78 protein-coding genes are annotated in these 91,558 nt (G+C 31.4%); 69 read left to right on the top strand and 9 right to left on the bottom strand.

What is annotated here, in order from left to right; translation table 11 throughout:
• The 12 genes from RR643_RS00390 to RR643_RS00335 form a co-directional block, all read left to right on the top strand.
• Nucleotides 1-344 (top strand): type II toxin-antitoxin system death-on-curing family toxin (locus RR643_RS00390; RefSeq protein ID WP_332481998.1); only part of this gene is annotated, 344 nt, incomplete at its 5' end.
• An 18-nt stretch (nt 345-362) separates the two neighbouring features.
• Nucleotides 363-728, top strand: a complete 366-nt coding sequence (gene rhuM / locus RR643_RS00385) for a RhuM family protein (protein ID WP_332481997.1) — start codon at nt 363-365, stop codon at nt 726-728.
• 181 nt (nt 729-909) lie between these two features.
• Complete coding sequence (locus tag RR643_RS00380) at nt 910-1,626, top strand: hypothetical protein (RefSeq protein WP_332481996.1); 717 nt, start codon at nt 910-912, stop codon at nt 1,624-1,626.
• 622 nt (nt 1,627-2,248) lie between these two features.
• Nucleotides 2,249-5,869 carry an EAL domain-containing protein gene (locus tag RR643_RS00375; RefSeq protein ID WP_332481995.1) on the top strand — a complete coding sequence of 1,207 codons (3,621 nt, stop codon included), beginning with the start codon at nt 2,249-2,251 and terminating at the stop codon, nt 5,867-5,869.
• A 132-nt stretch (nt 5,870-6,001) separates the two neighbouring features.
• Nucleotides 6,002-7,921, top strand: a complete 1,920-nt coding sequence (locus tag RR643_RS00370) for an EAL domain-containing protein (protein WP_332481994.1) — start codon at nt 6,002-6,004, stop codon at nt 7,919-7,921.
• Nucleotides 7,922-8,122: 201 nt separating this feature from the next.
• Entirely contained in the window at nt 8,123-10,645 is a 2,523-nt protein-coding gene (locus RR643_RS00365) for a bifunctional diguanylate cyclase/phosphodiesterase (protein WP_332481993.1), read from the top strand.
• 183 nt (nt 10,646-10,828) lie between these two features.
• Nucleotides 10,829-11,416, top strand: coding sequence for a Crp/Fnr family transcriptional regulator (locus RR643_RS00360; RefSeq protein WP_332469348.1), 588 nt, complete (start codon nt 10,829-10,831; stop codon nt 11,414-11,416).
• A 175-nt stretch (nt 11,417-11,591) separates the two neighbouring features.
• Nucleotides 11,592-13,061 carry a helix-turn-helix transcriptional regulator gene (locus tag RR643_RS00355; RefSeq protein WP_332481992.1) on the top strand — a complete coding sequence of 490 codons (1,470 nt, stop codon included), beginning with the start codon at nt 11,592-11,594 and terminating at the stop codon, nt 13,059-13,061.
• A gap of 68 nt (nt 13,062-13,129) precedes the next feature.
• Nucleotides 13,130-13,513: a VOC family protein gene (locus RR643_RS00350; protein ID WP_332481991.1), complete on the top strand. Its 384-nt coding sequence runs from the start codon at nt 13,130-13,132 to the stop codon at nt 13,511-13,513.
• 114 nt (nt 13,514-13,627) lie between these two features.
• Complete coding sequence (locus tag RR643_RS00345; protein ID WP_332469345.1) at nt 13,628-14,311, top strand: Crp/Fnr family transcriptional regulator; 684 nt, start codon at nt 13,628-13,630, stop codon at nt 14,309-14,311.
• Nucleotides 14,312-14,416: 105 nt separating this feature from the next.
• Entirely contained in the window at nt 14,417-14,737 is a 321-nt protein-coding gene (locus tag RR643_RS00340) for a PadR family transcriptional regulator (protein WP_332469344.1), read from the top strand.
• 4 nt (nt 14,738-14,741) lie between these two features.
• Nucleotides 14,742-16,244 carry a DUF1700 domain-containing protein gene (locus tag RR643_RS00335; RefSeq protein WP_332481990.1) on the top strand — a complete coding sequence of 501 codons (1,503 nt, stop codon included), beginning with the start codon at nt 14,742-14,744 and terminating at the stop codon, nt 16,242-16,244.
• 25 nt (nt 16,245-16,269) lie between these two features.
• Here RR643_RS00335 and trxA read toward each other — a convergent pair whose 3' ends face one another.
• Complete coding sequence (gene trxA / locus RR643_RS00330) at nt 16,270-16,584, bottom strand: thioredoxin (RefSeq protein ID WP_332469342.1); 315 nt, start codon at nt 16,582-16,584, stop codon at nt 16,270-16,272.
• Nucleotides 16,585-16,925: 341 nt separating this feature from the next.
• Between trxA and RR643_RS00325 the strand changes: the two genes are divergently transcribed.
• The 4 genes from RR643_RS00325 to RR643_RS00310 are packed head-to-tail and all read left to right on the top strand — an operon-like array spanning nt 16,926 to nt 21,505.
• The gene (locus RR643_RS00325; protein ID WP_332472405.1) at nt 16,926-17,813 is read left to right on the top strand and encodes a peptidase U32 family protein; all 888 of its coding nucleotides are present in this window, start codon (nt 16,926-16,928) and stop codon (nt 17,811-17,813) included.
• 7 nt (nt 17,814-17,820) lie between these two features.
• Entirely contained in the window at nt 17,821-19,026 is a 1,206-nt protein-coding gene (locus RR643_RS00320) for a peptidase U32 family protein (protein WP_332469340.1), read from the top strand.
• Nucleotide 19,027: 1 nt separating this feature from the next.
• Entirely contained in the window at nt 19,028-19,762 is a 735-nt protein-coding gene (locus tag RR643_RS00315; protein ID WP_332469339.1) for a TrmH family RNA methyltransferase, read from the top strand.
• 36 nt (nt 19,763-19,798) lie between these two features.
• Entirely contained in the window at nt 19,799-21,505 is a 1,707-nt protein-coding gene (locus RR643_RS00310; RefSeq protein WP_332469338.1) for a hypothetical protein, read from the top strand.
• 77 nt (nt 21,506-21,582) lie between these two features.
• Here RR643_RS00310 and RR643_RS00305 read toward each other — a convergent pair whose 3' ends face one another.
• Nucleotides 21,583-22,467, bottom strand: a complete 885-nt coding sequence (locus tag RR643_RS00305; RefSeq protein ID WP_332469337.1) for a LysR family transcriptional regulator — start codon at nt 22,465-22,467, stop codon at nt 21,583-21,585.
• 101 nt (nt 22,468-22,568) lie between these two features.
• Between RR643_RS00305 and RR643_RS00300 the strand changes: the two genes are divergently transcribed.
• Together RR643_RS00300 and RR643_RS00295 are read left to right on the top strand one after the other, a co-directional pair.
• On the top strand, nt 22,569-23,594 hold the full coding sequence (locus tag RR643_RS00300; RefSeq protein ID WP_332481989.1) for a YeiH family protein: 1,026 nt from the start codon (nt 22,569-22,571) through the stop codon (nt 23,592-23,594).
• Nucleotides 23,595-23,608: 14 nt separating this feature from the next.
• Nucleotides 23,609-24,313 carry an SIS domain-containing protein gene (locus RR643_RS00295; protein WP_332481988.1) on the top strand — a complete coding sequence of 235 codons (705 nt, stop codon included), beginning with the start codon at nt 23,609-23,611 and terminating at the stop codon, nt 24,311-24,313.
• 116 nt (nt 24,314-24,429) lie between these two features.
• On the opposite strand, the gene RR643_RS00290 is transcribed toward RR643_RS00295, so the two are convergent.
• The gene (locus tag RR643_RS00290) at nt 24,430-24,894 is read right to left on the bottom strand and encodes a GNAT family N-acetyltransferase (protein ID WP_332469334.1); all 465 of its coding nucleotides are present in this window, start codon (nt 24,892-24,894) and stop codon (nt 24,430-24,432) included.
• Nucleotides 24,895-24,983: 89 nt separating this feature from the next.
• Here RR643_RS00290 and RR643_RS00285 point away from each other — a divergent pair, with 89 nt between their 5' ends.
• The 31 genes from RR643_RS00285 to RR643_RS00135 all read left to right on the top strand — a co-directional run bounded on the left by RR643_RS00285 (nt 24,984) and on the right by RR643_RS00135 (nt 55,912).
• Nucleotides 24,984-25,712 carry a TrmH family RNA methyltransferase gene (locus RR643_RS00285; protein WP_332469333.1) on the top strand — a complete coding sequence of 243 codons (729 nt, stop codon included), beginning with the start codon at nt 24,984-24,986 and terminating at the stop codon, nt 25,710-25,712.
• Nucleotides 25,713-25,732: 20 nt separating this feature from the next.
• Nucleotides 25,733-26,056 (top strand): TfoX/Sxy family protein, encoded by a 324-nt coding sequence (locus RR643_RS00280; RefSeq protein ID WP_332472404.1) that lies wholly within the window; start codon nt 25,733-25,735, stop codon nt 26,054-26,056.
• A 162-nt stretch (nt 26,057-26,218) separates the two neighbouring features.
• Entirely contained in the window at nt 26,219-27,487 is a 1,269-nt protein-coding gene (locus tag RR643_RS00275) for an MFS transporter (RefSeq protein WP_332469331.1), read from the top strand.
• Between the two features lie 94 nt (nt 27,488-27,581).
• Nucleotides 27,582-27,731 (top strand): hypothetical protein, encoded by a 150-nt coding sequence (locus RR643_RS00270; RefSeq protein ID WP_332469330.1) that lies wholly within the window; start codon nt 27,582-27,584, stop codon nt 27,729-27,731.
• Between the two features lie 11 nt (nt 27,732-27,742).
• Nucleotides 27,743-28,144 (top strand): DUF5411 family protein, encoded by a 402-nt coding sequence (locus tag RR643_RS00265; protein ID WP_332481987.1) that lies wholly within the window; start codon nt 27,743-27,745, stop codon nt 28,142-28,144.
• Nucleotides 28,141-28,944 carry an RcpC/CpaB family pilus assembly protein gene (locus RR643_RS00260; protein ID WP_332481986.1) on the top strand — a complete coding sequence of 268 codons (804 nt, stop codon included), beginning with the start codon at nt 28,141-28,143 and terminating at the stop codon, nt 28,942-28,944. Before RR643_RS00265 ends, RR643_RS00260 begins: the two co-directional genes overlap by 4 nt.
• Complete coding sequence (locus RR643_RS00255; RefSeq protein ID WP_332469327.1) at nt 28,937-29,968, top strand: CpaF/VirB11 family protein; 1,032 nt, start codon at nt 28,937-28,939, stop codon at nt 29,966-29,968. Before RR643_RS00260 ends, RR643_RS00255 begins: the two co-directional genes overlap by 8 nt.
• Nucleotides 29,965-30,816: a hypothetical protein gene (locus RR643_RS00250; RefSeq protein ID WP_332481985.1), complete on the top strand. Its 852-nt coding sequence runs from the start codon at nt 29,965-29,967 to the stop codon at nt 30,814-30,816. Before RR643_RS00255 ends, RR643_RS00250 begins: the two co-directional genes overlap by 4 nt.
• A gap of 7 nt (nt 30,817-30,823) precedes the next feature.
• On the top strand, nt 30,824-31,606 hold the full coding sequence (locus RR643_RS00245) for a hypothetical protein (RefSeq protein WP_332481984.1): 783 nt from the start codon (nt 30,824-30,826) through the stop codon (nt 31,604-31,606).
• The gene (locus tag RR643_RS00240; protein WP_332481983.1) at nt 31,603-31,953 is read left to right on the top strand and encodes a hypothetical protein; all 351 of its coding nucleotides are present in this window, start codon (nt 31,603-31,605) and stop codon (nt 31,951-31,953) included. Before RR643_RS00245 ends, RR643_RS00240 begins: the two co-directional genes overlap by 4 nt.
• On the top strand, nt 31,919-34,588 hold the full coding sequence (locus RR643_RS00235) for a hypothetical protein (protein ID WP_332481982.1): 2,670 nt from the start codon (nt 31,919-31,921) through the stop codon (nt 34,586-34,588). Before RR643_RS00240 ends, RR643_RS00235 begins: the two co-directional genes overlap by 35 nt.
• Before the next feature lie 265 nt (nt 34,589-34,853).
• Complete coding sequence (typA, locus tag RR643_RS00230; protein ID WP_332469322.1) at nt 34,854-36,686, top strand: translational GTPase TypA; 1,833 nt, start codon at nt 34,854-34,856, stop codon at nt 36,684-36,686.
• 117 nt (nt 36,687-36,803) lie between these two features.
• Nucleotides 36,804-38,645: a PTS beta-glucoside transporter subunit IIBCA gene (locus RR643_RS00225; RefSeq protein ID WP_332481981.1), complete on the top strand. Its 1,842-nt coding sequence runs from the start codon at nt 36,804-36,806 to the stop codon at nt 38,643-38,645.
• 10 nt (nt 38,646-38,655) lie between these two features.
• Nucleotides 38,656-40,089: a glycoside hydrolase family 32 protein gene (locus RR643_RS00220; RefSeq protein WP_332481980.1), complete on the top strand. Its 1,434-nt coding sequence runs from the start codon at nt 38,656-38,658 to the stop codon at nt 40,087-40,089.
• 186 nt (nt 40,090-40,275) lie between these two features.
• A complete protein-coding gene (locus tag RR643_RS00215) occupies nt 40,276-41,262 on the top strand; it encodes a LacI family DNA-binding transcriptional regulator (RefSeq protein ID WP_332481979.1) in 987 nt (328 codons plus the stop codon).
• A 2-nt stretch (nt 41,263-41,264) separates the two neighbouring features.
• Nucleotides 41,265-42,242, top strand: coding sequence for a carbohydrate kinase family protein (locus RR643_RS00210; protein ID WP_332481978.1), 978 nt, complete (start codon nt 41,265-41,267; stop codon nt 42,240-42,242).
• Nucleotides 42,243-42,766: 524 nt separating this feature from the next.
• Nucleotides 42,767-44,227 (top strand): 4Fe-4S dicluster domain-containing protein, encoded by a 1,461-nt coding sequence (locus RR643_RS00205; protein ID WP_332481977.1) that lies wholly within the window; start codon nt 42,767-42,769, stop codon nt 44,225-44,227.
• Between the two features lie 10 nt (nt 44,228-44,237).
• A complete protein-coding gene (locus RR643_RS00200) occupies nt 44,238-44,492 on the top strand; it encodes a (2Fe-2S) ferredoxin domain-containing protein (protein WP_332481976.1) in 255 nt (84 codons plus the stop codon).
• Nucleotides 44,489-46,159 carry a [Fe-Fe] hydrogenase large subunit C-terminal domain-containing protein gene (locus tag RR643_RS00195; protein ID WP_332481975.1) on the top strand — a complete coding sequence of 557 codons (1,671 nt, stop codon included), beginning with the start codon at nt 44,489-44,491 and terminating at the stop codon, nt 46,157-46,159. Before RR643_RS00200 ends, RR643_RS00195 begins: the two co-directional genes overlap by 4 nt.
• Entirely contained in the window at nt 46,152-47,336 is a 1,185-nt protein-coding gene (locus tag RR643_RS00190; protein WP_332481974.1) for a SpoIIE family protein phosphatase, read from the top strand. The genes RR643_RS00195 and RR643_RS00190 overlap by 8 nt, the downstream gene beginning before the upstream one ends.
• Before the next feature lie 88 nt (nt 47,337-47,424).
• Entirely contained in the window at nt 47,425-48,024 is a 600-nt protein-coding gene (locus tag RR643_RS00185; protein WP_332481973.1) for a DUF1349 domain-containing protein, read from the top strand.
• Nucleotides 48,025-48,036: 12 nt separating this feature from the next.
• The gene (gene pepT / locus RR643_RS00180) at nt 48,037-49,257 is read left to right on the top strand and encodes a peptidase T (protein ID WP_332481972.1); all 1,221 of its coding nucleotides are present in this window, start codon (nt 48,037-48,039) and stop codon (nt 49,255-49,257) included.
• Between the two features lie 2 nt (nt 49,258-49,259).
• Nucleotides 49,260-50,189 (top strand): 1-phosphofructokinase, encoded by a 930-nt coding sequence (locus tag RR643_RS00175; protein ID WP_332481971.1) that lies wholly within the window; start codon nt 49,260-49,262, stop codon nt 50,187-50,189.
• Between the two features lie 77 nt (nt 50,190-50,266).
• On the top strand, nt 50,267-50,863 hold the full coding sequence (locus tag RR643_RS00170; RefSeq protein ID WP_332481970.1) for a hypothetical protein: 597 nt from the start codon (nt 50,267-50,269) through the stop codon (nt 50,861-50,863).
• 103 nt (nt 50,864-50,966) lie between these two features.
• Nucleotides 50,967-51,221 carry a glutaredoxin family protein gene (locus RR643_RS00165; RefSeq protein WP_332481969.1) on the top strand — a complete coding sequence of 85 codons (255 nt, stop codon included), beginning with the start codon at nt 50,967-50,969 and terminating at the stop codon, nt 51,219-51,221.
• A 3-nt stretch (nt 51,222-51,224) separates the two neighbouring features.
• Nucleotides 51,225-51,677, top strand: coding sequence for a GNAT family N-acetyltransferase (locus RR643_RS00160; RefSeq protein WP_332481968.1), 453 nt, complete (start codon nt 51,225-51,227; stop codon nt 51,675-51,677).
• A 98-nt stretch (nt 51,678-51,775) separates the two neighbouring features.
• Nucleotides 51,776-53,305, top strand: a complete 1,530-nt coding sequence (gene cls / locus RR643_RS00155; RefSeq protein WP_332481967.1) for a cardiolipin synthase — start codon at nt 51,776-51,778, stop codon at nt 53,303-53,305.
• Nucleotides 53,306-53,474: 169 nt separating this feature from the next.
• Nucleotides 53,475-54,032: a manganese efflux pump MntP gene (locus RR643_RS00150; protein WP_332481966.1), complete on the top strand. Its 558-nt coding sequence runs from the start codon at nt 53,475-53,477 to the stop codon at nt 54,030-54,032.
• Nucleotides 54,033-54,046: 14 nt separating this feature from the next.
• On the top strand, nt 54,047-54,730 hold the full coding sequence (locus tag RR643_RS00145; RefSeq protein ID WP_332481965.1) for a peptidoglycan recognition protein family protein: 684 nt from the start codon (nt 54,047-54,049) through the stop codon (nt 54,728-54,730).
• Nucleotides 54,717-55,475, top strand: a complete 759-nt coding sequence (locus tag RR643_RS00140; RefSeq protein ID WP_332481964.1) for a threonine/serine exporter family protein — start codon at nt 54,717-54,719, stop codon at nt 55,473-55,475. Before RR643_RS00145 ends, RR643_RS00140 begins: the two co-directional genes overlap by 14 nt.
• Nucleotides 55,475-55,912, top strand: coding sequence for a threonine/serine exporter family protein (locus RR643_RS00135; protein WP_332481963.1), 438 nt, complete (start codon nt 55,475-55,477; stop codon nt 55,910-55,912). Before RR643_RS00140 ends, RR643_RS00135 begins: the two co-directional genes overlap by 1 nt.
• Nucleotides 55,913-55,980: 68 nt before the next feature.
• On the opposite strand, the gene RR643_RS00130 is transcribed toward RR643_RS00135, so the two are convergent.
• Nucleotides 55,981-57,714, bottom strand: coding sequence for an alkyl sulfatase dimerization domain-containing protein (locus RR643_RS00130; RefSeq protein WP_332481962.1), 1,734 nt, complete (start codon nt 57,712-57,714; stop codon nt 55,981-55,983).
• A gap of 240 nt (nt 57,715-57,954) precedes the next feature.
• Here RR643_RS00130 and RR643_RS00125 point away from each other — a divergent pair, with 240 nt between their 5' ends.
• Together RR643_RS00125 and RR643_RS00120 are read left to right on the top strand one after the other, a co-directional pair.
• Nucleotides 57,955-59,247 carry an MFS transporter gene (locus tag RR643_RS00125; protein WP_332481961.1) on the top strand — a complete coding sequence of 431 codons (1,293 nt, stop codon included), beginning with the start codon at nt 57,955-57,957 and terminating at the stop codon, nt 59,245-59,247.
• Nucleotides 59,237-60,205 (top strand): alpha/beta hydrolase, encoded by a 969-nt coding sequence (locus tag RR643_RS00120; RefSeq protein WP_332481960.1) that lies wholly within the window; start codon nt 59,237-59,239, stop codon nt 60,203-60,205. The genes RR643_RS00125 and RR643_RS00120 overlap by 11 nt, the downstream gene beginning before the upstream one ends.
• A 100-nt stretch (nt 60,206-60,305) precedes the next feature.
• On the opposite strand, the gene adhE is transcribed toward RR643_RS00120, so the two are convergent.
• The 3 genes from adhE to RR643_RS00105 all read right to left on the bottom strand — a co-directional run bounded on the left by adhE (nt 60,306) and on the right by RR643_RS00105 (nt 65,277).
• Nucleotides 60,306-62,984, bottom strand: a complete 2,679-nt coding sequence (gene adhE / locus RR643_RS00115) for a bifunctional acetaldehyde-CoA/alcohol dehydrogenase (RefSeq protein ID WP_332481959.1) — start codon at nt 62,982-62,984, stop codon at nt 60,306-60,308.
• Between the two features lie 139 nt (nt 62,985-63,123).
• On the bottom strand, nt 63,124-64,848 hold the full coding sequence (locus RR643_RS00110; RefSeq protein WP_332481958.1) for a hypothetical protein: 1,725 nt from the start codon (nt 64,846-64,848) through the stop codon (nt 63,124-63,126).
• Nucleotides 64,849-65,007: 159 nt separating this feature from the next.
• Nucleotides 65,008-65,277, bottom strand: a complete 270-nt coding sequence (locus RR643_RS00105) for an acylphosphatase (protein WP_332481957.1) — start codon at nt 65,275-65,277, stop codon at nt 65,008-65,010.
• Nucleotides 65,278-65,595: 318 nt separating this feature from the next.
• Between RR643_RS00105 and RR643_RS00100 the strand changes: the two genes are divergently transcribed.
• Entirely contained in the window at nt 65,596-68,199 is a 2,604-nt protein-coding gene (locus RR643_RS00100; RefSeq protein WP_332481956.1) for a calcium-translocating P-type ATPase, PMCA-type, read from the top strand.
• A 142-nt stretch (nt 68,200-68,341) separates the two neighbouring features.
• Here the strand turns inward: RR643_RS00100 and RR643_RS00095 are convergent, their stop codons facing one another.
• Nucleotides 68,342-70,294 carry a hypothetical protein gene (locus RR643_RS00095; protein WP_332481955.1) on the bottom strand — a complete coding sequence of 651 codons (1,953 nt, stop codon included), beginning with the start codon at nt 70,292-70,294 and terminating at the stop codon, nt 68,342-68,344.
• A 91-nt stretch (nt 70,295-70,385) separates the two neighbouring features.
• Between RR643_RS00095 and RR643_RS00090 the strand changes: the two genes are divergently transcribed.
• Together RR643_RS00090 and RR643_RS00085 are read left to right on the top strand one after the other, a co-directional pair.
• The gene (locus RR643_RS00090) at nt 70,386-70,775 is read left to right on the top strand and encodes a hypothetical protein (protein ID WP_332481954.1); all 390 of its coding nucleotides are present in this window, start codon (nt 70,386-70,388) and stop codon (nt 70,773-70,775) included.
• Nucleotides 70,776-70,790: 15 nt separating this feature from the next.
• Nucleotides 70,791-71,585, top strand: coding sequence for a hypothetical protein (locus RR643_RS00085; RefSeq protein WP_332481953.1), 795 nt, complete (start codon nt 70,791-70,793; stop codon nt 71,583-71,585).
• A gap of 106 nt (nt 71,586-71,691) precedes the next feature.
• On the opposite strand, the gene RR643_RS00080 is transcribed toward RR643_RS00085, so the two are convergent.
• Nucleotides 71,692-72,417, bottom strand: a complete 726-nt coding sequence (locus tag RR643_RS00080) for a LytR/AlgR family response regulator transcription factor (RefSeq protein ID WP_332481952.1) — start codon at nt 72,415-72,417, stop codon at nt 71,692-71,694.
• Nucleotides 72,418-72,546: 129 nt separating this feature from the next.
• On the opposite strand from RR643_RS00080, the gene RR643_RS00075 reads away from it, so the two are divergent.
• The 15 genes from RR643_RS00075 (at nt 72,547) to rfbH (ending at nt 91,406) form a co-directional block, all read left to right on the top strand.
• Nucleotides 72,547-72,987 (top strand): hypothetical protein, encoded by a 441-nt coding sequence (locus RR643_RS00075; protein WP_332481951.1) that lies wholly within the window; start codon nt 72,547-72,549, stop codon nt 72,985-72,987.
• 10 nt (nt 72,988-72,997) lie between these two features.
• Nucleotides 72,998-74,266 (top strand): GHKL domain-containing protein, encoded by a 1,269-nt coding sequence (locus tag RR643_RS00070; RefSeq protein WP_332481950.1) that lies wholly within the window; start codon nt 72,998-73,000, stop codon nt 74,264-74,266.
• A 209-nt stretch (nt 74,267-74,475) separates the two neighbouring features.
• Nucleotides 74,476-75,423 carry a DPM/DPG synthase family glycosyltransferase gene (locus tag RR643_RS00065; RefSeq protein ID WP_332481949.1) on the top strand — a complete coding sequence of 316 codons (948 nt, stop codon included), beginning with the start codon at nt 74,476-74,478 and terminating at the stop codon, nt 75,421-75,423.
• Between the two features lie 59 nt (nt 75,424-75,482).
• Nucleotides 75,483-77,675 (top strand): glycoside hydrolase family 9 protein, encoded by a 2,193-nt coding sequence (locus RR643_RS00060; RefSeq protein ID WP_332481948.1) that lies wholly within the window; start codon nt 75,483-75,485, stop codon nt 77,673-77,675.
• A gap of 49 nt (nt 77,676-77,724) precedes the next feature.
• Nucleotides 77,725-79,782 (top strand): hypothetical protein, encoded by a 2,058-nt coding sequence (locus tag RR643_RS00055; RefSeq protein WP_332481947.1) that lies wholly within the window; start codon nt 77,725-77,727, stop codon nt 79,780-79,782.
• A 2-nt stretch (nt 79,783-79,784) separates the two neighbouring features.
• Nucleotides 79,785-80,714, top strand: a complete 930-nt coding sequence (locus RR643_RS00050; RefSeq protein ID WP_332481946.1) for a hypothetical protein — start codon at nt 79,785-79,787, stop codon at nt 80,712-80,714.
• A 24-nt stretch (nt 80,715-80,738) separates the two neighbouring features.
• Nucleotides 80,739-81,725: an acyltransferase gene (locus RR643_RS00045; protein ID WP_332481945.1), complete on the top strand. Its 987-nt coding sequence runs from the start codon at nt 80,739-80,741 to the stop codon at nt 81,723-81,725.
• Between the two features lie 12 nt (nt 81,726-81,737).
• Complete coding sequence (locus tag RR643_RS00040) at nt 81,738-83,585, top strand: LTA synthase family protein (RefSeq protein ID WP_332481944.1); 1,848 nt, start codon at nt 81,738-81,740, stop codon at nt 83,583-83,585.
• 119 nt (nt 83,586-83,704) lie between these two features.
• Nucleotides 83,705-84,745 carry a nucleoside-diphosphate sugar epimerase/dehydratase gene (locus RR643_RS00035; protein WP_332481943.1) on the top strand — a complete coding sequence of 347 codons (1,041 nt, stop codon included), beginning with the start codon at nt 83,705-83,707 and terminating at the stop codon, nt 84,743-84,745.
• Nucleotides 84,746-85,888 (top strand): capsular polysaccharide biosynthesis protein CapF, encoded by a 1,143-nt coding sequence (locus RR643_RS00030; protein ID WP_332481942.1) that lies wholly within the window; start codon nt 84,746-84,748, stop codon nt 85,886-85,888.
• 1 nt (nt 85,889) lies between these two features.
• Nucleotides 85,890-87,032 carry a non-hydrolyzing UDP-N-acetylglucosamine 2-epimerase gene (gene wecB, locus RR643_RS00025; RefSeq protein ID WP_332481941.1) on the top strand — a complete coding sequence of 381 codons (1,143 nt, stop codon included), beginning with the start codon at nt 85,890-85,892 and terminating at the stop codon, nt 87,030-87,032.
• 270 nt (nt 87,033-87,302) lie between these two features.
• Complete coding sequence (rfbF, locus tag RR643_RS00020; RefSeq protein WP_332481940.1) at nt 87,303-88,079, top strand: glucose-1-phosphate cytidylyltransferase; 777 nt, start codon at nt 87,303-87,305, stop codon at nt 88,077-88,079.
• 1 nt (nt 88,080) lies between these two features.
• A complete protein-coding gene (gene rfbG, locus RR643_RS00015; protein WP_332481939.1) occupies nt 88,081-89,142 on the top strand; it encodes a CDP-glucose 4,6-dehydratase in 1,062 nt (353 codons plus the stop codon).
• Nucleotides 89,135-90,037: an NAD-dependent epimerase/dehydratase family protein gene (locus RR643_RS00010; RefSeq protein ID WP_332481938.1), complete on the top strand. Its 903-nt coding sequence runs from the start codon at nt 89,135-89,137 to the stop codon at nt 90,035-90,037. Before rfbG ends, RR643_RS00010 begins: the two co-directional genes overlap by 8 nt.
• Nucleotides 90,030-91,406 (top strand): lipopolysaccharide biosynthesis protein RfbH, encoded by a 1,377-nt coding sequence (gene rfbH, locus RR643_RS00005; RefSeq protein ID WP_332481937.1) that lies wholly within the window; start codon nt 90,030-90,032, stop codon nt 91,404-91,406. Before RR643_RS00010 ends, rfbH begins: the two co-directional genes overlap by 8 nt.
• Nucleotides 91,407-91,558: the final 152 nt, after the last annotated feature.

Genomic DNA, 91,558 nt, shown 5'->3' with positions numbered 1-91,558 from the left:
CTCGAGGAGACTTATTTGGAAAAGAAAGAGATGAATCATTTCAATCAAGTATAAACCAAATCTATCAAAGTTATGGAGGAATTGAACTTTATCCGACGTTAGAAGATAAGGCAGTTAATTTACTCTACTTCATTACAAAAAACCATAGTTTTTATGATGGAAATAAGAGAATAGCTGCAACTATCTTTATTTACTTCTTAATGAAGAATAGACAATTGATTGTGAATAATAGACAAAGGATTAATAATACGACACTGGCAACACTAACTGTACTGATTGCATCATCTAAACCTGAAGAAAGAGAAAATGTAATAGCGTTTTCAAAAGAATTGATTAAGTTATAAAGGGATGAGTCTAAATGTATGACTTCAGAACCCATTAAGTGCTCTATATTAATTGAACGAACCTGTGCTAGATACACAGGTTTTTTGTTTTTTATAATTATATTAGGAAATTCTGCGTTTTTACTAATAAAAAATAGGCATAGGAAAAATAATGAAAGAAGAGAAACTAATAATAGTGAAGCAGTTACCGAGGAATCCTCGGTAACTGCCCAAGACGGGAAAAAATACAATATAAAAGTTTATAATTTGCAAGTAATCATTTCCGTCGGATATAGAATTAACTCAATCAAAGGAGTTAAATTTAGGCAATGGGTAACTAAAATTCTTAAAGAATATACATTAAAAAGAGTTGTATATAACAATAAAATCAAGGACTTACTATAAAATCATATGGATTTAGAAATTTACAAAACTGCTATTATATAATTTTTATTATCTGTTCTAATTTGTTAAAAGAGATTAAATTTCCTATTAATGATTCGAAAAATAAATATTAGATTGACTCTCGTTAGAATACTTATTAAGATTTAAGTAGAATTTATAAGAAGTTAAGCGAGGGGTTTGTATGAAAAAAGTAATCATTTCATCGATTGTATGTTTACTATTTTTTCTTGTTGGATGTAGTGAGAAAGAAGTAATTAATGACATTAATGTAACACAAATTCCTTCAACTACAGAAAATGAAAAGCAGACATTTGAAATAAATTATGAAATTATGGTTGATCCGATTCAATATTTTTCTTCAAGAAATTTTGATCCTATTAAGGAAGTTGAAGACAATGTATTTGAAATCACAATGAAACCTGAGGACTGGGATACGGAGTACAAATATTACTATAACTTCAATAAGAAAGAACTAATTTCGATAGGTAGTTATCTTGATGGGACAGTTGTACCAGCCGTTTTTTATTGGGGAGAAAATCAATGGTATCAAGAAGGAACATGTAAGTATTATTTGGATACAGGATTTGATAAATCTACAGACTGTTCTAGAGTAGAAGAGGATTTTACTGGTATAATCACATCTTCTTGGCAAGAGTCTGTTTTAAGTGATATACATTCTACATTTTCACAACAAAAATCTGAATGTAATAATTTGTTTGATAAAGAAACAGGAGAAAGACTTTGCGAGTCTTGGGTATTGTTCGATGAAAATGTGAGAAATAAGTTCTATAAAGTGATAAATGAATATATGGACAATAATTATATGTTTGATGAAAATATAACAAGCGAAAAATATATCAAGTTAATACAAGAACAAATTGACAATGGATTCCGATAATTGAATTAAACTACTCTCAATTAATATTAAGACCATTTCATGTAAAGAATATAACTCTGCAGTTATTTTATGTTTAAGTTACTATAATTAAGCGATATGTTAATTCACCTGATAGAACGAAATTAAAACTATAGAAATAAAGATTGAATAAAAATTAGGGAATTTTATTGACGAAGTTCATATATATACTTCGTCTTTTTATCTTCTTTAAAAAAAGTTCTATAAAGGAAGAGAAAACCAAAATTATGATTTCAATTCGAATAAATTTATTTAAACTTGGAAGAATTCTTGAAGTAACGATATTTAGTGCTTACAACGAGGATAAATAATGTGAGGAATGTAAACATTACTATCAAACTTCATCGAAACACTAAGGAGGCATTCCTTCTTTATTAATCGTTATTGGAAATGTCACTAGTAGTATAGTATTGGTAATCGGTACTTAAATAAGTATAGAAGGTTGTCTATATAGTCTTCAATTTCTATAATATTATGAACCGAATTACAAAAAAACTGAATAGATTGAACAATATCTAACAAAAGGATATAATCAAATTAATAAAATATCAGATTGAAGATTATCAATCTACCTAATTTATCATATTTCATTGGGAGGGGTATCATGAACGAAGGCTTAGGCAATTCGTTTTATGTTTCAGTTGAAGAATTTAATTCAATAGTGAAAGATAAAATAGAAAGTTCTGTAAAAGAGGGAAAACCATTTAGCGTTGCTACACTAGACTTAGATCATTTTAGCTATATTAATGACTTATTGGGATATGATGTAGGGGATGCAGTTTTAAGTTGTTTAACAAATCACTTTTCAAAATGTTTAAGTGAAGGCGAACTATTTACCAGGATACATTCAGATGTTTATGCGTTTTCACTAAATTTTACTACATATGAGTTGGCGAAAAAAAGTTTCGATAAACTTACAAATTGGTCAACCTTATTGGTTGATATTTTACCTTCGCATTATAATTTGACTGCAAGTGGTGGAATAATTGAAGTTAATTATGTTGCTCCATTATCAGCGTTACTTGATAAAGCCAATTATGCACGTAAAAAAGCCAAAAATTCGATTAATAGTAACTTTAGATATTATGATGAAAAAATGAAGGCTGAATTAGAATGGCAAAAAGTTGTTACACTATCAGTTGATGCAGCTTTTGAAAATAATGAATTTGAAATGTACTTACAACCCAAAATATTGATACGCAATAATCAAATTGTAGGTGCTGAAGCTTTGGCTAGATGGAATAGTGCGAAATATGGAATGCTAGTTCCTGATCGGTTTGTACCAATTATGGAACAAAATGGATTGATATGCCAACTTGATTTCTTCATGTTACGCGAAGCAAGTAAATTTATAAAAGCAAGTGAAGAAATGGGAATAAAACCTATACCTATTTCAATTAATTTCTCAAAATCTCATTTAACTAATGATACATTAGTTGAAGATATATTTAAAATTGTAAATGATATGGGTGTTGCAACGAGTTTAATAGAAATTGAATTTACTGAAAGTCTATCGGTGGAAAAATTTGAACGACTTATTGAAATAGTTACTGATTTAAAGTTGTTGGGATTCAAAGTATCTTTAGATGACTTTGGTAGTGCATATTCATCTCTAAATTGTTTAAAAGAATTACCGATTGATATTATTAAGATCGATAAAGGGTTTTTAAATTCGTCGTCAGATACAGATAAAGGTAAGTTAATTATTTCAAAGACAGTTGAATTAATTAAATCACTTCGTATGCTTTCAGTAATGGAAGGAATAGAAACACAAGAACAAGTAGATTTCTTACGTAAATTGAGTTGTGACTTTGGACAAGGGTTCTTTTATGCTAAGCCCATGAAAACATTAGATTTCATAAAATATATTAAAGAAGGAAATCTGGTGGATGATTTGCAAAAATGTATTGATCAACAATTAAATGAAACAACCACTCAAGATAATTACGAAATACCCAAAGAATTCCAAATGGATAATTGGGAGTTATTTACACTGGGTAAGAACATTGATATGGGGTTGATGAAAGGTTATCTTGATGGAGATGCGACGATTCAATACATAAATGATAAAGCATTGGAATATTTGGGATATACTCGTAAAGAATTTAGAGAAATTTTTAAGAATAGTATTATAGCGTTTACCCATCCAAATGATGCGGAATTAGTGCAAAAGAATGCGGAAGAATTGGTCAAAACTGGAAAACCAATACAATTTCAGACAAGGGCTATCCGTAAGGATGGAAAAACAATTGTCTTACAAGGAAGACTATCTTGTGTTATGGATGATCGAAGAAGACCAATTGGTATTTATGCATTCCAAGATGTAACCGAAGAATTAGAAAGAACCGAAAAGTTAAAACAATCTTTAGAATCCAAGATAAATGAATTGGAAAAAACAGTTGAGAGGGAAAGAAGTATTCGTGAGGAGTTGCGTTTATCAGAGGAAAGATATCGAGCTGTTGTTGAACAAAGTGACGACATCATGTTTGATTGGGACTTTGAAGAAGATACAATTTACTTTTCCAGTAAATACGCAGAACAATTTGGATATGATCCAATATTGGAAAATGTAACGACAAATCAAATGATAAGAAAGAATTTGCATCCAGATGATTTGGATGCATTTGAATCATGGATCAAGAAAACATATAAACAAAATCATGAATCTATCTCTCAATTTAGATTTATCGATATTAATGGTAATTATATTTGGTTAAGTAGTCGATCTACGGCTATATCCGATGATAAAGGGAAAGTTGTAAGAGCCGTTGGAGTATTCTCTAATATTACGAAGTTGAAACGTGAAATAGATGCGTTAACATTTAAATCACAAAGAGATTCACTAACTGAATTATTGAATAAAGAAGAAACACATCATCAAATTGATGAATTCATACGGATGAATCCAAACTCTAAAGGAACAATCTTTATTATGGATATAGATGATTTTAAAGGTATTAATGATAACTTGGGGCATCAATTAGGCGATAATGTATTAAGAGAATTTTGTTCGAAAATTGAGGCTTTCTTCCCTAAAAACAGTATTATTGGACGAATTGGTGGGGATGAGTTTGCAGCTTTCGTAAAAAATGTTGACCAGTCTGTTGCGATACAAAAAGCAGAACTACTCATCCAAAGTATTCGTTTGACTTATTATGGGTCAGCATCAAAATATAATATCAGTGGTAGTGTAGGTATTGCTTCTTATCCAGAGCATGGAAAGAATTTTGAAGAATTATATCATGTTGCAGATATTGCGTTGTATGAGTCAAAACGTAATGGTAAAGATCAATTCACAGTTTATCAAGAACATATGACAGGTTCATTACGTAATGTAGGGACTCCAGTGGACTGGTCAGAAAGTTTCTTAGATGCTTATTTTAAAGATGATTTTCCTTTTGAAATCTTTGAAATGTTATATGAAACAAAAGATATTAATGCTTCAGTACAAATGATTTTGGAACAACTTGGTAAACGATTCAAAGTAGATCGTGTTTATATTTTCCAAAATGAAGATGAGGAAGGGACACAAGTAAGTAATACGCATGAATGGTGTGCCCCAGGTATAACTTCAGAAATGATGAGTTTACAAAACCTAAATTACAATGAGTTAGGAGAATATTTGAACCTTTATACAAAAGAAGGTGTGTATTGTTGTCCTGATATGAGGAATACAATCAAAGAGGTAAGAGATATTTGTGAACCAAGAGGTATCAAAGCGTTGTTACACTGTGCCATTTATGATGAGGGAAAGATGTTGGGATTCATTGGTTATGATATGTATTCCTATCACAATTGGTCAGGTGAAGAAATTGCGATACTCGGATATATTTCAAGAATTCTTACCGTATTCTTAATTAAATTCTCAACGAGTAAAGAATTAGAAGCGCAATCGCGCAATTACATGGAGATGTTGGATAATTTAAACGGTTATGTTTATGTTATTGATCCTAAAACACACAAAATATTATATATGAATAATGCTGTTAAAAAATTAAGTATGAAAGGCGATAGTACTTGTTACAGCATGGCATTTGGTTTGGATAGACCTTGTGAAAATTGCCCGGTGAAAAAATTAACGGACACAATTCACTTCTCGACAACAGAAATATACTCTGAAATACTTGATACATGGGTAAATTCAGCAGCATCAAAATTGAAATGGAGTAACAATCAAGAGGCTGTATTAATTTGTTGTACTGATATTTCGCAATACAAAAAATAAAAGAATATACTGCAATGAAGAGAAAGGATGACTTTCTCTTTTGTTTTTGGTCATTTATATTACAAAACTATTGAAACTTAAAGGTATCATGATAGAATAGCAATGTTCACTTCAGAACACTGGGGAGAGTTTATGATATACAACATCGATTTTGATATTGCTGCATTATTTTTCTTACTAGCGCTTCTATTCATCTTTTATTATAAAAAATGGATTCCAAATACACAGAATAAAGTATTTTCTGCTATCCTATGGGTAAGTTTGTTTGCTACCATTACCGATATTTTAGACGCAGGTATGTCAAGTTCATCGGGATTATTTCCAATGGATATCCATCAAATAATTCTATATATTTATTTCTTACTAATTGATGCTTTACCTATTCTATATGTGTTATACATCTTTTCTTTGACTGGAGTAGAGGGAAAGTTATTTGAAGGATCAAGAAAATATACTTTCTTTGGACCTATTGTCATGATTTTGTTTATTATTTTAGCGAATTTTAATACCGGTTGGCTGTTTAGTTATAACAGTGAGATACAAAATTTCGACCGTAATTATGCAGTGGCTATATTAAACTTAATCGCATTCTATTATTTGATGTTTGGCGTAAAAGAGATCATAAAACATCGTCGAGTGTTAGGAACTGAAAAATCTGTAGCACTATGCTTATTTGTTGTCTTTATAACATTACCAATTATCATACAAATGTATATGCCTCATTTGTTTGTAACGATGTTCGGTGTTGCAATCTGTTTATTCCTTATATTTATGACAATACAGGGGAGTGAGGAGATACGTAGTAGTACAGGATTACTGAATCGAAATGCATTTATTTCGTGTATTAATATATATAATGATAAGAAGGAAGAGTACGTAATTATTGCTATACGTATTCGTGGATATCGCTACTTTAAACGTGTTTTTGGTAGAACGAAAATGAAGAAATTTTTAAAAGAAATTGGTAGTAGTTTGGATAATTATTTTGAAAATCAAAATAGAGCATTCTATCTAGGTGGAGGACGGTTTGCGGTTCTATTGCCTTCACGTTACAGCAGTGATTATATAATTTCGGATTTACAAAACATTTTTAATAAGGAAATTGATGGAGAAGAAATGAAGATCAACTTCGCTTCAAACTTTTGCATAATCAATTGCCCTTCAGATGTTAATGATATTGACAGTTTATTGCAATTAATTGATAAATTTGATAAGCACATCGATGAGAGTAAAGAAATTACATATGCAAGCCAAATAGAAATGGCTGATTCAAAAAGAATTGATGAAATTGAAAAAGCGGTGGATAGAGCGTTGTTAAATGATTCATTTGAGGTGCATTTCCAACCTATCTATTCATTAGATAAGAAGAATTATCACTCTGCTGAAGCACTTATTCGGCTTCATGATGAGAAACTTGGTTCTATTTCTCCTGCAGAGTTCATCCCAATCATTGAACGCAATGGTTTAATTATTCAAGTTGGAATAATTGTATTAAGAAAAGTATGTGAATTTTATCTTGAAAATAAACTAAATGAAAAAGGCATTGAATTTGTAGAGATTAATCTTTCGGTTGCCCAATGTATGCAAAAAGATTTTAGTGAGATCATGCAAAAAATATTGAGTGAATATGATATTAATCCCAATTGGATTAACTTCGAGATAACGGAAACAGTTGCGGCTGAATCTCCAGAGCTTTTATCAAAATTAATGACTACGCTACATGCTAAAGGATTCCAGTTTTCGTTGGATGATTATGGTACTGGATATTCGAGTATGATTTCCTTGATTGAGTTGCCATTTCATATCGTTAAACTTGATCGCGAAGTAGTAGCAAAACTAAGTAATGTTAAAACACAAATTGCGATAGAAAATACAATTGAAATGTTGAAAAAAATGAACATGTATGTTGTTGCAGAAGGTGTTGAAACACAAGAACAAGTTCGATTACTACAAGATATGGGATGTGATTACATACAAGGATTCTATTATTCGAAACCTTTATCTGGTCAATTATTTATTGAATATATTCAAAAACAAATGTCGGTTGTATAAGCAAGAGGAAAATATTGAATTGTGGATTGTAATTTAGATTACCTAAAATAGTAAAATTAGAAATAGTTTTGCTATTTTTTATTTATAAATGATACAATGTATTTATGGGATTACTGCGTCTACAGACATATAATCGATGGATTCAGCGATGAGATCGAAATCACATGGAATAAATCGCATTTTGTATAAGGAGGAGCAACAATGTTGAGTCTACAATTGTTATATGAAAACAAAACACAATTTAAATGTCAGCTAGATGATTCAAAAATAGATAAAAACTTACCTAGCTTAGTACGTGTTTATGTTTCTAATTTAGAGAAAAACAAGACATCTGTTATTTTGGATGAAATTTCATCAATTTTACCTTGCTCAAGAGTGGTGGGATGTAGTACAAGCGGTGTTATGTTTCATGGTAAACAATACAATGATAAAAACTTAATTGTTATTGAACAATTTAATGATACAAAACTTGTCAGTGGAATCATTGACTATAGAAATAAAACAGCAAAACAAGTTGTTCAAGAATTGAAAGAACAACTCAATAATCAAACAGTTAAAGCAATGCATTTCTTTTGTGGGGCACAATGGGTAGATATTGCGGAATGTATTGATGTTTTCAATGAAGAGTTACCTAATATTCGACTTACTGGTGGTATAGCTGGTGGTGATTTATCAGATGGCGATATACCATTTGTATTTGAATCGAGTCAAATCATAGATACTGCAATTGTATATGCTGGTTACAGCAATGATAAATTAAATATTTTTAGTGATGCAAATATTTCACATGAACCAATCAGTGGTGTCTATTCTATAGATGAAGTTGACGGTTGTTATCTAAAGAAAATTGAAGATGTTAATGCAACGGATTGGTGTTTTGAGCAATTTGGTATTGAAAAGTTAGAGGAATATCATGATTGGCAACAAATAGCTGAAAATGATGAACTAGCAAAGTTCCCTTTAATTTTAGAAGGACATCATGGAGTAAGTCGTTTTCTTCATTATGATGCACAAAATGATTTATTATCACTGTATCAAATGAAATTACCTGCAAATACAAAATTTAGAGTTGGATATGTTAGTCCAACACGCTGTGTCAAGGAATGCCATGAAATATGTTTGCGTATTTCAAAACAACCAGTAGAGAATTTATTTTGCTATTCATGTGTTTTTAGAAGACTTTATTTGGAGAATTGTGCTGAATGGGAATTGAAGCCATTTGAAAATGCAAACATTTGCGGTGCATTCATGTTGGGTGAAATTGGTTGGAATTTTGATTGTAATGAATTATTTAATGGTACTTGCGTGTATTTTGGAATTGCAGATCGAGAACACTACATATATCCTGATTTTTCAGTGTTTAATGATTTATATCGTGTTCATACTGATGATGATAAATTAGTTAACTTTGTATTGAAGAAGCAAAGTTTGGCGATGACAAAAGAAAATCAAAAGCTTTTAGATAAACTACTTGTTCAACAAGAAAAATCGAAACAACAGTTATATTTGGATTCAATCACAGGTTTAGGAAATACATTGAAGTATACAAATGATAAAAAAGAAATTAATTTTGATAAGATGTGCTTAGTTCAAATTGAAAACTTTGATTTGTTGGTATCACGTCTTGGACAAGAAAAATATCATGATTTGTTAAGGATAGCTGCAAAGAAAATAAAAGAATTTTTAATCGCAGTCGAAGCTAATGATCAAATTAAGTATTATATTTTAAACGATTCTACTTTATTTCTTGCGGGAGGATCGCTTGTACCAAAAGAGACATTCATTAGACATGTTGACTTGATGTATGAAAACTTCCAAACGATACGTTTTGAAGATATCAAGGAATTATTAATTAATCGTTTTATTATCGTGAATAGTGAAAAAGGATTACTTGAATCAGGTATTCTAGCACTGAAGGAATGCCAAAGTTTACAAACTCATTATGTTGATTATAGTCAAATTGAGTTCAAATCAAAAGAATCATTGGAAGATGAAGAGAATATTTTAAATGTGTTAAACTATGCAATTCTTTCAGATACGATTATTCCATATTTCCAAGGTATCTATGATAACGAACATCAATGTATCAATAAGTATGAAGCATTGATGAGAATTGAAGATGTCGATGGTAAAATATATCTTCCTTATCAATTTATGGAAATAGCGAAGAAGTATCATTTATATTCACGTTTAAGTAAGAGAATGATCGAGAAGGTATTTGATCTATTTGAAGGAAGTTCGTTTGAGATTTCAATTAACTTATCCGTTTACGATATTTCATATCAGTCAGTAAGTAGTTATATTATAGATAAGTTATCACGAATGAAGAATTGTAATAACTTTGTATTTGAAATATTGGAAGATGAAAGCTTTAAAGATATGGAAATACTTAAGAAATTCTTAACGGATGTGAGAAAGTTTGGTGTAAAGATTGCGATTGATGATTTTGGAATTGGATATTCTAACTTCATGGCGATTGCGCAAATGGCTCCGGATTACATTAAAATAGATGGAAGTATAGTACGAAATATCATGAAAGATGATTTGTGCAAGAAAGTATTGGAAAATATCGTATTCCTAGGAAAACAGCTGGAAGTAAAAGTTATTGCGGAATTTGTTGAGGACAATTCAATTCAAGATGAAGTGCTTAAACATAATATACAGTACTCACAAGGCTATTATTTCAGTACGCCGACACCTTATAGTAGTTTAAATTTAAGTTGAAGTTGAAGCAAATTCGCTTCAACTTTTCATTTTATGAAAGACGGTATTTGAGAATGAATAACTAAATTGGTGAAAATGAAAAATATTTCATAAAACAAATTAGGATTGAAATTAAAGAAAATGAGGCTAGGGGGTAGTATTACGGTAAATATTTAATTACTATATTAGTGAGGAGTGATTTAAGTGAATAAAATATTTGATGATTTGAATCAAGTGGATTTACAAAGGATTATTTCAAAATCAACAATCATTGAATATGACAAACACGATATTATCTTCAGCAAAGGTAGTAATCCGGAATTTCTATTTGTTTTGCTGGAAGGTACTGTTTATGTTTGTGATGACTCAGTTGATGGTAAGAGAAATATCTTAACGATTGTCAATGAGAAAAATGATTGCTTTGGAGAAGTATATTTATTTATGGATCTAGATTACCCATACTACTCGATTGCAATTACAAAAGTTAAAGTATTACTGATACCAAAAGAAGTATTCCTCAGTGAAAAAGTTCTTACTGACCGAATGTATAAATTCCTTGCTGAGAAAGCATACATCTTGTCTCGCAAATTACAAGTGTTGATGAAAAACAGCTTAAGAGAAAAAATACTAGAAGTAATTAAGATCAAAGATGTAGTTTATCTTAAACGATATGAACTAGCTGAATATCTAGGTGTGAGTCGTCCTGCATTGTCTAAAGAAATATATAGTCTAATCGATGAAGGTATTCTGGAGTTAGATGAAGAGGGGATTATGAATATTGTAGAACGGTGATAAATTATCATCGTTTTCTTTTGATAAAATTAAGGAAGTATAGAAATCAAGAGGGTAATAAAAGATACAAAGATGTTACTGTACTTTGGTACAGTAGGAAAAGAATATAAAATTGGATATAATTATATAGCATTAAAATAAGGAAAGAAAAGTGGAATTGGAGGTGTGTAGATTTTTGAATAAAGACAAGGCAGTAGAGAATGAAAACATGGAAAAAGAAACAGCGTTATATCTTGAATCACAGTTGAAAAGTGATGTAGGGCGCTATAAGATATGGAATCAACGAGAGCTACTAAGAAATTTACCAATACAAATTATTGAGAAATCACCGATGATATGCTCAGCTTGTGCAATTGTGGAGGAGTTATCAGATGACTATAATAAAGCTGATGAATATATTGCTCGTTTGAAAAGGTTACAAATTTTATATCGAGCAAATAGTGATAAGTATGAAGAAATAGAAAACTATTTGCGTTGTATGGATATTGAATTAGCACATCGATCAACAACGGATTTATTTAATAAATACAAGTTGTTACTCGAAGTTTTAGAAAAACAAAATGAATATAAATTAAAACCAACAATAACTTTAAATCGTCCAAGTTTATTGAATGGTGCAAGGGATAATTATAAATATGCATCACATTTATTTACAGCTAAGAAACCACTAAAGATGATGGCAGAGAAACTTTATCAAAGAGAAGGTTGTATGATTTTTGAGTTAGCAAAAGCAGAGGCTCTATATCAAGAAAATAAAATAGCTGAATCTTTATCTTTACTATCAAATCTAATACCACGACTAGAAAGAATGAAGAATCCAGAGTTACTATTTGTTGCGTTATATTTAAGATACTGTATTTTGATAGTAACAGGACAGTTGGATTCAGTTTATTGCATGATTGATAAAATGAAAAATAAGTTGAATGAATTAGATGCATTTTATTTAATACCGAATATAAATGCAATTCGAGTGTGGGCAGCGATGTTAGATTGTAATTATCCGCTAATTAAGGAATGGGGTAAGAATCATGCTCCAGATGAAAGCGGAGAGTATTGTAACTTAGATCGGTTTCAATACTTCATTAAACTTAGGGTTTATTTGCTATATGGTAAGCATATGTTACTAGTGAATTTAGCAGGTAGAATGTTACATGGACTTCTACAATTAGAACGACATGCAGAATTGTGTGAGTTATATACGATATTAGCGATGTCATATTATAATGAGAAAAATGAAAAACAAGCATTTCAATATTTAACGGAAGCATTAGAATTGTGTCGTAAGTATAAATTCTATCGAATTATTGCGAATGAAGGTAGTCGAATTTATTTATTGCTAAGAGATTATGCGTGTGCAGTCATTGAGGATAATACAGTGATTAAACTTATGCAAATGAGTCGCACTTTTGGACTATTCTATCCTGACTATTTAAAACCAAAGTTATATAAAACAACAACACTTACAGCGACGGAAATGGATGTGTTGCGGTTGTTATGTGTAGAAAGATCAAATGAAGAGATAGGTACTTATTTAGATATAACAACGAGAACAGTAAAGTTTCATGTAAGTAACATATTCAGAAAACTTGGTGTTAAGAATCGTAGGCAAGCAGCTAAAGCGGCAAAGAAAAACGGAATAGTTTAATATTAATAACATTGTCATTTAGCAAAATGATATGATATTGATAAGAATATTAAATTTTGGAGGCAATTATGAAGGAAATGATAAAGAAGTTAGACCATTATGTTATTACAACACGTAATGCATCTTTGTGTTTTGATTTTTATGAGAAACTTGGGTTTGATATAAAGAAATATGTAAATCGTGGTGAGATGTTTGCGGGAGATTTCAAAATTAATGTTCATTTCTTAGGTAAAGAACTTGAACCTCATGCATTAAATGTAATGCATGGAAGTGCTGATTTATGTTTTGAACTTTCTATTGATATTGAAATGTTTAAACAACATCTGCAAAATCAAGGAATCTCAATTGAAGAAGGTATTGTTCCTCGAAGTGGTGTTAAAGGAGATATGGTTTCTATTTATCTTCGCGATCCTGATGGTAATTTACTTGAGTTTAGCTCATATGAAATTTAAAAACTATGATGAAATATAAGGGAGTAAGATGATTACTTCCTTTTCAATAATCTAAATGAATGCATTATCTTCAACTTATCAGTATAATAAATGTAAGATGAAAGGTGAAAATACATGGAACAAAAACAATTACAAAGTGTTATTGAACAAAGTATTCCTGCTTGGATTCACTTAAACAAAGATCAAAAAGATACATTACTTTCAAATTCTATGGAAGTGGGGTATAAAGCGCATCAAACAATTCATGGTGAAGGTGATGATTGTGTGGGAGTTTTGATTATTGAAGAGGGTGACTTAAGAGTTTATATGTTATCTGAAGAGGGTAGAGAGGTAACTCTTTATCGATTAAGTAAAGGTGATGTATGTATCCTTTCTGCTTCGTGTATTCTTTCTTCAATCAGTTTTGATGTGTTTATAGAAACAGAAACCAATGTGACAGCCGTATTAATTGATACAGCGACATTCTCGAGTTTAATGGATGAGAATGTCTATTTAGAAAATTATGTTTATAAAGTAACCACGGAGCGTTTCAGTGATGTGATGTGGGCAATGCAACAAGTATTATTTATGAGTATGGATAAACGTGTTGCCATTTACTTGCTAGATGAAATGAATCGAAGTAAATCAACCTGTATTGAAGTAACACACGAGACGATTGCAAAGTACATTGGTAGTGCTAGAGAAGTAGTGAGTAGAATGCTCAAATACTTTGAAAAAGAAGGTATAGTTGAACTAAATCGAGGTGGAATACTCATTACGAATAAACAAAGACTAAAAGATTTAATCAATGGAAGGTAGCTAAGAGGCTACCTTTTACTATTATAAAACATTTAATAATTGGTATTAAACAGTACTTGACAATACATAGTAGTGGTGATAAAGTAGAGCCAAGGAAGTGATAAGATGAATACTCAGTTTAAAAAAGGTGTGCTAGAACTTGTGGTTATGATGGTTGTAGCAAAGAAAGATATTTATGGATATGAGCTTGTTAAAGAGGTATGTAATATCGTTCATGTGAATGAGGGTACAATTTATCCACTTCTAAAAAGAATGACAAATGAATCTATATTTGATACTTATTTGCAAGAGTCAACGGAAGGACCACCTCGAAAATATTATCGAATTACAGTACGTGGACTAGAAGTTATGAAACAAATTAAACAAGAATGGATAGAATTTTCTAACAGCATAAATAAATTTATAGAAGAAAATAAGGGGGTATAAAGTGATGAATAAACAAGAATTCTTAGCTAAATTAAAACAAAAACTTGATTTATTAACAGATGCAGAAGTTAAAGATATTTTAGATGAATATTCCGATACAATAGATCAAAAGATACAAGAAGGTAAAACAGAAGAACAAGCAGTAAATGATTTTGGTGATATCGATGAGTTGGTATCAGAAATTTATGATGCTTATAAGATCAAAGGAAGTAAGGATACAAACAAACATAAAGATGCAGCTGGTAAAGCTGGTGATGTCTTAAATGATATGATTGATAGCTTATCTAATTTTTTCTCTACTGTGTTTAAAGACTTATCAGTGGAAGGAATATCTAGAACACTTGTGTTAGTTGGTGTTGGACTTGTAGTATTACTTCTACTTCGTATCCCATTTGCGATATTAGAAGGATTATTTAGAAGTATTGTCTATATGATCATTCCATTTGGTGTATCTCATGTATTCAATGGAGTAATTTCACTCATCTTCTCTCTTGTATTTCTTGTATTATCAATCGTAATTATCATCAGCTTTATCCGAGTTGGTGTGAATGGTGAAGAAATAAACTCAGAGAATCTATTCAAAAGACCATTGAGTGAAGGTCTAGATAGCTTAAAAAGCACAAAAAAAAAGAGTACAGTAAGTGAAGAAGTAAAATCAAATAAAGAAACCTATACAGCAAAAGAAGAACCGAAAGAAAATAAAACTGAGCGTTCTAACTTTGAAGAAACTACCCAAAAAGAAAAGACTTCAACAAGTCATTATTTTGGGAAAAGTATTGTAAGTGTTTTTGTTTGGATATTACGTTTCTTTGGTGTCATACTTATGATTCCAATGTGGGTAACAATTGTTGGATTAGGTATTAGCCTTGGATTAATCGTTTATTTATTAACACAAAATGTATCTATTTGGGGTATATTTATCTTGATTGTTGGTATCATGGGAATTGTTATTGTGATTATTAACTTATGTATGTTGCTTATTTTCAACAAGCGTGTGCATGGTATCACAATTACATTAAACTTAATTGTTTCCGCTATATTCATTGGTGTGGGAATTCCATTAACAATTCATGATATTGCACAATTTGATGTTGTATATATTGATTCAGAAGCATCGACAAATTATTCGAATATTGATTTAGAAGAAGTAGGACGAATCGATTATGATAAGAATGCAGTTTACGATTTTTCATACTATAAAGATGTTAGGTTTGTTAAGGATGAATCACTTGATGATGAAATAATAATTGAAACATACGATTCATATGATTATTTTGTTAGACTAGAAGAAGTAAACAACGAAGTTAACGTAATCATATATCGTGATCATTACCGTGATGAATTCAATGAATTTAGAGATTCAGTTCGATTCTCTATTGATGCATTGAAAGATGGAAAGATATCAGGTTATGATTTAAGGATGATTCAAGTTGTTGTAAGATATCCAGCTAATGAAGATGGTATTACTTATATTGATTACAACAACAATCAAAAACTAGCAAATTAAAAAAACAAGCAGCGTGAGCTGCTTGTTATGCGTTTTTGACTAAGTCTAATACTGCTGCTTTAGGTTTGAATCCAACGGATGTTTGGACAGGTTGTCCATTTTTAAATACGATTAATGTTGGAATCGTCATAACACCATATTTAGCAGCTAGTTCTTCTTGTTCATCAACGTCTAGCTTGAAAACTTTGTATCCATTTGCTTCTTTAGCGATTTCTTCGATCACTGGTGATAACATCTTACAAGGTCCACACCATGTTGCGAAAAAGTCTACTAATACTGGTTCTGTTGAATTTAAAACTTCTGTTTCAAAGTTTTCTTTGGTTAAATGGTTTACTGACATAGGTCATTACCTCCTTGTTATGACCTTATTATATAGCGTGTAAAGGGGTTTATCAGTGACTATGTCACAGTAAAAATTACACAAAACTTTCACATTTCTACCATACTATTTACACACACTACATCTATAATAAGGACATCAAATAGGAAATAATACCATTTGATATAGATTTCTTTCCCCCGTTAATGGATTTAAAATCCTAAAAAAATAGATGTTCTAAGGACATCTTTTTTTTGTCTAATTTTTGATTATGGTACATTGATCAGATTTATTAGACATTGTGGATATGGCTTTATAAAATATCTAAAATAAGGTAAACTATACAAGATAAGGTGGTAATTATGGAATTTATTGTATCGGTTGGAAAAATTGAAGATATTAACCTATATTATGAAGTAGGTGCAACAGTACTTATTTTTTGTGATGAGTTTCATGGAACTAGAGCTCCTGGTAAATTAAATCATCAAGAATTAGTTCAAGCATTTCAAAAGACTCATGATTTGGGATTGAAAGTAGCAGTATATATGAATCGTATTTATACGGATAAAGAATTAGTGAAGGCTGAAGAATATTTTGAATTTTTAAAAGAGAATCAAGTTGAATTTATTTATTACAATGATCCAGCGATTTATATGATTGCGGAATCTTATGATATGGTAGAACGTTTGGTATATGAACCAGATACACTTATGACAAATTCTAGAGATATGCAATTTGTATTGGATCAAGGTATTCATCATTGTGTATTATCTACAGAAATTACATTGGACGAGATGAAGGAAATTTGTAAGAATGTACAAGGTAAAACGGAAGCAATCTTATTTGGTTACTTAAATATGTCTTATTCAAAACGGCATTTAATTCAAAATTATTGTGATGAATTAGGTATTACAAATACATGTGTTGATAAAATGGATTGCGTGCTTATTGAATCAACACGTGAGGGTAAGATGCCAATTATGGAAGATGCTCAAGGAACGCATATCTTTACTGATTATGTTTTGGATGCGTTTGATGAAATGGAAGTATTGAAAGAAGTTGGTATTCATGCGATTCGGTTGGATGGTATATTTTTACCAAGCGAGGTTGTAGCGGATGCATGTAAAGCGTTTATGATGATTGATTTGGGAATGCCAAGTGATCAAGTTAGGAAGAAGTTTGAAGAGAAATATAATTCAATCCCATTCAGTAAGGGATATATGTATCAAAAAACAAATTTAGTGAAGTAGGTGAATTATGAATAAAAAAATAGAACTACTAGCGCCAGCAGGAGATTTAGAACGTGCTAAGGTGGCTATACGATTTGGTGCAAATGCAGTTTATCTAGGAGGTAAACGTTTTTCACTTCGTTCGCGTGCATCGAACTTTGATATTTGTGATATAAAAGATGCCTGTGATTATGCAAGAGAATATGGGGCTCACATTCATGTCACAATTAATATTATTCCTCATGATGAGGATTTTGATGGTTTAGAAGATTATTTAAAGGAGTTGGATGAAGCAGGGGTAACCGCAGTTATTGTTGCGAGTCCAACAATCATTCAAACTGTTAAGAAAGTTGCCCCAAGACTTGAAGTTCATTTGAGTACTCAAATGTCGACAACAAACTTAAAAGCTATTGATTATTATAAACGATTGGGAGTAGATCGAATTGTATTTGCACGCGAATGTAATCTAGAAGAAGTAAGTATGATTTCAAAGAATTCGACAGTACCAACCGAAGCATTTATTCATGGTGGTATGTGTGTTAATTATTCTGGACGTTGTACGTTAAGTAATGCGATGACTTTGCGTGATGCCAATCGTGGAGGTTGCGCACAATCATGTCGTTGGAAATATCACTTAATACAAGATGGAAAAGAAATGAGTCAAGAAGATCGTTTATTCTCAATGAGTTCAAAGGATTTAATGGCGATTGAATTCTTATATGATTTAATGGATAGTAATGTTGCATCACTAAAGATTGAAGGTAGAATGAAGTCTGCTTACTATATTGCAAGTGTTGTACATACGTATCGTAAAGCAATAGATGAAATTAGCGAAACAGAAAAACCATTAAGCGAAGAACGATTGAAATACTACGCTAACGAATTATCTAAAGCAGAAAATCGTCCAACATCAATCGGATTCTATCGTGGATTACCTACACATCATGCACATCTGTATGGTATCAATGGTGCAGGTGTAACTCATGATTTTGTTGGTGTAGTAATGAACTATGATCAAGAATTAAAGATTGCGAAAGTACAAGTTCGTAATGTCTTTGCGATTGGATATGAATTAGAAGTATTTGGACCCCACATTGATAATCAATCATTTGTAGTAGAAATGATTAAAAATAGTGATGGAGAATATATTGAACTTGCGAATCAACCCATGACAATTGTTGAAGTGAACATGCCATTTCAAGTTGAACCGCAAGATTTAATCAGGAGAAAATAAAATGATCATTGAAGGAGCACTAAGTGTAAAAGCAGTTATACTTGCGAAGAATAGACTTGTTCATTGCGTACTAATAGATGAAAAGAAAAAAGACAAAGATACGAGTTTTATCGTTGCAAAAGCGTGTGAAAATCAGATTGAAGTAAAACGACTACCACGAGAAGAACTTGATAAGATGGCTACAGGAAAAACACATGGTGGAGTCCTTGCGCAGGTTGATGCAAGGAATTACCAAACAATAAATGATTGTTTAGAAGGAACACCTTTTCTTTGCGTACTAGAAGGTATTGAGGATCCTTTTAATTTAGGATATGCCTTAAGAACGTTGTATAGCGCTGGTTGTACAGGGGTATTACTACCAAATCGAGATTGGAGCATTAGTGAAACAACAATCTTAAAATCAAGCGCTGGAGCAAGTGAGTATTTACCATTAATTCTAAGTGATAATTTAAGTAGAGATATTTTAGTATACAAAGAAAAATTTAATTGTAAGGTTTATGCAGCAATGAGAAAAGATGCGAAAACCTATTTTGAATACCCTTACAATGAAGCAATCATCATCGCTATTGGTGGTGAAATGAGGGGTTTAAGTAAGGATGTTTTAGATGTTGTTGATCACAATATTTACATTCCATATGCCAATGATTTTAGAAATGCATTGAATGCATCAAGCGCTGTTGCGGCAATCAGTTTTGAAGTTGTTCGTCAGCGAAGATATGCTAGTATCAACGAATAATTTCGTGATATAATATACCGAAATGGAGGGTATTCTATGAAAGAAGCATTTTATTTAAAAAACAACTTAGCGATTGTAAACTATACAACAAAATATTGTAAAACAGCTAGTGAACTAATATCATCTGAAGGGTTTGATCAGTTTTTGGATGCTTATTTACAATTCTTAATGAAAGATAACCAAGACTTATATTTGTGGCTTACAAACAATGCATCAGAAGATGAAGTGAAATCAGAATTAATTCGTTTAGCTAAGATTCTCTTAGTATTAGATTTGGAAGAAATTCATCATCCAGCACTTAATGAACCACAACGCTTGTTAGAAGTAATTGAATCTATGTATCAATTTTGGCGCCAAACACAACGTATTTCAATTGTGTATTCAAAACATGATGAAGGATTACAACTTGCGAACTTCCTTGAAGCAGATAATGATTTCAACGATTTAGTCTTAAAAGCTTATCGTCGTATTCAACAAAAGGTACAAGGTTCTAATAACCGTGTATTCCGTCAACTACAAGCAGGAACAAACGCGAGTATGATGTTATGTACTTGTGATTGGGATATGCCAAAGGAATATGAGATTCTGAACAAAACACCATTTGTACATACATTGATGTTGAGAACTCCTTTAATTATTCATCCTAAATCAAATAAACGTACAGGAACATTTACTGAAGTATTTGACAATCCAATGAGTGATTTTATTGATAATCATGAAGACTGGTTGTGTTTTCCATGTAAAGTTGGGTCTTTATTAACATTCATTTTCTTCCATCGTGATTTCTCTGCAAGTGCTATTTCGTTAGCGAATTTATTTGAACTTGCATCACAAGAAGAATGTATTGGTAAGAAACCTGATTGTATTATGATTTTTGGAAATGAAGATGGTAAACAAGATACAACATTCTACCACGATAAAGAAAATGGCATATGGGTAGGTAAAGTATCCTATGAAGAAAAGATTGAATACTTTGGTTATCTTAAAAAGATGGCATTAACATTACATAACTTAGCGATGATTGAGAAGGATTGGTTACCGATTCATGGTGCTATGATTAATCTTCATTTAAAAGATGGTACGAAAAAAGGAATTATGTTTATGGGAGATTCAGGTGCTGGTAAATCAGAAACAATTGAAGCTCTTACAAATTTAGCAAAACAAGAAATTGATTATCAAGAAGTTGTCTTTGATGATATGGGAACATTACATATTGACCATAACGGAAAGATAGTTGCACAAGGTACAGAAATTGGTGCATTTGTGCGTTTAGATGATTTGGATCGTGGTTCAGCATATCGTGATATGGACCGTTCTATTTTCTTCAATCCAGAAAGTTCAAACTCAAGGGTTGTTATTCCTGCAGCACCATATAGTGTTGTAACAACAAACCAAACAGTAGATATGTTTATGTATGCGAATAACTATACAGACAGTCGTGGATTAAGAATCATTGATAATCAAGAAGAATCTAAACAAATCTTTGTTGAGGGTAAACGCTTTGCTTTAGGAACAACACAAGAAAAAGGTATATCAACTACATTCTTCGCAAATCCATTTGGACCAATGCAAAAACAAGAACAATGTACAGTGCTTATTGATAAGATGTTTGATGAACTTTATAAACAAAATATTATTGTAGGAGAAATCTATACATGTTTAGGATTACCTGATAAAGGTGACCACGGTATTGATGAAGCTGCAAAAGCATTACTATCACTTGTTAAACAACATAGAGATTAAAATAAAGGAACCTTCACTTAGAGGGTTCCATTTTTTTGTTTTAATAACTTTGCTAATGAAGTTAGAATTATATAAAATTAAAGATATTTTTTAATTAGCTTAAACCAAGCTAAGTACTCTTTTTCATGTTGACTGTTTTTTAGGTAAACAAAATTGAATTGTCGATAAACAGGCAAACCAACAATGTTTATTTGTGATAATCTGCCATCTTCTAATGCTCGTTCAACAGCGGCTTTATAGATGAAAGTGATTCCGACATCCTTGTTAATCAATTGTTTAATCGCATTTATATTTCCTATTTCGATTACGCTAGAAAAGTTTTCAACAGTTAAATTGTGTTCGTGAAGTATTTGTTCTAAGATATCACGCGATCCAGATCCTTTCTCGCGTAGAATAAGCCTACGATCTAAAAGATTTTCAAATTGGAATTCAGTATTAATTAAATTAGAATTGGGGCTACATACACCAATAAATTCAGCATCCATTAATAAAGTAGAAGCATATTTTGTTTTGTCAAAATAACCTTCAATCAACGCAAAATTAAGCTTCCCTTCACGAAGTCTGCTAAGGAGTGTTTCCGTGTTTTCAACTTCCATGTTAATGTGCAAAGTGGGGTTGTCTAGCAAAAGATTTTGAATTGGTTTTGGCATAATGTATTCACCAATGGAAAGAGTAGCACCAAAATTTAACTGTACCTCAAGAGAATTGTGAGATTGAAGTAATTCTGTAAGTTTTGTGTTATCGGCTTGTATGGTTGAGACAAAATCTAAAAGTACTTTGCCTTTAGAAGTTAATTGTAGTTTCTTTCCTTCGTAAAAGAATAGTTTAGTTTGATAATATTCTTGCAAGTATTTGATATGTTGTGAAACAGCAGGTTGTGTTATATTTAACGCTTCTGCAGTTTTGGTGAAATTTCTTGTTCTGCATAATTCTAAAAAAGTGATATATCTAAAATCTAACATACTTCCTCCTACTATAATATGAACTTATAATAGCATAAAAAACCATAATTTGAAATAATCACTGAAAGATGACACAATAGAGAAAATAAGGGGAGTATTCTATGGGGAAAATTAAAAAATATAGTTATGGAGTTATATTAACTATTGGTTTGGCAATTGTAGCAAAATGGATTAGTAATTTCATTCCATATCAGTTAATTAGTGCTAGTGTTTTTGCGCTACTATTAGGAATGGTATTGAATCCATTGGTTAGTAAGAACGACAAATTCAAAAGTGGTATAACCTTTGTATCTAAGAAAATATTACGTCTTGCGATAATATTAATGGGATTGACTTTAAGCTTCAGCCAAGTTGTTAGTGTTGGTAAATATAGCATTATTGTTATGTGTTTTACACTATTTACTGCATTTGGCGGAGGTTACTTAGTTGGAAAATTATTTGGTATGAACTGGAAGTTATCGGGTTTAATTTCTGCTGGTACAGGTATTTGTGGTGGTAGTGCTGTTGCAGCAATAGCACCAACAATCGATGCCGAAGATAAAGATGTTGCCTATGCGATATCAGCAACATTTATATTTGATGTATTAATGGTTATTTTATTTCCCATTGCAGGTCGTTTTTTTGGAATGAGTGATATGGGTTATGGTTTATGGGCTGGGACAGCAGTAAATGATACTTCAAGTGTAGTTGCTGCTGGATACGCTTTCTCAGATGTTGCAGGAGCGTATTCTGTTATTGTTAAACTAACACGAACTTTATCAATCATCCCTACAGTTTTATGTTTCTCACTAATTAATGAGCGTATCAATGCAAAAAAATTAAAACTCGAAGGAAAATCAACAGAACATCGCAAAGTTGATCTAAAGAAAATATTTCCCTACTTTATTTTGATGTTTCTTGTGATGGTAGTGATTAAAAGTACAGGATTTATTTCACCAGAAGTTAGTGTTGCTGCTAGTGATTGTAGTAAATTTATGATGGTTATGGCACTTGGTGCAATAGGATTAAAAACTAACTTTAAAGAAATGAGTCAATCAGGTATTAAACCAATGATACATGGATTCATTATTTCGACATTAGTTGTTGTCGTTTCATTCTTGGTTCAAATGGCATTAGGCCAATTATAAATAAGGAGAATAACATGGAGAACAAAGTATTTGATGTAGTGTATGATTTAATTGGAAAGGTACAAAAAGAAGAAAAGGAGAACATCCAAAAAGTTGCGGTAGCATTTGCGGATTGTATCCAAAATGGAGGTATTATTCAAGCCTTTGGAGCAGGGCATTCTAATGCTGGGGCACTAGAATTAACGCATCGTGCAGGTGGATTTATTCCTACAAAAAACATTAAAGAACCGGCTGGTGGAGCTTATGAAAGTATTGAAGGAGTTGGGACATCATTCATGAAAAAAGTTGATGTTAGAGAAAATGATGTTGTTGTCATTATTTCAAACTCAGGCAGAAATCCATTGCCAATTGAGATTGCTCTTGGAGCTAAGCAAAAAGGTGCAACAGTTGTAGCGGTTACAGCTTTAGAAGCAAGTAAGACATTAAAATCTAAACATAGTTGTGGTAAAAACTTGTATGAAATTGCAGATATTGTATTAGATAATAAGATTATTGTTGGTGACTCAACAATTGATGTAGAAGGTTTAGAAACTAAGGTTTGTGGAATGTCTACTGTGACAACATCAGTGTTATTACAAGCAGTTACCCTTGAAGCAGTAAATGTATTAAGTGCAAGAGGAATTAAAGCACCTATTTATCAATCTCAAAACGTTGATGGCGGTAGAGAATATAACGAAAATTTAGAAAAAGCATATATTGATCGCTTATATCGTATTTAACTGAAATTAAAAAAGATGATTCCTGGATTAACAGGGGTCTTCTTTTTTTTCTTCTGTGAGTTAGGAAAAGAAGTAAAAGGAAATATCCGTAAAACAAAACTAAATTAATAGAACCTTCATGTTAAAGATTCCAGTTTCTTATTCATTTTAAAATTGGTTAAGTAAACTCCACCTCGAAGAACTTGTTGTTCCTGGATTATTTGATATCCTCGTTTCATAAAGAAAGGTTTTGCAGTAATTGAAGCATCAGTTGTAATAAGGGTTGATAATCCTAGATTTTCAACTTTATTACAAAGTTGTGTTGCTATACCTTGATGTTGATAATCTTTTGACACAAACAAATGGTCTAAATAACCAGTATCATCGATGTCTGCAAATCCAACGATTGCATTATTAATAATGGCAACAAAGGTATGGTGGGAAGAAAGAATTTCATTCCATGCTTGTGGTGTTCTTGAATTTGAAAGCCAAGCATCAATTTGTTTTTCATCATAATCTTTTGAATTTATTGTTCTAACAGTATCTTTAAAAAGTTGAACGATATATTCACAATCATCGGGTAAGTACTCTCTTATTTCCATCATATTCTCCTATTTATTGAAATCATTATACATGATAAATTGTTTTCAATACAAAAATCATGTAAAATAACTACATTGGAGATTATGTCATGAGTATACAATCAGTTCAAAATGAAAGAGTTAAACAATGGGTAAAACTTCATACGAAAAAAGGCAGAGATGAAGTAGGACAATTCTTAATCGAAGGGGAACACTTAATTCAAGAAGCTTTGAAAGAAAATTGTGTTGATTTACTATTAATTGAGGAAGGATGTATGAATCCTTTTAACTATGAAAACATTGAGGAATGTAGTAAGAATGTCATGAGTAAAATAAGTCAAAATGTTTCAAGTTCAAATTACATTGCGATATGTCATTTCTTGAATAAAGAAATCAAGGAAGTAAGACGATGTATTTTATTAGATAATGTACAGGACCCGGGAAATATGGGAACAATCATTCGAACTGCTCATTCATTCAACTTTGATGCGATATACTGCTCATGTGATTGCGTAGATATTTATAATGATAAAACGATTCGTTCAACGCAAGGTGCTTTGTTTCATTTGCCAGTTAAAAGAGTTGAACTTAACGAAATGTGTGTTGAGTTAAAGAAGGATCAATTTCATGTTTTTGGTACAGCGTTAGACAATGCAATTCCTTTTGCAGATGCGAAAGATTATGAAAAAGTAGCACTTGTATTTGGTAATGAAGGTCAGGGAATTAGACCTGATTTATTGGCTAAAATGGATGCGAACTATAAGATTGAAATTAATGAATTTGATTCGTTAAATGTTGCGATTGCTGCAGGAATATGTATGTATCGCTACCGTAAGTAGTAAGAGAAGGAGATAAATAAATGGCAACTTCAGTCGATTTTATTGAATATGTTTGTGACCAAATACGTGGAACAGGAGATATTCGGTATCGAAAAATGTTTGGCGAATATATGGTTTATGTCAATAACAAACCGATTTTACTTGTGTGTGATAATACAGTTTACGTAAAAAAACTAGAATGTGTTGATAAAATCATGAGTGATGCTTCCTTGGGAGTACCTTATAAGGGTGCAAAAGAGCACTATATTTTAAATATTGATAATGGCGATTTAAGCAAAGATGTCATAGATATCTTAGAACCAGTAACAGCATTACCTAAACCAAAAGTAAAAAAGATAAAATAGTTTCTATAGAATTATTAGATAAATCAGATGTTTCTTGATAACTGTATGATAAATGCATTATAAATAAATGAAAGAAACTAATAGTTGCACCTTTTCAAAGCGGACTTGCTAGTATCAACTACCTCGCTACCATAAGATTAAAGTAAGAAATGGGGAACCTATATGGAGAAAAAAGGATATAAGAAAATATTTCAAAGGAAATCCTTTGTTGCTTATATGGTAGCAAATATCATTAATCGATTTGGAGATTCATTGGATAGTATTGCGTTTACGTGGATTGTTTATGCGATTACGGGGAATGCATTTTGGTCAGCATTGATCTTTGGTGTAAATCGTTTGCCTACAATATTCCTTCAACCATTTGTTGGTGTATTGGCAGATCGATTTAATAAGAAATGGATTGTTATTATTACAGATTGTATTAGAGGATTTACAGTATTATTTATTGCATTAGGTGTATTAGGGGGTTGGCTAACGGAATGGCATTTGTTAGCTGCTACATTATTAATATCGACTGCAGAAGCATTTAGAATGCCAGCTTCATCATCCATGATTCCTCAATTAATTGATGCTGAAGATTATGAATATGGTATTTCATTAAATCAGGGATTAGGAAGTACAGTAGAATTGATTGGTTTAGCAAGTTCAGGTTTAATAATTGGTTTATTTGGTGTAGTAAGTGCTGTCTTTATTGATATGATTACATTCTTCTTATGTGCATTTATCTTTCTATTTATTAAACTAAAACCTTTGGAAAAAAATAATCAAAAAGAGGAATCTTATTTCACACAATTAAAAGATGGATTTCAATTTGTGAAAGGAAATTCAATAATTGTATATTTCTTGATTCTTGCATTATTTTTAAATGCAATTACATCACCATTTAATTCTCTTCAAGCACCACTTGTAAGTGAAATTTTAAAATCAGGGGAGATCATGTTATCGGTGGTTGGAGCAAGTTTTGCATTTGGTGGTATCTTTGGTTCATTGATGTTTCCGTTTGCAAATAAATACTTCTCAGGACCGCAGTTTGTAAAACAAGCAGGAATTGCATTGGTATTAATGTATTTAGGACCAGTGGTTATTGGACAATATGTTGAAGTTGAATGGTTGAAGTACATCCTAACCGGTGTTATTGGTACAATCATCGGATTTGAAATTGGTTTAATCAATACATATTTGAGTGTAATGGTAATGCAAAAAGTGAAGCGGGAATATTTAGGGCGTGTTCAATCAATTACTCATGCCGTATCAGTAGCAGCTACGCCGGTAACTGCGTTCATCACAAGTATTGCAGTTCTCTATTTATCGACTCAGTACATCTTCATTATTTCAGGATGTATTGCCATTGTTGCAGTATTTACAATATGCTCTAAGAAATTCTTTCATCATATGATTTCAGACGAAGATTTAAAATCATTAGAATCATAAATAGATATCCTTAAAAAATTAAGGATATTTTTTTTAGGACAATTTGCGATTTGATCGTAATACTAAGTGAGCAAATCTAGAAGGGAGAATGCAAATGAAAGAGATACTACAAGAATATGGAGGATTCATTCTGTCGATTGTTTTAATTGGAGCACTTATTTTGAATTTGAAAAGTGGGTTTGTTGGTAAAATCAATGAGAATATCACGCAACAATTAGACAAAATAGCGAATATCGGTGAATAAGGAGTGATTGAATGGGTGGAGTAATCAAAATATATGGCATTGTTATTTTTGGGTGTATTGGGTTGTTTCTACTTTTAAATTTGAATACACGAATTTTTCTTGAAGATGATATTTTTGAGACAACGAGAACAACACAATTATCTGCAATTCAAGATAATTTGAACCTTGGTGATTTATTTGTGAATGGTAAGTATTCAATACAAGCAACGCAAACAATGGAAAACTGGATTCAAAAATTTAACGAGAACAAAAATAACAAGTTCTATTACAAACTCGATTTCATTGGTATACATGAAACTCCACCAGCAATTGCAATACGAGTTCGTGGTTATTCTTCACTCAATATGAGTGAAGATGATCTCGAACTTGATTATACAAATGTTGTGTTAATTGAAGAGAGAGGTAATGGATGAAAACGAAAGATAATAAAAAATTTTTAAAACGTCATAAAAATATTGTGAGTTTATTTATTACAATTATTTTTGGAATTCTTTGTATATTCTCCTATCAACAAACAATTGATGATATTAGTGATCTCATCTTGATTCCTGTTGCGGCTAAATCAATGGGAGCTAGGACGATTATTACAGAAGACGATATTAAACTAATTGAGGTACCAAAATGTATAACCTTGGATAGTGTTTATTTGTCAAAAGAAGAAGTCTTAGGTAAATATGTTAAACCTTATCAATCTGTATCTACCAATTCGTTGTTTTATGTAGATTTACTAGCGGATAAAGAGAATATGAATGATGCAAATTTATTCTCCCTACAAGAAGGTGAAGTTGCAATATCAATTGATGTTGATATGAAGACATCTTATGCAAATTCTATTTTAGTAGGACATATGATAGATTTATATTTCTTAGGCAAAGTGAATATAAATGATAATTCCTATACACAAGCAATTGTACATGGTGAAATAGTAAAGAACGCAAGAGTAATAGCGGTAAAGGATAAGGAAGGTAATTCGATAGAAAGTAATTCAACACTTGAATCAAATGTTTTGGTTGTAGCTTTGTCTAAGGAAGATGCACACTTGGTTGGAGTCGCAAAAGCGATGGGGAGTGTGACACCAGTTATTTCTTATGACAACATTAGTCAAAGTAAATCTACTGATTATTATGATTATTACAAAATTAGAAATATTATTTTAGGTAATTCATTAGATGTAACACTTATCGCGATGAACGAGGAAACACAAAATGAATGAGAGATGTTTTGATGAAATCAATTTTGGTATTCTTCAAGAATTCCTTGAACAAGAAGATGTGACAGATGTAGCTTGTAAGAATGGTAATGAAATATGGATTACATCAAATTGCAAAGGACATTTTAAATCGAATTTATTGATACAAGAAGGAGAAGTAGAACGCATTGCGAATCAAATTGCCAATAAGATGCAAAAAGAATTCAATCCATCAAATCCAAGTTTAGAAGGAGATATACAAAAAGATCAAGAAGACTATCGAGTGGGTTGCGTACATTCATATTTATCAAATGAAGGAACAACGTTAGTTATTCGTAAAGTTCGAAAGAAACCTTTCTTGTCTTATGAAAAATTAATAGAAGATGAAGTTATATCAAAGAAAGGGTTAGATTTACTTATTCTTGCGGTTAAAGGGAAAGCAAATATTTTAGTTATTGGAGAAACTGGTTCAGGTAAAACAGAAATACTTAAATTCTTAATTCCATATATACCTAAAAATGAAGTTATCGTAACAATAGAAGATTCCATGGAGTTCAATGTAAAAAACATTGCACCAGAATTATCTTGCACAGCTTTTAGAATACGTCAGAATTTTTCATATTCAAATATCATTGCCATGACATTACGATTGAATGTTCAGCGTATCCTCTTGCAAGAAGCCAGAGGTGAAGAGGTAAAGGATTTGATTGATGCAATATCTACAGGACATTGTGTTATGACTACGATGCATGCGAAGTCAGCGGAAAATGTGCCATCCCGCATTCGTCAAATGATACGAAATGATAATGAAACTTATGATTCGTTGAAGAAGCGTGTTTATAGCTTATTTGATTTAGTTGTTCATATGGAGAAAATAGAAACAAAAGAAGGGATAAAAAGGAAAGTAAATTGTATTCATGAGTTTTGTTATGACGCAATGAGTGATACATGTAGTTTGATTGAAGTATACAATAATAGAAAAATGAAACAAATGTTATCCAATCAATTAACAAAACAAATCATGAAGTGTTTAGAGGAACAAAAATGACAGGTCTTCTTTTTGTAACATTATTACTATTATTTGTTGTAAATATTGAAATAACCCAAAAGATAGAGGTGGATATTTTAAAGAACCAGTTAATTCAAAAGTTAGGTCAATATGTACAAATAACTGAAAATGACGAAGGTAAATCCATTAAATTACAAATGATTAAATACGCATTTATCTTGTTTATAGGAATAGTTACACTTGTATATTCAACAACTCAAAATATACTAATAACAATAAGTGTTAGTAGTTTATATTTAATAACATTACCGTATCTATTTTTTTTAAGAAATAAACAAGCTCATAAGCAAACACTGTTAGTATCTGTATTCATTTATACACAATCTTTACTCATACTTTTAAGAGAAGATAGAACTGTCGTTGATATATTGAGAGAATGTGAAGATAGTATGAATGAACCTTTAAAATTAGATCTTATTGAAATTAATAACTATATTGCAAAGACTACAGATATTCAAAGTGCATTGACGATACTTGAGGAAAAATATCATTATTCAATTGTAATTAATGCACATATTTTATTAAGGCATAAAGCGATGTATGGGCATCTTGAACAAGGATTAATTGATTATCTTTACGCAAACATTGAGAACTATGAACTAGCATACAATGAGTTTATAGCGAAACGTAAAACAAATACTACTTTGTTCTATATCATCATTGGGTTAAATGCGTTTGGAGTATATAGTTTAACTAATTTTATATCAATGCAAAGCAGTGCAAAGAATGGATTCATGTTATTTATACTATTTTCTTATTATGTATTGAATTTAGTCACGGTGATTTTATATGAACAATGGTGTTATAAAACACTTGTTTTAGAATAGGAGTTATATGAATTATTTTATTCCAGTATTTTTTTTATTTTATATTTTAATGATTTATATGTGGATATTTGATGATTATCATATAAATGAAAACATGAAAATATATTCTAGCTTTTTTATTGAAAAAGATTATGAATTTCTTTTGGGTCATCTAGGTTATATAGATAACAAACATGAATTTCATAAAAGAGTTAAGCAAAGCATTGTAGTGTTTTTTCTGATTGTTTTAATCTTCTTTGAACAATTAGATTATCGTTATCTTTTATTAAGTTTTATTTCAGCAATTTTATTTTATAAGTTGCAATATGTGTTGTTAAAGAAGAAATACGAAAGAAAACTAATGGAAGCAGATCAACAATTTCCTTTTTACCTTAATCATTTGTGCATATTAATACAAAATAATACTGTACCAGTGGCACTAAATAAATCTATACAAAATGCACCTGAACTTTTTAGGAATGATATATCAATTTGGGTACAAGATATTCATGAAGGAAAAAAGAAAGGTTTAATACCCTATTTGGAGTTTAACGATAAATTTAGACAAGTAAGTGGCTTAAATCGAATAGTCAAAACTTTATATAATATTTCAATTGCTTCCACAAGCAAAGAAAAAATGATTTTATCATTAATGAAAATAACAAATGAGAAAGTATTAAATGCTAGAAAAGATGAATTTAATAAAATACTTGATAAACAAGCACTAATACCATGGGTTAGTTTTATTTGGGTAGGAATTGTATTAATTGCTTCTTTCTCTGCAATCAACATAGGAGAGTTCTTATCATGAAATCATCAATTCAAATTTATGGCATCATTGTGGTATCTTCTGTTTTTCTATTTTTATTTCCTCAATTACTTGGTTTAGCGATGTTGTATCGACAAGCGAATTCAATTGCTTCTTACTTGGTTGAAGTCATTGAAGTGCATGAGGGTGTGACAAGTCAAAATGGCGCTAATGATGTAATACAAGATGAACTTAAAAAAGTTCCAAAGTTAATTTGCACATTTGGAAAAGAAAAGATAAATAATTTTTATACATATACAGTAGATTGTAATAAGGAATCAAAGATATCGATTTTAAATATACCAATTGATATTCGTGTTAGTAAAAAGACAAGGAGGGTTATTTATTAAAAAAATCTTGTTTGTTATTTTGTTCGTATTAAATGGATCAATATTCATTCAAAATGTGATGGCAGAATGTAATGAAATCATTTATTATGCACAAAAAGAATGGGTAACCTATTTTGATTTTTTTGATGTTGATTTTTCGAAGGATGAAGTAATGAATATTAACTCGAAATCTGTCTCTTTTAGACAAAATGTATTTGGTACGCATTCAGAGCCTAAAAGTATTGATTCGAGTTCTTTTTATGGGTTAAGTAGTTATACTACGCAATCAAATGGAGATCGTAAAAATCCCAATTACTTTCGAATTAGCTTTGGGAAATCCATCAAAGTTGGAAAGATAAGATTCAAGATTGTTGCGAATGATATTAAAACAAATCAACCAGTTAATAAGAGGGTTTATATTAATGGATATCCAAAATTCATCAATCAAGGGCAATTGGATGTTGAAGGGAGTCCAATTTATATAACACAAGACAATGATTTTATAACTCTTGATTTAGGAATGAAAGAAATTGATGATATTGTAATTCTATTTGATGGAACAAATAATGAGTATACATTGTCTTTCTTTCAAATACTGGATTATGAAATATATGAAACTGTTGGATGGACTAGAGAAAAGATTGATGGTGTAGAAACAAAGAAAGTAATTGCGTGTACAGACAGAGGAACTTTTGACAAAGATGGTTCAGGTTCGTGGGTGAAAGAAGATCATACTGTTTTTAGTCCAGCTATATCCTTGGTAAGTGATTACACACCTGTAATGGAGTCACAAAGTTTCATTTATGATTGGGGAAAGGGAAGGAAGAATACCGCATACGTCATACCAAGTGATATTGTGATGATTGGTGAAAACGCAAAGAAAATAAAAGGATGGAATATTAGCGGAGAGATTCCGTATGTTGAATTTAGATCCTATGCGGATAAAGATACACAGTTTGAATATATCATGACCGACTCGAAAAGAGGTGTTCAGTATGTAGCGATACCTATGTATTGGGCTCCTTCTATGCAAGTAGATTATGTAGGGGCATTAGAGTATAACAAGGCATGGTGTAATCATGTTACAGGTATGTCAATTTCACCTTGTTATAAACATTATGGACATAGTGCAAATGAGAGAACAAATGTCTTCGATGTCCAGGTTAAAAATTACAAAGAAGTAATTCCACTAGAATTAAGAGCGATTGAAAAAGTAGAGTATTATTTGATTAATGAAGATAGTAATACAAATAAATTCATTCGATTGGGTCAGGAGGAAGTGGAAACATTTGATTTTAAAGAAACGGGCAGATGGAGAATACAAGCGATTTTGTATGACTTAGCTGGAAATCTAATTAAGAAAACATCAAATTTATTTTTGATAGATGCAGAGAAACCCAAAGTCGAATTTGATGTAGTACAAGAGGATGATAAATATCCAGAAGTGATGATTACACCAATTGATTATCATTCAGGAATTAAACGCTGGAAATATGAGATATCAACAGATGGTGGAAAAACATTTTCGTCAAACGATAGTTGGTTGATTAATCAAAAAGAAAAGATTATTCTTACGCAACCCGGTGAAATAATTATTCGTGCTTATGTAGAAGATCAAGTAGGTAATACAAATCAAGTGGATTCAGATGTTATTGTAGTGGATAATATGGGAATCAATGTACAAAATATCATAGCGCCAAGTTATGATAAAAATGAAGAAACTAATGTTTATATAAAGCTGGAATGTAAAGGGTGTAAAGAAAATCCCGAGGAATTTTCCTTCTATGTTGATCATAATTTAATATCGAAACATAGAATACAAGACAATGAAATTGAAATTATTCAACCCTATATTCCTACAGAAGATAAAGAATCTCAACTGATGTTTACTTTCAATAATGATACGATTGAACTTAAAGCTTTTGAAAAAACGCAGGAGTATAAAGAAAGTAATCAAGGGTTAATCGAGTTTGAAGGCATAGTTGCGAATAGTGTTGGAGTAGATAAGAATGAGCATCTGTATAAAGAAAAGCTCATATTAACTTTGTATCAAGGACAACAAATGGTTATGAGTGGATCAGGGGTTGATATTGATGTAAAATTTCAATACCAAAATGAGTGTCGTGTTATTGAAAACTTCGAGTGTAAACAAGGTATAGTAAAAGATGATGGAACATTGGATAACATGCTAGAAATGAATAATACAATGGCTCAATTTGAAGAAGGTGGTAAACCTTTCATTGATCAATACATGATGAATGGAGTCATTCAAATTCCTTTGATTAACAATGGTGAATATATTGCATTGCCTCAAGTATTCCTAGATCAAAAAACAGGATTGGTTTATGGTGATAATCAAACAGGGAGAATTGATGGTGGTAATCGATGGTATACAAATCCATGGGGTGATTTAAAAGAGTATGAATTTACAATTCAGGGATTTGAATATGGAACAAATCATTTTGATTGGAAGTTTGCAGGTAAATATGGTTTATCACATCATTATTATGATGATTTTAGAACTCATTTTGTAGATCCAAGGGATCCTTTCAAAAATGGTGAATCGGCACAATGGAAAGATGAAATGGAGTGGTTTAATTCTTTGGATTTAAATAATCCAGTAAGTAGTCATGATTTAGATGCTGAAAAAAATTGAAACAATATTTGATGTATTGAAAGAAGTAAGCATAAATAAACTTGGATTTAGAGTGACTTTTAAGAGGTCAATTTCTTGATATCCAAGTTTTTTATTGAATATATCGTTTTTACTAAAGATAGGACTAAACTCAAAAAATAATCTGTTAATTAAACTAATAATACAATGTTGCATTTATCTTAATATTAAACTGAAATACGGTTTACCTTGTGTTTTGGCTCATAGAAGATTATAATTACTAGGTTATAGAGAACGAGGTACAAATATGGATTATCAAAAAATATTAAATATAGCAGTAATTGCCCACGTTGATGCTGGTAAATCAACACTTGTTGATGCTTTCTTAGGTCAAAGTCATGTTTTCAGAGACAATGAAGAAGTTGTTGATTGTGTCATGGATAGTAATGACATTGAAAGAGAACGTGGAATAACAATTTACTCTAAAAACTGTTCAGTAAATTATAAGGACTATAAAATAAACATCGTAGATACTCCAGGGCATGCGGACTTTTCTAGTGAAGTAGAACGTATTATCAAAACAGTAGATACAGTAATTCTGTTAGTTGACTCTGCTGAGGGGCCAATGCCTCAAACACGTTTCGTATTACAAAAAAGCTTAGAAGCCGGTTTAAAACCAATCTTATTAATTAATAAAGTTGATAAAAGAGATGCTAGACCTGTTGAAGTTATCGACTTAGTATATGATCTATTCATCGATTTACATGCAACTGATGAACAATTGGATTTCCCAATTCTTTATGGTATTGCAAGAGAAGGTATCGTACGTAAAAACTTAGAAGATACAAATACAGATATTGCACCTTTATTTGAAACAATCTTAAGTCATTGCCAACCATTCCCTAATCGCATTGATGAACCTTTACAAATGCAAGTTTCAGCATTAGCTTATGATGATTATATTGGACGTCTTGGAATTGGTCGTGTTTACTCAGGTACACTTAAAGAAGCAAGCCAAGTTGTTGTATGTGATGAAGAAGGCAAAGTAAAGAGATGCAAAGTAAACCAAGTATTCGTTTATAGAGGTTTAAGTAGAGTTGCAGTTCCTGAAGCACAATGTGGAGAAATTGTAATGTTTGCAGGTATTTCTGATATTGGAATTGGAGAAACTCTTTGTGATACAGATGCAATTAATCCAATGCCATTGATTAAAATTGAAGAGCCTACATTATCAATGAACTTTATGGTTAATAGTTCACCATTTGCAGGTAAGAGTGGTAAATATATTACATCAAGAAATATTAAAGAAAGACTTGAACGCGAACTTGAAGTTAACGTTGGGCTTAAAGTAGAAGATACTGGAACTACAGATAGTTTTAAAGTAAGCGGTAGAGGAGAACTTCACTTATCTATTTTATTAGAAAATATGAGAAGAGAAGGATATGAAATTGCAGTAAGTAAGCCTGAAGTTATTTTCCATAGAGAAAATGGACAAGTTTTAGAACCAATTGAAGAAGTAGTATGTAGTGTTCCTACAGAATACTCAGGATCTGTTATTTCTAAACTTAATTTACGTAAAGGTATGATGGTTAATATCGTTGAAGAGGGAACTTATTCACGTGTTGAATATATGGTGCCTACTCGTGGTTTATTAGGATATCGTTCAGAATTCATCAATGATACTCGTGGTGAGGGAACAATGGTAAGACGTTTAGCTGGGTATGAACCTCATAAAGGTGATATTCCACAACGTACAAATGGTGCTCTAGTTTCAACTGAAGCTGGTGGTGCTATGACTTATGCATTATGGAATATTCAAGAACGAGGTCAATTATTCATTACTCCACAAACAGAAGTATATGAAGGAATGATTATCGGACGAGCTTCTAAAGATTTAGATATGGATGTAAATCCAATTAAGAATAAGAAAATGACTGCAGTACGTTCTTCTGGTGCTGATGAAGCGATGAAGCTTGTTCCTGCAAAAATCTTATCATTAGAAGAAGCATTGGAATTTATTAATGATGATGAACTTGTGGAATTAACGCCAGATAGTATCCGTCTTCGTAAAAAATACCTAACACCAAACGAAAGAAAACAACAAATGCGTATGAGCGCAAAAGTTTCAGATGACATGTAAGAAGTGGAAACACTTCTTTTTTTAACGAATTATTAGAACCGGTTCCAAAAAGAGTTGACAACAACGAAATAAGAGTTATACTAAAAATGTAGAACCGGTTCCAATTGGGAGGAAAATATGGAAAAGATAGAAAAATATCAATTAATATCAAAGGAAATAGCGGTACTTGTAGGTGGGGAAGAAAACATACAAGGAGTTGCACATTGTGCTACACGATTAAGAATTGTTTTAAATGATACAAGTCTTGTCGATATAAAGAAATTAGAAAATGTTGATCTTGTAAAGGGAGTATTTATTACAGGAGATCAACTTCAAATCATATTTGGAGCAGGATTGGTCAATGATGTATATGCAGTATTTGCAAAAGAGGTACATCGAGAAAATATGACGTTAGAAAATTTAAAAACACAAAGTAATCAAAAACAAAATCCGATTCAAAAAGCAATTAAGTCACTGTCTGATGTATTTATCGAAATTATTCCTGCTATTCTTGCGGCAGCATTATTAATGGGATTAACGGGTGTATTAGGAAAGTGGGATGTAGTTTTAAACAATCCTACTTTATATAGTTTGAACCGACTAGCAAGTCTTGCGTCAACTGGAATCTTCGCAATTCTTCCTATGGCTGTGTGTTATTCATCAACAAAACGTTATGGTGGACGACCAATTCTTGGTTTAGTTGTTGGAGCAATCATGTTGGATAGTAGTTTGGCAAATGCATATAGCATTGGTACTGCTGGATTTAATCCTGAAGTATTGAACTTATTTGGATTACAAATTCAAATGATTGGATTTCAAGGTGGTGTGATTATTGCATTAATGATGGGATGGGTAGTAGCGAATCTAGATAAGTTCTTTATTAAACGTATTCCAGATGTGATTAAGCTACTTGTGGCACCAATGCTAACTGTATTTATCTCAACACTTTTATTATTTACAGTTGTAGGTCCTGTTGGTCGTATGCTTGGGGATGGTATTTCAGGATCGCTCATTTGGATGGCTGAAAATTTAGGGTTCTTAGGTTACGCATTATTTGGAGGTTTTCAACAAATTATTGTAATTACCGGGTTACATCATATATTTGGAGCAGTTGAATCTCAATTGATTACAAGTACGGGAAGAAATTTCTTAAACCCTCTCATGTCAGTTGCATTAATTGGACAAGCAGGTGCAGTTCTAGGATATTTAGCATTACATTGGCAAAATGTAAAAATGCGTGAGCTCTGTATTCCAAGTTTTATCAGTACATTATTTGGTATCTCAGAACCTGCAATCTTTGGTGTAAATCTTCGTTATCGCTATCCACTTATTGCTGGATGTATTGGCGGAGCAGTTGCAGGAGCATATGTTTATTTTGTTGATTTAGCATCACTAGGATTTGGAACTACTGCAGTTCCTGGAATCGCTATTGTTGATCCAAGTAACAATGGTTATATGAATTACATCATTGCACATATTATTGGTTTAGTGATTGCAATGGTACTCACTATCATCTTCGGTAAGTTACAAAAAGACACAGCGGCAAATTTCAAAATGGTATTACCTGCAAAAGGAAAAGTAGAATCAATTACAAAGGCAAATGATCCAACATTTAGTTCAAAATCACTAGGTGATGGACTTGTAATAACACCAACAGAAGAGTTAATTGTTTCACCATGTGATGCAACAGTAGAATTTGTATTTCCTACAAAACATGCGATTGGCTTAAGATTAGACAATGGTGTTGGATTACTAATTCATTGTGGTATTAATACAGTTGAACTTAATGGTTCAGGATTTGATGTATTAGTGCAAAAAGATCAAAAGGTAAAAGCAAATACACCATTATTAAAAATGGATATTGAAGCAATTAGGAAACAAGGTTATGATACTCAAATTTTAGTTGTTGTAACCGATATTACAGAGAATATGAATGTAAAAATTATCGAAAGTGAAACAACTTGGTTAACTTTTAATTAGAGGAGACAATATGACAAGACAAGACTATTTGAATCAACTAAATGTAAAGAAAAAACTACAGGAACAAATCAAAAATGATCCCTTTCGCCTTGGGTTTCATGTCATGGGTCCAAGTGGTTGGGTAAATGATCCAAATGGTCTTTGCCAATTTAAAGGTGTTCACCATTGGTATTTCCAATACACACCATTTACTCCTTTATGGGGATTAAAATGTTGGGGGCATTATACAACAACAGATTTCATTCATTTTAAAGAAGAAGAACCATTTCTTTATCCAGATTGTGTTTATGACAAAGATGGTGTGTATAGTGGCAGCGCATTTGTGCATAATGATGAAATTCATTATTACTATACAGGTAATGTAAAATATGTTGATAAAGACTATGACTATATCTTATCGGGTAGAGAACAAAATACAATGCATCTGGTATCTAAAGATGGGTACACATTTGCTGATAAACAACTTGTATTAAATCATGATGATTATCCAAATGATATGTCAAAACACATACGTGATCCAAAAGTATTTCAAGAAGGTGATGATTATTACATGGTATTGGGAGGTCGTGATGTACATGATTGCGGTCTCGTTCTTCTTTATCATTCAACTGATTTAATTGAATGGAAATATCATATGAGAATTCAAACGAACCAACGATTTGGTTATATGTGGGAATGTCCTGATTGTATTGAACTTGATGGGCAAAAGTTTTTAATTATATGTCCACAAGGTGTTCCAAGTGAAGAATATAAATATCAAAATGTATATCAACTTGGATATTTTCCGATTGAATTAGATTTAAAAAAGAAGACATATACATTGGGAGAATTTGAAGAATTCGATGCTGGATTTGATATTTATGCATCGCAAACATATCAAGATGATAAGGGAAGAAGGATATTCTTGGCGTGGATGGGAATACCGGATGCTGATTACCATAACCAACAAACCATAGACTGTGGATGGCAACATGCCTTTACAATTCCACGTCAATTAATCAACAAAAATGGTAAACTAATTCAACAACCTCTTACTGAACTAAATCAATTAAGAAAAAATCAAATTGAGAAACACATAGATAAACGCGACGAATTTGTATTTGCATCCGACTTATTAGAAATACAAATACAAAATATTCAAGGAAAAGACTTCGAAATCACATTAAAATCAGATATTACCTTAACCTATAAAAATGATATTTTATGTTTGAATATTGAAAATATTGGTAATGGAAGAACACAAAGAAAACTTAAGATCGATACATGTAAGAATTTACATTTATATTTAGATCGTTCATGTTTAGAAATATTTGTGAATGATGGCGAGAAATCAATAACATCTAGAATATATTCACTAGAAGAAAATCGAGTTGGGATAATAGGAAATTGTGATGCAACTTTTTATGAATTAAATGAGTTAAACATCAATTTATTGGAAGAGTAAAGGATTGGAATGCTTACTTCGTTGTAAAGCAATATAAAACAATTAAAATATACTGAGTTATAATTTGGGTTTAATTGAAGAATAGAATACTATAAAACAGTTTCCTTATAAATTTATTTGTTTTAAGTTGGAATTACTTGGTTAAGTGTCAATCAATTCGCTATAATAGTAATGCAGGAGAAACTTATGAAGAAGAATCTAACAATTCAAGATATAGCAAAAGCAGCAGGAGTAGCCAAGAGTACGGTATCCCGCTATTTGAATGACGGTGCTGTAAAGGAATCTACTCGCATTAAGATTAAAGAAATTATCGATGAAGTGAATTATGAACCAAATGCTTTTGCACGACTAAAAGCAAAGAAGAGTAATATTATTGGTGTTGTAGCACCTTGCTTGGACTCAACTGTTACATCAATGGTATTGATGAGTTTGGATGCATCACTAAAAAAAGCAGGATATACATCGTTAATTTTGAATACGAATCATGATATTGATGAAGAGTTAAAGGACATTGAGCGACTTGGAAAAATGAATGTAGATGGTATCATAGTGAATGCAACAAAGATATGTGATCGCCATTTTGAAATTGCTAATTCATTGGATATACCCGTTGTTTTTTTAGCGCAACATTTCGAGAATCAAATTTCGATAATTAATGAAGATTATCTTGCGGGATATAAAGCAGGAGAAGTTGCAGGAAAACTCAATAACAAAAATGTATTGTGTGTGAGCGTTGAACCAGATGATGTAGCTATTGGAGTAGAACGTCTTAATGGTATTCTTGCAGGATGTAAAGATTATGGAGTTGAACATGTAAAAGTTGTGCGAAGCGATTTTGGGAATATTAAGTCGTATCGAGTGATTGATGAGGAATTGGTAAAGCGTAAACCAGATTGTATTCTTTGTTCAACAACACGTCAATTACTTGCGGCATATAAGTGTATAAGAGATCATGGTTATAAAATACCAGAAGACATCTCGGTTATTGCTTTTGGAGGATATGATGTAGTGGACTTGTTAGAGCCATTACCAACAACAATTCAATTTAATCCAAAAGAACTAGGTGAGGTAGCAGCATCAACAATATTAGATTGTATTGATGGAAAAGAAGTAAATCATTTACAATGCATTCCTTTTGTTTTCTTGGAAGGTGCAAGTGTTAAAAGGAGATAGGTATGAAGAAGTGTTGTGCGATTGGCGAAGCGTTAATCGATTTTATTCCAAATGAAAAAGGAAAACGTCTTAAAGATGTAACAAGTTTTCGACAAGTAGTAGGCGGAGCACCGACAAATGTTGCGGCTACGGTTGCGAAACTAGGCGGAGAAAGTTTTGTTCTTACTAAACTTGGACAAGATGCTTTTGGAGATAATATTATAAGCACCCTTGATCAATGTGGCATCGATACACAATACATAATACGTAGTGAAACGTTGGATACATCACTTGCATTTGTCGCGTTAAGTGAAGATGGAAACCGTGATTTTAAATTCTATCGTAAAACGGCAGCTGACTTGGATTATTCAAAAGATGATATTCCATTTGATGCGATTGATGAATGTGGAATCATTCATTTTTGTAGTGTTTCGCTTGTTGAATCAAAAATGAAACAAGCTCATCTTGCATTAATTGAAGATGCAATAAAAAAAGGTGTACTTGTTTCATTTGATCCAAACTTGCGATTATCACTATGGGATGATCATGATGCATTACGTAAAACAGTACTTGATTTTATTCCATATGCAGATATTTTAAAGTTATCTGACGAAGAAGTTGAATTCATTACAGGACATAAAAAAATAGAAGAAGCATTGCCTCAACTATTTCAAGATCGTTGTAAGATGGTGTTATATACAGAAGGAAAAGATGGTGCAACACTATACACTAAATCAGGCCATAAACTACATACACAAGGTATATGCGTAGATGTAGTGGACACAACAGGTGCAGGTGATAGTTTTATAGGAGCGTTCTTATATCGAATGCTTTCTTTTGAAAGTTGCCTAAACGACATTGATGAGAAACAGATGATGCAACATCTTGAATTTGCGAATATGTATGCAGCACACACAACGACAAAAGAAGGAGCATTAAATGCTTTAGCCACAATGGATGAATTAGAAACTTTTATAAAAGACATAAAAAAAGAGGACTAATCTTTTGATTTTTCCCACTCCTATATTATACATCAAAAAAAATATTAAAAATAGACCTTACTTTTTACTGTAATTCAGTATAATGAAGGTACAAGAAGAAGTTATCTTGTATGATAAATGATTGAATCTAAAAGATTCAAAGAGGAAACTCTGGGGAGGTTAAAGTAAATGGAACCTGGACAATATTGTGGAGTTTTTCAGTAGTTTAGAAAAACTCATGGAACACTGTATTTTTGGATTTATAATTTAATTTACTTCAAAGTCATGTGGTTAAAGAGTGGAAAAGTGGAAAATGACTTTGATCGACTGAACCTATATAAATAGGGAACTAGAAAGCTATTTTGAAAGTCATCTAGCTTTAGATATATAAATTTCTAAAAAGACGTAAAGAGACAAAGAAGAATAGAATTTCGAATAATGGAAGGGATCTTGAAATTAATGAGATTCCTTCTTTTCATTTCATTGTGTTTGGTGACTATTTATGGTATTTTATTATTGTGAAATCATTAACATTGGAGGATAGCATGTCATTATTTAAACACGATGCAAGACAATTTAAGTTCGATATACTAAGAGAAATAGCAGAAGAAGCTTTTCAAGATGATTTATCGGAGGAAAAAGTCCAAGCATACACAAAGAAATTAATACCAGGAACGAAAGCAGATTTTCGTTGTTGCGTATATAAGGAAAGAGAAATCTTGAGACAAAGAACTCGTTTGGCAATGGGGAAAATGGCAAACGATGCAGCAAATTACAACCCAAGACAAATTGTTCAAGTTATTGAAGCAGCTTGCGATGGATGTACAATCAAAAAAATTAACATTACGGATAACTGTCGTAAATGTATGGCTAAAAGTTGTATGGGATCATGTAATTTTGGGGCTATTACAATGGGGCAAGATCGTGCTCAAATTAATTATGATAAATGTAAAGAATGTGGAGCATGTGCGAGAAACTGCCCATATAATGCAATCGTAGTAACAGAAAGACCTTGTTCACAACATTGTCCAGTGGATGCGATTCGTTGGGATGAAGATAACATTGCGATTATTGATGAAAAGAAATGTATTAATTGTGGAGGTTGCCAAGCAGCATGTCCATTTGGTGCAATTGAAGATATCTCATGGATTGTACCAGTTATTCAATTATTACGTTTAAAAACACCTACATATGCAATTATAGCACCTGCAATTCAAGGTCAATTTGAAACAGCAACATTGCCACAAATCAAGAAAAGTATTAAGATGCTTGGTTTTGATGATGTTTTTGAAGCTGCAATAGGAGCTGATGCAGTAGCATATTATGAAAATCAAGAATTACAAGAACATATTGAAAATAAAATTCCGTTAACTACTTCTTGTTGCCCAGCATTTGTGAACATGGCAAAGATACACTTCCCAGAACAATATGAGAAGAACGTATCAACAACAGTATCACCGATGATGGCAATGGCAAGAAAGTTAAAGCAAGATCATCCAGATCACGGTATCGTGTTTATTGGACCATGCCTTGCGAAAAAACAAGAAGCTATGGAAGAGTTTACGGCTGTTGATTATGTTTTAACATTTGAAGAGTTAGCTGCAATGTTTGTAGCTCAACATATTTATTGTGAAGAAGTAGAACCTGATGCAAGTGATTACCCATCAGTGTTCGGTAGAGGATTTGCTCAAGGTGGTGGCGTTTCAAAAGCAGTTGTACAAGCGGCGAAAGAAGCTAACGAAGGTGAATTCAAAGCAATCTATGCAGATGGTTGTTTCGAATGTAAGAAACAATTGTTGATGATGAAAGCAGGCAAATTTGATGCAGATATCTTAGAAGGTATGTGCTGTACAGGTGGTTGTATTGCAGGACCTGGAACTGTTGAATCTGCAATGATTGCAAAGGGAAGAATGAATAAAGAAAATTTAACTCATGATCGAAAGAAAATTCAAGAAACACTAGAAATATTTGACTTTAACGGTGTTGATATGCACCGTGGTAAATAGGAGGATATGTATGATCACGATTGAAATTTGTATTGGCAGTGCATGCTATGTAAAAGGTAGCAATCAAGCAGTAACGATTCTTCAAACACTTTTAAAAGACAAAGATTGGGAAGATAAGGTAGAAATTAAAGGTTCTTTCTGTATGCAATCTTGTCAAGGTGGACATGGATTAGGAATTAAAATCAATGGACGTCAATTGTTAGGTGTTGGTTTACACAATATTCAAAGCATTGTTGAAGAAGAAGTACAAGCGTTGTTGTCATGACACAATACATTCGACTACAAGAAGCAAACTGTAGAAACTGTTTGCGTTGTGTAAGAGTATGTCCAACCAAAGCAATGACTTATATTGATCATCAACCTATAATAATTGAAAATGAATGTATTTTATGTGGTAAGTGTTATGCAATATGTCCACATAGTGCAAAAAAAGTGAACAGTGATTTATTAAAAGTAAAAAAATGGTTAGAACAAAAGGAGAAAGTGATTTTAAGTGTCGCTCCTTCTTTTGTAGCGATTTGGCCAAAATTTAAACAATTAGAAAAAGCTCTTTTGGAAAAGGGCTTCTTTGCTATAGAGGAAACGGCAATCGGTGCAAAACTTGTATCCGAGTCTTACAGTCTTCTTTTAGAAGAAAAAAAGATGAAGAATATTATTTCAACATGTTGTCCTGCAGTAGTTTCATTGGTTGAAAAGGAATATGGTGATTTGGTAGATCAATTGGCACCTATAGTTTCTCCAATGATTGCACATGGTAAAGACATTAAGAATCGATATCCTGATGCGAAAGTGGTTTTCTTATCACCATGTATTGCAAAACAAAAAGAAAAAGATGATATCCGATTTGATCAAGCGATTGATGCAACTATCAGTATGGCAGATTGTTTTGATTTTATAGGACTTACATGCCTTGATGGTGAAGAGTGGGATGATTTTGAAGGAAGCATTGCAAGATTATATCCAACACCAGGTGGTATTTTAAAAACATTACCACGTGAGAAAAACTATAAAAAAGTAAATGTAGAAGGTGTTGATCGAATTAAACATGTTCTGGATTCAATACGCAATGATATGTTAGAGGGTTATTTCTTTGAGATGAGTGCATGTCATGAATCTTGTATGGGTGGACCATTATTAACTCATTGTGAACACAATGAATGGTTAGGACAAAGTGTTATTCGAAATAGTGTAGATGAAAATAAGAAAATTATGGCAAACAAGCATGAAATTCCTTTAAATGTTAAATGGGAGAATGAAGATATTCAAAGACCTCATCACACAGAAGAAGAAATACAAGATATGCTTTATATGATGGGTAAGACAAACGTTGATAAAGAATTAAATTGTGGAGCATGTGGTTATGAAACATGTCGAGATAAAGCAATTGCAGTTCTTGATGGAAAAGCAGATCCAAAAATTTGTTTACCTAATGCTTTAGAACATGCAGAATCCATTTCAAGTTTAATTATTGAAAATACACCAAATGGAATCATTGTATTAGATGAGTATAGAAATATATTGGAAATCAATCCATCCGCAAAATTAATGTTAGATTTAGAAAATGTAAATGTGATTGGATTACCACTAGGTAGTATATTACCGGATAACGAATTAATTGAATTAATTAATACTGTGCGTAGAGTGCAATACCATCGTGCTCATTATGCGCAATACAATAGAACATTTGATCATGCGATTATGAAATTAGATGAAGGTGATTATGTGGTTCTTATTCTGATGGATTTAACGGTAGAAGAAACAAAAGAAAGAGTCATGAAACAAATTCGCCAACAAACTGTGGAAATTACACAACAAGTTATTGATGATCAAATGCGTACAGTGCAAGAAATCGCTAGTTTACTAGGAGAAACCACGGCAAAATCTAAAGTAGCGCTAACTCGTTTAAAAAAGGCGATGGAAGAAGATGATTAACAAGGTACATGTAGAAAGTTTCTTCAAATCTTTAAATAAAAAGAATGAAGAGCTTTGTGGTGATAAAGTTGAAGTGAGAAGGAATGAAGATTCTTTTATCATGGTTTTAGCGGATGGGTTAGGAAGTGGTGTTAAAGCTAATATTCTAAGTACGCTTACAAGCACGATTATTTCTGAAATGATAGCAAGTGGTGCAAGTATTCAGGATGCAGTAGAAACGATGGCTCAAACCTTACCTGAATGCCAAGAGCGTGGAATTGCATATTCAACATTTACAATACTTCAAGTATTCTATGATGGAACTGCCCATCTTGTTGAATTTGATAATCCGGCAACAATCTTTATTCGCGACAATCAACTTGTAGAAATGAATCGTGAAGTACGTATCATTGGGAAACGTAAGATTACAGACAGTACTTTTACCGTTGAAAAAGATGATGTATTTGTCATGTTCTCGGATGGAATTATTCATGCAGGTATCGGACAAACACTGAATTTTGGATGGGATTTACCAGAAGTTCAAGAGTTCTTGTTGACGTATACGAAGAATGAAGACAGTTCTAAACAAATAGCTCAGATTTTATTGGCGAATGTAAACAACTTGTATGGTGGTAAACCTGGAGATGATTCGACAGTTGCGTGTGCTAAAATACTTGAAGCGAGAGAAACACGCGTGATGGTAGGTCCACCACTTCGTGAAGAAGATGATGCAAAGGTTGTGGCGAAGTTATTATCCGCAAATGGTAAAAAAGTATGTTGTGGGGGAACCACAAGTAATATAGTTTCAAGGATTACAGGAAAAGAAATAAAAATGGAAGAGTTGGTATCTTTAGTTTCGGATGTTCCACCAATGGCTTATATTGATGGGATTGATTTGGTAACTGAAGGTGTTCTTACACTTCAAAAAGTAAATAAATACTTAGGTCGTTGTGTTGAAAGCCCAGAGTACCTAGAAGAACTTTTATTAACAAAAGGTAAAGATGGGGCGTTATCGATGGTTAAACTGTATCTACAAGAATGTAGTCAAATTACTTTTATGGTTGGAAGATCAGATAATCCTGCACATAAAGCTATTGCCTATTCAACAATTTCACTCAATGCAAAAATTCAATTGATCCGAGAAATGGCTGAAAACTTAAAAAAGTTAGGGAAAATTGTTTCAATTGAACTCTACTAAAGGGAAGTTCTTAATGAACTTCTTTTTTCTAATCAATTTTTTAACAAGTGATGATAAATTATTATATAATAGACGTATGGAGGGTATGATGAGAAAAGAATTAGATACATCCATCTTACAATGGAAAAATAAACCGAATAATTATGTTGTAGGAAGAAGTCGTATTATTTTTGAAACTATGCCCTACACAGATTTATGGTCACGTACTTTACTAGGTACAATTAAGAATAATGCACATTCTATTACATTTAAAATAGAACAAAATTTCACTTTTTCGTGCAAAGTAAATTACCATTTTAAAAAGGAATATGATCAAGCAGGTCTTGTAATCTACGCAAATGATGATAACTGGTTTAAAATTTGTGTTGAATACATTGATGAGCAACATTCATTATTAACTACGGTAGTGACTTATCATGGATTCAGTGATTGTTCAACTACTTCAATTGGTAGCGCAGTTGAAACTATGTGGTTTCGTGTGACACATTATAATGAGAATATCGTTGTAGAAAATTCATTTGATGGTATTCATTATAAACAAATGCGAATCTTTCATATGAAATTCCGTGGTGATAAGTTTGAAGTGGGTATGTTTGCGGCAAGCCCAAAAGAGTCTTCATTTGATGTTATTTTTGAGGACATGATTGTAGAAGACTGCATAATAAAAGAAGAAAATATTAGATATTAGAGGAGAAAAAATATGAAAGTACAAGATCGTTTAATTCGTTATAGTAAAATCAATACACAATCTAATCCAGATAGTGAAACAGTACCAACAACAAGTTGTCAAATGGAGTTTTCAAAACAATTAAAAGAAGAAATGGAAACTTTAGGTCTTATTGATGTGAAGTTAGATGATATGGGTTATCTATATGGAACACTTCCTTCAAATATGGAAGAGGAAGTAGATACGATTGGTTTTATTGCCCACGTGGATACAGCACCAGATTTTTCAGGAGAAAATGTAAATCCAAGAATTGTAGAAAACTACGATGGAAATGATATTCAATTAAATTCAGAAGTAGTGATGAAAGTAAGTGATTTTCCACAGCTTGAAAAACTAAAGGGAAAAGATTTAATTGTTACTGATGGTAACACACTTTTGGGTGCTGATGATAAAGCGGGGATTGCTGAAATATTAACAGCATGCGAATATTTGATTGCTCACCCAGAAATTAAGCACGGTACTATTCATATTGGATTTACACCAGATGAGGAAGTGGGACGCGGAGCTCATCATTTTGATGTAGAAGGATTTAATTGTAAATTTGCTTACACAATGGATGGTGGAGAAGTACATATTATAGCAGATGAAACATTCAATGCCTCAAGCGTTGAAGTACATATTAAAGGATTTAGTATTCACCCAGGAGAAGCAAAAGGAAAGATGATTAATGCATTAAATGTGGCTCATGAATTTCATGCATTGTTTCCAAAGAATGCACGACCTGAAACGACAGAGGGTAGAGAAGGGTTCAACCATTTGACAGATATGAGTGGTGATGTGGAAGAAGCTCATCTTCAGTATATTTTGCGTAACCATGATGCGCATAAATTGGAACTTCAAAAAGAGGCAATGGAACTTGCAAAAGAATACATCAACAAACTTTATCATCAAGAATTAGTTTCAATATCTATTCACGATGACTATCGCAACATGTATGAAATATTAAAAGATAATCCAGAACCATTAAATTATGCAACAAAAGCATTAGAACAACTTGGACTAAATCCTGAAAAGGAAAGTGTTCGTGGAGGAACTGATGGTGCAACACTAACATTTAAGGGATTACCTTGTCCAAATCTTGGCACAGGTGGTGGTAACTATCACGGACGTTATGAATATTGTTGTATCCAAGAAATGGAACAAGCTGTTTCATTGATTGTGAAAATTGCGGAATTAGTTGCGAGTAAGGCATAGTTATGATTTATACATGTACACTGAATCCATCATTGGATTATTATATGGAATTCTCGAATGAATTAAGTAGTGAAGTGACAAACCGTAGTCAATTAGAATATTATGAAGCTGGTGGAAAAGGTATTAATGTTTCTATCGTACTCAATAATCTAATGATACCATCACGTGCACTTGGATTTATTGGAGGATTCACAAAGGATTTCTATATTAATCTATTACAAAAATATGAATACATTCAACCTAGCTTTACATATATTGAAGGCCATACGCGAATCAATGTGAAGATAAGAGCTGATGAAGAAAGTATTGATTTAAATGCTGCAGGACCTTATATTACCGATAAAAGCATGGAACAATTACGCATGAAAGTTGATCGTTTAGATGAAAGTGATATTTTAGTTTTTTCAGGTAATTGCCCAGACTATATACTGGATCAAGTGGAAGATATGTTAGAGGCGTGTTCAAATGAGAAAGTACGTGTTGTATTGGATACAAATCCCAATATAATAAGTCGTTGTTTGAAGTTTGAACCTTACCTTATTAACCCGAGTTTATCTGAACTATCAGAAATTACGAAACTTCCATGCAACTCAATGGATGAAATTATTAAAGCAGCTAAAGTCTGTGTTCATGAAGGTGCAAAAAATGTAATGATTCGTTTAAAAGATGGTGCAATCCTTGCGAACAGTGAAGGTATCTTCAAATCAAATCAAACTGAAACACTGGTCGATGGTATCAATACAGTAGGTATGAATGATGCAATGGTTGCGGGGTTTGTTATGAGTTCATTGCGTACAACAAAAGCGATTGAATGCTTTAAATTTGCGAATAGTTGTGGAGATGCAACTGGATTTTCAAAAAGTTTAGAAATAAGAGAAAGAATTAATTCAATTTATGACAATGTAGAAATAGAGAAGTTAGAAGATTTCTAATTGTGTAAAATTATGTGTTCCCCTTGTTTAAAAGTTATCATTTTGGTAAAATATCATAGTTGAAAAGAGGTAATGAAATGAAGAAAATACTCACATTAGTTTTAACAGCATTCTTATTGTTTGGTTGTTCAGCAACACCTGCAGAAAATGGTGGATCAAATAAAGAAAAGATTGATGTTTCAACGTTAAATATCTTGGATTTAGAACAAAAAGATGCGGATATGAGTGGTTACACTTTGCTTACAGATACAAAACATGTATTCAAAGAAATCACATTGAAAGAATCAATTCGTTTATTTGAAGAAAAAGGTTCAGGAATAGTTTATTATGGATATGTTGGTTGTCCATTCTGTCAACAAGCAGTACCTGTATTAAACAATGCTGCTCGTCAAGAAGGATTAGATATTTACTATGTTGATGTTACAAGTAGTGAAGGAAATAGTGAAGAAGATGCTAATCTATTAATTGAATACATTAAAGATCATTTACTTGAAGAAGAAGGAGAACCAATCTTCTATGTTCCACAAGTATTTGTTGTAAAAGACGGTGTTATCGTTGGTGATCATTTAAGCTTGGTTGAAGATTATGATATTAGTTTAGGTAAAGACATGAATGAAACACAAAGAAATGAATTGAAAAAAATCTATTTGGATATGATAAATAAACTACGTTAATTGCGTAGTTTTTTCTTCGGTTAATTCATGCTAAAATAAAGATAGAATCATATCCATACTCAAAGTAGTCGAATACTGCTAAAATATAATTAGAGGTGAAATTATGAAAAAAATTAAAATGTTTATGTTTGATGGTTGTCCACATTGCAAGAAAGCATTGACTCTTTTAGATGAACTTAAAAAAGAGGATAAATATAGCAATGTTGAAATCGAAATGATTGATGAACATAAGAATCCTGAGATAGCAGATCAATATGATTACTATTATGTTCCTACTTTCTATGTTGATGAAGTAAAGGTACATGAAGGTACTGTAACTCTTGAACAAGTTAAAGAAGTTTTAGACAAGGCTCTATAAACTATGTTTTGGCCATTTCATAAACCGCGGTACACTGATGGGGAAATTGATCTTGTTGAATCCTTTCAAATCAAGGGTAACAAAGAAAATAATTATATACCATCCGTATGTTATGAAATTCGACTGCATGATACGAACAAGAAAGTTGGTCGTTGTGATTTGAGAATTGGAATGGATAAAGAATTATATTTAGTTGGTAATATTGGATATAGTGTATTAAAAGAATTTAGAGGTAATCATTATGCCTATAAAGCATGTATGATTCTGTTTGATTTAGCACGTAATAAGTACTTAATGGATCAGTTAATTATTACATGTAATCCAGATAATCTTCCATCAAGAAGAACGTGTGAAAAATTGGATGGCGAACTTGTTGAAATTGCAGAAGTTCCTTTAGGTCACTGGTTAAGAAATCAAGGTGATTTTCAAAAATGTGTCTATCTTTATTACTTATAAGCCCTCAGGGGCTTTTTATTTCTTAAGATTTACTTAGTTTTAATAGTATTTATAGTCTCTTTTGGATGATTTTGTTATAATAAGCACGTAGGTGAATTATGAAGAAGATCTTAAGTTTACTCTCGAATCGGTTATTTACAGTTGCAGTATTAATCATATTACAGCTTGTTTTTATGATGACTGTATTATATCGTCTGGGAGAGATTGATCGAAATGTTAACTTTGTGTTGCTTGTCTTAAGTTACATCATGGTTGTTTATGTAATCAATAAACAAGGGAATCCATCATTTAAATTGGCATGGTGTATTTTGATACTAATCCTGCCTATCTTTGGTGGTATTTTTTATTTACTATTCGGTGATAAGAAAGTCCCAAAAGCATTACAAAAAAATATGTTAGCATCAATCCAAGAATCATTACCACTAATTAATCAAGAAAATGAGATTTTAGAGCTTGTAGAAGGATTGAATTATGGAGCGTATAAACAATTTAAATATGTTTGGAAGAATACATATTTTCCTGTCTATCGTAATACATCAGTTGAATACTTTAAAGTGGGTGAAGAAAAGTTTGAAACAATGATAGTCGAACTTAAGAAAGCAAAACATTTTATTTTTATAGAATATTTCATTATAGAAGAAGGGGTATTTTGGAATACAATCCTGGATATTCTTGTTCAAAAAGTTAAAGAAGGTGTTTTAGTTAGAGTTATGTATGATGATGCAGGATGTGTGAGTACATTGCCTGCAAAATATAAAAAGACTTTAGAAGAAAAAGGAATTGAATGCGCCGTGTTCAATCCATTAAAAGCGAGATTGGTTGTACAAATGAACAATCGAGATCACCGTAAGATTTGTGTTATTGATAATCAAGTAGGTTTTGTTGGAGGTATTAATCTTGCGGATGAGTACATCAACAAAGTAGTACGATTTGGATATTGGAAAGATACAGCAGTTATGTTAAAAGGTGAAGCTGTTTGGAGTTTAACAGTTATGTTCTTGCAATTCTGGGGTTATGTCAAGAAACAAAAGAAAATAAACTATCTTGATTTTAAATTAGAAACCAATATTCAAAATAGTGAGGGATATGTTCAACCGTTTAGTGATTCACCAACTGATCATGAAGAAGCGGGACTTAATGTACATATGAATTTAATTAATAATGCAAAAAAATACATTTATATTGAAACACCATATTTAGTTATTGGATATGAAATGCAAAAGGCATTAACGTTGGCTGCAAAAAGTGGAGTAGATGTACGTATTATGACTCCTCATGTTCCGGATAAATGGTATGTTCACCTTGTAAGTCAGGCGAATTATTTACCCCTCATTCGAGAGGGTGTGAAGATTTATGAATATTCCCCGGGTTTTGTTCATTCTAAGACAATGGTTTCAGATGATATTATGGGAATATGTGGAACGATTAATATGGATTATAGAAGTTACTATTTACACTATGAATGTGGTGTGTTGATGTACAATACAAAAGCTCTACTTGATATGAAGAAAGATTATTTACAAACATTAGAAGATTGTATGGAAATTACAATTGAGGATTGTAAAAACGAAATTCTTATTAAGCGAATAATTCGGTCAGTATTGAACTTTTTTGCGCCATTAATGTAGTCAGAAAAAAAGATTTATGTTATACTTTATTGACTTCGTGAGGGAGTAGTTAGCATACAATGTATGTGGCAAATCAACATACTGATTGAAAAATCTGGTTTGTCTTAAATAACAAGACTCATGTATCTTATTTTTAGGTACATGGGTTTTATTTTGGTAGGAGGATAAAATGGATATCATTACACTTTTTTTATTAGCATTGGGGTTATCAATGGATGCCTTCGCAGTATCAATTACAAATGGTATGGTTTACTCAAACTATACAAAGAAAGATGTGATTTTGGCAGCACTTACCTTTGGATTATTTCAAGGTATCATGCCAATACTGGGGTTTTATGCAGGAAGACAGTTTTCAGATTTAATACAAAACCTAGATCATTGGATAGCATTAATCTTATTAGGATATATTGGTGGCAAAATGATTTGGGATGCATTTCATGAAGAAGCATCTTGTGATGGATGTAAACTATTTTCTAAGAAAGACTTACTTGTACAAGGGTTAGCTACGAGTATTGATGCAATGGCGGTAGGAATTAGTTTTGCATTATTTGATATTCAAATTTATACTTCAGCAATGATTATTACACTTGTTACCATTGCGATGTGTTTATTTGGTGCATTACTTGGCAAAAAGGTTGGAGAAATCATTAAATCCAAATCTTTATTCTTAGGGGGAGTTATTCTTGTCTTTATTGGCTTGAAAATATTTATCGAACACATGTTCTAGTGTATAATTAAAACATGATAAAAAAACTAAGTAAGCAAACAAAAGTTTTAATAAGCATTACTTCTCTACTGATTGTACTAGTGGGAATTTTAGGATGCTTATTTTTATTTTTGAATCAGCCAAAGAAAAGAATCTACGCAACAGAGGATGCAGGATTAAGCTGGGCTAAAGATGTTGAAATAATTACAGATTATTTAGTAGTTGAATCTGATCGTAGACCACAAATTGAGCGAGAAATTAAGTGGATAGTCATCCATGAAACAGATAATCGAGGGACATCAGCGACCTCATCAAATCACAACTCATTTTTACACAATGATCAATCGCAAGTAAATAGTTGGCATTATACAGTAGATGATCATGAGATCTATCATCATTTGCCAGATCATGAGGTTGCATGGCATGCCGGTGATAAGAAAACTGAAGATGGTGGTAACATGACAGGGATTGGCATTGAAATGTGTGTGAATCAAACAGGGAATTACAATCAAACATTAAGTAATACTGCAAAGTTAGTAGCGGTATTAATGGATAGTTATGATTTAACAATTGATGATGTGAAATTTCATCAAGATTTCTCAGGAAAAATATGTCCACATCGCTTGATTACTGAAGGAAAAACAAAAGAGTTTCTAGAAATGATAGAAATTGAGTATAATGAACTAAAGGCAGAGGAACTAAAAGATGAATCCAAATAAGGTAATACAATTAGCGATAAAAGCCGGATCACTTTTGCTTGAAAGTGGTGCGGAAACTTATCGCGTTGAAGATACAATCGTAAGAATTTGTAACAACTATGAAATGGTGGATACAAACTGTTTTTGTACGCAAACAGGGATTATGTTAAGTTCTATTTATGATGGGACAACCTATTCTCAAGTAGCACGTATTAGTACGCGTAGTACAAATTTAGATCGAATAGGTAAGATTAATCAGTTATCAAGAGATGCACGTATTCTGAATGTTGAACAATTTGAATCACAATTGAATCATATAGTAGAAACAAAGACATATAGTTTACTTACCAATGTGTTGTTTGCGGGTATTTGTACCTTTGGATTTGCATTGTTATTTAAAGGAACATGGATCGATGCATTGTGTGCATTTATATTAGGTGTAATTGTAAGATACTGTACGCTATTATTTGAAGCAAAAGAGTTAAATTCATTTTTTACTATTTCAATGAGTGCTATCTTTATTACACTTTCTGCACTTATTTTTGAACAAATACATCTCATCGCAAATCGTAATACAGTGATTATAAGTACAATTATGTTACTTGTGCCAGGGTTGGCAATTACCAATGCCATACGGGATTCAATTGCAGGTGATTTGGTTAGTGGTACAGCACGTGGTGTCGAGGCATTATTAATTGCGATTGCAGTGGCATTAGGAAGTGGTATTGCGATGACAATTTGGATTAGCTTAGGAGGTATGATTTAATGATATTTTCTATCTTTGGAGCATTTCTTGCGGCATTGGGATTTGGTGTTATCTTTAATGTTCATGGTAAAGCACTAATTGCAGCGGCAATTGGTGGAACTATTGGTTATGTATGTTATGAGTTACAAATGATGATGGGTTCAACCAACATTGTTTCCTTATTTATTTCTTCGATGATTTTCAGTATTTTTGGTGAAATTTGTGCACGTAAATTAAAGATGCCGGTTACAGTCTTTCTTATTATTGCACTTATCATCTTAGTACCTGGAAAAGGAATGTACTATACCATGCTTGAAATCATTCAAGGTAACTCAAATCAAGCCATGTTGACTGGTATTGATACATTTGCAAGTGCCGGAGCATTGGCATTGGGAACGATCTTTGTTTCAACCTTTACTAAATTACTCTTTAAGAAAAGAGTAAATCATACAAAATGAAAAGTAGGATACTCTAAGTGAAGAGTATCCTACTTTTATCATAAGGAGGGATTAGTTAATGTTTAGGTTTACTCAAATGTGAAAGGCATATGTATAAATGAAGTATATCCATCAAAATAGTTGAAGAATGTTTCAACATAATGTGGTGTTGTTACAATGACTTTATCTTGTTTAATTGCATCATGAATTGTGATATCTTTTGCCATAATTTCTGCGAAAGTTTCTTTTGATGCAATGATAGTTTCTTCGCATGGTAAATCTGAATTTTGATGAATCTCAAGAATACCTTTTCTAATTTCTAATGTAAACGATTCTCTTGTTTCATCAATAATACATTTGAGTAATAAATGAACTTGATTACTTTCTGGTCCATTAAGTTTTGATTTATATGATTCAAACATTGCTTCTGTTGGTAATTCCACAATTGTTTTAGAGAAAGATGGGAATCCACCATTTGGACCAGCTTGTGAGGCAATGGCATCAAATGCTCCTTCAAGTTGTAGGGCACAAGTTAAATACCAGTTACGCCATGTTGCGTTTTCTGATAGATAGCCTAATTCTCTCACTGCTTTGGCTTTAATTTTGCGTATTTCCATATCGTCTTTTTTAACGCGTATAGGATAGTTTGCAAGTTGAGCGCACCATTGATACTCTTTCTTACTGAAAGCATCTTCACATGCCTTTAAAACGGCGTCACGGCCACCTAAAAGTTCAACCATCTTAATTGCTTCATCTTTTGGTGACAAAGTATTTAAACTTGCTGGATTACCATCAAACCAACCAATGTAAGTATCGTAAATAGCTCTTACTGCTTGTTTGAAAGTTCCATAGAATTCCCCAATACGTTCTTGTTGGTACAAATGTGGAGGTAATTGTTTTAATGCATCAACGATGTAATCAGGTGTTAACCCATGATTAATTAATCTTACTGTTTGATCATGTGTATATTGAATGGCATCACGATAATCAGTAAGAAGTTTCATACTTTCTTCATTTCCAACAACAGGACGCATATGTGCACCAGTTAGATAAGCGGGATTGTAAGATCTTGCTTTATCTAAACCTCTATACCAAACAACGGCATCTCTACTTTGTCCACGAACGGTGTATAAATTAGGAAATGCTTCAGCTTGAACTGCATCCGCAAGATGAAGTAATCGACTATCTTTTATATAAACTAATAGATGATCATCTGTTTCAGTTGGACAATTGAAAATCTCTAAGTGAACACCTGCGATTGTCATATCACGTGTTTCACCATTCTTTATCGTCGTGTTTGGTGTAACCATTTGGATCGTACCTTTTTGTAGTAGAGGTCCTGCACCTTCATTGATGACACCTTGTTCACCACTAGGTAAAATTGATCCATACATCCAAATGGCTCTACCCATACGAATATCTGCAAGTTGGCCATTGGATGAAGAAACATTCTTTAAGAAATTCTCATGTGATACGACGATAACTTCATTTTTATCAGCTTGTTCCTGTGTAACATAAGCTTTCATACCTCCCCAATGGTCTGGATGAAAGTGTGTAATAATAACAGCTTTAACAGGTTTATTTGTAATCTTTCTAAACTCATTGTGGATGTGAATCGATGATTCTAGAGATTCACCTGGATCAACGATGATGATACCATCATCACCCTCAATCATTAATGGATTTTGTAATCCAAAACCAACAGCAGAATAAACATTACCTGCAACTTGGTAAATCTTTTGTTCCATTACTTTTGAATGGTCAAGTAACCTTTGATTAACAAAGGGTGAAGAATTTTTGGTAAATGCTAGATTTGTATCCATTTTAATATCTCCTTTTGACTTAATCTATAATTAAATATAATCATAAAATTATTTGAATGTCTAAGGATGTAATTCTAATTTATTATAATTTTTTCCTGTAGATGGGGTTGTAAGTCAAAAAGTAAAGTTTTCTTATGTGAACTTAGCAATTGAAACTCATAGTTGCGCCTTTTCAAAGTAAAGTAGGTGGTCGCAACTGGGTAAAATTCATTAAAATTCATCTAAGAAACGAGGGAAATTATGGAAAAGAGAACTTATAAGCAATTACTTCAGCAAAAGAATTTTATTGCATATGCATTTGCCAATGTATTAAATAGATTAGGGGATAGTTTAGATAGCATTGCATTTATTTGGATAGTATATGCAATTACTAATAATCCAGTCTATTCAGCATTAATTTTTGGAATCAATCGTTTGCCTACAATTTTGCTTCAACCATTTCTTGGGGTTTTTGTTGATAAGCTCAATAAGAAATTTGTTTTAATCTCTACAGACATCATTCGAGCTGCATGTGTTGGATTTGTACTAATTGGTTATTCACAAGGATGGATAAATGTAACTCACTTAATCATTACAACACTCGTCATTTCAACATCGGAAGCATTTCGATTACCAACATCATCAGCGATGTTACCTCACTTATTAAAACCTGAGGATTATGACTATGGAGTATCTTTGAATCAAGGGTTGCAAAGTACGGTTGAACTTATAGGGCTGGGTAGTGTTGGTTTTATTATCGGACTGTTTGGTATTCAAACAGCTTTGGTAATTGATATGATTGCGTTTGTTGGATGTAGTTTGGTCATGATTTTTGTACACTATAAACCAATTCAGATTGGGCGTAGCGATGTGAAATCAAGTTTTTTAACTGACTTTAACGAGGGAATTAACATTATAAAAGGGAGTAAAATTATTATTTATATAATTCTACTTGCAGTAATCTTAAACGCAATCATGACACCGTTTAATGCATTTCAAATACCATTAATAAAAGAAGTACTTCATTCATCAGATGAAATGATATCAATCATTGGAATAAGTTTTGCATTTGGTAGTATTATTGGGTCTATTGCTTTTCCAAAAATTAGTGAGATAATGAATGAATATCAACTTGTAAAGATTGGCGGATTGGCACTTATTTTTATTTACGCAGCACCATTAATTATCGGTGGAATTAGCACAAATGATTATTTGACAGCGATACTACTATTTATATCACTTTCAGTATCAGGGGTCCTAATTACTTTATTGAATACTTACGCAAATATACTCTTAGTTAAAATCGTAGCACCTAACTTTTTAGGAAGAGTTAATGCAATTCTCATTGCTTCATGTCAAGCAGCGACTCCAATTATGTCATTTATTGTAAGTGGAATCGTTTTGTGGATTGGAATAAAAGGCGTGTTCATTGGCTGTTTAGTTATGGGTATACTTGCATACTTCACTTTTATGAGTAAGAAAGTATTTAAGAGTATGATACAAAATGAGTTTGATGAATTTAATTTAAGGGAGAAGACTGAATATGAGAATTGATGAAAAAATAATGGTACCTATTAATGATCTTGATCAGGGAATGTTCATACAAACAGAGGACATAAGTAAACCAGTTCTTTTATTCTTACATGGAGGACCAGGCCAACCAATGATAGCAATGTGTGAAAAGTTTCCAACAGGATTGGATAAGCTTTTTACAGTTTGTTGGTGGGAACAAAGAGGTAGTGGAATTAGTTATGACTCAAAGATGAATAAAAATTTGATAAATGTTCAGCAATTAATTGACGATACATTAGCTGTTACAGTTTATTTAAGAAAGCGATTTAAAAAAGATAAAATTTACTTAATGGGTCATTCTTGGGGTTCTGTTTTAGGAATTTTAACAGTTCAACAAAACCCCTTTGTATTTGAAGCCTATATGGGTATCGGTCAAGTAACGAATCAAGATCTCTCGGAGAGACTAGGATATGAGTATATGTGCACTGCTTTTGAGAAATTAGATGACAAGAAAAATTTAAGGAAGTTAAAAAAATATGAACTAGTTGAAGGTAAGCCAATACCAAACTCCTATCTTATGACAAGAACAAAAAGTATGACAAAACTGGGAGTTGGCGTTATGCATAATAAAATATCAATGTTTGAGATTTCAAAAATAATCTTGGGGACAAAACGATATACAATGGTAGAAAAAGTAAAATACTTGAAAGGTATGAAGTTATCGATGGATATTTTGTTTGATGAAGTCACGAACAAGGATTACATGATTGCAGTACCGAAGTTAGAAATTCCTGTTTATATTTTTCAAGGTAAATATGATTATCAAGTATCTTATCAACTTGCAAAAAAATATGCTAAAAAAATTCATGCTCCATTGGTAGGTTTTTACACTTTTTTAGAATCTGCGCATAGTCCATGTTTCGAAGAGCCTTCCAAGATGATAAGAATTATTGAAACAGATGTATTGAATAAACAAACGACCTTAGCGGATTCAATTTGATGATTTGTGTATGTTTGTACTAAAAAAGATATTACTTTCGAAAATCAGTAATATCTTTTTTGTTGAGTTCTTTTTTATTTTGAAGCTGTAATCTTAATTTCTAGAAACCTTTGTATGCTTCAAGCATAATTTGTTTGATATCTTCAACCATTGGTACACGAGGGTTAGCAGGTGAACATTGGTCTTCATAAGCAAGGTAAGCAATCTTTTCAAGATTTTCTTTGAATACTTTTTCATCGATACCTTGATCTTTAAATGCCATCTTGATTCCACAGTCTTTACCTAAGTTACCACAAGCAGCTGCATATGCTTCAACACCTTCTTCAACTGTCTTGAATTTTAGTCCAAGAAGTTTTGCAAGATCAGCGTATTTTTCATTTGCTTTGTAGTAATTGTATTTAGGCCAGATACCAGGTTTTTCTGGTTTAGTACCATTGTAACGAATTACGTGTGGCATTAAGATTGCGTTTGCACGTCCATGAGGAACATGATATTCAGCACCAATCTTATGTGCGATTGAGTGGTTAACACCTAAGAATGCATTTGCGAAAGCCATACCAGCGATAGTAGCTGCATTATGCATTTTTTCACGAGCTTCAGGGTCATTCTTACCATTAGCTACAGCTCTTGGTAAATATTCGAATACCATTTTGATTGCTTGCAATGCAAGACCATCAGTGAAGTCATTAGCAAGTGTTGATACATAAGCTTCAGTAGCATGAGTTAATACGTCCATACCAGTATCAGCAGTAATTGATGCAGGTAATGACATTGTTAATGCTGGATCCACGATTGCTACAGTTGGAGTTAATGAGTAGTCAGCCAATGGATATTTTTTACCTTCTTCACGGTCAGTAATAACAGCGAATGGAGTAACTTCTGAACCTGTACCTGAAGTAGTAGGAATACATACTAATTTTGATTTCTTACCTAATTCTGGATAACGGAATGCACGTTTACGAATATCCATGAATTTTTGTTTTAAATCATCAAAGTTTACATCTGGTTGTTCATAGAATAACCACATACCTTTTGCAGCATCCATACTAGATCCACCACCAATAGCGATGATTGTATCTGGTTTAAATGCTTCCATTAGGCTTAAACCTTTTTTAACTGTTTGAATACTTGGATCTGGTTCAACATCACAGAATAATTGAACTTGTACTTTATTACGTCTGCCTTCTAATTGGTCAGTTACACGAGTTACATAACCTAAATCAACCATTGAACGGTCAGTTACAATGAATACTCTTTCAACATCACGCATTGAGTGTAAGTATTCAATAGAATCTCTTTCGAAGTAGATTTTAGATGGTACTTTGAACCATTGCATATTATTTCTCCTTTTACCAATTTTCTTGATGTTTAGTAAGTTGATTGCACTAACGTTATCTGATACTGAGTTATGTCCATAAGATCCACATCCTAATGTTAATGAAGGAATGAATGAGTTATAAACGTTACCAATACCACCGAAAGTACTTGGAGAATTCCAAATAATACGACATGCTTTAATTCTTTCACCGAAGCGTTTAGCTAAATCAGCGTTCATAGTATGAATTGCAGCACTATGTCCAATACCATTGAACATAACCATTGCTTCTGATTTGTTTAATCCATCTTCTACTGAATCAGATGTTAGGAAGGCAAGAACTGGTGATAATTTTTCTCTTGTCATTGGTTCTTTAGGTCCTACTTCTTTACATTCAACAGCGATGATGCTTGTTTTTGGATCAATTGTAAATCCTGCTTGTTCTGCAATCCATGCAGCAGGACGTCCTACTACAACAGGATTTAAGCGAGCTGCATCAACATCTTTAGAATATGCAGTTACACCGAACATATATTTTTCTAATAATTCTTTTTCTTTTTTACTTGCAAAGTGAACGTTATAATTTTTGAATAATTCGATTGCATCAGCATAAATTTCTTTATCGATGATAACAGCTTGTTCAGATGCACAAATCATACCGTTATCAAATGCTTTTGATAAACAGATATCATTTACTGCTTGTTTTAAATTAGCTGTTGTTTCAATGTATGCAGGAACATTTCCAGCTCCAACACCTAATGCTGGTTTACCACATGAGTAAGCTGCTTTAACCATTGCGTTACCACCAGTTGCTAAGATAGTTGCAACATCTGGATGGTTCATTAATGCGTTAGTAGCTTCCATACTAGGGTATTCAATCCATTGGATACAATCTTCAGGAGCACCTGCAGCGATAGCAGCATCGTAAATTACTCTTGCTGTTGCAGCTGAACAGTTTTGTGCATTTGGATGGAATCCAAAGATAATTGGGTTTCTAGTTTTTAATGAGATTAATGATTTGAAGATTGTAGTTGAAGTAGGGTTAGTAACAGGTGTTACACCTGCAACAACACCAACTGGTTCTGCAATGTAAGTTAAACCTTGAACTTCATCTTCAGAAATAACTCCAACAGTTTTAAGGTGACGCATATGATTTACTACATATTCGCAAGCGAATAGATTTTTAGTTGCTTTGTCTTCAAAGACACCACGTTTTGTTTCTTCAATTGCAAGCTTAGCTAAATCGCCATGTTTGTCTAATGCTGCAACAGAACATTTTGCTACGATGTAGTCGATTTTTTCTTGGTCGTAATTTGCATATTTGTCTAAAGCGACTAATGCTTTTGCGACTTTTTCATTGACTTCAGGAACGTTTGTTTTTCCTACAGGTTCTTGAACAGGTGTAGCTTTCTTAACTTCAGTAGTTGCTTTAGTACTCTTTTTAGTTAACTTCTTAACTGCCATGATTTCCTCCTATTGTGAAAACTTTCACTTTGTAACGATTGAAGTATAACACCATGAAAATATGCTTGTAAATAGCAAAAGTTAAAAAAAATCACAAGTAATCGCTTTCATTTTTAAATTATATTTTTTGATACCGTTTTCATTTAATTTTCTTTGTTTTTTTAAGTTGTTGTATGGACGTAAAGATTAAATATAAAATGACTGAAATACCAGAAATCCATCCTGATATAACTTGGATGAGTGTGCCTTGATAAAGGACATGAATCGTTACATGTGCATCATCTTCTTGAGTTGGTGATGGTTCAATACGTACTAATCCAGTTTCAGGATCTGCGGAAGCTTTGACTTTTTCGATAAGTTGTTCATTCTTATATATTTCTGCGTAATAGCCTTTGTAATAAGTAAGAGGTGCTACATAGTATGTGCCTTCACGTACAACAGGTATTGAAAATGTAAAGTTATTGTAGCCTACATAAGGACTGTTTACGGTAATGAGATCCTCACTATTAGTAAGGACAACTGTTCCATGCATTCGATGGTCTACATTTGTTTTAATTGGTAAATAATCAGGTGATGAAACTTCTAATAAATTATACCAAGCAACAGAACCTAAAAATTGTTCATCATTCGCAAGTTCATTACCTTGAGTTAATCGCGTAATGATACCAGGTGTTCGTGTGTAACCAAATAATTGCAAAACACCTATAATGACAACTAAAATCAACATAACTTTGTTGAAGAATGGTTTGTATTGTTTATTTAATGGTAGATAAGCAATTGTATATCCAGCACCCAATGCTAAAAAACTAGCAGCAGGTACTAGTAAGCGTGTTGGAAATTGCAGAAAACTTAGAAACTTAAGATGTTCCCAGGGAAATAATTTTGTTGTCATGATAACCATAAGGTAACCAATAATGATAGAGAATGTAATTAATTTATTTTTATTTCGTGTAAAGATGTAAAACAAAGGCACAAACAACAAGAAAGGACCTAATGAATCGCAGAGATATTTACTATCATCAGTTCTGAAGTCAAAAATATCCCAAAAATTCATTGCGGAATCTGATAAGGATGTTGTACCAAAATAATCACTGATTCGATAACTACCACCTGCTAGTTGCTCTAACATAGGAAATGTGAAGAATGCAGTTAATAGAACACAAGTAATTGTAATAAAGGAAATCCAAATAATACGTTTGCGATTTTTAAGTAAAATTTTAATATGCAGTAATAAATAAATACCATAAGCAACAACCATGATGATAAATGAAATATTATGAGATAGTAATAAACCACAAAATCCAATAACCAAAATATACTGTTTCCTAAAGCTTCCATATACTGAATAATACATACCCATAATGACTAATGGGATGAAAATAAAGGCAAGTGTTTCACCAACAGCACCTCGTTTATAGAAATCTGACATATAGAAACAATTCCAAATATAAAATAGGACAGTAAACCAAATATAAATTTTATTTTTTTTATTCAATACAAGTTCAGCACATTTATACATCGCGATTGCAGCTAGAAAAGCACACACAAACAAGAAGATGTGATAGGTATCATAAACCCCAATACCCATTATTCGCATGAAAGCAGGAAAATAAAGAAAGAAAAAAGAATAAAACATTGGACTACCATATCCAAAGTTATAATTTTGATGGAAAAAGAGTCGAGGATAGTAATCACCATTTTGAATCGCAATACTAAGTGCTTCGATCCGATTTATATGAAAAGCAGTATCCGGACCGATAAAGATCGCATCATTTAGGTAGGGATAGCAAAAGATGAGTGTAATTACAAAACAAAACAAAATCATAATTGAAAAATTAATCATTTTCTTTTTAATAAATACCATCTCCAGTCTACATGTGTAATCTTAAGAATAACTTACTCCCTTTCTTTACGGTTGTCAATGAAAACAAAAGGAGTCTATTTTGATTAATTGTGCTTTTTATTTATAAAAATGAATAAAGCAAATTAGGAAAATAAATAGAGTTACTTCTTAGAAGCAACTCTATCTGTATTTGAAGGAACGTTCTGATGAGATTAAAGGGATTTCTTTCATCGTTATATCAGAAATTTTGATAAATTGATTTCCATCTTTTAACATGCGAAGTACTTTATCAACTCTTTCTTCATCACCTTGAATTTGGATTTCAACCATACCATTATCCATATTACGCACCCAACCTGTACAATTGTTCTTTATAGCACATAATTGAGTGTAACTTCTAAACCCAACACCTTGAACTTGTCCTTCGACAATGACAAAATATCTTTTCATAATCCCTTCCTCTAAAAACATTATATCATGTACTTTAAATTTAGATAACTTTGATTGCTAAGTATTTCATAGAATTTTATAATTAAAATATGTTGAAAGACAAGTTATAGAGTGGATAGTGTAACTTGATTTTTATTGACAAGAGACCTCAAAAGATGTATCTTTTTATCATTGAGTAGGGGAGTAGCTGCAGATATATCTGTGTAAGTATTCGACATCTCGGCTAAAAGCCCGGATACTTAAATCTCTTGATAAGCAAGACCTATCCATTTCAAAAAGTGGGTGGAGTCTTGCTTTTTGTTTTTCTAGGAGGAAAATATGTTTTATAACAGAACGAAAAAACAAGTTGTAGAAGAATTACAGAGTAATGATCAAAAAGGATTACATTTAAGTGAAATTGAAACAATAAGAAGTAAATGTGGAAGTAATGAGTTAAAAGAGGAAAAGAAACAATCAATCTTTGTTAAATTCCTATTGCAGTTTACAGATCCATTAATTATTGTACTTATTGTTGCAGCAATTGTATCTATCGTAGTAGATCCACATGAATGGATTGATAGTTTAATTATTTTGATTGTTGTTGTATTTAATGCAATTTTGGGTGTAGCACAAGAAAATAGTGCTGAGAAATCACTAGAAGCATTAAAGAAGATGAGTGCTCCAAATACAAAAGTTATTCGTGATGGAGAAAGATTTACAATTCCTTCAAGAGAACTAGTTGTAGGAGATGTGGTTATTCTTGAAGCTGGAGACTTAGTTCCAAGTGATGGTAGAATTTTAGAATCATATAACTTACAAATAGATGAAAGTGCATTAACTGGAGAATCAGTTCCAGTAAACAAAATCAGTGATATTATCGAGTTAGATAATTGTCCATTGGGTGATCAAAAGAACATGGCATTCTCGAGTACAGTGGTTACTTATGGTCGTGGTAAGATGATCATAACAACAGTAGGTATGGAAAATGAAGTCGGTAAGATTGCTTCCATGCTAATGAGTTCTGAAAAAGAAACAACACCACTACAAAATAAACTAGCACAAATTAGTAAAGTAATTGGTGTCATGTGTTTAGGAATATGCGTTATCGTATTTGGTCTAGAATGGATGTCTGGATTATCTGTTCTTGATTCATTTAAAACATCTGTTGCATTAGCTGTAGCTGCAATTCCAGAAGGATTAGCAACAGTTGTTACAATCGTACTTGCTATTGGTGTTACAAAGATGGTTAAGAACAATGCAATTGTACGTAAATTACCAGCAGTTGAAACATTAGGTTCTGCAAGTGTTGTATGTAGTGATAAAACAGGTACATTAACTCAAAATAAGATGACTGTAGTAAAAACATACACAGTTAAAAATGGTACAGAAGATTTTAATGGTGAAGGTAATTCAGATGTAAGAGAAATGATGAAATGCTTTACTCTTTGTTCTGATGCTGAAATGAAATTTGAAAATGGTGAAACAAAACTATTAGGTGATCCAACTGAAACTGCACTTATTGAAGCAAGTTTCAAGATGGGTGATAAAAAAGAAGATTTATATGATCTTGCACGACGCGGCGATGAAATTGCATTTGATTCATCACGTAAACTAATGACAGTATTCTACAATACGGATGAAGGTGTTATCTCAATTACAAAGGGTGCTCCTGATGTAATTATGTCAAGATGTATTAATACACCAAGTGATGCAAGTGATGCGAATGAACAAATGGCTAATCAAGCGTTACGTGTATTGGCAGTTGCATTCCGTCGTTGGAAAGAAGTTCCTGTATTGTTAGATGCTAAAGAAGTAGAAAGTCAAATGACATTCGTTGGATTGGTGGGTATGATTGATCCACCTCGTCCGGAAGCAAAATTAGCAATTGAAGAAGCAAAACAAGGTGGTATCCGTACGATTATGATTACTGGAGACCATGTTACTACAGCAAAAGCAATCGCAAAAGATTTAGGTATCTTACTTGATGGTCAAAAAGCAATCACAGGTACTGATTTGTCAAATATGACAGATGAAGAATTATTAAAAGATTTAGAAAATATTAGTGTTTATGCACGTGTTGCTCCAGAACATAAAGTAAGAATCGTTAGTATGTGGCAAAGTAAAGGTCATGTAGTTGCGATGACTGGGGATGGTGTAAACGATTCACCAGCTCTTAAGAAAGCAGATATCGGTTGTGCAATGGGTATTACTGGTACTGATGTATCAAAAGGTGCTGCAGATATGATCTTAACTGATGATAACTTTGCAACAATCATTCATGCCGTAAGAGAAGGCCGCGGTATTTATAACAATATCAAAAAAGACGTACAATTCTTATTATCAAGTAACATTGGAGAAGTAATCACAATCTTTGGTGCTTCTGTAATTAGCTTGTTTGGAATTAATCTTGGAGTTCCTTTATTACCAGTTCATTTATTATGGGTTAACTTAATTACTGATACTTTACCAGCGTTTGCATTAGGATTAGAACCAGTTGATAAAGATATCATGAAAGAAAAACCAAGACCTAAGAACGAAAGTTTCTTCGCTCATGGATTGGGGTTCACAATTGCTTGGCAAGGGTTAATGGTAGGTATACTTACATTGACAGCTTATATTATTGGTAATAACATTACTCATGAAATTGGTATGACAATGGCATTTATGACTTTATCATTATCACAATTATTCCATGCATTTAATATTAAGAGTACACATAGTATCTTCCATAGAACAATCTTCAATAACAAGTATCTATGGGGTGCATTATTAGTGGGTATGGCATTACAAATGATTGTTATGTATGTTCCTGGTATAAATGGAATCTTTAGTTTAGAACCATTAAATGCACAATTATTCATGATTTCATTAGGACTTGCATTGTGTCCAATTGTGATTGTAGAAATTGTAAAACTATTTAAGAATCATATTTTAAAAAAATAGGTTAAATAATAAAACTCTATTGTTGAGATGTATAATCTCATAATAGAGTTTTTATTTGTTTTCTTAACAATTTGAAAGTAAGTGGCCTTCTTTTATATGATATCTAGTAGTATAAGATAAATTAAATATTGAAGATGATTATTTATTCATTGCATGAATAAATGATAAATGAGTTATTATCATATTCTACTTTGCATAATCGGTTAAGCTTTTCATAGGTATCAGAAGTTTGGAATGTATCTAATAATATAAAGTTAATCTTTGAATTTGTAATAGCTTCATCGATCATTTCTAATGGAATATCAAAAGTGCTCGAATATGCAACAGCTTCATATAAGTGCGTCAAATCATTCGTGATTTGGTATTGTTTTCCCCTAAAACTACTACGCCAATTATAAATGGTATATATATAATGAATGTTTTTAGTTAGATAAGGAGTTCTAAAGTCAGTTACAAAGGTATTTGGCTTAGTTTGATGTAGTTGAACATAATTAATTCCTAATTGATCCAATGTGTTAAAGGCAAGAACTGCATCATTTTCCATTCTATATTCCATGTTAAAATCAATTGGATTTTTGAATTTCAATCCATATTGATAAGGTAGACAAAATGTTATGAGTAGAATCAAGATAAGTGTAAAGTATATTAGTTTGTTTTTGAATTGCACAATGATATAGAATAAAACAAAGAAATTTATGAAAATAAATGCAATTCTAAAATAAACTACATTGGTTAAGTAAGTACTAATGGTAGAGATTGTGATTGGATTATAGAAGACAACCCATGTTACAAAAAGTAATATATTAATGAAATGTTTTGATTTAAAATTGATGATTAAAAATATTAAAGAAATTACATATCCAAAAGTTAGATGAATATTAGATATAATTTCTATTTCGGTAGCTTTTAGTAGAAAGACTTCATAGAAGAAATCATGATAATTAAAGACAGGATGACCATTAAAAGTTATAGATAATGAAAATACATAAAGTCCAATTATTCCAATAATTATTGTCACTTTCAAATACTTCTGAAAATTCTTAAAGTTCCATAATTTATATAATGCGTATAAAAGAATGATTGTTAACAAGAAAGATATCGAAATAATAATTGGCTTTGAGGTATGTGAGAATCGCTCTATTAACAACAAAAATGCATTTTGAACAACAAAGAATGAATAAATACAATACCACTTTATTTGCTTTTCATCTGATTTAGAAAGTAGAAGATGAATTAATTTTGCGAAAAGAATAATAATGGCTAAAAACACAAATGTTGAATGGACACAAATCCCAGTCAGAAAAGCGAAGAATAGAAAGATGGTTTGATTTTTTGTACAAGAATCCTTAATTAACAGTAAAAGAATGAGAATAATAACATAATCACGATAAAGGTTACCCATCATAGAATTCACAATGAGATGCGGGTTAAATACAAGCAGTATTGATAAGAATGAGAATACATACTTGTATAGTTTTTTCGAAGTTAAGTGTTCAATAGCTTCAAGGAGTGTTGTTGAAGCAAATATAGTGTAAAGAAATGGTGTAAACCAAATTGAAAATAAATATCCATCAAAATGAAATATATTTGAAAGCAAAGCAATTAGATGATAAAAGCCATCCTGGGCATAAATATTTCCCATTGTAGTATATCCGCTTTGTAAGATGTTGATGTAGTTAAGTTTTGGAGAAATCATATTTTCTTGTATATAACTTATATAAAAATTATGATCTAATCTAAAATCCCCAACATACCCAAACAAATAGATAAATAAGATAGTAAAGATAAACAAGAATAGAATAATCAGCGATTTTCGAGATAATAATTCATCAAGAAGCTTCTTTTTATTGTAGATAAATGATGTAAGTATCAATATAAGAATTATAAACCCGCTTAAATATGAAAATATTGATGAAAGATTAAGAAATAGAGGGAGAAACATAAGTAATTCATAAATTCCAAAAATAGCAACAAAACCAATAGGAAAATAGTATTTTATAAAGGGAAGTGTGAATACTTTATTCATCATCATCCCAATTGATGTTGAACAAATATAAAAAGCAATAAATAGAGTTATTATTGGCATTATTCTCATTGTTTTTCTCCCGCTTTGTATGATTTCATTATATGATTTAATAAACACAGAGACAAGAAAATGTTATAATTGAGAAAAGGGAGAATACAAAATGAAACCAGAAAAAATGAAAAAACTTCAAAGTATCACTTTAGAATCAATCCAAGGGAAAAAGATGAAAGAGATTAAGCAAACTGTAGGAGAAGCGTTTTTATTGTTGAAACTGGATATCAAGATAGATTTTGAAGAATGCATGAAAGAAGCTAAAGCAAAAGGTATTACTGATTTAAAATCATCAAAATTATTGGAAAATGAACAATTTAAGAGTGCAGCACAGGCTTTAAAATATGTAGATATGCTAAAGAATGTAGATGATACAAGTGAGGAAACGATATTAACTGATTTAGAAAAGTTGTTGTCAGTTAATGTTGAAGATATTGAAGTTACTGAAGAAATATATAATGATGACTTTACAATTAAGTATTGGAATGCAGCAAAATAATAAAGGAGGTATCCTATGATTCGCTATGGGTACACTAAGCATAATATTGATAATGTTGATATTCATGTTTATAAAATTGATAAAAGTGTTATGTCCATTAAACAAGTTTATAATGGTTCAGATCATACAACAAAGCCAATTGGTAATGCATTTCCAGGTGCAGTAAAATGTACTAGTTTCTACCTGTTTGATCGACCATTACCAAGTTATCTATTAGTCTATCGTAAAGATAACGGCAAACCAGTATTTATTACGAATTATTGTTACTTTTTAGCAAATCCAACATCCAAGGAGTATGGTCAAATTCAAGGCAGATGTCAAGGCGAAGGATTAGATAATAGACCGGAACAAATTGAATGGGTAAGTGGAATTATTGATAATGATATGCACATTCATCATGGTTACTATGCATCATGGGAATATGAGAAAAAAGATATTATTTTAGGATATAGTCCTGCATTTGTGGGTATTAATTCAGGTAGTAAAATAGAGTTTGAATCGGCGTTACGATACAACTATAAAAAAGATTCAGGTAAGAAAGTGAATGTATTGGAAGATCGACCGTTGGTTAGTATTGCATGTACTTTACAAAAACTGACAACTAAGAATACTCAAACGTTGTTGATGGAAGATAGTCAATCAATTAGTTTAGCTGTTGTGGATGGATTATTGAAGCCAGAGATGATAATTGATTGGGCTTTAACTCACGATATCATTGAACTGGATTTTGGTGATAGTGGTGGAAGCTCGTATGCATATTATGATGCGAAAAATGATTTGCACTTTGTTTCTTCGCAATTATCATTGTAAAACTATTTGAGAATCATAGTTTAAAGAAATAAACATTAAGAGTGTGGTGAGATTTGCTCACCATACTTTTTATATAAAAAAACACTTATTTCAATATAAGTGTAAACTAATCAATACTAATGTTTGCTTTAGTAAATAAGTCCTCTAAGAATTGTTTGCGGAACATTCTTCCTATTGGAACAATGGAGCCATCAATCATGAAAATCTCATTCTTAATGATTTTATCAATATGGCGTAGATTTACAATAAAAGAACGATGACATTGTACAAAATTCTCGCTATTTAGTTTTAGTAAAATTTCATCAAAACTTGCATATGAATATAGATCTTTATCAGCTAAATGAAATCTAATTTTTCTTAAAAGACTCTCTAAATAGACAATTTTAGAAAAAGGAACTAAAGTACTTTGATTCTTAAACTTTATCATAAGGCTATCCCCAAATAATGACTGATTCTTTTTAGATGTAAATATGGATAATGCTTTATTTAAACCTGTATCTAAGTCATTTTTTATAACAAAGTAAATGTGATTAGCATCATATACATCGATAAAAAACTCTGTATGTGAAGAGACAAAGATAATGAAACAATTAGGATGATGATAATTGATTTTTTTTGCAAGTTCAATTCCATTATCCTCGGAGCCATTTAATTCAATATCTAATAACAGTAGGTCAAATTCATTCTTTTCTATATTTTTTAGTAAAGATTTAGCATCAAAAAAACAACAGATATTTGGAATCTCATTTTTTGAAACAAAATAATCCCTTGTTTTATCTGTTAATAATTTTAAATATTCTGCATTATCATCGTATATACCAATTTTAGTCATGCTATCACCGTTTAAATTATAACATGATAAAAAGATGCTCATGAATGTAGGTTTTGTTATATATTACACGAATTCATAATCTAATTACTTTGGGTTTTAAAAAGAAGAAATACCTAGTAAAATGAAAATATGGAAAATAAAATATTTAATATAAGAGTAGATTCAAAAGAAATTCACTGTCTATTGTTTTATGTTTTTGGGCAGTTTTTTATGTTGTTTACTATCGTTATCACATTTAGTATTGATAGTTTAAAAATTATGGTAATACTTTCAATCATTTGTGCCTTACTTTGGATATGTTCACTACTTGGCTTAGTTTATGCAATTGTGAGTATAATTAAAAAAGCCAAACAGTTGGAAAAGTACGAAGAGATGCTCATGGAGACTGATTATCGGTTAAGGATAGTGAAATCAATAGAAGAACAGAACTCTCAGGTACGTAAGTTTTATCACGATATATCAAGTCATTTGAGTGTTATAGAAGAATTAAAGAAAAGTGGAAAAATAGAAGAAGCTAAAAAGTATAGTGAGCAAATAAAAAAAGAATATCAAGATAAAGTAATGGAGTAAGGAGATCAGAATGACTAATTATAGTGGGTTTCAATTGTGGAATAATATTTATCTAATAACATTTATGTCTGCATTTATTAATATATTTTTCAGTGAAAGAGTTAAACCAAATTTAAGGAATTTTTTCATTTGTGAAGTAGTTATGTTATTAGCAATGTATATTGTAATTTGCATTAATATAGGTGCAAGTATTTACTTACCATTGATTAGACAATTTGTTTTATTTGCAATTATGACTGCATTAACGATACGTTTATTTAAAGCAAAAGTAATAGAATTTATATTATGTTTTGTATGGATACTGAGTGTTATCTCATTTACTGAGTTTATCATTATGCCATTAGGTGTATTATTTACTAATTTTGATGAAATTATGTTTGTAAATAAAACTTTCTTAAGTGTTGAAGTATATATAATATTTGACGTTATTTTAACAATTTCATTATTTATTGAGCATAAAATAATTAAAAGTGGATTGATTAGTCAATTGAATACGAAAATATTAAGTAACATCATATTAGTTATTATCTCGTTTATATTGCTTACTTTTATTCAATTGTCAAATTTTATGGCGGAGATTCAACAAGATTTCTTTGTTTTGCTTTTTGTAGCTATTTTCTTTGTTTTATCTAATCTTGTTTTGTTTAGAACTATCAAGCAAATAGTAAATCAAAATAAAAAAATCATCGTGGATCAAAGTAGATTGGCTGCCCTTAAAAATATCCAAGTTGATAAAAAATATTATCAAACAAAACAAAATGAATCAGAAGAACTTATTAAGTTAATAAATTCTCAAATGGAACATCTTGGTGATGAAAGCTTTTCGATGCAAGAAATAGATGATAAGTATAGTAGTTATAAACAAGAAACATATTGTGATAGTGAGGTATTAAATTGTGTATTAAAGTTATTTATGAGTATGTTTAAGAATTCAAATGTTTGCTCTACTTTCAGTATTAGGACGAAGATGAAAGATATATTAAGTGATTTTGAGATGGTAACATTATTTTCTAATCTATTAACCAATGCTTATGAAGCTTTAGAGTATAATACAATAAATAAAACTGTGTCTTTGCAAGTGTATCGTGTTAATAGCATGTTATTTATCGAATGTGTTAACGATTTACCTGAGGTCATTATTGCTCATAAGAAAACAGTGTCAGGTGAGGGATTAAGTATTGTAAAGAATGTCTTACAATATCTTGAAGGGGAATTACATGTTATGAGTAAAGATAATCAATTTAAAGTTAAAATAATATTACCAGTAAATAAAGATTAATAAAGTATTTTTCTATTGAGGAAAATCAGGTAAAACACTATATATTTTTCTTGGATTAGTAATTTGGTGGTGATAAATATAATTATGTAAATGTAAGGATACATATTCTTTGCTCTCTTTACAGTGGAGAAATTAAGAATGAATGTGCTATAATTATTATACATTTATTCAAGAATTTAATTTTATCTTGTTGATATGGGGAGAGAAAAATGAGAGTTGCTGTTTTAATACCATGCTACAATGAAGAACTCACAGTACAAAAAGTTGTTACTGATTTTAAAGATAGTTGTCCATATGCGGATATCTATGTTTATGATAATAATTCTGAAGATAGAACTTTTGATTTAGCACTTGACGCTGGAGCTATAGTACGTAAAGAAACAATGCAAGGCAAAGGAAATGTGGTGCGATCAATGTTTCGAGATATTGATGCGGATGTATATGTTCTTGTAGATGGTGATGATACTTATCCTGCTGATGAAATGCAAAAATTAATTAATCCTATTCTTAACGAAGGTGTAGATATGGTTATTGGTGATCGTTTAAGTAATGGAACATACTTTAAAGAAAATAAACGTGGTTTTCATGGGTTAGGTAATAATTTAGTCAAAGGACTAATAAATAAATTGTTTAAGAGCGATATCAAAGATATTATGACGGGGTATCGTGCATATAGTAAGAAATTTGTTAAGTGTATGCCTATTATGAGTGATGGGTTCCAAATTGAAACAGAAATGACTATATTTTCATTAGTTTATGGAATGAAAATCGCAGAAGTACCTATCAATTATCGCGACAGACCAGAAGGTTCTAAGTCAAAGTTAAATACATTTTCTGATGGATTTAAAGTTTTGGTTACGTTGTTTGATTTGTTTAAAAACTATCGACCATTTCTATTTTTTGGAATTATCTCATTTGTTTTCGCTATATTTGGAATTATTGCAGGTATTCCAGTTATAAGTGAGTTTATTAAAACGGCATACGTTTCTAAACTCCCATCAGCTGTATTAGCGGCGTCTTTATGCATTATTTCATTTATCTTATTTTTGGTAGGAGTAATACTGGATTCAATAAAGAATCAAACACAACTTTTGTTTCAAATGCATGTAAATGAATTTATGAGAAATAATGCGAAAGATGAAAATTTGTTGAAATAAAACATTCTTAATCGAATGTTTTTTTTATATACTGTATAATAGGCATATTGGAGGTTCATATGAAAAAACTACTAGCACTTCTTCTTTCATTTATTTTGATAGGTTTGTCATTGGATTTAGTATTCAATAAACCTAATGATAATGAAGATAATATAAATACTGAAACAAACAACCCAATACCCACAATAAATACTGAAAAAAAAGATTATGCACCAATAGAAGAGGATAATACGACAGGATTTAAAACATCGTGGTTTAGTGGTGCAACCGATGGTAATATTACACTTTCATCAACTTTTGATGTACAAACATTGTCTATTGAGTATCCAGGAACGGCAATAGATAGTGCCCAATTTTTCAGAGAAGGAATTCCTTTTATAAAAGACAATCAATATATTATATCTTTTGATATAGAAAGTGATACTGAACGTTCTATTGAATTAGTAATCACTAACGCACAAAACAATGAGAAACTCTATTCACAGATAGTTAATGTAGGAGCACCGACAAATATTCGCGTTGAATATTTAATGGATAAAGAAACAACATGGAATGGTAAAGTAGCATTAAATGTAGGGTATGATGGTAAAGAAACTACTAATTCATATCATTCAATTAAGATAAGTAATTTAACAATTTTAGATGTGACAAATAAGGATAATAGTATTAAAGTAAATCATTTGGGCTACAATATTAAAGATCAAAAACAATGTGTTTTTCCATATAGTCAAGGAGATTTCTTTAATGTAATTGATGTCGTTACAGGGTCTGTTGTCTATACAGGAGCGATTAAGAATAGAGTAGTAAATGCAAATACAGGTGAAACAAATTACATTGGTGATTTTACAAATGTAATGACACCCGGTACATATAGAATTGAATCACAAATTGTTGGGACATCCTATGAATTTGAAATAGGTGATAATATTTTTGATAATCTAGCTAATGATTTATTGAAGATGCTTACTGCACAACGATGTGGATATGATTTAGGAACTGAATATATCGGTGAATTGGCACATGCATCTTGTCATAAGCAACCAGCAATTATTCATTCAGCGCCAGAACAAAGTATTGATGCGACAGGTGGATGGCATGATGCAGGTGATTATGGAAGATATGTCGAAACTGGAGCAAAAGCAGTTAGTGATTTATTGTTCGCATATTTAGCTAATCCAGGATTTTATGGGGATGATTTAGCTATTCCTGAATCGGGAAACACAATTCCAGATATTTTGGATGAAGCAAGGTATGAATTAGAATGGATGTTGAAAATGCAAACATCATGGGGAGAAGTATATAGTAAAGTTGTTACACCAGCTTTTGCTAGTGATGTAGTACCAGAACAAGATAATCAACCATTATATATCGTTGGGGCATCAACAATATCTACAGGTGACTTTGTTGCTGTAATGGCTTTAGCCAGCGATATATTTAAAGAAATTGATCCTGATTTTAGTAATAGGTGCTTAGAAGCTGCAATACTTTCATGGGAGTATCTATCTAATTCAGTTAATCAAGGTGAGATTAAGAATCCAGAAGACATATCTGCGGGAGAGTATCGAGATGATAATGATAGTGATGAACGTTTTTATGCAGCTATTTCAATGTGGAATGCAACAGGTGATGATGAATATCTAAAAAGTGCAAAAGAAGAGTATTCAAAGAATAATGATTGCGTTAATGGAATTTCCTGGAAAAATGTAGGTGGTTATGGAAGATATCTTTATTTGCAAAATGAGAGAGCTAAAAAAGATAAGAATTTCTATGATGAGATGCTTACTTCGTTAACAAATGAAGCAAATACTATTTTGGGAGTAGTTACTAGTGATGGCTATTCAACATCTATTAGTCACTATTCATGGGGAAGTAACGGGACAATTGCTGATAATGGTATTTTATTAAATATGGCATATGAAATTACTGGAAATATGAGTTTTAGACAGGCTGCTGTTGAACAATTAAACTACTTATTAGGAAAAAATGCCTTAAATATGACATTCATAAGTGGAGAAGGATATAAATATCCAATAAATGTACATAGTAGATTAGCAAAGGCGAAAAATGCCTTATATCAAGGAGCACTAATTGGCGGTGCTAATAGTGATAGAGATGATACGATGCTTCAAGAATTAGGAGAAAATATTCCCTCAGCAAAGATGTATTTAGATAAATATAATAGTTATTCGACAAATGAAGTGGCTATTTACTGGAATAGTGCATTGTTATACCTTGTAGTTGGTTTGGATTAGTATTCAAAATATAGGTTGATTATGGTAGACTAATAGCGGTGATAAAATGATGAGTATGATTAAAATCCTATTAGTGGTATTTGGCTTAATAGGGCTATTTACTGGTGTAGGAATACAAGTTTTAGACAGTCTTAAAATAGAAAAAAAAGGATTTGCAGCTCCAGTAGGATTTGTCATCTTTTTGATGATAACTCAATTATTATACTATCCTGCGCAAATTTTTAATTTTTCATTTAATTGGATTATTGGGAGTAGTTTCTTAGTACTTATTTTTTCATTATATTTGACATTAAAGAATATTAAGCGAGTGCTTAAGGATTTATTATGTAAAGAAACACTCATTGTGCTTGTTGCATTTGTTGTTTTTATTGTCGTTTTCTCTCGTCTTTTTATTGATATTGAATTTTCAGATTCACCTATGTATTTGAATTATATTGCTCAAAATATTAATATCGATCAACTAAATATGTTTAATCTATATTCAGGATTGCCTGGAGTTGAGTGGGATGGTTTATATTTGTACCAAGGGTATTACCATTTTGCATCATTTTTATGCTGGTTGATTAATATTCCATTCTTCTTACTTGGTAAATCAGGATATGTTGAAAATATAATGATTTCAACATGGGGATTAGGAATGTTATATAGTTTAATTAGCTCCATGTTTATTGTTAATATTGTGAAATACTTTAAACTAAAAAATAAATGGTTTGAATTTTGTCTTTTATTCTTTACTTTGTTTTATTCTAACTTCTATTATTGGCGTGTTGCATTTAGTTATTATGGCAACACTTTCCGTACTTTACTTGCAACAATGCTTATTTTCTTCATTTATAGGTGGTTGAAAGAAGAAAATGATAATATTAAATATATCATTCCTTTTATAGTTGGTGCTGGGTTAGCTTGTTCTAGTAGTTATTTATTTATATCCTTTACTATTCTATATTGCTTAGCAGTATATTTATTTGTAATTAAAAAAGAACATGCATTTGTTGATATGTCATTGTTTGTATTTCCTATCGCTTTATATGCCACAGTCATGTTTAGTTGGTCCAATTTCTATATAGGAATGGCAATGCTTGTTGTATTCTCGGCTTATTATATCGGAAGATTCCAAAAACCAGTTAAGAAACTAATACTTAATATTGAAGAATTTTTGTTTGATAATGCGAAGTTAATTTTCTTTGTAATTATACCAATTGTAATTATTGCATTTTCAACATATATCAATTTCTTTAAGCCGGAATATCTTTATAACTATTCTTATTTCTTTCAAGATCATCAAAAATACGACATGGTTAAAGACTATACTTTTGTCTATTCAAATTGGTTAGATAACATAATAAATGTTCTTCGATGGATTGGTGTTGTTTTGATTATAATATATGCTAAAACAAAAGAAGATAAATTTATCCAAATGATGTTATTGATTGTTGTTTTGATTTTCTTGAATCCTTTATGTATAACTGCTATTTCTTATACGATAGCTTCTAATGTTTTTTACCGTACGGTTGAGGTTTTATTTAATCCATTTACAGAACTAATTATACTGGTTTATATTTATCAGGCAATTCAATGGCAAAAACTATGGCAATGGATCCTTGAATTCATTTTAATCGGAGTTGTTTTACTTGGTCATTTCTTTTCGTGGGTAGGTTTAGAGGAAGGATTATATACCTTTTATTTCGTAGGTGGTAAAAACATAGAACCTGATTACAAAATTGAACCTCACGAATACAAGTCTATTAAGTTTCTTCAAGAAGAACTAAAGAATAATCCACAAAATGATCAACTAACAGTTTTATCGCAAGCGAATGGGTTGAGAACATTTATACCTGAAGCTTATCAAATATTTACTTCAAGAGATTATTTCTATTCTGATGTGAGAGTGGATTGGATATTCTATGATATTGCAAGAAGACATTATGACTGGGAACCTAAATTAGATGATATACCCTACGAAAGAGCGTGTGAGTTTATACAGGATTATGAAGTTGATTATGCATTGATACGCTATTGGGAAAATCCAGAATATGATCAAGAAACAGATAAATGCATGGATACAATCTTTGATAGCGGAGTAATCAAGGTAAAAAGGAGTAAATGAATATGAGAAAAACAGTTTGTTTAATTTGTGCTTTATTAGTAATATCAGGTTGTTCAAAAAGTAATGATAAACCTAACCCTACAATTTCACCAAATGAAACAGAGAAACCTGTAGAATTAGTATTTGAGAATCAAGGAGAATTAGTTGATGATTGGAGCAATACATATCGTGTAATGGCTCATGCAATGGGTGGTATTGATAATGTTGACTATACAAATAGTTTAGAAGCGATGATATTCAATTATAATCAAGGTACTAGACTCTTTGAAATAGATTTAGAAAGAACAAGTGATGGTGATATTTGCCTTACACATACTTGGGTAGATTTTAAAACTAAACTCACAAGTATTGGCGGAGATGAATATGCGCCACTATCGACTGAAGAATTCAAAAATGCAAAAATCATGGGAAAATATACAACGATGATGTTCTCGGATTTACTTAGTATTATGCAAGAAGTAAAAGACTTTTATATCATTCTTGATTCAAAAACATTTGATGTTGATTCTACGAATAGTATGTATAGTCAACTTGTTGAACAGATTAATGAAGTAGATCCTTCATTATTACATCGTTTTATTCCTCAAGCCTATACACCTGAAATCTATGATGTAATTGAGTCTTATGGATTCGAAGAGATTATATTCACTTTATACCATTATTATGTGGATTCAGATGGACAAAAGATATACCAAATTGTTAAAGAAAAGAATATCCCTGTTGTTGTAATGCATATGGATAATGACTGGGGAACAAAAGTAATCACTGATGTTTATGCATATGCAAAGATGGATAATAACACAGATCAATTTAATATCTATATACATACTGTAAATGATATTAATAAAGCTAGAGAAATCATTAATAAATATGGTTTCTATGGCGTGTATTCAGATTTTATAACTGAGGATAGTTTAAAGGGATCATATTGATATTATCTATTGTGGGGGTGTTTTATGAGTTATTCAATAATAAGCAAGTATCGCTTACAGCTAATGGGGATAGCAACATTATGGATTGCATTATTCCATTCACCATTATGGTTCCCAGTGAATTTCTTTGGTTGGTTTAAATTAATAGGTCAGGGCGGAACAGATATATTTGTTTTCTTATCGAGTTTTGGTCTTTATTATGCATATAAAAAAAACTCGAATATAAAACATTTTTACAAAAAAAGATTTATTCGCATTTTACCGTTTGTATTACCTATAATTTTTCTAAGATGCAGATATTTAAACTTTAATTTAGAAGATACATTATTGGCTTTATCTACTTTGCGATTTTGGATAAAACCATATGATAGAGGATTATGGTTTGCATCGGCTATACTGGTGTTTTACTTAATTACACCGCTGTATTTGAAATATTTTGATGGGAAAGAAAAAAGAATGACTTTATTTGCAATTGGGATCAGTTTCTTGATAGGCTTTTCTACATTTAACACTGATTATTTGGTTTTTACATCAAGATTGCCTGTATTTTTCTTGGGGTTTCTAATTGGCTATCTTTCTTATAATGATGTGAAAATAAGTAAAAAAATGATTGTACTTAATATTATGATAATGATGGTTGGATTCATCATTTTGCATATGTCCTTTCGATTTGGACCTTTATTAACTGCGTGGGGTTTATATTGGTATCCATTTATTCTGATTGTTTTACCATTTTGTTTTATAAATGCATTTATAATTGAAAAATTGAAGAAGTATAATGTTAATTGGCTTATATCATTCCTCTCGGGGTTTGGAAGTATATCACTCGAATTTTATTTGCTTCAAGAATTATTTGTAAAGATGTTTTCTTTTATTCGATTTCAACCACCTTTTGATTATTATCAAATTCTGTATAGTATATTAGTAATTCACATTACCTACCAACTTGCAAAATTATATAAAACAGTAATGAATAAAATAATCAATTTGTTTCCCATAGAAATTAATTAGAAAGGGCAGTATATGAAAAAAACATTAGGAATATTGGATATAGTTTATTTGTTTATTTCAATAATTGGATTAGAAATATTTTTTAGATATAATCTTGGGTTTGAAACACTCTTTGGTTCATATTTTCTTTATAGTATTTCGATCTCCTTGTTTTTTACATCAATAATGTTTTTATTCAATAGACTGGGAAGAACGATTTATAGTGTTTTGATACTATTACTTTTAGGCTTTCTTTTTGCAGCTCAGTCATTGCATTATGATTATTTCCAAACAGTTTTTTCAGTCACAAAGATTAGTATAATTCAAGAGTTTTTTCAAGTTAGCAATGAAGCAACAAGTAAAATTGATTTTCGACTATTTCTTTATTTTATTCCTGCAATAGTTGCGTTATTAATAGGTTTAATACGCCCTATTCACTACAAGTTATCAACAAATATAAAATTGATTACATTCTCAACTATTTTGGTTATTTCAATATTTGGAATATTACTGATTCCTAATACATACAAAGAAAACAAAGTGATGAGCAAGAACGATAAGTTATTATATGAAACTTTATATAACAATATCAAATCAATAGAACGATTTGGTTTCTATTCATTTACAACACGAGATTTAATGTTATATTTCAATGGAGTTGACACAGATAGTAAAGAAAATGATCAGTTACTTATAGATATGTATATGGAAGATAATGCATACAAATCTCAAACTAATCGATATACAGGTATGTTTGAAGGGAAAAATGTAATTTTAGTTTTATGTGAATCGTTATCGCCAGTTGCGATATCTGAGGAATTAACCCCTACTCTTTATAAAATGCAGTCAGAAGGAATCAATTTTACAAATCATTACGCCCCAGTATTTCAAACTGCAACTTCTGATAGTGAGTATATTAGCTTAACTGGTATGTTACCATCTATTCTAGATGGACCAATATCGTATGACTTTGCAGATAATTCATTTCCAATGGCACTACCTTGGAAATTCAAAGAATTAGGATATTCTGCAAATTCATTTCATTCATTTAAGAAGAGCTTTTATAATAGAGAAAAGCTACACTATTCGTATGGCTTTGATTATTTATATGATTGGGAAGATTTAAATTTATACAAAAAACCAGAATTTGTCGAAGCGATGAACTGGATCCATGATAAATACTTAATGAATGAAGTGGTGGACATAACATCTGAATTGGATAAAAAACCGTATTTTGATTTTGTAATTAGCGTATCAGGTCATGTTCCGTATATTCGAGGGAGATATGAATTAGAGTATGATTTATGGAAAACTATTGAAATGTTTGGAGAACCAGGTGAAAAATACTCAGAAGAGACATTGTGTTATTTGGGTGCTCAAAGAACTTTGGAATCTGGGATTGATGAATTAATCAATGATTTGAAATATCAAGGAACATTAGAAGATACAGTCATTATTTTATACGGAGATCATTATCCATATGGTTTATCAAAAGATGCCATGAACGAATTATTTGGTAATAATCCAGGTATTGATATCTATAAAACACCATTTATTATCTGGACTCCGGGTATAGAAAGTAAGGAAGTTACGAATATTACGTCTACATTCGATATCTATCCAACAATTGCGAATTTATTTAAATTAGATATAGGTGGACAAATGATAGTAGGTAGGGATGCACTTTCGAATGAGGAAGGAATAGTCATTTTTCAAGACTATTCATGGCTAATTGATGAAGGGTATTATGATGCTACAAAGCAAATCTTTGATACTTCAAAACTATCAGAAGAAGAGCTTGAAAGCATTAATGACAATGTATTTAACTTGATTACAGTTAATCAAAAGGCGATACGTATGAATTACTTTGCGAAAGAATAACTTGAAAGTATGGTGCAGTACAGTTAAAAATATAATATAATGTAAGATGGTTAATAGAAATAGATTTGGTTCAAATAAATAACACTATAAATCTATTGTTAGAAAATGGAGGATATTTTATGTTTGAGGGTAAGGTGCTGTTGATTACAGGTGGTACTGGATCATTTGGAAATGCGGTGATGAATCGATTTTTAGATACAGATATCAAGGAAATTCGAGTTTTATCACGTGATGAAAAGAAACAAGATGATATGAGACATGAATATCAAATAAAGTATCCAGAAAGATCAAATAAAATAAAGTTTTATATTGGTGATGTGAGAGATATTAATTCGGTGAAAAATGCCATGCATGGTGTTGATTATATTTTTCATGCTGCTGCATTGAAACAAGTTCCTTCATGTGAGTTTTTTCCAATAGAGGCTGTTAAAACCAATGTTTTAGGTACAGAGAATGTATTAACGGCTGCAATTGAAGCAAAAGTTAAAAAAATTATATGTTTAAGTACAGATAAAGCAGCATATCCAGTCAATGCAATGGGGACATCAAAAGCGATGATGGAAAAGGTTATAGTTGCAAAATCAAGAACAGTTGAACAAAATCAAACAATGATTTGCTGTACTCGTTATGGAAATGTAATGTGTTCAAGAGGAAGCGTAATTCCATTGTGGATTGAGCAAATTAAGCAAGGTAAACCCATAACAATTACTGAACCATCAATGACGCGTTTTATCATGTCATTAGATGAAGCAGTTGATCTCGTATTATATGCCTTTGATAATGCGACAACAGGAGATATTATGGTTCAAAAAGCTCCCGCATGTACTATCGAAATATTAGCCCAAGCTGTTCATGAACTATTTCATATTGAACAAGAAATAAAAGTTATAGGTATTCGACATGGAGAGAAGATGTATGAAACACTCTTGACTAATGAAGAATGTGCCAATGCTATCGATATGGGGAATTTCTATCGTGTCCCTTGTGATAAGCGTGATTTGAATTATGATAAATATGTAAAAGATGGAGATGTTAAACGTAATACATTAACTGAATTCAATAGTAATAACACAGAATTGCTGAATGTTGAACAGGTTAAAGAGAAGTTATTATCTCTAGAGTATATTCGAAATGAAATAGCTGCCTGGGAGAATAGATAAATGAAGATCCTAGTGACAGGTGCTAAGGGGTTTATAGGCCGAAATTTGATAGCTCAGTTAAAGAATATACAAGATGGGAAGGTTCTTAACACTTCATTAAATGATAAATTAGAAATAGTAGAATTCGATAGAGATACAGATGTGTCTCTTTTAGCACATTATACAAAAGATTGTGATTTTGTATTTCATTTAGCTGGAGTGAATAGACCACAGAATACTATTGAGTTTATGGAAGGAAATTTTGGGTTTACAAAGATTTTATTGGAGTCTTTGAAAAAGCATAATAATAAAGCTCCGATATTAATAACAAGTTCTATTCAAGCAAGTTTGGATAATCCATATGGGGAATCAAAAAAAGCAGGTGAGGAATTATTATTGGAATATAATAAAGAGACCAATGCTAAAACATTGATTTATCGCTTGCCTAATGTGTTTGGTAAATGGTGTAAACCCAATTATAATAGTGCAATTGCAACATTTTGCCATAATATAACTCGCGATTTAAATATTTCAGTTAATGATCGTGACGCAATAATGAATCTAGTCTATATTGACGATGTTGTTTCTGAGTTCATAAAAGCTTTACAAGGCAAAGAGCATATTGAAAATGGGTTTGGTTATATACCAACAGTTCATCGAGTAAGTTTGGGTGATATTGTTGATAATTTATACTCGTTTAAAGCAATGAGAGAAAATTTAGATTTGCCAGACATGTCAGATGCATTTGTAAAATCCTTATATAGTACATATATTAGTTATTTACCTAGTGATAAATTTAGTTATCCATTGAAAATGAATATAGATCAACGGGGATCTTTTACTGAAATAATTAAAACGCAACAAAAAGGTCAATTTAGTGTTAATATTTCCAAACCAGGTATTACAAAAGGTAATCACTGGCATCATACAAAAAATGAAAAGTTTGTGGTTGTGAGTGGAAAAGGAGTTATACGTTTTAGAAAAATTAATGAAGTCGAAATTACTGAGTATTATGTTTGTGAAGATAAAATAGAAGTTATAGATATACCATGTGGTTATACGCATAACATTACTAATCTTGGGGATACTGATTTGGTGACATTTATGTGGTGTAATGAGTGTTTCGATTCAAATTATCCTGATACATACTTCGAGGAGGTGTAATATGTCTAAATTAAAATTAATGACAATAGTCGGTACTAGACCAGAAATTATTCGATTAGCAGCAACAATAAAGAAATGTGATCAATATTTTGAAAATATTTTAGTTCATACAGGTCAAAATTATGACTATGAGCTAAATCAAGTTTTTTTTGATGATTTGGGATTACGTGCACCGGATTACTATCTCGATTCTGTAGGAACTCACCTTGGAGAAACAATTGGAAATATTATTGCAAAAAGTTATGAGTTAATGATTAAGGTAAAACCGGATGCATTATTGATTCTAGGGGATACAAATAGTTGTTTAAGTGCAATTAGTGCAAAACGTTTACATATACCTATATTTCATATGGAAGCAGGAAATCGTTGTTTTGATGAATGTTTACCTGAAGAAACGAATCGTCGCATTGTTGATCATATAGCAGATGTTAATCTTTGCTACAGTGAGCATGCAAGACGCTACTTAAATAGCGAAGGAACTGCAAAAGAAAGAACATATGTAGTTGGTTCACCAATGGCGGAAGTACTACATGATAATTTAGAAAAAATTCAATCAAGTAGGGTTCTAGATAAGTTAGGATTGGAAAAAAATAGATATATTTTATTATCGGCACATCGTGAAGAAAATATTGATAATGAAGAAAACTTCTTTAGTTTAATGAATGCAATTAATGCACTGGCTGAAAAGTACGATATGCCTATTTTATATTCTTGTCATCCAAGAAGTGCAAAGTATATTGAACAACGTGGTTTCAAATTCGATGACCGTGTTATTCAAAATAAACCACTAGGATTTCACGACTACAATTGTTTACAAATGAATGCCTTTGCAGTTGTATCAGATAGTGGCACATTGCCAGAAGAAAGTAGCTTTTTCTTAAGTATAGGAAATCCGATTTCTGCAATATGTATACGTACGAGCACGGAAAGACCAGAAGCTATAGACAAAGGGAATTTTATTATTGCTGGTATAACTACTGATCAAGTACTTCAGTCAGTAGATACTGCGGTAAATATGAATGAAAATGGTGATTTAGGTTTGCCTGTACCAAATTATATAGATGAGAATGTATCGAATAAAGTTGTTAAGATTATTCAAAGTTATACAGGTATTGTAGATAGAATGGTATGGCGTAAGTACTGATAAATAATAAGAATTTGAGGATATAAATCTTATATTGCTGGTTTTCCAAGATCGAAAATGTGTTTAACTAGTTTGTAGGAAAATTTAAAATACTAGCAAGTTGCATTATTGTATAGATGACATAGACCTTATGGACTGTTGCTGAGAAAGGTAAGCTATGGCTTTTAGATTTTGTAAGTATAGTTTAAAATATGGTAATATTAGATTGCTTAAAGAAAGTTATTAAGTATTGTATATATATTTGATAAAATGATAAACAGGGGTGATTATATGAAAGTAGTTATTTTAGCAGGTGGTTATGGAACGAGAATTAGCGAAGAATCACATTTAAAACCGAAACCAATGATTGAAGTTAGCGGGAAGCCAATTTTATGGCATATTATGAAATATTTCAGTTCATTTGGTCATGATGAGTTCATTATTTGTGCAGGTTATAAACAAGAGATAATAAAGGAATGGTTTTCAAATTATTTTTTACATACGAGTGATATAACATTTGATTTTACACTGGGTAATAAAATGATTGTTCATAATAATGAATCTGAAAATTGGAAAGTTACAATAATTGATACTGGTTTAAATACGATGACAGGTGGTAGAATTAAAAGAATTGAAAAGTATCTTGAAAATCAATCATTTTTGCTAACATATGGAGATGGAGTTTGTGATGTTGATTTGAAGGAGTTGATTGATTTTCATAATAAAAATAAAAAAGTATTAACCTTAACTGCTGTAAGACCAGGAGGAAGATTTGGAGCATTAGAAATGGATGTGGATGGCATTGTCCAGTCATTTAATGAAAAAGATGTTGAGGATGGTGGTTGGATAAATGGAGGATTTATGGTAGTTGAAAAAGAAATTTTTGATTACATCAATGATGATCAAACAGTTTTCGAGAAAGAACCAATGATTTGTCTTTCTGAAAACAAAGAACTTATTGCCTATAAGCATTATGGATTTTGGTCATGTATGGACACATTAAGAGACAAAGAGTACATAGAGTCTTTGCTAAATAATAATTTAGCACCATGGAAAGTGTGGGATTAGGATGAGTATTAGAGAGTTCTATAAAGGAAGAAAAGTTTTAATAACCGGACACACTGGGTTTAAAGGTAGTTGGCTATGTTCTGTTTTATTGGAATTTGGTGCTGATATTTGCGGAATTGGATTACAACCAACTTCAAAGATGAATTTATTTGATCAACTTTCCTTATGTAATAAAATATCATCGCATAATATTCTTGATATAAGAAATTATGATGAAGTAAAAAAAATTTTTGAATCATTCAAACCTGAAATTGTTATTCATTTAGCAGCACAACCTTTAGTGATTGATTCATATAATTATCCAAGATATACCTACGATGTTAATGTTATGGGAACAGTAAATATTTGTGAATGTGTGCGACTTTCCAAAACGGTGGTATCGTTTGTAAATGTAACAACTGATAAAGTATATGAAAACAATGAAGTTGAAGATTATTCCTTCACCGAAAAAGACAGATTGAATGGTTTTGATCCGTATTCGAATAGTAAGTCTTGTTCTGAGTTAGTAACTGACAGTTATAAAAAATCATTTTTTAATAATCAACGTGTAGCGGTTTCAACATGTAGAGCTGGTAACGTAATAGGTGGTGGAGATTATTCAATGAATAGATTGATACCAGATTGTATAAAAGCATGTAGACAAAATGAACCGATTTTGATTAGAAATCCCAATTCTATCCGTCCTTTTCAACATGTATTAGAGCCTGATTTGATGTATTTGAAGATAGCCGCTATGCAAACAATGGATTTTAAAATTGCATGTAATTACAATATAGGACCAAAATTAGAGGATTGTGTTACTGTGGAAAAATTATGTCAATTATTTTGTGAGATTTGGAAAGAAGGCGCAAATTATTCTATTATAGATAAAACTGGTCCGCATGAATCTAATTTTCTGAAATTGAATTGCGATAAAATTTCTAAAAACCTAAACTGGAGGCCAACATGGAGTATTAATGAAGCGATTGAAAAGGTTATAGAATGGGAGAAATATGAAAATAAAATAGAGATTACTAAAATTCAAATAAATGACTTCATAAATTTGAGTGAAATGTATGGCTAATATTATTGTTACAGGTGCTTCTGGATTTATTGGTGAAAAGCTAGTCAGTGAGCTATTAAGTCGGGGTAATAAAGTTTTTGCAATATCTACAAGTTTTAATCAGCAAAATCATAATAAGAATTTAGTGAATTTATCTTGCAATCTACTAGATGATAATTGTGTTTCATTAATAATAGATAAGGTAAGTAAGAATAAAATACAATTTTTTTATCACTTAGCTTGGGTTGGAGTTCATAATAAATCAAATGACTATTTCGAAGTTAATTATAAAATTGCTGAGAGATGTATTGAACTTGTTTCAAAACTAAAATGTCAATACTTTATTTATAGTGGAAGTGTTTATGAGTACATAAAAAATCTTGAGTATTGTTGTAAAAGTGAAGGAATAAACTATGCTTTATCTAAAAAGAAGATACATAGAATGCTACGAGAAAATTTGGCTAGTTTAAATATTAAACTTTTATCACTATATATTTCCAATATATATGGTATAAGAAATAATAATATAATATATGAAATTGTATTTAAAATGATTAATAAAAAAGAAATATCTTTATTAACTAATGGCGAGCAATATTGTGATTTCATATATATTGATGATGTTATTTGCGCATTAATATATATTATTGAAAATAGCAGTAGGTTATGTTCGCTAATGAAAAATATTGAAATATATATAGGTAATGGAATTATTGTGCCTCTTAAGGAGTATATTCTAAAAGTAGAAGAAACATTGAATATAAAATATGATATTTTGTATGGCAAAAATTCTATGGATGAGGTGGACTATTCTTTAGTAGTATATAAAAACTTGAATCAAATATCAAATTTTAAATATAACACTGAATTTTGTGAAGGTGTTCAAAGAGTAAAAGAGGGGCTTAATAATGAGTAAAGAAAAAGATAAAAAAGAAATTTTTGAATTAGTTAGTAAATATTATTTAAAATACCACTGTAAAGAAAACTCATTTTGTCCCGGAGATAAAATCTCTTATTCAGGCAGAACTTATGATGATAAAGAAATCCTCAATTTAGTCGATTCAGCACTTGATTTTTGGCTAACATCTGGTAAATATTGCTTAGAATTTGAAGAAAAGTTAGCCAACTATTTGAATGTTAAGTATTGTTCTTTAGTAAATAGTGGATCATCAGCCAATCTTTTAGCATTTATGGCTCTTACATCACCATTGCTAGGGGAGAGACAAATTAAGAGAAAAGATGAAGTTATAACTGTTGCAGCAGGATTTCCTACTACAGTAAGTCCAATTATAAATTATGGGGCGGTTCCCGTCTTTGTTGATATAACATTGCCGACATATAATATTGATGTTAACCAACTTGAAATGGCCTTAACAGACAAGACAAAAGCAGTTATGCTCGCTCATACTTTGGGAAATCCATTCAATATCAAAATTGTAAAATCATTTTGTATAAAAAATAATTTGTGGCTTATCGAGGATAATTGTGATGCATTAGGATCAGAATATATTGTTAATGGACAAATTAAAAAAACTGGAACATTTGGTGATATTGGAACATCAAGTTTTTATCCACCTCATCATATAACAATGGGAGAGGGAGGAGCAGTTTATACTAATAATTCAATTCTTCATAAAATAATGATATCTCTACGTGATTGGGGAAGAGATTGTATTTGTAATAGTGGGCAAGACAATCTATGTAAAAATAGGTTTAGTAGAAAATACGGCGAATTACCTTTAGGATATGATCATAAATACGTATATTCTCATTTTGGGTATAATTTAAAAGCAACAGAAATGCAAGCAGCTATTGGTTTGGCACAGCTTGACAAATTAGATAAGTTTACTGAAGTAAGAAAATCTAATTTCTCTTATTTATATGAAAACTTAAGCAGTCTCACTGATTATTTAATACTACCCGAAAAAGAATTAGAAAGTAATCCAAGTTGGTTTGGTTTTTTGATAACGCTGAGAAAAGAAAATGAGAGAGGTAAATTAATTGAGTATTTGGAAAGTAATAATATTCAAACTAGAATGCTATTTGCTTCTAACATGATTCTTCACCCTTGTTTCGATGAACTTCGAGAATGTGGAGAAGGATTTAGAGTTATAGGTGATTTAAAAAATACAAACGAAGTGCTAAAAAATAGTTTTTGGATAGGAGTTGCACCTACTATAAATAATGATATGCTTGAGTTTATTGTTGAAACTTTTAAGCAATTCTTTGAATTAAATAAACAAGAGGGCTTCGCACCAAATAGTGGGGTAACTCAACAACAATGATGGGGGATTCTGCAACAACTGTGGGGTTAAAAAGAGAGGATTCACTTGTGAAATACAAGTTGAAATCCTCTTTTTGTGTGGTCGATTTTGAATAATTAGGGTTCTTTAAAATCTAGTGTTGGTGGAGAAGAAATCAAGTAAATTAGTATAGT

The sequence above is a fragment of the Anaerorhabdus sp. genome, assembly GCF_036637135.1.
Taxonomy (GTDB): Bacteria; Bacillota_I; Bacilli_A; order Erysipelotrichales; family Erysipelotrichaceae; genus Anaerorhabdus.
The sequence above is the reverse complement of the archived record's forward strand: the minus strand, read 5'-3'. Positions and strand labels throughout refer to the sequence as shown.

Excerpts from the sequence above, each read along its gene's own strand:
- RR643_RS00100 (WP_332481956.1), top strand. The coding sequence starts at position 65,596 with ATGTTTTATAACAGAACGAAAAAACAAGTTGTAGAAGAATTACAGAGT.
- RR643_RS00190 (WP_332481974.1), top strand. The coding sequence starts at position 46,152 with ATGATTAACAAGGTACATGTAGAAAGTTTCTTCAAATCTTTAAATAAA.
- RR643_RS00295 (WP_332481988.1), top strand. The coding sequence starts at position 23,609 with ATGGAGAACAAAGTATTTGATGTAGTGTATGATTTAATTGGAAAGGTA.
- adhE (WP_332481959.1), bottom strand. The coding sequence starts at position 62,984 with ATGGCAGTTAAGAAGTTAACTAAAAAGAGTACTAAAGCAACTACTGAA.
- RR643_RS00150 (WP_332481966.1), top strand. The coding sequence starts at position 53,475 with ATGGATATCATTACACTTTTTTTATTAGCATTGGGGTTATCAATGGAT.
- RR643_RS00245 (WP_332481984.1), top strand. The coding sequence starts at position 30,824 with ATGAATTATTTTATTCCAGTATTTTTTTTATTTTATATTTTAATGATT.
- RR643_RS00105 (WP_332481957.1), bottom strand. The coding sequence starts at position 65,277 with ATGAAAAGATATTTTGTCATTGTCGAAGGACAAGTTCAAGGTGTTGGG.
- RR643_RS00160 (WP_332481968.1), top strand. The coding sequence starts at position 51,225 with ATGTTTTGGCCATTTCATAAACCGCGGTACACTGATGGGGAAATTGAT.
- RR643_RS00095 (WP_332481955.1), bottom strand. The coding sequence starts at position 70,294 with ATGAGAATAATGCCAATAATAACTCTATTTATTGCTTTTTATATTTGT.
- RR643_RS00195 (WP_332481975.1), top strand. The coding sequence starts at position 44,489 with ATGACACAATACATTCGACTACAAGAAGCAAACTGTAGAAACTGTTTG.
- RR643_RS00170 (WP_332481970.1), top strand. The coding sequence starts at position 50,267 with ATGAAGAAAATACTCACATTAGTTTTAACAGCATTCTTATTGTTTGGT.
- RR643_RS00370 (WP_332481994.1), top strand. The coding sequence starts at position 6,002 with ATGATATACAACATCGATTTTGATATTGCTGCATTATTTTTCTTACTA.
- RR643_RS00110 (WP_332481958.1), bottom strand. The coding sequence starts at position 64,848 with ATGGTATTTATTAAAAAGAAAATGATTAATTTTTCAATTATGATTTTG.
- RR643_RS00175 (WP_332481971.1), top strand. The coding sequence starts at position 49,260 with ATGATTTATACATGTACACTGAATCCATCATTGGATTATTATATGGAA.
- RR643_RS00090 (WP_332481954.1), top strand. The coding sequence starts at position 70,386 with ATGAAACCAGAAAAAATGAAAAAACTTCAAAGTATCACTTTAGAATCA.
- RR643_RS00340 (WP_332469344.1), top strand. The coding sequence starts at position 14,417 with ATGAATACTCAGTTTAAAAAAGGTGTGCTAGAACTTGTGGTTATGATG.
- RR643_RS00240 (WP_332481983.1), top strand. The coding sequence starts at position 31,603 with ATGAAATCATCAATTCAAATTTATGGCATCATTGTGGTATCTTCTGTT.
- RR643_RS00070 (WP_332481950.1), top strand. The coding sequence starts at position 72,998 with ATGACTAATTATAGTGGGTTTCAATTGTGGAATAATATTTATCTAATA.
- RR643_RS00210 (WP_332481978.1), top strand. The coding sequence starts at position 41,265 with ATGAAGAAGTGTTGTGCGATTGGCGAAGCGTTAATCGATTTTATTCCA.
- RR643_RS00280 (WP_332472404.1), top strand. The coding sequence starts at position 25,733 with ATGGCAACTTCAGTCGATTTTATTGAATATGTTTGTGACCAAATACGT.
- pepT (WP_332481972.1), top strand. The coding sequence starts at position 48,037 with ATGAAAGTACAAGATCGTTTAATTCGTTATAGTAAAATCAATACACAA.
- RR643_RS00345 (WP_332469345.1), top strand. The coding sequence starts at position 13,628 with ATGGAACAAAAACAATTACAAAGTGTTATTGAACAAAGTATTCCTGCT.
- RR643_RS00265 (WP_332481987.1), top strand. The coding sequence starts at position 27,743 with ATGGGTGGAGTAATCAAAATATATGGCATTGTTATTTTTGGGTGTATT.
- RR643_RS00255 (WP_332469327.1), top strand. The coding sequence starts at position 28,937 with ATGAATGAGAGATGTTTTGATGAAATCAATTTTGGTATTCTTCAAGAA.
- typA (WP_332469322.1), top strand. The coding sequence starts at position 34,854 with ATGGATTATCAAAAAATATTAAATATAGCAGTAATTGCCCACGTTGAT.
- RR643_RS00320 (WP_332469340.1), top strand. The coding sequence starts at position 17,821 with ATGAATAAAAAAATAGAACTACTAGCGCCAGCAGGAGATTTAGAACGT.
- RR643_RS00270 (WP_332469330.1), top strand. The coding sequence starts at position 27,582 with ATGAAAGAGATACTACAAGAATATGGAGGATTCATTCTGTCGATTGTT.
- RR643_RS00075 (WP_332481951.1), top strand. The coding sequence starts at position 72,547 with ATGGAAAATAAAATATTTAATATAAGAGTAGATTCAAAAGAAATTCAC.
- RR643_RS00215 (WP_332481979.1), top strand. The coding sequence starts at position 40,276 with ATGAAGAAGAATCTAACAATTCAAGATATAGCAAAAGCAGCAGGAGTA.
- RR643_RS00035 (WP_332481943.1), top strand. The coding sequence starts at position 83,705 with ATGTTTGAGGGTAAGGTGCTGTTGATTACAGGTGGTACTGGATCATTT.
- RR643_RS00285 (WP_332469333.1), top strand. The coding sequence starts at position 24,984 with ATGAGTATACAATCAGTTCAAAATGAAAGAGTTAAACAATGGGTAAAA.
- RR643_RS00125 (WP_332481961.1), top strand. The coding sequence starts at position 57,955 with ATGGAAAAGAGAACTTATAAGCAATTACTTCAGCAAAAGAATTTTATT.
- RR643_RS00300 (WP_332481989.1), top strand. The coding sequence starts at position 22,569 with ATGGGGAAAATTAAAAAATATAGTTATGGAGTTATATTAACTATTGGT.
- RR643_RS00315 (WP_332469339.1), top strand. The coding sequence starts at position 19,028 with ATGATCATTGAAGGAGCACTAAGTGTAAAAGCAGTTATACTTGCGAAG.
- RR643_RS00225 (WP_332481981.1), top strand. The coding sequence starts at position 36,804 with ATGGAAAAGATAGAAAAATATCAATTAATATCAAAGGAAATAGCGGTA.
- RR643_RS00045 (WP_332481945.1), top strand. The coding sequence starts at position 80,739 with ATGAGTTATTCAATAATAAGCAAGTATCGCTTACAGCTAATGGGGATA.
- RR643_RS00250 (WP_332481985.1), top strand. The coding sequence starts at position 29,965 with ATGACAGGTCTTCTTTTTGTAACATTATTACTATTATTTGTTGTAAAT.
- RR643_RS00060 (WP_332481948.1), top strand. The coding sequence starts at position 75,483 with ATGAAAAAACTACTAGCACTTCTTCTTTCATTTATTTTGATAGGTTTG.
- RR643_RS00310 (WP_332469338.1), top strand. The coding sequence starts at position 19,799 with ATGAAAGAAGCATTTTATTTAAAAAACAACTTAGCGATTGTAAACTAT.
- RR643_RS00260 (WP_332481986.1), top strand. The coding sequence starts at position 28,141 with ATGAAAACGAAAGATAATAAAAAATTTTTAAAACGTCATAAAAATATT.
- rfbF (WP_332481940.1), top strand. The coding sequence starts at position 87,303 with ATGAAAGTAGTTATTTTAGCAGGTGGTTATGGAACGAGAATTAGCGAA.
- RR643_RS00085 (WP_332481953.1), top strand. The coding sequence starts at position 70,791 with ATGATTCGCTATGGGTACACTAAGCATAATATTGATAATGTTGATATT.
- RR643_RS00290 (WP_332469334.1), bottom strand. The coding sequence starts at position 24,894 with ATGGAAATAAGAGAGTACTTACCCGATGATTGTGAATATATCGTTCAA.
- RR643_RS00055 (WP_332481947.1), top strand. The coding sequence starts at position 77,725 with ATGAGTATGATTAAAATCCTATTAGTGGTATTTGGCTTAATAGGGCTA.
- RR643_RS00325 (WP_332472405.1), top strand. The coding sequence starts at position 16,926 with ATGGAATTTATTGTATCGGTTGGAAAAATTGAAGATATTAACCTATAT.
- RR643_RS00200 (WP_332481976.1), top strand. The coding sequence starts at position 44,238 with ATGATCACGATTGAAATTTGTATTGGCAGTGCATGCTATGTAAAAGGT.
- RR643_RS00030 (WP_332481942.1), top strand. The coding sequence starts at position 84,746 with ATGAAGATCCTAGTGACAGGTGCTAAGGGGTTTATAGGCCGAAATTTG.
- rfbH (WP_332481937.1), top strand. The coding sequence starts at position 90,030 with ATGAGTAAAGAAAAAGATAAAAAAGAAATTTTTGAATTAGTTAGTAAA.
- RR643_RS00205 (WP_332481977.1), top strand. The coding sequence starts at position 42,767 with ATGTCATTATTTAAACACGATGCAAGACAATTTAAGTTCGATATACTA.
- wecB (WP_332481941.1), top strand. The coding sequence starts at position 85,890 with ATGTCTAAATTAAAATTAATGACAATAGTCGGTACTAGACCAGAAATT.
- RR643_RS00065 (WP_332481949.1), top strand. The coding sequence starts at position 74,476 with ATGAGAGTTGCTGTTTTAATACCATGCTACAATGAAGAACTCACAGTA.
- rfbG (WP_332481939.1), top strand. The coding sequence starts at position 88,081 with ATGAGTATTAGAGAGTTCTATAAAGGAAGAAAAGTTTTAATAACCGGA.
- RR643_RS00365 (WP_332481993.1), top strand. The coding sequence starts at position 8,123 with ATGTTGAGTCTACAATTGTTATATGAAAACAAAACACAATTTAAATGT.
- RR643_RS00375 (WP_332481995.1), top strand. The coding sequence starts at position 2,249 with ATGAACGAAGGCTTAGGCAATTCGTTTTATGTTTCAGTTGAAGAATTT.
- RR643_RS00120 (WP_332481960.1), top strand. The coding sequence starts at position 59,237 with ATGAGAATTGATGAAAAAATAATGGTACCTATTAATGATCTTGATCAG.
- RR643_RS00275 (WP_332469331.1), top strand. The coding sequence starts at position 26,219 with ATGGAGAAAAAAGGATATAAGAAAATATTTCAAAGGAAATCCTTTGTT.
- cls (WP_332481967.1), top strand. The coding sequence starts at position 51,776 with ATGAAGAAGATCTTAAGTTTACTCTCGAATCGGTTATTTACAGTTGCA.
- RR643_RS00305 (WP_332469337.1), bottom strand. The coding sequence starts at position 22,467 with ATGTTAGATTTTAGATATATCACTTTTTTAGAATTATGCAGAACAAGA.
- RR643_RS00165 (WP_332481969.1), top strand. The coding sequence starts at position 50,967 with ATGAAAAAAATTAAAATGTTTATGTTTGATGGTTGTCCACATTGCAAG.
- RR643_RS00050 (WP_332481946.1), top strand. The coding sequence starts at position 79,785 with ATGAGAAAAACAGTTTGTTTAATTTGTGCTTTATTAGTAATATCAGGT.
- RR643_RS00220 (WP_332481980.1), top strand. The coding sequence starts at position 38,656 with ATGACAAGACAAGACTATTTGAATCAACTAAATGTAAAGAAAAAACTA.
- RR643_RS00140 (WP_332481964.1), top strand. The coding sequence starts at position 54,717 with ATGAATCCAAATAAGGTAATACAATTAGCGATAAAAGCCGGATCACTT.
- RR643_RS00380 (WP_332481996.1), top strand. The coding sequence starts at position 910 with ATGAAAAAAGTAATCATTTCATCGATTGTATGTTTACTATTTTTTCTT.
- rhuM (WP_332481997.1), top strand. The coding sequence starts at position 363 with ATGACTTCAGAACCCATTAAGTGCTCTATATTAATTGAACGAACCTGT.
- RR643_RS00350 (WP_332481991.1), top strand. The coding sequence starts at position 13,130 with ATGAAGGAAATGATAAAGAAGTTAGACCATTATGTTATTACAACACGT.
- RR643_RS00335 (WP_332481990.1), top strand. The coding sequence starts at position 14,742 with ATGAATAAACAAGAATTCTTAGCTAAATTAAAACAAAAACTTGATTTA.
- trxA (WP_332469342.1), bottom strand. The coding sequence starts at position 16,584 with ATGTCAGTAAACCATTTAACCAAAGAAAACTTTGAAACAGAAGTTTTA.
- RR643_RS00135 (WP_332481963.1), top strand. The coding sequence starts at position 55,475 with ATGATATTTTCTATCTTTGGAGCATTTCTTGCGGCATTGGGATTTGGT.
- RR643_RS00080 (WP_332481952.1), bottom strand. The coding sequence starts at position 72,417 with ATGACTAAAATTGGTATATACGATGATAATGCAGAATATTTAAAATTA.
- RR643_RS00010 (WP_332481938.1), top strand. The coding sequence starts at position 89,135 with ATGGCTAATATTATTGTTACAGGTGCTTCTGGATTTATTGGTGAAAAG.
- RR643_RS00145 (WP_332481965.1), top strand. The coding sequence starts at position 54,047 with ATGATAAAAAAACTAAGTAAGCAAACAAAAGTTTTAATAAGCATTACT.
- RR643_RS00040 (WP_332481944.1), top strand. The coding sequence starts at position 81,738 with ATGAAAAAAACATTAGGAATATTGGATATAGTTTATTTGTTTATTTCA.
- RR643_RS00130 (WP_332481962.1), bottom strand. The coding sequence starts at position 57,714 with ATGGATACAAATCTAGCATTTACCAAAAATTCTTCACCCTTTGTTAAT.
- RR643_RS00185 (WP_332481973.1), top strand. The coding sequence starts at position 47,425 with ATGAGAAAAGAATTAGATACATCCATCTTACAATGGAAAAATAAACCG.